Source organism: Pseudomonas sp. S35 (genome assembly GCF_009866765.1).
GTDB lineage: Bacteria > Pseudomonadota > Gammaproteobacteria > Pseudomonadales > Pseudomonadaceae > Aquipseudomonas.
Genome location: NZ_CP019431.1, coordinates 4755392 through 4869765, shown reverse-complemented (window position 1 = coordinate 4869765; position 114374 = coordinate 4755392). Strand labels below are relative to the sequence as shown.

Sequence of the window (114374 nt, the reverse complement as noted above, 5' to 3'; positions counted from 1 at the left end):
CCCGCTGAGCTTGATCCCTTCTTGTAGGAGCGAGCCTGCTCGCGAAAAAACCAAAGGCGCCACGTTTATTCTGGATAAACGCGGCGCTCTCAGGTTTTTCGCGGGCAAGCTCGCTCCTACAGTGGTTTTGCGCTGGTCAAACCCTGGACCGATGGCTATAACTAAGGCCTAGCCAAAGTGACACCCCCCCGCACGCTGGCGTTGTGAGTGTTGCCTATGCCGTTGCAAGCTGTTCGCCCGAAAATCCTAGGCTTTATCAGTGAACAGGCGTCGGCTTGGCTGGTGGCATTGGTGGTGTTTTTGGCCGGGTGTGCCCTGACGCTCATCGTCGCGTGGGCGGCGTCCGACCTCTATCAGCAACAGGTGCGCCAGCGCTTTCAGTTGCTGGTGAATGAGCGCTATACCCGCCTGCAGGAACGCTTTGAAGACCAAGAGCAACGGCTGAACAGCCTGCGGCGGTTCTTCGTCAACTCCAGCGATGTATCCCGCGAAGAATTCGATGGTTTCGCCCAACCCTTATTGTTGCGCGCCCGTGCCTACTCCTGGGCGCCCCGTGTGTTTCGCGATCAGCGCAGCCAGTTTGAGCAAGAGGAGTCCCGCCTGCTGGGGGCTGCCTTTGTGATTCGTGAGCTGAACGAGGCCGGTGAGTTGGCCCCAGCGCCCGAGCGCGATGAATACGTGCCGGTGCTCTACAGCCAGACACAGAGCCTGCTCGGTTCGCCAATGGGGTTTGACCTGCTGGCACAGCCCCTGCGGCGCTCGGCGCTTGAGCGTGCACAAAAAAGCGGCAAATTGGCGGTGTCCCAGCCGATGCAACTGGTCGGCGTAGAGCCGGCCTACGCCACTGGGGTGTTGCTGGTGGCACCGGTTACCTCCGAGCAGTCACCTGCACAGCTTCGAGGCTACGTGATGGCCGTGATCAGCATGCGCCAGTTGGTGGCCGATGGCTTGCCTAAGCCTGCGCGGGACAACCTGGTGATGCAGATTGTCGATACGTCCGACGTGCAACAGCGGGTGCTGTACGCGTCCAGCAACACGCCGGGCGCCGGAGACCTCGCAGGCGCACGCCGCCTCACCCTGGGTGACCACGTCTACGCCCTGACGTTGCGTCCAAGCCAGGTATTCGATCAGGCCAACCATTCCTCGCAGGCCACCATCCTGACGATGGGCGGGTTGCTCAGCCTGTTGCTCAGCGCCTTGCTCTATGTGTTGGTCAGCCAGCGCCAGCGCGCCTTGAAGCTGGTGGAGCAGCGCACTGTGCAGTTGCGCCTGCGCGAGCAGGAATTGCGCGGCGCCCACGGCCAATTGCGCAGTGTGTTGAACGCCGCCACCCAGGTCGCGATCATTGCCACTGACCTGCGCGGTGTCATCAATACCTTCAATGCTGGCGCTGAACAGATGCTCGGCTTCAAGGGCGCGCAGGTGGTGGGCAAGTTGACCTTGGAGAGCCTGCACCTGGCGTCGGAGTTGGAGGCGCATGCCGTCAGCTTGAGTATGGCGCTGGGCAAGCGCATTCCCGCCAGCCAGGCGATGTTGGTCGAAAGCCCTGACAACCTGCACGAGGCCCACGAATGGACCCTGGTACGCCAGGACGGCAGCCAGCTGACCGTGAATATGCTGGCCACCGTGCTGTTGGATGATCACGGCTTGTGGATCGGGCACCTGGCGATTTACTTGGACGTCACCGAACAGAAGCGTGCCTACGAGGCGTTGGCCGCCCGCGACCGCCTGCTTAAGAAACTCAGCGCCCACGTGCCCGGAGGCATCTTCCAATTCACCCTGGAACCCCAGGATAACTGGCGGTTTATCTACGCCAGCGATGGCATGCGCGATATCTATGAAATCGAAACGGGCATGTTGCAGCAGGATGCGAAGAAGGTCTTCGAACGTATCCACCCGTTGGATGTAGAGCGAGTGCGAGCCTCGATTCGGTTGTCGGCGTTGCAGTTGAGTCATTGGCGTGAAGAGTACCGGGTACTGTTGCCACAACGGGGCCTGCGCTGGATTCGTGGGGAAGCCACCCCGGAAGAGCTGCCGGGGGGCGGTACGCTGTGGCATGGCTATGTGTCGGATATTTCCGATCTCAAGCGGGTAGAGGAAGAGCTGCGTGCGCTGTCGATCACCGACTCGCTGACCGGGATCCACAACCGTCGCTATTTTCAGGACCGGCTCAAGGCCGAGATGGTCCGGCTCAACCGCACGTCCGGGGCATTGGCGGTGATCATGCTCGATATCGATCATTTCAAGCGTATCAACGACAAGCATGGACATGCCGTGGGCGATGGGGTGTTGCAGGAGTTGTGCAAACGCATCAGCCAGCGCTTGCGCCGCACGGATGTGTTCTGCCGCTTGGGTGGCGAGGAATTCATGGTGCTGTGCCCCAACACCGATGGCGAGCAGGCCTACAGCCTGGCGATGGAGTTGTGGCAGTCGCTGCGCAATGAGCCGATGGAGCCGGTGGGCATCGTCACCGCCAGCTTTGGCGTGGCCAGTTGGCGGGTCGATGAGGGCGTTGATGGCTTGCTGCTGCGTGCCGACTCGGCGGTGTACGCGGCCAAGCAGGCGGGCAGGGACCGAGTTGAGGCGCCCCTGGTGTGCTGAGTCGCGTTTTGTGGTGAGCGGGCTAGCCCGCTCACCACAAGACTCAATTGCGCGTCAGAGTACCGGCGCAGCTGCCGCCAATTTAGGCTGGCGATACAGGTCCAGCAGCACCTGATCCAGCACCGACGAAGCGCCCCACGGCTTCGGATCGTTGAGAATCGCCACCACCGCCCAGGTATTGCCATTGTTGTCGCGGCTGAACCCGGCAATGGCGCGCACGGTGTTCAAGGTGCCGGTCTTGACGTGGGCTTCGCCGCGCATGGCGGTGGTCTTCAGGCGTTTGCGCATGGTGCCGTCGGTGCCGGCGATCGGCATCGAACTGATGTATTCCGCCGCGTATGGGCTCTTCCAGGCGGCTTGCAGCATCGCGGCCATCTCGCGGGCGCTGACCCGTTCGGCACGCGACAGGCCGGAGCCGTTTTCCATCACCAGATGCGGTGCAGTGATGCCTTTTTTCGCCAGCCATTGGCGTACTACACGTTGCGCGGCCTTGGCATCATCGCCGTCGGCATCGTTGCGAAATTGCGCGCCCAGGCTCAGGAACAACTGCTGGGCCATGGTGTTGTTACTGTATTTGTTGATGTCGCGGATGATTTCCGCCAGGTCAGGCGAGAATGCGCGAGCCAGCACCTTGGCATCCTTGGGCACCGGGGCCTGGATATCACGGCCCTGGATGCTGCCACCCAACTCCTGCCAGATCGCCCGCACCGCGCCGGCGGTGTAGGTGGCGTGGTCCAGCAGCGACAGGTAGGTCTGCGAACTGCAGCCGTCGCCCAATTGGCCACTCACGGTCACCGTCACGCTGCCATCGGCGCCAGTCACCGGGTTGTAGCGCACATCGCCGGTGCATTGCTTGGCGTTGGAAACCTTGACCTGATTGTCGATGCGAATACTGGCAATCGGCGGCTCGACCGACACGATCACGCGCCCCGAATCATTGCGGGTCACAAAACGCAGGGCCTTGAGGTTGACCAGCAGCGCATCGGGCTTGACCAGGAACGGCTTGTTCTCGTCATTGCCGTCGTCATTGAATTCCGGCAGTTGCGGCTGGATAAAGAAGCCACGGTCCAGTACCAGGTCGCCGGTGACTTGCTGTACGCCATTGGCGCGCAGGTCACGCATCAGCAGCCAGAGTTTTTCCATGTTCAGCTTGGGGTCACCGCCGCCCTTGAGGTACAGGTTGCCGTGCAACACGCCGCCGCTGAGGGTGCCGTCGGTGTAGAACTCGGTTTTCCACTGGTGGTTGGGGCCGAGCATTTCCAGGGCCGCGTAGGTGGTGACCAGTTTCATGGTGGACGCCGGGTTCACCGACACGTCAGCGTTGAACACGGTCGGGGTGCCAGGGCCGTTCAGGGGGATCATCACCAGGGACAGCGCGGTGTTTTGCAGCTTGGCTTTGGCCAGCGCTTGCTGAACGTTCGGCGGCAGGGTGTTGTTGATCGGGGCAGCGGAGGTCGAAAAGGCCAGAGGCAGGAGAAAACTGGCGAGTAGCACGGAGCGTAGAGAATGGGCGCGCAAAGATTTGATCATAAGAAGTAAAACCCTACTGCTGAGGAGGGTGAAAAAGGCGAGGGGTAAATAGGAAAAATCCCTCATTGGTCATGAAAGTGTCGGCATTATGCCCCAAGGTGGGCGCACTTGTAGCTGAACCATAGCTGGAAATCGGCGTTTTTTTACCGGCAAAGTGCCGCCTGTCCCAGAGAGTCGGGCAATCGCCGCCTTAAACTGCTAAAGTGCCGCCCGTTATTACTTATGAGGATTGTTCCAATGGCGACTAACCGTTCCCAGCGTCTGCGCAAAAAACTGTGCGTTGATGAATTTCAAGAGCTGGGTTTCGAACTGAACCTGGACTTCAACGAAGGCCTGAGTGAAGAAGCTATCGACGCTTTCCTCGAAGCATTCATCAAAGAAGCCATGGAAGCCAACGGTCTGGGCTATGTCGGCGGCGATGACTTCGGTCTGGTTTGCCTGCAGAAGCGTGGCTCGGTCTCCGAAGAGCAGCGTGCTGCCGTTGAAGCCTGGTTGAAAACCCGTTCCGAGCTGACCAAGGCTGAAGTCAGCCCGTTGCTGGACGTGTGGTATCCGGAAAAGCCGATCAACGCGGCTAAGTGATACTGAAAAAAACGGCGACCTGAGGGTCGCCGTTTTTTTATGCCTTGCGCCAGTTCAGAATCAGCAGCGTCAACACCCCCGCCACAATCCCCCAGAACGCCGACCCGATGGAAAACAACGTCAAGCCAGACGCGGTGACCATAAAGGTGATCAGCGCCGCTTCCCGTTCCTTCGGCTCATTCATGGCGATGCTCAAGCCATTGATGATCGAGCCAAACAATGCCAGTGCCGCAATCGACAGCACCAGTTCCTTGGGCAGGGCTGCGAACAGTGCCGCCAACGTGGCGCCGAACACGCCGGCAATCCCGTAGAACACCCCGCACCACACGGCGGCGGTATAGCGCTTATTGCGGTCTTCATGGGCATGTGGCCCGGTGCAGATGGCCGCGCTGATCGCTGCCAGGTTGATGCCGTGGGAACCGAACGGCGCCAGCACCAGGGAGGCCAGGCCAGTGGCGGTGATCAGCGTCGAGGCGGGCACGTTATAGCCATCGGCCCGCAGCACCGCGACGCCCGGCATGTTCTGCGAGGTCATCGCCACTACAAATAGCGGAATGCCGATGCTGATCGTCGCTGCCAGCGAAAAGTGCGGTGTGGTCCAGACCGGCGTTGCCACTTCCAGGTGAAAACCGCTGAAATCCAGCAAGCCCATCAGCCCCGACAGCGCGGTGCCGATCAGCAGCGCGGCCAGCACTGCATAACGTGGCGACAGGCGCTTGATGATCAGGTAGGTGAAGAACATCCCCAGCACCAGGCCGGTGCGATGTTGCGCCGCGACGAAAATCTCGCTGCCGATCTTGAACAAGATCCCCGCCAACAAGGCCGCCGCCAGTGAGGCCGGAATGCGCTTGACCAGTTTTTCAAAGCTGCCGGTCAGCCCGCAGAGCGTCACCAGCACCGCACAGGTGATGTAGGCACCGATGGCCTCGCCGTAGCTCACGCCGCCCAGGCTGGTGATCAACAGCGCCGCGCCCGGCGTGGACCAGGCGATGGTAATCGGCGTGCGATAGCGCAAGGACAGGCCGATGCTGCACACCGCCATGCCGATGGAAATCGCCCAGATCCACGAAGAAATCTGCGCGGTGGTCAAGCCCGCGGCCTGGCCGGCCTGGAACATTAGCACCAGAGAGCTGGTGTAGCCGGTCATCATCGCGATAAAACCCGCGACGATGGCCGATGCAGAAGTGTCGGCCAGCGGGCGCAAAGGCGCTTGGGTGGCGTCGGTCATGGAGAGGTGTTCCTTTTACCTGGGTGTTTGCCGGTGAAGGCGCAGATTCAAGCCTAAACTCAAACGTAACGACTCATTGCAATACAGCCGCCGGCGCAATCAGCCGTACAGTGTGTTGGCGCACTGGGTTGTGTACAATGTGCCCTGTTTTTAGGCGATACTTGCCAGCGACACGCTGTTGCCGTATTACCGTTAATTCGCCGCCGTTCTCCAAACCCGAGTGCCCATGAACGAACAGTTGCAACCTCTCAAGAAACAACCGCGAGCTGGCAAGGCCGGTCGCAGCGGAACCCAGGACGATATCGTCTACGCGCATATCTTCGAGGCCATCCTCGAACAACGCCTGGCGCCCGGCACCAAATTGAGCGAAGAGGCACTGGGCGAAATCTTCGGCGTGAGCCGCACCATCATTCGTCGCGCCCTGTCGCGCCTGGCCCATGAGGGCGTGGTGCTGCTGCGGCCCAATCGCGGTGCGGTCGTGGCTAGCCCAAGCGTCGAGGAAGCGCGTCAGGTATTCCTGGCCCGGCGCCTGGTGGAGCGGGCGATCACTGAACTGGCAGTGCAGCACGCCACGGCTGAGCAGTTGGCCGAGCTGCGCCAGATGGTCAACGACGAGCGCGACAGTTTTTCCCGTGGTGATCGCGGTGCGGGTATCCGCCTCTCTGGCGAATTCCACCTCAAGCTGGCCGAGGCGGCGAAGAACGCGCCGCTGATCAGCTTCCAGCGCAGCCTGGTGTCCCAGACCTCGTTGATCATCGCCCAGTACGAAAGCGGCAACCGCTCGCACTGTTCGTATGATGAGCACACCCAGTTGATCGACGCGATTGAAGCGCGGGACGCGACACTGGCGGTGAATCTGATGATGCATCACATGGATCACATCGACAGCAAGCTCAACCTCGATGAAGAGAGTGCGTCGGATGATTTGCATGCGGTGTTCTCGCATTTGCTGCAGACCAAGAAGCCTGGGCGCTCTTCGGTCAAGCTGTAATTTCCCTGGCTCACCCGGGACAACATGTGGGAGGGGGCTTGCCCCCCTCCCACATTTGTTTTGTGTCGTGGCGCAGATCAGCGTTGGTGCACGAGCTGGCCCGCTGCGTAGGTCTGCATCACCGTGCGATCATCCCCCAGCGTCATCAACACAAACAGGGTTTCGGCAATGTTATTGGCCTGTTTCAAGCGATAACTCAGCAGCGGCGTGGCGTTGTAGTCCAGCACCAAAAAGTCCGCATCCGTCCCAGGTTGCAGCGTGCCGATCTTGTCTTCCAACCGCAGCGCCCGCGCACCGCCCAGGGTTGCCAGGTACAGCGACTTGAACGGGCTCAGCCGCGCGCCTTGCAACTGCATGACCTTGTACGCTTCGTTCAGCGTTTGCAGCAGCGAGAAGCTGGTGCCGCCGCCCACGTCCGTACCCAGGCCCACATTCAGCTTGTGCTTCTCGGCCATCGGCAGGTTAAACAGGCCACTGCCGAGGAAGAAGTTCGACGTCGGGCAGAACGCCACGGCCGAACCGGTTTCCGCCAGCCGTGCGCACTCGTCATCACACAGGTGTACGCCGTGGGCAAACACCGAGCGTTCGCCCAGCAGTTTGTAGTGGTCGTACACATCCAGATAGCCTTTGCGCTCCGGGAACAACTCTTTAACCCATTCCACTTCCTGCTTGTTCTCACTGATGTGAGTCTGCATGTACAGGCCTGGGTATTCCCCCAGCAGTTGCCCGGCCAGCGCTAATTGCTCCGGCGTGCTGGTCGGCGCAAAGCGCGGCGTGACGGCATAGTGCAGGCGGGCCTTGCCGTGCCAGCGCTCGATCAGCGCCTTGCTGTCCTGATAGCCGGATTCAGGCGTGTCGGTCAGATAGTCCGGCGCATTGCGGTCCATCATCACCTTGCCAGCGATCATGCGCAGGTCGAGCTTCTCGGCCGCTTCGAAGAATGAGTTCACTGACTGTGGATGCACGCTGCCGAACACCAGCGCCGTCGTGGTGCCGTTGCGCAGCAGTTCCTTGATGAAAATGTCCGCGACTTCGTCGGCGTGGGCCTTGTCAGCGAACTGGCTTTCGCACGGGAAGGTGTAGGTATTGAGCCAGTCCAGCAACTGCTCGCCATAGGCGCCGACCATGCCGGTCTGCGGCAGGTGGATATGGGTGTCGATCAGGCCGGGCGTGATCAGCGCGTCCTGGTAATGGGTGACTTCGATGTCGGCCGGCAGCGTCGGCAACAGGTCGCCGGCATGGCCGATGGCACTGATCTGGCCGTTATCGATCACCAGCAGGCCGTCTTCGAAGTATTCATAGGACGCTTCGATGCCTACTTCAGCAGGGTCGGCGATGCTGTGCAGAATGGCGGCACGGTAGGCTTTGCGAGTCAAAGGCATGGTTATCTCAATTCGTGGCTTGGCTGCGGCGTGACACCGGCAACAGTTTGGCGATGGGTTCGGCGGCTGCGGTGTGCTGGCCGAAATGGGCGTTATAGGTGGCGATGATTTCTGCGGCGATGGAGATCGCGATCTCCACCGGCAACTTGCCCTTCACCTCGGTGAGGCCCATGGGGCAGCGCATGCGTTGCAATTGCGCGGCATCGAAGCCGCGATCACGCAGGCGGTGTTCGAACTTGACGCGTTTGGTCTTGGAGCCGATCAGGCCGAAGTAGGCGAAGTCGTTGCGCTTGAGCAGGGCGGCTGTGAGTTCCAGGTCCAGTGCATGATTGTGGGTCATGACGATGCAGTAACTGCCCACCGGCAAGTCGGCAATTTCGTCGACCGGCTCTTCGCTGACGATTTTACGCACGCCTTGTGGGATATGTTCCGGAAACTCCTGGTCGCGCGAATCGATCCAGCGTACCCGACACGGCAGGCTTGCCAGCAACGGTACCAGTGCACGGCCGACGTGGCCGGCGCCAAACACCGCAATCTGCGCCTGTACCTGGCCCATGGGTTCGAACAGCAACACGGTCACGCCACCGCAGCACTGGCCCAGGCTCGCGCCGAGGCTGAAGCGCTCCAGATGGGTGTTCTGCTGGCCCCGCACGAGCATGTCCCGGGCGATCTGCATCGCCTTGTATTCCAGGTGCCCACCGCCGATGGTGTCGTAGGTCTGCGCGGCGCTGATCACCATCTTCGAACCGGCATTGCGCGGCGTGGAGCCGAGCTCTTCGATGATGGTGACGAGTACGCAGGGTTCGCCTTGGTTTTGCAGGTCGGCGAGGGCGCTGATCCAGTTGTTCATAGTCACCTCTTGTGGTGTCTGTCAGGCAGCTATCGGGAGCAAGTCGAATCGTCGCACCGCCCCTCCCACATTTGATGGTATTCACCGATCAAAATGTGGGAGGAGGCTTGCCTCCGATGGCCGCGCCTGGGCCTATAGCTGAGCCATCTCGGTTTCGGTTTCAACAGGCACAACCGCCTGCAACTGCCGCATCTGCTCGCACCCCCACAACACCCGCTCCGGCGTCGCTGGCGCATCGATCTTCGGCTGATGGCGATAGTCGCCCAGGCTCGCCACCGCATCCTTGATCGCGCACCACGAGGCAATCCCGAGCATGAACGGCGGCTCACCCACGGCCTTGGAGTGGAACACCGTGTCTTCCGGGTTCTTGCGGTTTTCCACCAGCTTCACCCGCAGGTCCAGCGGCATGTCCGCCACCGCCGGGATCTTGTAGCTGGCCGGGCCGTTGGTCATCAGCTTGCCCTTGTTGTTCCACACCAACTCTTCCATGGTCAGCCAGCCCATGCCCTGGATAAAGCCGCCTTCCACCTGGCCGATATCGATGGCCGGGTTCAGCGAGGCACCGACGTCGTGGAGGATGTCGGTGCGCAGCATCTTGTATTCGCCGGTCAGGGTGTCGACGATCACCTCGCAGCACGCCGCGCCGAACGCGAAGTAATAGAACGGCCGCCCACGGGACTGGCTGCGGTCGTAGAAGATTTTCGGGGTCTTGTAGAAGCCCGTGCTCGACAGCGACACTTGGGCGAAATACGCCTGCTGGATCAACGCCTCAAAGGTCAGGATCTGGTCACGCACGCGCACATGGCCGTTGTGGAATTCCACGTCCGCTTCGCTGACGTCGTACTTGCGTGCGGCAAACTCCACCAGGCGTTTCTTGATGGTTTCGGCGGCGTTCTGTGCGGCCTTGCCGTTCAGGTCGGCACCGCTGGACGCCGCTGTAGGTGAAGTGTTGGGCACCTTGTCGGTGTTGGTGGCGGTGATCTGCACCCGGTCGATTTCGACCTGGAACACTTCGGCCACGACTTGCGCGACCTTGATGTTCAACCCCTGGCCCATCTCGGTGCCGCCGTGGTTCAGGTGGATACTGCCGTCGGTGTAGATATGGATCAGCGCGCCGGCCTGGTTGAGAAAGCTGGCGGTGAACGAGATGCCGAATTTGACCGGCGTCAGCGCCAGGCCCTTTTTCAGGATCGGGCTGTGGGCGTTGTACAGGCGAATCGCTTCGCGACGCTCGGCGTATTGGCTGCTGGCCTCCAGCTCGGCGGTCATCTCTTCGAGCATGTTGTGCTCGACGGTCTGGTAGTAGTGGGTGACGTTGCGCTCGGTCTTGCCGTAGTAGTTAGCCTTGCGCACCGCCAATGGATCCAGCGCCAAGTGCCGTGCGATGGCGTCCATCACTTCTTCGATGGCGACCATGCCTTGCGGGCCGCCGAAACCACGGTAAGCGGTGTTGGACGCGGTGTTGGTCTTGCAACGATGGCCGTTCACCGTGGCATCGCCCAGGTAATACGAGTTGTCAGAGTGGAACATGGCGCGGTCGACAATCGAGTTGGACAGGTCCGGCGAGCAGCCGCAGTTGCCCGCCAGCTCCAGGTTGATCCCGTGCAGGCGGCCGCTGTCGTCGAAGCCCACGTCGTATTCGATATAGAAGGGGTGGCGCTTGCCGGTCATCAGCATGTCTTCCACCCGCGGCAGGCGCATTTTGGTCGGCTGACCTGTGAGGCGCGCCACCACCGCACACAGGCATGCGGGGCTGGCGGCCTGGGTTTCCTTGCCGCCGAAACCGCCACCCATGCGGCGCATGTCGACGACGATTTTGTTCATCGACACATCCAGCACTTCGGCCACCAGTTTCTGCACCTCGGTGGGGTTTTGCGTGGAGCAGTAGACGATCATGCCGCCGTCTTCGGTAGGCATCACTGAGGAAATCTGGGTTTCCAGGTAGAAGTGTTCCTGGCCGCCGATGTGCAGGGTGCCCTGGATGCGGTGTTGCGCCGTCGCCAGTGCGCCGGCCGAATCACCGCGTTGATGGGTGTGGCTGTCGAGCACGAAGTGTTTGTTGCGGTACGCTTCGACCACATCCAGCACCGGCTCCAGGTCTTCGTATTCGATCACGGCGGCCATCGCGGCCTTGCGTGCGGTGTCCAGGTCGCGGGCGGCCACGGCCAGCACCACTTGGCCGACGAACTGCACGGTGTCGATGGCCAGCAACGGGTCGCCGGGCATCAGTGGGCCGATGTCTTTCAGGCCCGGTACGTCTTCGTGGGTGATGGCGATGCGCACGCCGTCGAAGGCGTAGCAGGGCGCGGTGTCGATGCTGATGATCCGAGCGTGGGCGCGGTCTGACATGCGCGCATACAGGTGCAACTGGTTGGGGAATTCCAGACGGTCATCGATGTACTGCGCTTCACCGCTGACGTGCTTGGCGGCGCTGTCGTGCTTGACGCTGCGACCGACTCCGGACGTCAGGTCCTGGGCGAACAGCTCGGCGAGTTCGGCCTGGGTTTTTTCCACGGCGTGATGGTTAGACATAAGCGGTCACCCGAGTCTCGATGTGCGGCGTTTGCAGTTCGATGAAGTATTTGCGCAGCAGGTTCTGTGCGCTGAGCAGGCGGTATTCCTTGCTGGCGCGAAAGTCTGACAGCGGGGTGAAATCCTGGGCCAGGGCGGCGCAGGCTTTCTCCACGGTGGCGGCGTTCCACGTCGCGCCGACCAATGCGGCTTCGCAGCTCTTGGCGCGTTTTGGCGTAGCGGCCATACCGCCGAACGCTACGCGTGCTTCGCCGATCACACCGTTGTCGAGCGTCAGGTTGAAAGCTGCGCACACGGCGGAAATATCATCGTCCAGGCGCTTGGACACCTTGTACGCCCGAAACAGTGCGTGGCCTTTCGGCACGATGATTTTCTCGATGAATTCACTGTCCTGACGTGCGGTCACACGGTAGTCGATGAAGTAGTCTTCCAAGGCCAGCGTGCGGCGCACGTCGCCCTTGCACAGCACGATCTGCGCGCCGAGGGCGATCAGCAGCGGCGGCGAATCACCAATCGGCGAGGCGTTGCCGATATTGCCGCCCAAGGTGCCCTGGTTGCGGATTTGCAGGGAGGCGAAGCGGTGCAGCAGCTCGCCGAAGTCCGGGTATTCGTGGTGCAGCGCGGTGTAGCAGTCGGAGAGGGCGGTGGCGGCGCCGATTTCCAGGCGATCGTCGAAGGATTCGATGCGCTTCATTTCTTCAATGTTGCCGACGTAGATCATCACCGGCAGCGTGCGGTGGAACTGGGTGACTTCCAGCGCCAGGTCGGTGCCGCCGGCCAGCAGGCGGGCTTGCGGGTAGGCGTCGTAGAGGTCGGCCAGGTCGGCCACGGTCAGTGGCACCAGGCAGCGTTTGTCGCCGCTGTTGAGTTCGCCGGTCTGCGTCGGCGCGATGGCTTTGAGGCGCGCGATGGTTTGCGCCTGGCGGCTGTCGAACTGATCCTGCGGTTTGTTGCAGCAAGCCTGTTCGGCGGCGGCGAGGATCGGACGATAACCGGTGCAACGGCACAGGTTGCCGGCTAGGGCTTCATGGGCTTTGGCGCTGTCGGGCGCATCGCTGTTCTTTTGCAGTGCGAACAACGACATCACGAAACCTGGGGTACAAAAGCCGCACTGCGAACCGTGGCACTCGACCATAGCCTGTTGCACGCTGTGCAGTTGGCCCTGGTGCTTGAGGTCTTCGACGCTGATCAGTTGCTTGCCGTGCAGCGACGACACAAAGGTCAGGCACGAGTTGAGGCTGCGATAACGAATTTGCTCGGCGCCCTGGTCATCGGTGTGCAGTTCGCCGACCACCACGGTGCACGCACCGCAATCGCCGCTGGCGCAGCCTTCCTTGGTGCCGGATTTGCCCAGGTGCTCGCGCAGGTAGTTGAGCACAGTCAGGTTGGGGTCCAGGGCGTGCTCGCTACGGAGTTCCTGGTTAAGTAAAAACTGGATCACGGAAGGCCTCGCAGACTCATTATTGTTGTTAACCGCTTTGCGCCGAATCTAGTCATGTCTGACTTTTCGGTCAATGAATTTCTGACCTAAGGGTCAAGAAATTGCGATCGCAACACTTACAATTATGGTCCAGTCTTCTGGAACCGGCGTTTTTGCTGGTTTGTGTCGCTCAACCGCTGCTTATTTCATGCCAAATTCGCCACGGTGGGCGTAGCGCCATCAGCCAGCCAATGCGCTACACTGCCGCGCTTGTACCGATAGAAGATTTTGAAGGGAAAACATGACGTTCAAGGCGCCGGACAGTCTCGCCGAGCAAATCGCTCACCACCTCGCCGAACGCATCATTCGCGGCGATCTCAAGCCTGGGGAGCGGATCCAGGAACAGAAAGTCACGTTGGCACTCAATGTCAGCCGTGGTTCCGTGCGCGAAGCCTTGCTGATCCTCGAACGCCGTCACTTGATCGCGATCCTGCCGCGCCGTGGCGCCCACGTCACCGAGCTCACCGCACACAAGGTGCAGAGCCTGTGCACGCTGATGAGCGAGCTGTACATCCTGCTCGGCAATGCGGTCGCCGAAGGCTGGCAGACCCAGGCCGACATGGCGCCGTTCGTGCAGATCCAGCAGCGCCTGGTGACCAATTTCGAGCGCGAGGACATCCGCGCCTTCGTCGAAGAATGCTTCAACGTGATGCGCGCCGCGTACCCCTTTGCCAACAACCCGTACTTGCAGGAAACCGTCGAAAACCTGCAGCCGGCGATGAACCGCGCCTATTACCTGGCCCTGGATCAGCGCAAGGCGTCCATGAGCGAATACCTGGCGCTGTTCGAGCAACTGCTCGCCGCCGTACTGGCCCGTGACGTGCCGCAGATTCGCCAAGTGTTGTCGGCCTACTGCCAGCGCAGCAGCTCGCTGGTCATCGCAGCGTTGGCGGACGCCTAAGCGTGCGGCTCAAGTGCATCAAACTGGCGGGGTTCAAATCCTTCGTCGACCCGACCACGGTGAACTTCCCCAGTAACATGGCGGCGGTGGTCGGGCCCAATGGTTGCGGCAAGTCGAACATCATCGACGCCGTCCGCTGGGTGATGGGCGAGAGCTCGGCAAAAAACCTGCGTGGCGAGTCGATGACCGACGTCATCTTCAACGGCTCCACCAGCCGCAAGCCGGTGAGCCAGGCGAGTATCGAGCTGGTGTTCGACAACTCCGACGGCACCCTGATCGGCGAGTACGCGGCCTACGCGGAAATCTCCATCCGCCGCAAAGTCACGCGCGACAGCCAGAACAGCTACTTCCTCAACGGCACCAAGTGCCGTCGACGCGACATCACCGATATTTTCCTCGGCACCGGCCTGGGCCCGCGCAGCTACTCGATCATCGAGCAGGGCATGATCTCCAAGCTGATCGAAGCCAAGCCCGAAGACCTGCGCAACTTCATCGAAGAAGCGGCCGGCATCTCCAAGTACAAGGAGCGCCGCCGCGAGACCGAGAACCGCATCCGCCGCACCCATGAAAACCTCGCCCGCCTCACCGACCTGCGCGACGAGCTGGAGCGCCAGTTGGAGCGCCTGCACCGACAGGCCCAGGCGGCCGAGAAATATCAAGAGTACAAAGGCGAAGAGCGCCAGCTCAAGGCGCAGCTGTCGGCCCTGCGCTGGCAGGCGCTGAATGAGCAAGTGGGCCAGCGCGAAGCGATCATCGGCACCCAGGAAATCAGTTTCGAAGCGCTGGTGGCCGAACAGCGCAACGCCGATGCCAGCATCGAGCGCCTGCGCGATGGGCACCATGACTTGTCCGAGCGCTTCAATCTGGTGCAAGGCCGCTTCTACTCCGTGGGCGGCGATATTGCCCGTGTGGAGCAGAGCATCCAGCACGGCCAGCAGCGCCTGCGCCAGTTGCAGGACGATCTCAAGGAAGCCGAACGCGCGCGCCTGGAGACCGAATCGCACCTGGGCCACGACCGTACCTTGCTGCTGACGTTGGGCGAAGAGCTAGACATGCTCACCCCCGAGCAGGAAATCACCAGCGCCGCCGCCGAAGAGGCCGCCGCCGCCCTGGAAGAATCCGAAACCAGCATGCACGGCTGGCAGGAGCAGTGGGACGCCTTCAACCTGCAATCGGCCGAGCCACGTCGCCAGGCCGAGGTGCAGCAGTCGCGCATCCAGCAACTGGAAACCAGCATGGAACGCCTGGCCGAGCGCCAGCGCCGCTTGCAGGAAGAGCGCGTATTGCTCGCCGCCGACCCGGAAGACGCGGCAATATTGGACCTCAGCGAGCAGCTCGCCGAAAGCGAGATGACCCTCGAAGAGTTGGAGGCCAGCGAAGAGCAGCAAGTGGAACGCCTGGAGCAATTGCGTCAGCAACTGCAACAGGCAACCCAGGCGCAGCAGCAGGCGCAGGGCGACTTGCAGCGCTTGAACGGGCGTTTGGCGTCCCTTGAGGCCTTGCAGCAAGCCGCGCTGGACCCAGGCACCGGCACCGCCGAATGGCTGCGCGACCAGCAGTTGGCCGAGCGCCCACGGCTGGCGGAAGGCCTGAAGGTCGAAGCCGGTTGGGAACTGGCGGTAGAGACCGTGCTCGGTGCCGATCTGCAAGCCGTTTTGGTGGATGACTTTGGCGATTTCGACTTGGCCGGTTTTGCCCAGGGCGATCTGCGTCTGCTCAGCCCCGCCGTCGATGGCGCGCGGGTGCCGGGCAGCCTGCTGGATAAGGTCGAGGCCGCTATTGACCTGTCGCCGTGGTTGGGCCAGGTCAAACCGGTGGACTCCCTGGACCAGGCCCTGGCCCAGCGCGGTCAGTTGGCGGCCGGCGAAAGCCTGATCAGCCGCGACGGTTACTGGGTCGGCCGGCACTTTTTGCGGGTGCGCCGCGCCAGTGAAGCGCAAAGTGGCGTTCTGGCCCGTGGCCAGGAAATCGTCAACCTGATCGCCGAACGCGAAGAACGCGAAGCCACCCTCGAACGCCTCGAAACCGAACTGCAAACCCTGCGCGCCACCCAGCGCCAGCAGGAGACCGGCCGCGAACACCTGCGCCGCCTGTTGCAGGACGAAGCGCGCCAGCAAGGCGAGCTGAAGGCGCAGCTGTCGGCGAGCAAGGCCAAGGCCGAACAATTGACCCTGCGCCGCACCCGTCTCGACGACGAAGTGGCGGAGATGGGCGAGCAGCGCGCCCTGGAGCACGAACAGATCGGCGAAGCGCGCCTGCACTTGCAGGAAGCCCTCGACAGCATGGCCCTGGACACCGAGCAACGCGAACTGTTGCTGGCACAGCGCGACAGCCTGCGCGAACGCCTTGACCGCGTGCGCCAGGAAGCGCGGCAGCACAAGGATCACGCGCATCAATTGGCGGTGCGCCTCGGCTCGCTGCGCGCTCAACACGACTCTACGCGCCAGGCCCTCGAGCGTCTGGAGATGCAGTCCGAGCGTCTCACCGAAAAACGCGAGCAACTGAGCCTCAATCTGGAGGAGGGCGAAGCGCCGCTGGAAGAGCTGCGCCTCAAGCTCGAAGAATTGCTCGACAAGCGCATGACCGTCGACGAAGAACTCAAGACCGCGCAGATCGCCCTGGAAGACGCCGACCGCGAACTGCGCGAGGCAGAAAAGCGCCGGACCCAGGCCGAGCAACAATCCCAACTGATCCGTGGCCAACTCGAACAGCAGCGCATGGAATGGCAAGCCCTGACCGTGCGCCGCAAAACCCTGCAGGACCAGTTACTGGAAGACGGCTACGACCTGCACGGCGTGCTCAACACCTTGACCGCCCAGGCCAACGAGAAAGACGCCGAAGAAGAACTTGAGCGCATTGCTGCACGTATCCAACGTCTCGGCGCGATCAACCTCGCGGCCATCGATGAGTACCAGCAGCAGTCCGAGCGTAAACGTTACTTGGATGCACAGGATTCCGACCTGGTCGAAGCCCTGGACACCCTGGAAAACGTGATCCGCAAGATCGACAAGGAAACCCGCAACCGCTTCAAAGATACCTTTGATCAGATTAATAGCGGTTTACAGGCGTTATTCCCGAAAGTTTTCGGCGGTGGCAGCGCTTACTTGGAACTGACGGGCGAAGATCTACTCGATACAGGGGTAACGATCATGGCGCGGCCTCCGGGCAAGAAGAACAGCACCATCCATTTGTTGTCCGGCGGCGAAAAAGCCCTGACGGCATTGGCCTTGGTATTTGCCATCTTCAAGTTGAACCCGGCGCCGTTCTGCATGCTCGACGAAGTTGACGCCCCATTGGATGACGCTAACGTTGGACGTTATGCGCGACTGGTTAAAGAGATGTCCCAGACCGTGCAGTTCATCTATATCACCCACAACAAGATCGCCATGGAAATGGCCGATCAACTGATGGGGGTGACGATGCATGAGCCGGGCTGTTCGCGTTTGGTCGCGGTGGATGTCGAAGAAGCGATGGCGATGGTGGACGCCTAGCGGCAAGCTTCAAGTGGCAAGTGAGTTGGCTTGAAGCTTGTAGCTCAGGGCTTGTGGCTCACAGTTGGCGCCTGCTGTAGGAGATTGCCCACTATGCCTGAAAGCTGGCAATTCGACACATTTCGCGCCAACTGTGTAAAGTTATCTTTGGTCGTGCTAGTTTAATGTCAATTTTTCGTGTGCGTGGGCAAAACGTCAGTCAGAACATAGAGTTGGCGCCACGTTTTAAAGCGGTTTGCACGGTGCTAAACCCCTTATTTTTCAGCATTTTTTATTAGAGGCACGGGATTACATGGAAATCGGTCTGCGCGAGTGGCTGATCGTCATCGGCATTATTGTCATTGCCGGTATTCTTTTTGATGGCTGGCGCCGCATGCGCGGTGGCAAGGGCAAGCTCAAATTCCGTCTGGACCGCAACCTGTCCAACTTGCCTGACGACGACGGCAGCGCCGAGCTGCTGGGGCCGCCCCGTGTGCTGGATACCCATAAAGAGCCGCAGTTGGACGAACACGACTTGCCGTCGATGAGCGCGCCGCTGCGTGAAGCCCGTGAGCCTTCTTCCAAACGTGGCAAGCGTGCCAACGCCGGGGTGGCCGAGCCGCACCAGGGCGACCTGAACCTCGACGTCGACGAAGGCCCGAGCTTCAGCAGCCGCGACGATGATTTCCCGGATGAAAACGTCGGCAAGACGTCCAGCGCACCGCGCCAATCGGTCAACGATCAACCGGCCGCTGAAGAAGTGCTGGTGATCAGCGTGATCTGCCGCGACGCCGCCGGTTTCAAAGGCCCGGCACTCTTGCAGAACATCCTCGAAAGCGGCCTGCGCTTTGGCGAAATGGATATCTTCCATCGCCACGAAAGCATGGCCGGCAACGGCGAAGTGCTGTTCTCAATGGCCAACGCGGTCAAGCCGGGCACCTTTGACCTGGACGATATCGACCTGTTCAGCACCCCGGCCGTCAGCTTCTTCCTCGGCCTGCCAGGCCCGCGTCACCCGAAACAAGCATTCGACGTGATGGTGGCTGCTGCCCGCAAGCTGTCCCAGGAACTCAACGGCGAACTCAAGGACGACCAGCGTAGCGTCCTGACCGCCCAGACCATCGAACACTACCGTCAGCGCATCGTCGAGTTCGAGCGTCGCGCCCTGACACAGAAACGCTGAGGTTCGATCTTAAGCGTTGTCTGTAGAATCCGTGCACTAACATATTGAGCAGCTTCGGCTGCTCTTTTGCTTTATGAGAGAACACCCATGACCGCCGCCCACACCCGCATCCTCGAACTGCGCGCTGAACTGGATCAGCACAACTACCGTTACCACGTCCTCGACGAGCCGAGCATCCCGGACGCCGAGTACGACCGCTTGTTCCACGAACTCAAGGCCCTGGAGGCCGAGCATCCTGAGCGGGTGACGCGTGATTCGCCGACGCAGCGGGTCGGCAGTGCGGCGCTGTCGGCGTTTACCCAGGTCAAGCACGAGATTCCGATGCTCAGCCTGGGCAACGCCTTTGATGAAACCACCATGCTGGAGTTTGATCGTCGCGTTACCGAAGGGCTCGATTTGCCGGTGGGCGACCTGTTTGGCGGCGGCGCAGCGGTGGAGTACAGCTGCGAACCCAAGCTCGATGGCCTGGCGGTGAGCCTGCTTTATCAGGATGGCGAGCTGGTACGCGGCGCCACCCGTGGCGATGGCACCACGGGCGAGGACATCAGCGTCAACGTGCGCACGGTGCGCAACATCCCGCTGAAATTGCACGGCAGCGGCTGGCCAGCGACCCTGGAGGTGCGCGGCGAAGTGTTCATGTCCAAGGCCGGTTTCGAGCGGCTCAACGCCTCGCAGTTGGAGGTCGGCGGCAAGACCTTCGCCAACCCGCGCAACGCCGCCGCCGGCAGCCTGCGTCAGTTGGACTCGAAGATCACCGCCAGCCGCCCGTTGGAATTCTGCTGCTATGGCGTGACCACGGACATCAGCGACACCCATATTGGCAATCTGCAACAGTTGCAAAAGTGGGGCATGCCGATCAGCCACGAGTTGAAGCTGGCCAAGGGTATCGAGGATTGCCTCGACTACTACCGCGATATCGGTGAGCGGCGTAACAGTCTGCCCTATGAAATCGACGGCGTTGTCTTCAAGGTCAACAGCATCGCCGCCCAGCGCGAACTGGGCTTCCGCGCCCGTGAACCGCGCTGGGCCATCGCCCATAAATTCCCGGCCCTGGAAGAACTCACCGAGTTGCTCGACGTGGAGTTCCAGGTCGGCCGCACCGGCGCCGTCACCCCGGTGGCACGCTTGAAGCCCGTCAAGGTGGCGGGCGTGACCGTGTCCAACGCCACCCTGCACAACATGGACGAAGTGGCGCGCCTGGGCGTCATGATTGGCGATACGGTGATCATCCGCCGTGCCGGTGATGTGATCCCGCAAGTGGTGTCGGTGGTGCTTGAGCGCCGCCCGCCCGACGCTCGCGCGGTGCCGATCCCCGAGCGCTGCCCGGTGTGCGGTTCCCACGTAGAGCGCACCCAGCTGGTCAAACGCAGCAAGGGCAAGGAAACCGTCAGCGAAGGCGCGGTGTACCGCTGCGTCGGGCGCCTGGCCTGTGGGGCGCAGCTCAAGCAGGCGATTATCCATTTCGTCTCGCGCCGGGCGATGGATATCGACGGCCTGGGCGACAAGACCATCGAGCAGTTGGTGGATGAAAAACTCATCGGCTCGCCGGCCGACCTTTACACGCTCAAGTACGAGCAGATCATCGACCTGGAAGGCTTTGCCGATATTTCCAGCAAGAAGCTGATCGCGGCCATCGAAAACAGCAAGTCGCCGACCCTGGCGCGCTTTATCTATGCCCTGGGCATTCCGGATGTGGGCGAGGAGACCGCCAAGGTGCTGGCGCGCTCCCTGGCCTCGCTGGAGCGCGTGCAGCAGGCCTTGCCGCAAGTGCTCACGTACTTGCCCGACGTGGGCCTGGAAGTGGCACACGAGATCCACAGCTTCTTTGAAGACAGCCATAACCAGCAGGTGATCGGCGCATTGCTGTCGCCGGACGAGTGTGGCCTGCAATTGCAGGATCAGGGCGAGCTGAGCGCAGAGTTCGCCGCCAGTACCACCCTGGGCGGCTTGCTCGACAAGCTGCATGTACCGTCCGTAGGGCCGGGCGCCGCACAGAAACTGGCGGACAAGTTCGGCTCCCTCGAAGGCGTGATCAACGCCGACTGGCTGGACATGCGCCAGGCCCTGCCCGAAAAGCAAGCCAAGGCCGTGCGCGAGTTTTTCGACAACCCGGAAAACGCCCGGCATGCACTGGCCATCGAGCAGCAGCTCAAGGACTTCGGCATGCACTGGCAGAGCGAGAAAAAGGTCGTCGAAGGCTTGCCGGAAGCTGGGCATACCTGGGTCCTCACCGGCTCCCTGGAGCTGATGAGCCGCGACGTGGCCAAGGAAAAACTCGAAAGCCTCGGCGCCAAGGTGGCCGGTTCGGTCTCGGCGAAAACCCACTGCGTGGTGGCAGGCCCGGGTGCCGGTTCCAAGTTGGCCAAGGCCAGCGAGTTGGGCCTTAAGGTATTGGATGAAGAGGCGTTCGTCGCCTTCCTGGCCCAGCACAACATCACCGTCTGACGCGGCATGGTTTTCTGGAGTGAGCGGGCTTGCCCCGCGCCGGGCTGCGCAGCAGCCCTGTAGGAAAGTGGAACGATCCCAAGCCCTAAATGATCTAGTCTCAGTCACCCAGGGAGAGATCGCCATGTTCCGCTACTTCGAGCAACTCAGTTCACGCATCGCCGCACCGTTCATGGCCGAATCCTCGCGTAACAGCAAGGTCTGGCAATGCCGGTGCGGGCAGTCGCTGTTCTTTCGCAACAGCCAATGCCTGGCCTGCTCGGCGCTGTTGGGCTACCAACCCCAGCAGAGTCGCCTGTCCTCCCTACAACCCGGCCCCGTCGAAGGCACCTGGCTGCAAGACGACAACCTCGACGCAGGGGCCTTCCGCCGCTGCGCCAACCTCGACACCCCGGCCGCCTGCAACTGGCTGATCCCAGCCCACAGCACCGCGCCGCTGTGTGTGGCCTGCAGCCTCAACCGCACCATTCCCGACTTGTCGATCCCGGAAAACCACGAACGCTGGCGCAAAGTCGAAACTGCCAAGCGTCGGCTGGTCGCACAATTAATCAGTCTGGGCCTGCGCGTCGTGCCCAAGCGTGTGGACGAAGACCGCGGCCTGGCCTTCGACTTTGTCGGCATCGACCTGGAAGGCAATGCGCCCATGACCGGGCATTCAAACGGCCTGATCACCCTCGATATCAAGGAGGCCGACGACGCCCATCGCGAACAAATCCGCGTGCAGATGCGCGAGCCGTACCGCACCTTGCTCGGACACTTTCGCCATGAGGTCGGCCATTACTACTGGGACCGTCTGATCAACGGTACCTACTGGCAGCAGCCGTTTCGCAACCTGTTCGGCGACGAACGCGCCAGTTATGCCGAGGCGCTCGACCAGCACTACCAGAACGGCCCGCGTCCGGACTGGCAGCAGACCTGCGTCAGCGCCTACGCCACTATGCACCCCTGGGAAGACTGGGCCGAAACCTGGGCCCATTACCTGCACATGATGGACGCCGTCGACACCGCCCTGGGGTTTGGCATGAGCGCCCGCGAGATGGACCTGGATTACCAGCCATTCCCCCTCAGCACGCTCTACGACCCCGAACACCCCGGCGGCCCGGCGTTCCTGTCGTTCGTCAACGCCTGGATCGAACTGGCCGGCATGCTCAACGAACTGTCGCGCAGCATGGGCCAGCCGGATTTCTATCCCTTCGTACTGCCGCCGGCGGTGATCGCCAAACTGCACTTCATTCACCTGGTGATCCAGGAAGAGGGCGGCCGGGCGGACGAGGTGCTGCAGGCACAATGACGAATTAATGTGGGAGGGGCGGTGCGACGATTCGACTTGCCCCCGATGAGCATGGGTATCTACACAACTTCCAGTGGATGCTGAATCTATGGCAATTAGGCTTCTGTGGTGAGCGGGCGTTAAGAGTTGTGTAGATACCCATGCCCCGATGACGGCGGGTCAGCTACCTGATTTATTGGCCGGCAGGCCGCTATCGGGGGCAAGCCCCCTCCCACAGGTGATAGGCGTGATGCTGACGGCTGTGGCAAGTGCTTGAGCCTCCTCGTATTTTTAATCCGGAACCAACGGTTGTAACTTCCGATGAGATCGGTACAATGGCGCGGCTTGCCGAGAGGCCAGCGTCGTTATGGTGACCCCATCGGTCCCCCCGCAACGATTACCCGTGAACCTGGTCAGAGCCGGAAGGCAGCAGCCACAGCGGGAACATTGTGTGCCGGGGTGTGGCTGGTGGGGTTGCCTCCATAACGCTCTTCCTTGCCGTACACGTTCAATCCCAATCCAAAAAATTGCGTTCCTGCCATCTGCCATCGCGCAGCCCATGGCGGCATACTCCAGTGCCTGGCGATCAAGCACCGTATCCAATCGAGCCCTGAACAACCACTGGCGTCAATGTGGCTGCACAGCGTGCAGAGGATTTGCGCAGGCTGCCTGATTCATGCGGCGCACGTCGGCCCCTGGCTGCGAGGACCTATGCAACCGGAACATTTTGATTTATCCAGCCCCGTATTCCTGCCGGTCACGTCCGCAACCTGCACGGTCTTGCTCGGCGAGGACGGTGCCAAGGCCCTGGCCCAACTGACAGACCCGGAACTGGCGGCGGTGCTGGTGATCCAGAATCTGGCCCAGGCCGTCGAGAAAGACCTGACCAGCTCCGGTGCCGAGTGCATCCTGGACAAGCTGATCGGCTGGGCGATAGACGCGCCGCTGTCCAGTACGGCAGCGTTGCTGTCCGAAGCCCGCCGGTTGTTCGACCCACGCAAGTTGTACTTCGGTTTCAACGTGCTGAAAAGTGTCAACCTGCGGCTGTTGTCGGCGGAAGAAGTTGCGGCGCGTGATTACTTACTGCCTACGGGTAAATGGGATATCGGCTACAAGGTCCGCCACCTGCGCAGCAACGACCCATTCAGCCAGCAGATGATTACGCCCCGCCACCACGAACGCTGGCTGAGCCCGGCCCAGGACAAGCTGGTGCGCACCTTTCGCGCCAACCTGAACGAAGACCTGCATGTTCAAGGTTATGCGGGCATTGGCAAGAGCCACCTGCTGGGTGCGTTGGTCGAGTGCCTGCGGCCAGAAAAAACCCTGGTGCTGGCACGTACCGGGGCAAAATTGGCGACGTTGCGCGAGCGCATGGGGCTGGCGCGCGACAGCAAGGTCGGTTCGACATTTGCCGCCTTCGCCAAGGCGCTGTTGCAGGGCGCACGGCCACCCGCGAAAGGCACGCCGGCCAGGTTGCCCGGCAAACTGGCGGTGTCACAGGCCCTGGAGATTCATGGCTGGCGTGGGCACGACGGCCAGGCAACGCTCGACATCTGTCTCAAGGTGCTTGAAAGCTATTGCCATTGCGCCCATCACAGCCTGTCGGCCAGGCATCTGCCGCATTTCAAACAAGCATTGTCCAATGTGGACGCCCAGGTATTGCTGGAGTATTCCAGTCGCGTGTGGACTTACCTGGTGGCCAACCCGCAATGGGACAGCCAGACCGATTTTGCGACGCTATTGCTGATCAAGCGCGCAAGCCTTGAAGGTTGCGTGGTGCCGCCTCGTTACACCCATGTGTTGATCGATGAAAGCCAGGACATCGCGCCCTCGTTGTTGCAGATTGTCGAGCGTGGCCGCCAGGTGCTGATCACCCTTGGCGATGAGTACCAGTTGACCAGTGGTGTGATGGTCAATAGGCGGCGCGAAGTCCGCCGCAGCGATATCAGCTATTCCGTGCGCTCGGGGCGCAATGTTGAGCGCCTGGTCAACCCGTTGATCAGCGTGCACTCGCAAAAGTGCAAGACTCCTTTCGAGGGTGCGCGGGATGCTGACGTCGGCATCGAACACTACCCTCAGGGTTTCGTGCCGCCGCAAGGCTGCGTGGTGTTGACCGCATCCCACTGGGACACCATGAAGTGGGCAATTCAATTGCAGCAAGCCAACTGCCCGTTCGGGTTTCCCGACAATGCGGCGCAGCAGGACCTTCAGCGTTTCATGATCAGTGTCATCGCGTTATTCAAGCCGCAGTTCTACAGCAACGAGCACGACGAGAACGGCCCGCATGCGTATTTGCGCGACATGGACGACTGGCGGCAGGTGCGTGAGGCCGGCCAGTTCGATGAAGCGTTCCTGTGGGTCGAGAGTGAGTTGGAAAAAGGCTTCAACGTCGCCGATATCACGCGTTTGAACCGGCTGAGCGGCGTTCCCGGCAAGCGCTGCCTGCTGATGCTGGCAGAAGACGCGGGCGGCATGGAGTTCGATCGGGTGTTGCTCACCCCCGAGTTGCTGACCAACGTGAAATTCAAGGATGCCTATGCGTTCGACCAGCGACTCTGCGCGGTGTACATCGCCATTTCCCGGGCGCGGGTGCAGCTGTACCTGCCTTACGATGTGGTCGAGTGGATTGATTTCCACACGTATCAGAAAACCCGTGAATCCCACGGTTACTGATTGATTTAATCCGGCTGTTTCACAACTTTCACTGCTTGCTATGGACAACCCAAAACCACCTTGTTAGTTTCCGCCGGCCACTTGTTTCAAAGTGTGACAAGGGTGCGGATTTGATATTGAAGTGCTATCACTTCTTTAACTAACAGGGATGTCTGTGATGAAAAGCCTGCAAGGGTTGCCTCGTCTAATCAGTGCTTCGGTAGGTGCGCCCGGTAAGGCCCGCAACTTGCCCGCCGATGTTCAGTGTGTCCAGTATTTATTCAATCTGATCATTCCCAAGCTGGGTTTCCCGCTGGCCGAAAACGGCAAGTGCGACGGCCAGTTGGTGCAGTGCATCAGCCAGTATCAGTTCCGTCACCTGAAGTACGCCCACCCCGATGGCGTGATCGATCCTACGGGTCGTACCTTCAACAGCTTGATAGAGGAAGCGGTGAAGGTGCCGGTGAAAGCCTTCCCGAGCATGCGCATTCCCACCTTTCTCAATGTGTTCGGCAACAACCAGGGCGATGCAGTGCAGGCTACGGTGAATGTGTACCTGGACCGCATGCGTGCGATGGTCGAAGCCGAGCGGCGTAATCGGCAATTGATGCTCCAGGCCACGTGCGACGGGGGCATGACCCTCAGCGAAACGGACTTCCAGAACGCCGCGACGCAGCTGGGTGGCGGTATTTCGGTGAATATCATCAAGGCCTTCGCCACTGTGGAGTCCGGCGGTCGCTCCGGTTTCGGGGCGGCAAAGTTGCCGGTGATCGCTTTTGAAGGGCACCTGTTTCGCAAGTACACCAAGCACATCTACGACCAGGCGCACCCGCTGTTGTCGTACCCCTACAAGAAAAAGGCCGGGCCACAGTGGCAAGCGAACAACAAGGACCAGACCAAGGCCTGGGAAACCATGGCCACCGCGTTTGCCCTGGATCAGGAAGCGGCATTGATGTCGGCCTCCTGGGGCATGTTCCAGATCATGGGGTTTAACTTCTCGTCGTGCGGTTACAAGACGGTATTTGAGTTTTCGGCGGCGTTGAAAGTGAATGCCGGTAACCATCTAAAAGCGTTTCTTGGCTTTTGTAGCAAGAGCCCTGCGTTGATGAAAGCCATGAAAGCCAAGGACTTTACTGGCATGGCGCGCAACTATAACGGCGAGGATTACGGCAACTATGACGTTCTTATGCAAAAGGCCTACGAAAAACTTGAAGGGAAAAAATAAGATGATCCGTTTTCTAGTGGCAGGTGTGTTGTCGGTGTGCGCCGTGGCGCCTGCCTTGGCCGGTTCGGCCGCGTTGCATTCGGGCAAGTATGAAGGGCTGATGCTGGCGGTAACGCCGGAGCATCAGGTTGAAGGTTTCTACGCCGAATCAATGGGTGAGGGCGTGACTCGCCGCTGCGCGTTTTACCTGCAAGGCACACCCGGCGCGCTCACCACTTGGCTCGACGAGGCCTACCCTGGCAGCGTGGCGCCTTCATCCGACGGCGTTACCCTGACCGTGCAAGAAGGCCGCCAGCATCCCGGCTGCCTCAATGTGCTGATGCCCGAGATTGCCACCGGCCTGGACCTGACCCAGACCGGCAATAAGCAGTGGATCGGCCTTCTCACGGTGAGAGCTGACAAGGCTTACCTGCAGAAAACCCCAGGCGCCAAGGCGGCCAAGCGCCCGTATATCGTCAAGAACGACGTGGTCGGTGTATTGGCGTTCAGGGACGGCTGGGCCCAGGTTGAGTTCATCAATGCCGACGACCGCTCATTCACCGGTTGGATCAGCCAGGACCAGTACGCGCGTTTGGCTGCACCGAAGAGCTGATCTATCAGCCGAACGTGTCTTGAAGCCGCCCGGCATACGCATCCCGCGCCAGATGGCGCTGGGTGTCTTTGTCAGTTCTTTTCAGGCGTACGCAGCGGCACCGGGTTCTCGCCGGTGTACAGCTTGACAATGCCGTCGATTTCACCGGACATCTTCATTCGCAGCAACGTGCGCAGAATCTGTTGCGCCGGTACGTCGGGATCGTTGCGCACGATACAACTCAAGCTTTGCTCCTCGATCGTGGCCACTTTGTGCAGCCGTCGGCTGATCGGCATTTTCTGGTTGAAGCGGTCGACGATCCATTCATTGCTCACTGCATAGTTGTAGCGCCCGGCCACCAATTTATGCAGCACCTGTTCCTCGCTGCGTGCGTCGTCGCGGCTCAGCCGGCCGCTGGCAAACAGCGGTTCAAGGGCCGCGTAGCGGTAGTTGAGTACCGTGCCGATGGGCTGTTGTACCAGATCGGCGACTGCTACCGGCTGGTCATGGGGGCTGACCAGCACGTTGCGCTGCACCATCAATGGCAAGCTCCAGGTGTAGTCGCCGGAGAGGTTATCGACCCACGCCTGGGTGACATAACAGCGCACATCAATGTCGCCATGGTCCATTGCGGCGGCGATACGGGCCCGCGCCAGCACGTGGAACTGCGCCGGGCGGCCGACCTGGGTGGCCAGGCTCGACATCAGGTCGTACAAAATGCCCTGGGTGGGCTGGCCGTTTTCCAGTTGCACCATGGGCATCGCCCAACTGTCGGAAACCGAGAAACGCAGCGGTGCAGGCGCCGCCAGGCAAACCGTGGTGATCATCCATAAAGCGCCCAGGACTTCGCGCATACACTCTCCGGGTTTCAGGCCTTTGAGGGGCCAGTCAGGACAGCTTAGTCAGATTAGACGAGCGTGCCGGATGCAATTTCCCCCTTGCTCCGCTAGCATTACCGGCTTCCGCTTCCCAGTTGCGACGGTTTTCGATGAGTTATCAGGTTCTTGCACGTAAATGGCGTCCGCGCTCGTTCCGCGAAATGGTCGGCCAGACCCATGTGCTCAAGGCTCTGATCAATGCCTTGGACAGCCAACGGCTGCACCACGCCTACCTGTTCACCGGTACTCGCGGGGTGGGCAAGACCACCATTGCGCGCATCATTGCCAAATGCCTGAACTGTGAAACCGGTATCACTTCCACACCCTGCGGCACCTGCTCGGTGTGCCGGGAAATCGACGAAGGGCGTTTTGTCGACCTGATCGAGATCGACGCCGCGAGCCGCACCAAGGTCGAAGACACTCGCGAACTGCTCGACAACGTGCAATACGCGCCTAGCCGCGGCCGCTTCAAGGTCTACCTGATCGACGAAGTACACATGCTGTCCAGCCACTCTTTCAACGCGCTGTTGAAAACCCTGGAAGAGCCGCCGCCCTACGTCAAATTCATCCTGGCCACCACCGACCCGCAGAAACTTCCTGCAACGATTCTGTCGCGGTGCCTGCAGTTCTCCCTGAAAAACATGACCCCCGAGCGCGTGGTCGAGCATTTGACCCACGTGCTGGGCGTCGAGAACGTACCGTTCGAAGACGACGCGCTGTGGCTGCTCGGTCGCGCCGCCGATGGTTCGATGCGTGACGCCATGAGCCTCACCGACCAGGCCATTGCCTTCGGTGAAGGCAAGGTCATGGCCGCGGACGTGCGCGCCATGCTCGGTACCCTCGACCACGGCCAAGTGTTCGACGTGTTGCACGCACTGATCGAAGGCGACGCCAAGGCGTTGCTCGAAGCGGTTCGCCACCTCTCGGAGCAAGGCCCGGACTGGAACGGCGTGCTCTCGGAAATCCTCAATGTGCTGCACCGCGTTGCCATCGCCCAGGCCTTGCCTGAAGGGGTCGACAACGGTCATGGCGACCGCGACCGCGTGTTGGCCCTGGCGCAAGCGCTGCCGGCTGAAGATGTGCAGTTCTACTACCAGATGGGCCTGATCGGTCGCCGGGACCTGCCCTTGGCGCCGGACCCGCGCGGCGGCTTTGAAATGGTCCTGCTGCGGATGCTGGCCTTCCGGCCCGCCGATTCGGCCGATGCGCCGAGACAGCCGCTAAAGCCAGTGGGGATCAGCCAGGCCACAGTTGATTCCGCCAAACCAGTGGCTGGCGCGGCGGTGGTTGCGCCAGTGGTTGCTGCACCTGCCCCGGCTCCCGAGCCTGAGCCCGTTGTGGCCGCGCCGGTGGTTAAGCCGGAACCGGTCATCGAGCCAGAGCCTGTCGTCGACCTGCCGTGGAACGACCCGGTAGACGCCGATCCCGAGCCCGAAGTCGAGCAGCAGCCCGCCGTGGAGCCCGTACTGGAAACCACTGGCGAGCAACCCGAGTTGACGCCGATGCCAGCGCCGACCCCGGACAGCGTGGTGCCGGATGCGCCTGAGTGGGTGTCCGCGCCGGTCCCCGAGCCGACGGTTGCCCAGGTGGAGGCTGCCACACCCGGTATCGACCTCGACGACGAGCCGCCGCTGGACGAAGACTACATCGAGCCGGACATGGATTCGGCCTACAGCTACCTGGACGATCTGGCCAGCGAGCACACTGCCGAGCCGGCCCCGGAGCCCGAGGTGGAGCCCGCTGCGGCGCCGGCCACCGGCCTGGCGCTGCAATGGCTGGAACTGTTCCCGAAACTGCCGATCTCCGGCATGACCGGCAGCATCGCCGCCAACTGCACGCTGATCTCCATCGAAGGCGACCACTGGCTGCTGCACCTGGACCCGGCCCACAGCGCCCTGTTCAACGCGACCCAGCAGCGCCGACTCAACGATGCGCTCAACCAGTACCATGAGCGCACACTGACCATCGCCATCGAGCTGATCAAACCCGAGCAGGAAACCCCGGCCCAGGCCGCGACCCGCCGGCGTATCAACCGTCAGCGCGAGGCCGAGGATTCGATCCACGCAGACCCGCTCATCCAGCAAATGATGCAACAGTTCGGGGCGGTCGTCCGTCACGATACAATTGAACCTGTCGAAGCCCCGGTGCCCCAAGCGTCATGACACCGGGCTACTAACTTGATCCACGTACTTTTGAGGTGATTCCCATGATGAAAGGTGGCATGGCCGGCCTGATGAAGCAGGCGCAGCAGATGCAGGAAAAAATGGCCAAGATGCAGGAAGAACTGGCCAACGCCGAAGTCACCGGTAAAGCCGGTGGCGATATGGTCAGCGTGGTGATGACCGGTCGTCACGACATCAAGCGCGTGAGCATCGACCCAAGCGTGCTGCCAGGCGTGGGCGAAGATGACCTGGAAATGCTCGAGGCGCTGTTCGCCGCGGCCGTCAACGACGCCGTGCGCAAGATCGAAGCCAACAGCCAGGAAAAAATGGGCGCTGCGACCGCCGGCATGCAACTGCCGCCGGGCATGAAGATGCCGTTCTGATTCCTCAGTTGTAGCTAGACTCCAATGCCAGGCCCAGTGCCTGGCATTTTTGTTTGTGCCTGTTCAATCGAACCCTGGCATGGCACCTATGGTCTGCACCCTATACCGATCAATTCGATAAGGAGCCCCCTGATGCCTCAAGAACTGACCCTGAACCAACGCATCGTGCTGGTCTCGCGCCCCCAAGGCGCGCCCACCCCGGAGAATTTCCGCCTGGAGCGTGTGAGCCTGCCGGAGCTGGCGGACGGCCAGGTGCTGCTCAAGACGTTGTACCTGTCCCTCGATCCCTACATGCGCGGGCGAATGAGCGACGCACCGTCCTACGCTGCGCCGGTGGAAATCGACGAAGTGATGACCGGCGGCGCTGTCAGCCGTATTGAGCAGTCGCGTAATCCAAAATTCGAGGTGGGCGACCTGGTGGTGGGCGCCACCGGTTGGCAGAGTCACAGCATTTCTGACGGCCGCAACCTGGTCCCCGTGCCCAAGGGGCTGGCGAGCCCGTCCATGGCCCTTGGTGTGCTCGGCATGCCCGGCATGACCGCCTACATGGGCTTGATGGACATTGGCCAGCCCAAGGCCGGGGAAACCCTGGTGGTGGCTGCTGCGTCCGGCGCCGTGGGATCGGTGGTGGGCCAGGTGGCCAAGCTCAAGGGCTTGCGTGTGGTCGGTATTGCGGGCGGCGCCGACAAGTGCCGCTACGTGGTAGACGAGCTGGGTTTTGACGCCTGTATCGACCACAAGAGTGCCGAATTTACCGATGAGTTGGCCCAGGTCTGCTTCAAGGGCGTGGACATCTACTTCGAAAACGTCGGTGGCAAGGTGTTCGACGCCGTGGTGCCGCTGCTCAACCCCAAGGCCCGCATTCCCCTGTGCGGGCTGATTGCCGGCTACAACGCCCATGAAGCTCCCAGCGGGCCTGATCGTCTGCCGGCGCTGCAACGCACCTTGCTGACCAAGCGAGTGCGCATCCAGGGCTTTATCGTGTTCGATGACTACGGTGATCGCCAGCCCGAGTTCCTCAGTGCCATGGCGCCGTGGGTCCGCGACGGCAAGATCAAGTTCCGCGAGGACGTGGTCGATGGCCTGGAGCAGGCACCCGAAGCCTTTATCGGTCTGCTAGAAGGGCGCAACTTCGGCAAGTTGGTGGTGCGCGTCGCGCAGGATTGAGGATTTGACGCTAATCCGGGGCGCGGGTATAAACCGCGTCTCGTTGTTTTGTCGGACCATTGCCCCATGAGCTTCAGCCCCCTGATTCGCCAACTGATCGACGCCCTGCGCACATTGCCGGGCGTTGGCCAGAAAACCGCCCAGCGCATGGCGCTGCAACTGCTGGAGCGTGATCGCAGCGGCGGCACCCGGTTGGCCCAGGCCTTGAGCCAGGCCATGACCGGCGTCGGCCACTGCCGCCAGTGCCGCACCCTCACCGAAGAAGACCTCTGCCCGCAATGCGCCGACACGCGCCGCGACGACACGTTGCTATGCGTGGTGGAAGGCCCGATGGACGTGTATGCGGTGGAACAGACCGGCTATCGCGGGCGCTACTTTGTGCTCAAGGGCCACCTGTCGCCGCTCGACGGCCTGGGCCCGGAGGCCATTGGCATTCCGCAACTGGTGGCGCGTATCGAAGAGCAGGGCACCTTTACCGAGGTGATCCTCGCCACCAACCCGACTGTGGAAGGTGAAGCCACCGCCCATTACATCGCCCAACTGCTGAGCAACAAAGGCCTGATCACTTCGCGCATCGCCCACGGCGTGCCGTTGGGGGGGGAGTTGGAGTTGGTGGATGGTGGCACCCTGGCCCACTCCTTCGCCGGTCGCAAGCCGATCGCCCTCTGACGATCCGCGCAGGACTAAAAGTGTGGGAGGGGCGACGATTCGACAAGCCCGCTCACCACAGGGTTATGTGTCAGCCTTTAAGAGTTGTGTAGATACCTATGCCCCCGATGAGGCCGGCCCAGGCAACCACTACCTTTCAGTCAGGGCAAACTGCGTCAGGCAAAACGTGGGAATCCCCATGTCTTCCAACCGCTGCGACCCGCCCAGCTCCGGCAAATCAATAATCGCCGCCGCTTCAAAAATCTTTGCGCCCATGCGCCGCGCCAGGTTCGCCGCAGCAATCAACGTGCCGCCCGTGGCGATCAGGTCATCGAACATCAGCACCGAGTCGCCTTCGCACAGGCTGTCGGCGTGCACTTCCAGGAAGGCCTCGCCGTATTCGGTCTGGTACCCCTCGGCCAACACGTCGGCCGGCAGCTTGCCCTGTTTGCGGAAGAGGATCAGCGGCTTGTTCAGTTGGTAGGCGATGATCGAGCCGATCAGGAAGCCACGCGCGTCCATCGCACCGATATGGGTGAAATCGGCTTCGACATAACGATGGGCAAAGGTGTCGGCCACCAGGCGCAGGGCCTTGGGCGATTGGAACAGCGGGGTGATGTCACGAAAGATCACCCCAGGCTTGGGGAAGTCGATGACGGGGCGGATCAGGGATTTGATGTCGAACGAATCAAAGGTCATCGTCGAAGAGTCCTGGGAGGAAAACGGACCCGAAGTATACCTGCGGCCTCGCCGATTCGCGCGGCCACAAGTGTCTGGATCAGCCTTCCAGAGAACCACCGGCCAGTGCGCACAGCTGGATCGGGTCGAGGATGTGCACTTCCTTGCCTTCGGCAGCCAGCAATTGGTTCTGCTGGAAACGGGTAAACACGCGGGACACGGTTTCTACCGCCAGGCCCAGGTAGTTGCCGATTTCATTGCGCGACATGCTCAAGCGGAACTGGTTGGCCGAGAAGCCACGGGCACGGAACCGCGCCGACAGGTTGACCAGGAACGTCGCAATGCGCTCGTCGGCGGTTTTCTTCGACAACAGCAGCATCATTTGTTGGTCGTCACGAATCTCGCGGCTCATGACGCGCATCAATTGGCGACGCAGTTGCGGCAGTTGCAGGGCCAATTCGTCGAGGCGCTCGAAGGGGATTTCGCACACCGACGTCGTCTCCAGCGCTTGGGCCGACACGGGGTGAATTTCGGTGTCCATGCCCGACAGCCCAACTAGCTCGCTGGGCAGATGGAAACCGGTGATCTGCTCTTCGCCGCTGTCGCTCAGGCTGAACGTCTTCAACGCCCCAGAACGTACTGCATAGACGGAATCGAACTTGTCGCCCTGGCGAAACAGAAACTCGCCTTTTTTCAGCGGGCGACCGCGTTTAACGATGTCGTCCAGCGCATCCATGTCTTCCAGATTCAGCGAAAGTGGCAGGCAGAGGGGGGCCAGGCTGCAATCCTTGCAGTGAGCCTGGCTGTGAGCGCGCAGTTTGACTGGCTCGGACATTTCTTAAATCCTTGTGGGAAAACACACATAAGACGTAAGGGTAACGCACTGGGGTGTGGTGAGGCCAGCCTGTACAAAAAACCGGCACCCGTATAAAGCTTTTTGTATCGGTGCCGATACACGTGTGTATCTCCATGAGCAGGAGCTCAGTGCATGTTGATTATCGCCGCCAACAACCCCGCCATCCGTGTGCCAAACCCAGAGCCAGCCAAGCCCGCTGCGCTGCCTGAGGCACAGGAATCCTCGTCTGCGCCCGCCGCGACGGAAGGCGTGAAGGTGAGCATTTCGCCGGATGGGTTCAAGGCGGCGGGTGCCGTCAAAAGTGCCAACGCCGATATCGACGACAGCGGTCTGGACGACAACGTTAAACAGGTCCTGAAAATGATCCGTCAGTTGAAGCAACAGATCGCCGAAAAAATGGCCGAGCTTCAGGCCATTGCGGCGGACAAAAGCCTGACCCCAGAGCAGGCCCAGGCCAAGACCGCCAACGTGCAAGGTGCCATCAGCTCCTTGCAGGCTGGCTTGATGACGGCCCAGATCTCCTTGGCCAAGGCCATGAAAACCATGAGTGCCGATCAAGCGCTCAAGGCTGCTTCGCTGTCGATGTAACTAGATCACCCGCGAAAACCGCTGCCGGTTCTGGTGCTCCAGGTATGCGTCAAACACCATGCACACCGAACGCACCAGCAACCGCCCGGCGGGCAGTACCCTAATGCCCCGGGCGTCGAGCGCGATCAGGCCGTCCTCGGCCATGCCCTCAAGTTGCGGCCAGATTTGGTCGAAGTACCCGCGAAAATCAATATTGAAGGCCTGTTCGATGGGCTCGAATGCCAGGTTGAAATTGCAGATCAACTGCTGAATCACTTCCCGCCTGAGTCGATCGTCCGTGGTGCAGACCAGGCCACGGCTGGTGGCCAGTTGCGCACCGGCCAGGGTGTTCTGGTAGCCGTTGAGGTCACTGCTGTTTTGGCAATACAGGTCGCCGATCTGGCTGATTGCCGACACGCCCAGGCCAATCAGGTCGCAATGGCCGTGGGTGGTGTAGCCCTGGAAGTTGCGTTGCAGCGTGCCTTCTTCCTGGGCGATCGCCAGTTCGTCATCTGGCAGGGCGAAGTGGTCCATGCCGATGTAGCGATAACCCGCCTGGGTCAGTTGCTCGATGGTGGTTTGCAGCATCAGCAGTTTCTCCGCCGGCGCCGGCAGGTCATCGCTGTTGATCCGCCGCTGGGGCATGAAACGTTCCGGCAGGTGCGCGTAATTGAACACTGACAGGCGGTCCGGTTGCAGCTTGATCACTTCTTCCACGGTGCGCGCAAAATTGATCGGCGTTTGCTTGGGCAAGCCGTAGATCAGGTCGATATTGATCGAGCGAAACTGCAGGGTACGTGCGGCATCGATCACCGCACGAGTCTCTTCCAGGCTTTGCAGGCGGTTGACCGCCCGTTGTACCTCGGGGTCGAGGTCTTGCAGGCCGACGCTGACCCGGTTGAAGCCCAGCTCGCGCAGCAGGCCCATAGTGGCCCAGTCGGCTTCACGCGGGTCGATCTCGATGCCGTAGTCGCCGGAATCGTCATCGAGCAGATTGAAGTGTTGGCGCAGGCGGGCCATGACTTGGCGCAGTTCGTCGTGGCTGAGGAATGTCGGCGTGCCGCCGCCGAAATGCAGCTGTTCCACCGGTTGCTTGGGGTCCAGGTGGCAGGCCACCAGTTGGATCTCCTGCTCCAGGCGTTGCAGGTAGGCCTGGGCGCGGCCACGGTCCTTGGTGATGACCTTGTTGCAGGCGCAGTAATAGCAGATGTTGGCGCAGAACGGCACGTGCACATACAGCGACAACGGGCGCACCGCCTTGCGACTGTCGCGCAGGGCGTGGAGCAGGTCGAAGGTGCCGACCTGGCTGTCGAATTGTACGGCGGTGGGGTAGGACGTATAGCGCGGTCCCGCCAGGTCGTAGCGATGAATCAGATCGGTGTCCCAACGAATGGCGTCGAGCATGCGGGCGTCCCCCGGATAGGCTAGTGGGCCGAGTCTAGGGGCGCGGCGGGGAGGGCATCTTGATTTGCATCAACGGGGAGCGGCGCTATGCCACATGGCGATTTAATGGCCCATTAGCCAGTGCTGGTGCGGCCCGGGCAAGGTCCAAATCCCGAACACGATCACCAGCACACCGCCGGCCATGCGCACGCTGCGTTTGCGCAACAACGCGGTGACGCGGTCGGCGGCCAGCCCGGTGGCCAGCAGCACCGGCCAGGTACCCAGGCCGAACGCGAGCATCAGCAGCGCGCTGTTCAACGCATTGCCCTGGCTGGCGGCCCACAGCAGGGTGCTGTAGACCAACCCGCACGGCAGCCAGCCCCACAGCGCGCCCAGCAGCAAGGCGCGGGGCAGGCTGGACACCGGCAGCAAACGGCTCGCAACGGGCTGGATGTGCCGCCACAGGCCGCGTCCGAGGCTTTCGATGCGGGTGAGGCCGCTCCACCAACCCGCCAGGTACAACCCCATGCAGATCAGCAGCAGGCCCGCGAGCACCCGCATGAACATCGCCGCCGGGCTATTGGCCACGGCCCAGCCGGCCAGGCCGATCAGCAGCCCGGCGGTGGCGTAACTGAGGATGCGCCCCAAGTTGTAGGCCAGCAGCAGGCGAAACCTGCGGCTGCGCTGTTCCTTGGGAATCGCCAGGGTCAGCGCGCCCATCAGCCCGCCGCACATGCCCAGGCAATGGCCGCCGCCCAGCAGGCCCAGGATCAGCGCGGAGACCAGCAGCGGCGCCAACTCAAGCATGCGGTGGGTCTTTGGGCGGTTGCTCCGCACCGTTGGCTTCGTCGATGGCGGCCAAGTGGTTCGGGTCCTGGTCGTCGAACAGCACGCTGTGGGCCGGACCGTCCAGGTCGTCGTACTGGCCGCTGTCCACGGCCCAGAAGAAGATGTAAATGGCGATGGCCACAATCAGCAGCGCCGCCGGAATCATCACGTATAAAGCTGGCATCTGCACTCCATGTTCACGCGGGCAGCGGGCGGGTGATTGTGGGGGTGCTGTTGGCCTGCGCGCTCGGCAGGCGAGTCAGGCGCAGGGCGTTGAGCACCACGGTCAACGAACTGATGGACATGCCGACTGCGGCCCAGATGGGTGTGATCCAGCCCAAGGCCGCAAACGGCAACATCAGGCCATTGTATAGGCCTGCCCACAGCAGGTTTTCAATAATCACCCGTCGGGTGCGTCGCGCCAGGCTGAAGGCCTGCACCAGCGCGTCCAGACGGTTGGACAGCAGCACCGCATCGGCGCTGGTCTTGGCCAGGTCGGTGGCCGAGCCCATGGCCACGCTGATGTCGGCGGCGGCGAGGACGGGCACATCGTTGACGCCATCGCCGAGCATCAGCACCTTGCGGCCTTCCTTGTGCAACTGTCGCAGCACGTGCAGCTTGTCGTCGGGGCGCAGGCCGCCGCGGGCTTCGTCTATGCCCAGTTCCGCGGCGACGCTGGCGACCATCGGCGAGCTGTCTCCCGACAGCAGCAATGTGCGCCAGCCACGCGCCTTGCAGGCGGCAAGCAGCGCCGGCGCGTCGCTGCGCAGGCGGTCATCCAGCACGAACCAGGCGAGGGCGCCTTCGCGGTCGCCCAGCAGCAGCCATTGCCCGCTGTCGTCTGGCGAGGCGGGGATGGGGCAGCCACTGAGTTCGCAGACAAACCCCGGCTGGCCGATGCGCAGCAGACGCTCGCCCACTCGGCCTTCCAGACCGAGACCGGGCGTACTCAGCACTTCGTCAGCGGCCAATGGCGCACGGCCAAAGGCGCGGGCAATCGGGTGTTCGGAGCGGTTTTCGAGGGCGGCGGCGAGGCCCAGGCACTGGTCGCTGCCCAGATCGCCCAAGGGGCGGATCGCGCGCAGGGCCAAACGGCCCTCGGTGAGGGTGCCGGTCTTGTCGAAAATTACCGTGTCGATCTGGTTCAGGCCCTCCAGCACATGGCCACGGGTCAGCAGCAGCCCGAGTTTGTGCAGGGTGCCGGTGGCGGCGGTGAGGGCGGTCGGCGTGGCCAGCGACAAGGCACACGGGCAGGTAGCGACCAACATGGCCAGCACGATCCAGAACGCTCGCGATGAATCCAGTTGCCACCACAGCAGGCCGATCACTGCCGCTGCGATCAACGAACACAGCAGGAACCATTGCGCTGCGCGGTCGGCGATTTGCGCCAGGCGCGGCTTTTCGGCCTGTGCCCGTTCGAGCAGGCGCACGATGGCAGACAGGCGTGTCTCGTGGCCCAAGGCGCGCACTTCGACGGTCAGCGCGCCCTCGACGTTCAGGGTGCCGGCCGTGACCGTATCCCCGGTCTGACGAGGTTGCGGCAGGTATTCGCCGGTGAGCAGCGATTCATCGATGCTGGACTGGCCATCAAGGATCACGCCGTCCGCCGGCAGCACTGCGCCCGGATGCACCAGCACGCGGTCGCCCAGCGCCAGTTCGCTGAGCAGGATGCGCTCGCTTTGACCGTCGGCCTTTAAACGCAGGCACGAAGCGGGCAGCAGGTTGACCAGTTGTGCCGTGGCGGCAGCGGTGCGTTCGCGGGCGCGCCGCTCCAGGTAGCGCCCGGCGAGCAGGAACAGCGCAAACATGCCCACCGCATCGAAGTACAGCTCGCCGACACCGGTGATCGCGGTCCAGATCCCCGCCAGATAAGCCCCGCCAATGGCCAGGGAGACCGACACGTCCATGGTCAGGTGGCGCGTGCGCAGGTCGCGCATGGCACCCTTGAAGAACGGCGCACAGCTGTAGAACACGATCGGGGTTGTCAGAAACATCGCCACCCAGCGCAGGATTTCATGCAACTGCGGGCTAAGGTCGATATTGAATTCCGGCCAGGTGGCCATAGTTGCCATCATCGCCTGGAACCACAGCAGCCCGGCCACGCCCAGTTGGCGTAGGGCCAGGCGGTTTTCGCTGGCCAGTTGCTCGGCGGCGCGGTCGGCTTGGTAAGGGTGGGCGGCGTAGCCGATATGGCGCAGCTCGCTGAGCAGTTGGCTCAGCGGCAGTTGCCCGTCGGCCCAGCGCACCTGCAGGCGGTGGTTGGACAGGTTCAAGCGCGCCTCGGCCACGGCGGGCAGGCTGCACAGGTGTTTTTCGATCAGCCAACCGCAGGCGGCGCAGCTGATGCCTTCCATCAGCAGCGTGGTTTCGGCCAGCTCGCCTTGGTGGTGCACGAAGGGTTTTTGCACGTCGGCACGGTCGTACAGTGCCAGTTCGTCCAGCAGTTGCACCGGCAACGTCTCGGGGTTGGCCGAGGCTTCGCTGCGGTGTTGGTAGTAGCTTTCCAGGCCCCCGGCCACGATGGCTTCGGCCACCGCCTGGCAACCCGGGCAGCACAGCTCGCGGCGCTCGCCGAGGATCACGGCGGTAAAGCGGCTGCCCGGCGGGACGGGCAGGGCGCAGTGGTAGCAGGGGGTTGGGGTGGTCATGGTTATGGATCTTGGTTGGCGCGAAGCGCGGCTTTTACTTTTTCAGGTCTTCGGCGCCCTGCAACGGTTCATCACCCAGCAATAAGTCCTTGTCGTGGCTGACCTCCTCTTCTTCGAACAGGCGCCAGGTCTTGTCGCCTTCCACACCCAGCAGTTCCACGAAGCGACGGCCTTCGACTTTGTCGGTGACTTGGCCGATGTAGCGGCCGGGCTCGCTGTCGCTGCGGGCCAGGTTGATCTTGCGATCCTTCTCCGGCTGGGTTGGCGAAATCAGGTTCAGTTCCAGGGTGTTCGGGTTGCTGTAGCCGCTGAGGTTCAGTTCGACTTCACCGGTCAGTTCATCCAGGTGCAGCTTGGCGCGCAGTTGCAGGGTCTGGGCCAGGCGCTCGCGGTCCAAGGAGCGGTTGATGCCCTTGCCGGCCTCGTAGTAGTTGTCGTTGACCAGGTTGTCCGGGTTGTTCACCGCGATGGTCACCATGGACAAGGTCAACGTCACCGAGCAGGCGAGGATCCCGATGATGATCCAGGGCCAGAGGTGCTTGTACCAAGGGCTTGGGGCAGTGGCTAGGGGCATTGTTCCGTTCTCTCTTTATCGAACTTGTGGGCCGATGAATCGGCTCTTGGCTTCAATGTGGACGCTGGCGTCATCGGCATCGTTGAGGATGAACGTCACCTCGTTGGTACTCGACGGCAGTTGTTCCGGCGCACTCGACAGTTCCACTGGCATGCTGACGATATCGCCGGCGGCCACCTTGATTTCGCGGCGGCCTTGCAGTTTGAGGTCTGGCAGGCCAGTGGCGTCGAGCACGTAGGTGTGGTCGCGCTGGTCTTTGTTCATGATCTTCAGGCTGTAGACGTTTTCGATGCGGCCTTCGGCGTTTTCGCGATACAGCACGCGGTCCTTGCTCACGTCGAACCCCACCAGCGAGCGCATGAAAAACGCAGCGGCCAACAGGCTGATCATCGCCAGCAACACCAGGGCGTAACCGATCAAGCGAGGGCGCAGCTTATGGGTTTTTTGCCCGGACAGGTTGTGTTCGGTGGTGTAGCTGATCAGGCCGCGCGGGTAGTCCATCTTGTCCATGATGTTGTCGCAGGCGTCGATGCAGGCGGCGCAGCCAATGCACTCGATTTGCAGGCCGTCGCGGATGTCGATCCCGGTGGGGCACACCTGCACGCACATCGTGCAGTCGATGCAATCACCCAGGCCCTGGGCCTTGTAGTCGACGCCTTTTTTACGTGGGCCACGCAGTTCGCCACGGCGCGGGTCGTAAGAGACGATCAGGGTGTCCTTGTCGAACATCACGCTCTGGAAACGTGCGTACGGGCACATGTAGATGCACACCTGTTCGCGCAGCCAACCGGCATTGCCGTAGGTGGCGAGGGTGAAGAAACCCACCCAGAAATACGACCAGCCATCTGCCTGGCCGGTGAAGAAGTCGAACACCAACTCGCGGATCGGCGAGAAGTAGCCGACAAAGGTCATGCCGGTGACAAAACCGATCAGCAGCCACAGCGTGTGCTTGCTGAATTTACGCAGGAATTTGTTGGCGCCCATCGGCGCTTTGTCCAGCTTGATGCGTTGGTTACGGTCGCCTTCGGTGACTTTTTCGCACCACATGAAGATCCACGTCCACACGCTTTGCGGGCAGGTATAACCGCACCACACGCGGCCGGCGTACACCGTGATGAAGAACAGGCCGAACGCCGCAACGATCAGTATGCCCGAGAGCAGGATGAAGTCCTGGGGCCAGAAGGTCGCGCCAAAAATGAAGAACTTACGCTCCGGCAGGTTCCACCACACAGCCTGGTGGCCACCCCAGTTCAGCCACACCGTGCCGAAGTAGAGCAGGAACAACGCAGCACCGCCGAGCATGCGCAAGTTGCGGAACAGGCCGGTGAAGGCGCGGGTGTAGATTTTCTCGCGCGGGGCGTAGAGGTCGACGGTGGTGGTCGAGTGTTTGGCAGGCGGGGTAACGTCATGTACCGGTATTTGCTTACTCATCATTGCATCCCACGGCGGTGGAGATTTGCCTCGGCCAGTACGTGCCAACCGGGGTCAAATTAGGGGTCTTGCAGTGGCGTAATGATACGCCCCCGATAGCGTGCAAAGGGTGCGACCTTTGGTCGCGTTGGGGGGAATCAATTGATGGTGTAAGTGACCTGGATCAATTGACTTTGGAAGTATGGTCGGTTTTTGCGGGCTAAACCCTCAAAAAACCGAAGATTCAATGTGGGAGAGGGCTTGCTCCCGATAGCGGTGTGTCAGTCAGAGTAACGGGTACTGATCCACCGCCATCGGGAGCAAGCCCCCTCCCACATTGGTTTTGTGGTGTTTCTGGATAAGGGGCAGCCTTACTGCTCCTCAGCCTTCTTGTCCCCATGGGACAAGCTGTAAACATACGCCGCGAGCAAGTGCACCTTGTCATTCCCTTGCAACTGCTCTTGCGCTGGCATCTGGCCCTGACGGCCGAATCGGATGGTCTGCTGCAGTTGGGCGAAGCTCGATCCGTAGATGAACGCGCCGGGGTGGGTCAGGTCAGGCGCGCCCATTGCGGGGGTGCCTTTACCGGTCGGGCCGTGGCAGGCCACGCAGTTGGCGGCGAAGAGTTTTTCGCCGTTGGCCACGTCAGCCTTGACGCCCTCTGGCAGTTTACGGCCGTCGAGTTGGGTGACCACGTAGGCGGCCACGTCGCTGACACCCTCTTCATGAATGACCGGCAGCCAGCCAGGCATGACGGCATGACGGCCCTTCATGATGGTTTCCTTGATGGTGGCCGGCTCGCCCCCCCAGCGCCAATCGGCGTCGGTCAGGTTGGGGAAGCCGTAGGCGCCCTTGGCGTCGGAGCCGTGGCACACCGAGCAGTTGGAGGCGAACAGGCGGCCACCCATCTTCAGGGCTTGCGGGTCCTTGGCGACTTCTTCAATTGGCATCGACGCGAACTTGGCGAAGATCGGCCCGAACTTGGCGTCCGACCGGGCCATTTCCTTTTCCCATTCGTGCACGCCGGTCCAACCGGTCTGGCCGTTGGCAAACGGGGTTTGCTTGTCGTTGTCGAGGTAGTTGTAGCCCGGCAGCAGGCCTTTCCAGTTGCCCAGGCCGGGGTACAGCACCAAGTAACCGAGGGCAAAGATGATGGTGCCGACGAACAGCATGAACCACCATTTGGGCAGTGGGTTGTCGTACTCCTCGATGCCATCGAACGAGTGGCCGACGGTTTCGTCGGTTTGCTCGGCGCGCTGGCCCTTGCGGGTCGACAGCAGCAGCCAGGTCAGGGCGAAGATGGTACCCAGACTGAGGACTGTGACGTACAGACTCCAGAACGTAGTCATTCTTTGTTACTCCTAGAAGCTTGCTCGACGTGCTTGATGGCTTCGGGATCATCCGCAAAGGGCAGCAAGGTCGCGTCTTCAAACTCCGACTTGCGCTTGGGGCTGAACACCCACAACGCCAGGCCGATAAAGGCCACCATCACCACAACGGTGCCCAGGCCACGAATCATCCCGATATCCATGAAGAATCACCGTTTGCTTTTGATGATGGTGCCCAGGCCTTGCAGGTAGGCCACCAATGCGTCCATTTCGGTCTTGCCCTTGACGGCTGCGGCTGCACCGGCGATGTCTTCGTCGGTGTAGGGCACGCCCAGGGTGCGCAAGACTTCCATCTTCTTCGCGGTGTCCTTGCCGTCGAGCTTGTTTTCCACGAGGAACGGGTACGCCGGCATTTTCGACTCAGGCACCACGTTGCGCGGGTTGTACAAGTGCGCACGCTGCCAGTCATCAGAGTAACGCCCGCCCACACGGGCGAGGTCCGGGCCGGTACGTTTGGAACCCCACAGGAACGGGTGGTCCCACACACTTTCACCGGCGACCGAGTAGTGGCCGTAGCGTTCGGTTTCGGCGCGGAACGGGCGGATCATCTGCGAGTGGCAGCCGACACAACCGTTGGCGATGTAGACGTCGCGGCCTTCCAGTTCAAGGGCGGTGCGCGGCTTCATGCCTTCGACCGGCTTGTTGGTCACGTCCTGGAAAAACAGCGGAACGATCTGGGTCAGGCCGCCGATACTCACGGCGATGACCATGAAGAAGGCCAGCAGGCCGATATTCTTCTCGACTACTTCATGCTTCATCAGTGGGCTCCCACAACGGCGATCTGGGCGGCGGCTTCGGCTTGCGCCGGGTCCGAGGCACGTACGGTGCGCCAGACGTTGTAGGCCATGAACAGCATGCCGGCGGCAAAGAACGCACCGCCCAAGGCGCGGACGATGTAGCCCGGATGGCTGGCTTGCAGCGCTTCGACGAAGGAGTAGGTGAGGGTGCCGTCATCGTTGATCGCACGCCACATCAGGCCTTGGGTGATGCCGTTGACCCACATCGAGGCGATGTAGAGCACGGTGCCGATGGTGGCCAGCCAGAAGTGCGTGTTGATCAGCCCGACGCTGTGCATCTGCGCACGGCCGAACAGTTTGGGGATCATGTGGTACAGCGCGCCGATGGAGATCATCGCCACCCAGCCGAGGGCACCGGCGTGTACATGGCCGATGGTCCAGTCGGTGTAGTGGGACAGCGAGTTGACGGTCTTGATCGCCATCATCGGCCCTTCGAAGGTCGACATGCCGTAGAACGCCAGGGAGACCACGAGGAAACGCAGGATCGGGTCGGTGCGCAATTTATGCCAGGCGCCCGACAGGGTCATCATGCCGTTGATCATGCCGCCCCAGCTCGGGGCCAGCAGGATGATCGACATCGCCATGCCCAGGGACTGCGCCCAATCCGGCAGCGCGGTGTAGTGCAAGTGGTGCGGGCCGGCCCAGATGTACAGGGTGATCAGTGCCCAGAAGTGCACGATGGACAAGCGGTAGGAGTAAATAGGACGTTCGGCCTGTTTCGGCACGAAGTAGTACATCATCCCCAGGAAACCGGTGGTCAGGAAAAAACCTACGGCATTGTGCCCGTACCACCACTGGATCATCGCGTCCGTCGCACCGGCATAGGCCGAGTAGGACTTGAACAGGCTCACCGGCAACGACGCGTGGTTGACGATGTGCAGCATCGCCGTGACCACGATGAACGCACCATAGAACCAGTTGCCCACGTAGATGTGCTTGGTCTTGCGCTTGACGATGGTGCCGAAGAACACCGCGCCGTAGGTCACCCACACAATCGCCAGCAAAATGGCGATCGGCCATTCCAGCTCGGCGTATTCCTTGGTGGTGGTGTAGCCCAGCGGCAGGCTGACGATGGCGCCGACGATGACTGCTTGCCAACCCCAGAAGGTAAAGGCGGCGAGGCCGTCGGAGATCAGTCGTGTCTGGCAGGTGCGCTGCACGACATAGTAGGAGGTGGCAAACAATGCACATCCGCCGAAGGCGAAAATCACAAGGTTCGTGTGCAGCGGGCGCAGGCGACCGAAGGTCGTCCAGGGCAAGTCGAAATTCAATTCCGGCCAGACCAGTTGCGAGGCGATGAACACCCCGAGCCCCATGCCAAGGATCCCCCAGACCACCGTCATGATGGCGAACTGGCGGACTACCTTATAGTTATAAGCAGTCGGACTGATTGCTGTGCTCATTCTAAGGTTCCACGGTTTAGGTTTTTTTATAGGTAAAATCGGCCGCAAGTATGTAGAAAGCGAGGGGCCATTGCAACGCAATGGCTGACCTGGATCAATGCGTTCCACGCCAGATTCTGCGCCCTTTCCATGTTTGGTGTAAGGACAAAATCGGAAATCGAAAGCTGATCGAGTGGACAGGAAATTTGCGGGGTCGCAACGACAGCCGTTGCGTACGCCGGAATCGGTCCGCTGTGGGGCAAGCGTAGACCCGAATGGCGAGGGGGGAAAGTTGTGCTTTGGAAGGGGTGCGACGCTTTGTCACTGTGGCGAGGGCGCTGCCGCCCCGGAGCGGGGCGGCAGTCGAAGGTTACTGAGCGGGGCTTTCTGGCGTTGCGCCATCAGCGTTATGGGACAGGCTATACACGTAGGCGGCCAGCAGATGCACTTTGTCGTTGCCTTGCAGCACTTCCTGCGCCGGCATTTGACCTTGGCGGCCATGGCGAATGGTCTGCTGCAACTGCGCCAGGCTGGTGCCGTAGATATAGCCGCCTGGCAGCGTCAGGTTCGGCGCCCCCATGATTTCCATACCGTGGCCTTCCGGCCCGTGGCACGCCACGCAGGTGGTGTTGAATGCGGCTTTGCCCGCATCCAGGTCGGCGGTGCTGTCGGCCGGCAGTGGCAACTTGGCCAGATCGTGACGGACATAGGCGGCGACGTTCTTCACCCCTTCATCGCCCAGCATTTCACCCCAGGCCGGCATCGCCGCGTGGCGACCGTTCAGGATGGTGGTCTTGATCGCCTCAGCCGAACCGCCCCAGCGCCAGATGTTGTCCGCCAGGTTGGGGAAGCCGAACGCGCCCTTGGCATCCGAGCCGTGGCACACCGCGCAGTTGGAGGCGAACAGGCGACCGCCCATCTTCAGCGCTTGCGGGTCTTTGGCGACTTCTTCCACGGGCATGGCCGAGAATTTGGCGAAGATCGGCCCGAACTTGGTGTCGGCCTTGGCCATTTCCTTGTCCCATTCCTTGGTCGAGGTCCAGCCGTCTTCATAGCCCGGCAGTACGCCTTTCCAATTGCCCAGGCCTGGGTAGAGCACCAGGTAGCCGACCGCAAACACCAGGGTGCCGGCGAACAGCATGAACCACCATTGGGGCAGCGGGTTGTCGTATTCCTCGATACCGTCGAAGGCGTGGCCCATGGTCTGGTCGACGCTGCCCTTGGTCTCGCCCTTGCGGGTGCCGATCAACAGCCACGTCAGGCCGATCAGGCTGCCGAGGGTCAGTACGCAGATCCATGTACTCCAGAATAGGGTCATGGCCGGTTGCTCCTTGTTGCAGGCTCTTCTTGAGCGTCGGATGGAGAAGGTTCATCGGCGAACGGCAGCAGGCGTGCCTGCTCGAATTCCGCATTGCGCCGGTTGTTGAACACCCACAGCGACAGGCCGATAAAGGCGATGGCGACGACCAGCGTGCCAAGGCCGCGGATGGTGCCCGCATCGAATTCAAATCCCATGGCTCACCTCTTGCTCTTGATGGCAGTGCCGAGCACTTGCAGGTATGAAACCAGCGCGTCCATCTCGGTCTTGCCCTTGAGGCTGGCGACAGCGGCAGTGATGTCGTCGTCGGTGTACGGCACGCCGAGGGTGCGCATCACCTTTAACTTGGTTTCGGTGTGGCTGCTGTCGACCTGGGCCGTGACGAGCCACGGGTAGGCCGGCATTTTCGACTCGGGCACCACGTTGCGCGGGTTGTACAAGTGCGCGCGGTGCCAATCGTCCGAGTAGCGGGCGCCGACGCGGGCCAGGTCTGGGCCGGTGCGCTTGGAGCCCCACAGGAACGGGTGGTCCCACACGCTCTCGCCCGCCACCGAGTAGTGGCCGTAGCGTTCGGTTTCGGCGCGGAACGGGCGGATCATCTGCGAGTGGCACTGTACGCAGCCTTCGCGGATGTAGATGTCACGGCCTTCCAGCTGCAGCGCGGTGTAGGGCTTCATGCCTTCGACCGGCTTGTTGGTCACGTCCTGGAAGAACAGCGGGACGATCTGGGTCAGGCCGCCGATGCTCACGGCGAGCACCATCAGCAGCATCAGCAGGCCGACGTTCTTTTCAATCGTTTCGTGTTTCATCACAGACTCCTCAGGCCAGCTGCGCAGTGGTAGTGGCGTCGACTGGCTGCGGCGAACGCACGGTGCGCCAGGTGTTGTAAGCCATCAGGAACATACCGCTGAGGAACACTGCACCGCCCACCAGTCGCACGATGAAGCCTGGGTGGCTGGCCACCAGGGTTTCGACGAAGGAGTAGGTCAAAGTGCCGTCTTCATTGATCGCACGCCACATCAGGCCCTGGGCGATGCCGTTGACCCACATCGAGGCGATGTAGAGCACGGTGCCGATGGTGGCCAGCCAGAAGTGCGCGTTGATCAGGCCGAGGCTGTACATCTGCTCGCGACCGAAGATTTTCGGGATCATGTGGTACAGCGCGCCGATGGAAATCATCGCCACCCAGCCCAGAGCCCCGGCGTGTACGTGGCCGATGGTCCAGTCGGTGTAGTGGGAGAGGGCGTTGACGGTCTTGATCGCCATCATCGGGCCTTCGAAGGTCGACATGCCGTAGAACGCCAGGGAGACCACGAGGAAGCGCAGGATCGGGTCGCTGCGCAACTTATGCCAGGCGCCCGACAGGGTCATCATGCCGTTGATCATGCCGCCCCAGCTCGGTGCCAGCAGCACCAGCGACATCACCATGCCCAGGGACTGTGCCCAGTCCGGCAGCGCGGTGTAGTGCAAATGGTGCGGACCGGCCCAGATGTACAGGGTGATCAGTGCCCAGAAGTGCACGATGGACAAGCGGTAGGAATACACCGGACGCTCGGCCTGCTTGGGCACGAAGTAGTACATCATCCCCAAGAAGCCAGCGGTGAGGAAAAAGCCTACCGCGTTGTGCCCATACCACCATTGCACCATGGCATCCGTCGCACCGCCGTAAAGGCTGTAGGACTTGGTCAGGCTGACCGGGATTTCCAGGTTGTTGACGATATGCAGGATCGCCACGGTGATGATGAACGCACCGAAGAACCAGTTACCAACGTAGATGTGCTTGGTGTTGCGCTTCATCACCGTGCCGAAGAACACGATGGCGTAGGCCACCCAGACGATGGTGATCAGAATGTCGATCGGCCATTCCAGCTCGGCGTATTCCTTGGAACTGGTGTAGCCCAGCGGCAAGGTGATCGCGGCCAAGAGGATGACAAGTTGCCAGCCCCAGAAGCAGAACGCAGCGATTTTCGGCGCGAACAGCTGGGTTTGGCAGGTGCGTTGCACCGAGTAGAACGAACTGGCAAACAGCGCGCAGCCGCCGAAGGCGAAGATCACCGCGTTGGTGTGCAGTGGGCGCAAACGGCCAAAGCTGGTCCAGGGCAAATCGAAGTTGAGCGCGGGCCAAACCAATTGGGCGGCGAGAAAAACCCCGAGCCCCATGCCGACGATGCCCCACACCACCGTCATAATGGCGAATTGGCGGACCACCTTGTAGTTATAGGCGGTACTTAAAGTAGTGTTCATGGTTCCCCATCCACGGTTCAACCCAAGCAAGTGCGGCACTTGGGCTGGAGTTATAGGCAGACTAAATAGCGAGGCAAGCATGGGCAAAGAGCACAAGGCCAGTATTGACGGGGATCAATGGGCGCAGTGTGTGCGGGAACGCGGCTGGTTGTGGGATGGGGCGAAAGGGTCTATCGCGCGTACGCCGGTGACGCTGATCCTGGCCCACGGCGCCGGCGCACCGATGGACTCATCCTTCATGAGCGACATGGCTGCACGCCTTGCCGGGCATGGCGTCAACGTGTTGCGCTTCGAGTTTCCCTACATGGCCCAGCGCCGGTTGGACGGCGGCAAACGCCCGCCGAACCCGGCGCCCAAACTGCTGGAAGCCTGGCGCGAGGTGCATGCCCAGGTGCGACGTCATGTCACTGGGGCATTGGCGGTTGGCGGCAAGTCCATGGGCGGTCGCATGGCCAGTTTGTTGGCCGATGAGTTGGGCGCGGACGGGTTGGTGTGCCTAGGCTATCCGTTCTACGCGGTGGGCAAGCCGGAAAAGCCACGGGTCGAGCACTTGGCGCGGTTGAAGACGCCGACGTTGATTGTGCAGGGCGAGCGCGATGCGTTGGGCAATCGGGCGGCGGTGGAGGGGTATGCGTTGTCACCGAGCATCGAGGTGATGTGGTTGGTGGCGGGGGATCATGATTTGAAGCCGTTGAAGGCCTCGGGGTTCAGCCATGAGCAGCATCTGGAGGCTGCTGCGGTGCAAGTTGCCGGGTTTCTCGGCGGCTGTTAGGGCCTTATCGGGGGCAAGCCCCCGATAGCGGTCTACCGGTTAAAACGCTCTACCAGTGAATATTGGGTATTGGCGGTATGCGTCAGCTCCTCACTCAACTGCGCTGAGTTCAGCGCCTGCTCCGAGGTCTGATCCGCCAACAACGCAATCGTACTGATATTACGGCTGATCTCTTCAGCCACCGAGCTTTGCTCTTCAGTCGCCGCCGCAATCTGCGTGGTCATGTCGGTGATATGCGCCACCGCCTCACTGATCCCCACCAGCGCCTGATCCGCTTCCATCACCCGCGCCACGCCTTCTTCGGCCTGGCGATGCCCGGCGTCCATGGTTTGCACGGCGGCGGCCGCAGTGTGTTGCAGCTTGGCGATCAGGGCATGGATCTGCCCGGTCGACTCGGCTGTACGCTGCGCCAGTTGGCGAACTTCGTCGGCCACGACCGCAAAGCCTCGGCCCATCTCACCGGCCCGCGCTGCTTCAATGGCAGCGTTCAACGCCAGCAGGTTGGTCTGGTCGGCAATGCCCTTGATCACGTCGACAACGCCGCCGATCTCATCGCTGTCCTTGGCCAGTTGGGTCACGGTCACGCCGGTCTCACCCACAGCCACCGACAGACGCTGAATCGCCTCGCGGGTTTCCCCGGCGATGTCGCGGCCGCGACCGGTCAGGCGATTGGCTTCCTGAGTCGCGTCAGCCGTGCGCTGCACATGGCTGGCGACTTCCTGGGTGGTCGCCGCCATCTGGTTGACCGCCGTGGCCACCTGTTCGGTTTCCACGCGCTGGCGCTCCAGACCGCTGGAGCTGTTATGCGCCAGAGTATTGGACTGCGCCGCCTGGTCGTTCAGGTGTTCAGCAGTGTCCTGCAACCGCGTCAGACACGTCTTCAGACGCGCCTCCTGGCTGAGGATCGACATTTCCAGGCGCGCCTGGGCGCCACGGCTGTCGGTGTACATCTGCGCGATCAACGGGTCGGACGTGGTCTGCTCGGCCAAACGCAGGAGGCGCTTGAGGCCGCGCTGCTGCCAGCTCAGGCCCAGCAGGCCCAACGGCACCGACAAGCCCGCCGCCAGGGCAAAGCCCCAATGGGAGTTGAGTGACGCACCGATCATGAAGCTGAGCTGGCTGACCAGAATAAACGGCACCCAGTCCTGCAATACCGGTAGCCACTTGTCCCGCTGGGGAACGGCCGACTTGCCCTGATTGATGCGTTGGTAAAGCGCTTCGGCCCGGCGGATCTGCTCGGCGGTGGGCTTGATGCGCACCGATTCGTAGCCGACCACCTGATTGCCTTCGAAGACCGGCGTCACATAGGCGTTGACCCAGTAGTGATCGCCCGTCTTGCAGCGGTTCTTAACGATGCCCATCCATGGCAAGCCTTGTTTGAGCGTGGCCCACATATGCCCGAACACCGCCGCCGGAACATCCGGGTGACGCACCAGGTTGTGCGGGGCGCGTAGCAGTTCTTCGCGGGTGAACCCACTGATCTCGACGAAAGCGTCGTTGCAGTAAGTGATCACGCCTTTGGCATCTGTGGTTGAGATCAACCGTTGCTGAGCGGGGAAGCTACGTTCGCGCTGGGTAACGGGTTGGTTATTACGCATGGTTGTTCAATCCGCAAGGCTTTCAGGGGGTATCGGCCGGGAGAGGAGTTTATTTAACTTATTTCTTGCAACAATCAGCCGGCCAGCATGGGATAGGTAAATAACCCGAAGTGCAGCAGGTTCAAGCCAAAGTGCGTAGCAATCGCCGCACCCAGCCCGCCAAAGCGATACGCCAAGCCATACCCGACGCCGGCGATGCTCGCCAGCAGTACCCAGTGCCAGCCTGCGCCCACGTGCACCACGCCGAACAGCAGCGACGCCAGCAGCAGCGCGAGGTTGTCGCCATAGGGCAAGTGTTTGAGGCGCTGGCTCAAACCGCCTTGAATGTATCCACGGAACAGCGCCTCTTCCACCAGTGTCACCAGCAGCAGGTTATTGAGCACCCACAGCCAGGCCTGGTCGGGCCATTTCGGTGCCCAACTGATCATTCCCAGCAAGGCTGCGCCCCCTAGGGCTGCGATGGCGGTAAGGGTCAACGCCAGGGCGGTGACACAGATAGATAGGCGCCACGAGCGTCGCGCCACGATCCAGGGGCAGGCCAGCAACAACCAGAAGCCAATCAACGGCTTGTCCTGGTTCAGGTACATCGACAAGGGCACAGAATCGGGGGTGAAGCGCTGCGGGTCAATGCCGCGTGCGTTGTAGAAACCTGGGAGCCAGTGCATTGCCAGGCTAAGGGCCAGCACGATAAACAACCCGTGCCCCAGGTAGCGCGCCCACGACGTGCGTTGCTGGCGCACGGCGTACCCCGCGACCAGCAGCAGGGTGACGGACACAGCCGCCAGTACCCCCAGTTGCCCGTAGGCCAGGGCCAGTCCGTAGCCAATGGAAAGAAGCGCCAGGTACAGCCAGGGCAGTGCGATCATGGGTAGTCCTAAAAAAATCAGCGCGCGATTATAGCGAGCGTCCTTCTCGGCCCGCATGAAACCTGACTACAACGCCTTGGCCAGCTTCCCCGGCCGCAACACCAGCCACAACGCCGCGCCAATCAACACCCCGCCCCACAGATGCGCCATGGACAGCGGCTCATCCAGCAGCAATGCGCCCCAGAGCACGCCGAACGGTGGGATCAGGAAGGTAGTGGTCATTGACCTCACCGGCCCGATGGCGCTGAGCAGGCGGAAATACAGGACGTAGGCAAACGCGGTACAGATCAGCCCCAACCCGAGCAGCGACAACCATACGTGCCAGCCCCCCCAACTCGCCGGCGGTTGGCTGATTGCGCTGTAGGCAAACAGCGGCAACAGAAACAACGTTGCACCGAGCATGCTGCCCAAGGCCGACAGTCGACTGTCCAGCCCGCCACGTTGGTCCAGCCAGCGCCGTGCGAGGAAGCCGGCGAAGCCATAACAGGTGGTGGCCAGCAGGCAGGCCACAGCGCCGGTCAACAATTGCAGGTCAAACGCCACCGGCCCGGCGCGGGTCAGTACACCGACGCCAAACAGCCCCAGGCTGACCCCGGCGATTTTCGACGGGGTCAGGCGTTCACTGAAGAACAACCCGCCAATCAACACCCCCATCAACGGCGTGGTGGCATTGAAGATCGCCGAGTAACCGGCCGGCAGCACTTGGGCTGCCACGGAGTACAGGGTTGCGGGGATCCCGGAGTTGATCACACCGAGCAGCAGGACGGTCTTGAACTTGCCCTGGAAATCCCAGCGCACCCGCATCACCGCCAGCATCACCAGCAAGCCGGCGGCGGCAATCGACACGCGGAAAAACGCGGTCGGCACGCTGCCGATCTCCGGCGCGATAATGCGCATGAACAAAAAGCTCGCGCCCCAGATGGCAGCCAGCCCCAACAGGTAAAGAGTGTCGACAGGTCTCACGGAATATTCCTACATCAATAAGGCCGCGAGTGTTGCCCAGTCACCTGCCCGACACAATCACTGTTTAAACGACAAACCGCGTCACCAAACCGTTGAGGTCCACCGCCAAGCGCGACAGTTCCTGGCTGGCGGCCGAGGTCTGGGTGGCGCCAGCGGCGGTCTGGGTCGACAGGTCGCGGATGTTCACCAGGCTGCGGTCCACTTCGCGGGCGACCAGGGCCTGCTGCTCGGCGGCGCTGGCGATCACCAGGTTGCGCTGGCTGATCTGCGAGATGGCGGCGGTGATTTTTTCCAGAGCGCTGCCGGCGCTGTTGGCCCGTTGCAGGGTCTGGCCGGCGTGCTCGGCGCTGCTGTTCAACGCTTCGACGGTGTCCTGCGTGCCTTGCTGGATACCGCTGATCATCTGCTCGATTTCTTCGGTGGAATCCTGTGTGCGCTGCGCGAGGGAACGCACCTCGTCAGCGACCACCGCAAAACCACGCCCGGCTTCACCCGCGCGCGCCGCTTCAATCGCCGCATTGAGTGCCAGCAGGTTGGTCTGCCCGGCGATGCCGCGGATCACTTCCAGCACCTTGCTGATGTCCTGGGCTTGCACCGCCAGGCCTTCGGCCTTGTTCGAGGCGCCGAGTACTTCATCCACCAGGTTCTGGATCGAGCTGATGGTCTCGCTGATCTGGTAGTGGCCGTGCTTGCTGTCTTCATCCGAGGCCTGGGACGCTTCTGCGCTGGACACCGCATTGCCCGCCACTTCGTCCACAGCCGCGCTCATCTCGGTGACAGCGGTGGCGGCTTGTTCGATTTCATCATTTTGCGCCTGCAGGCCACGGGTGCTTTGCTCCATCACCGAGCTCATCTCTTCGGCGGCCGACGCCAATTGCTGCGCCGACTCGCTGATGCCGCGGATAGTGCCCTGCAACTGTGCCTGCATGGTGGCCAGGGCGCTGAGCAGTTGGGCCGGTTCGTCATGGCCGCTCACGACAATCGGCTGGCTCAAGTCGCCGGCGGCGATGGTGCGTGCCACGGTCAGCGCCTGGCTGAGCGGCGCGGTGATGCTGCGGGTCAGCAGCCACGCCAGCAGCAAAGTGGCGATCAGCGCAATAACGATGATCAGGCCGACCACCCATAGCGCGCTCGAATACATCTGTGCGGCGCTATCCGCTGCAGCTTCGACGCCGTTCTGGTTGAAGACGATCAGCTTTTCCAAACTCTGGGTGAGGCGTGTGCCTTGAGGGGCGAGACGGTTGTTGAGCAGGTCGATAGCGTCTTGTTGCTGATCCTTATCGATCAATTCCACCATCTGGCTGACGATCGCCAGGTAGCCGGCCACGTCGGTTTTCACCTGCGTGAGCATCTCGCGCTCTTCTTCATTGGTCAGCAGGGTTTCATGGTGGTCCAACAGGGTTTGCAGCTCGCTGCGATGGCGGGTGATCAGGTTCCTGCTGTTGTCACGCACCCGAGACTCATCGGTGGTCACCAGACGCAAGGCCTCCAGACGGATGCTCGCCGCGAAGGCCGCGCTGTCGTGGATATTCTCGATGCTCGGCATCCACGACTGTTCGATGACCAGCGCGCTTTCGCGCAGCTTGGCCATCTGCCCCAGGCCGAACAGGCCCACAATCACCAGCAAGCTGGCCAACACCCCAAAACTCAGACTGGCACGCAGACCGATCCTCATATTCCTCAATGACATCTCAATGCTCCTTGGGCAATTAGAACCTGCTCCCGGATCGGTCTTTTGACCTTGTTAGGGTGGGAGAGGGCGCGCTGTATATCAAAGTGCCATCATTGTGGTAATCGGGGTTTCCCTTAGTTGGATCCAATCCTTGGGGCGGAATCAGGATTGGAATCGGGCCTGCTATTTTTGCTGCCGGGGTGCCAAGCCCCGCCGTTAGAGGCTATTGGGCGAACGCAAGGCGACAATACGGTGTTTTTATTGACCGTATGGTCGAATTAAATAATTTGAAAACAAATGTACAAAGTCAGCGAAGGGGTACAACGCTACGCAAAAATTCACCCTTCTCCTGCTTACGTACACTGGCTAAGCTCAAGGCTTCCCGATGCCCGCTCGAGGTTTCCCGCATGTCGCAACCCACGCCCGCCCTCGCGATTGCCCGCACGATCCTCGACGGCTTCGACGATTACCGTGAGCACTTTCGCCAGATCACCGATGGCGCCCGTGAGCGGTTCGAGAAGGCCCAATGGCAACAGGGCCAGGCCGCCTCGGCGGCGCGGATCAACCTCTATGAAGAGAAGGTGTTTGAGGTGATCACGGGCCTGCACGCCCGCTTCGATGACGTGGACTTAATGGATATCGACCTGTGGCCTTTGGTGAAAAGCGCCTACATCAGCCTGATCGACCTGCGTTTCGACGATGAGCTGTCCGAGACCTGGTACAACTCGATCTTCTGCGGCCTGTTCAGCCACGACTTGATCAGCGACGGCTGCATGTTTATCCACACCACCCGGCCTAGCCTGCGCAAGGCGCGGGCCGCGCAGACCCGCACCTACCTGCCCGCCGGCAACATCGGTGAGATGCTCGCGCAGATGTTTGCCGACTACCGTTTCAGCGAACCCTATGCCGACCTGAACGCCGACCTGCAGCGCCTCGAAGCGCAACTGCGGGAAAACCTGCCCGACTGGGTCTGCAAGGACCCGGACCTCAAGGTCGAGCTGTTTTCCTCGGTGCTCTACCGCAACAAAGGCGCCTATCTGGTAGGACGTATCTATACCCATGACGAACAATGGCCCCTGGTGATTCCGCTGCTGCACCGCGAAGGGCAGGGCATTCAGATTGATGCGTTGATCACCGACGAAGCCGATGTGTCGATCATCTTTTCGTTTACCCGTTCCTACTTCATGGTCGACGTGCCGGTGCCTGCGGAATTCATCGGTTTTCTCAAGCGCATCCTGCCGGGCAAGCATATCGCCGAGCTATACACCTCCATCGGCTTCTACAAGCACGGCAAGTCGGAGTTCTACCGTGCGCTGATCAACCACCTGGCGACCACCGATGACCAGTTCATCATGGCCCCCGGCGTGCGCGGCATGGTCATGAGCGTGTTTACCCTGCCGGGCTTCAACACTGTGTTCAAGATCATCAAGGACCGCTTCTCGCCGTCGAAAAACGTCAACCGTGCCACGGTGATCGAGAAGTACCGCCTGGTTAAAAGCGTCGACCGCGTCGGGCGCATGGCCGATACCCAGGAGTTCGCCGACTTCCGCTTCCCCTTGAGCAAGTTCGAGCCCGAGTGCCTGGCCGAGTTACTGGAAGTGGCCGCCGGCACGGTCGAAGTGGAAGGCGACACGGTGCTCATTCGCCACTGCTGGACCGAACGGCGCATGACCCCGCTCAACCTCTACCTGGAAAACGCCAACCCGGCCCAGGTGCGTGAAGCTTTGGAAGACTATGGACTGGCGATCAAACAACTGGCGGCGGCGAATATCTTTCCCGGCGACATGCTGCTGAAAAACTTCGGCGTCACCCGCCACGGCCGCGTGGTGTTCTACGACTACGACGAAATCTGTTTTCTCACCGAGGCCAACTTCCGCCATATCCCCGAGCCCCGTACTCCCGAGGATGAAATGGCCTCCGAGCCCTGGTACTCCATCGGCCCGTTGGATGTCTTCCCTGAAGAGTTCCCGCCGTTCCTGTTTGCCGACGCCGGTCAGCGCAAGTTGTTCGATCAACTGCACGGTGAGCTCTATAACGCGGACTACTGGAAGGGGCTGCAAGAGGCAATCCGCGCCGGTAAGGTCATTGATGTGTTCCCTTATCGGCGCAGGTGGGGGGAGGGCGAGTAGGAAAGGTCGAACAGTGGGCGTTAATACCCGTGCGCTTCGGTACGTCGGGTATAAAGGACCAAGTTGTTTAATAAGTTGGTGTAGTTCTCGAGAAAACCCACCTCCAGGTCTGCGAGCAGATGCCGGATATCATCGTCTTCTATTTTCTGACGGGTGGCGACATTTAGGGCATGCATGTCGCTATCGGGGTGAGCCAACTTGTTCACAGGCTCGGGCTGTTGGCTGCTGCCCGCTTGCTGGGTGCGAGGGACGGTATTCAGCCGTACGTAGCCATTGTTGATCGCTGCCAACTCCAGCTTTTTTCGCTGATTATTTGCCTTGCTTATAAACATCACAGTATTTATGCCCTCGAAGGAAGTGCCATCAAGACTTCCGTTTTTCCACGCATCGCGCAGGTTGACGATGGCCTCACGCGCAGCCTTGACAGCACCCGGTGAAAATCTGTCGTCCAGGCCCTTGAGGTGTGCGGTTTCGACCAGGCGGTCCTGTCGGTGGAGTGTCAGATCCAGCAGCGCCAATTGCTTGCTGCGCTCAAGACCTTGCTCCAAGCTTTTACGCATAGGGCTGAGGCCCAGTGAGGCTTTGAGCTGGCTGCTGCTTTTGAGCCGCCCTGTTGCCCACGCGTTGCGGTATTCAGTCATTGCGTTACGTCGCCGGATAAAAATGTCTTCCTCTACGCGAGACAAAGGCTGCGGCTGTTTTTTGATAACGCTATCCAAAGACGCAATCTCTTCGTCCAGCGCGTTGACATGTTTGAGGGTTTTTTCCAGATCCTGCTTGAGCAGCACTGGGTTCAGTGGCGCGGACAATAGGATGGGTTCGGTTATCGGGTCCAACTCGCTGGAGCGTGGAGGGGTGGCCGCGGTCCATTCCGCACGACGATTCAGCAGAGCTTTGCGTTGTTCGGCGCGAGTCGTCAGTTGCTCATTGCGTTGCGCGATTTTCTACAGGCCGGTCTGGGCATCCGGTTGTGAGGCAAACAAGTTGCGGCTTTCCTGATCGAAAACTTCAAGATCATTGTCAAGCCTTGAGATGTGGATCCAGGCTTGAAGTTGATGCCCCTTTTCCTGCGGTGCACTTTCCTGGCGTTGGCGCACAGGACGAAACAACGCTTGTTCCAGGCTTCGGCTATTCTCGAGGACGTGTCTGTGCCCTTGTTCCACCAGGCTTTTAACTACGGCTCCTTGGATGGTATGGGTCTGCTGCATCAGCCGGCCTAGGGCGGTGCCGGGCTCAGGGGTAGAAAACGGGTTGAGTTTGATCATCGTTGCTCCTTTGGGGCGGTGGTATTGCAGTGGTTTGCGCGGGGGCTACCGAAAGAGCCGGCAGGAGGCAATTTGCGCCGGTAAGGTCATTGAGGGGGCCCTTATCTGCGCAAATCGGTAGATAGCGCTTAAGCGCTGATAGGCTGGTGCAACCGATTATCGCGTTGCTTGGGATAGTCAAGGACACCAGGGTACGCAGTGTTCATATAGGCAGCCTCCAGTTCCTCGTTGATAGTCCAGACTAGTAAGGCTTTGGCGGCGCGATTAATCCTTTCCACTGTCGGCTCGGGATCCATGGTCATCGTTGGCGAGCTCAGGTTTGCATGAAGCCGGATATCCGCCTCTACTTCTACTTGGAGTAAAAGATCTGAGTGTCGCCTACCGGCAGGGGTACCTGTGTGGCGTCGTATGCCATCCGGTAGCTCTGAAATTTCACCCATCGCCCACGCGTTGCGCAGTTTCATCATGGCTTCACGGGCGAAAAAGACGTTCCCTGACATGCTTGCATGCTCTATTCCAGCGTTTTGTGCTTTATAGATGGCGCGATCGAATGCGGTGAGTGCTTCGTCGCACCGTTTCACGTTGCTCTGAGCGATGTCCAGGTTTGAACCACTGAGTTTTTGATTGATTGCAACGGGAAGAGTGGGGGCAAAGTTAAGCGCTTTTGCTTGAGTCACTCTCTGTTCAAGCGTGTTGCGAAGCAAGTCGTCGTCATTCTTTTTCAGCAACCGCCCAATGCTGCTGTCGTTACTTTGCGTCAGTAGGCCGCGTGCCCAGCTATTGCGCAGTTCGCTGATAGTGTTGCGGATAAATAGCAGTTGCTCCGGTTTCAAGGGGTCTGGGCGACTGTTGGAAAGCCTCTTCAGTCGTCGGTCGATCTGTTCGATGTCTTTATCAAGCGCGAAAACCTGGGCTTCAATACGCGCTCTCTGCGCGCTATCACTATTTCTGACTATTGAGGCATGGGTGACCGTGAGCTGTGTGCCTGTTGCGATGGGTGGGGGGGAACTGTCCAATTCGTCGAATGTGGGAGGGGTCCAGGGTTCAAGGTCGCGACACGTCGTGCGGCTAAACACCTCTGTCTCATGATCAAACTCGAACTTCGTACGCTCTACATTCATCTCGAGCTGTGTTCTGAGTTGACGCTCCTGGGCGCGCGCAGTGGGCGGTGTATCAACTTTCCCCTTAAAGCGGTCGGTCAGGGCTAAAGTCCGCAGGCTCGTCTTTGAGCGTTCATCCAGTTTGCCAGTGAGCCAGGCGTTGCGGTTTTCGCTCAGCGCCTTATGGGCCGTGATGTAGTCAATTTCTATTTTTTCGGTGGGTTTTCGTCCAGCGCCTTTCTGCAGGGTGGCGGCCATATCAGCGTCGAGTGCTGATGCCGCATTGTCGAGCGCCGCGATGTGTTTTTGCGCGCGTTCAGTAGCAGGTCCATGGACGGCGTTTGTTTGGTGCCCGGTTCCGTCTTGGGCATAGAGATTCCTGGCGTTGGCTAAGTCATTACGTTGCTTGATCGAGTTCTGAACGTCTTGGATCAATAAAGTGTTTTCTGTTGTTTTTTCAATAGTTGTTCCGTAGACGTCGACGAGCTTTCGGTCGAGTTTTTCTATGAAAAATTGGTCGTATAGATCAATGGTGTTGTCAGCCCTTGCTATATGAAGTCTGGCGAGTTGACGGTCGATACCCATGAGTGCCTCGTTCAGAGGAAGAAGCGGCACGGGCAAGGGCAGCCTTATGGTCGGCGCACTCTGCGCTACGTGTGGCTCTTGTTTGGGAGCTGTATCGATCGGGAACACCGGGTGGTGGGTTGCAGGTGTTATTGGCATAGGCCGCGGGTCTCGTTTTTGGGCTAACTGTGTTGTTTGAATAAATCCACGAAGAATTGGCCGACTTCAAATTTCAGCGTCTTTCAGGGCCTTGGCCAGGTGGAAAACCGTTTCCAGGATCGGGTCTGCGCTCGCGGAATCGGGCAGGTATTTTTCCTGGTATTCGGTATTGGCAACGTTCCAGAGTTCGTCTATCGAAGTGCTGAGGGCGGCCTCGCGGTCTTTTCGATAGGTGGGGGCGGATGCTGCGAACGATGGAGTGGTGACACCGTCATCTCCCGCAAATGCGCCATTACGCCAGAGAGTCCTTAGCTGATCTATCTTCAGGGCTACATCGGCAACGGCGTCTTCATCAATAGATGTTCCACCCTGCGTTTCACGCTCTACCAATAGCTGGCCTAATTGCTCGGCTTTATCGAGTGCGTTGTCGAGGCGATTCACGTGCTTCAACGCGTGTGCCCGAGCGCTGCCTGAAAGCATCTGTAAAAGCCGCCAGTCATCCTCCTCGTTGCACCTGCTGGTACCCAGGGCCTCTTCGTAGCTCGGACGTGGCGTGGTGTTTTCGGCGTGCTCAGGCAGAGGGCTTGCTCTGTCCATAGCTTGCCAATAGGTGGGTGGCAGCGACTGGGGCCGGTATTGCTCTAGCTGCCTGACTGAATGCGTACGCGTATCTTCGGCGTAAAGGTTTAGCGTGTTGGCGTAGTCCTGCGCAGTGCTACAGCGATGCTCCGTGTACGGTGGCAGCATGGAGGCAGGGGGCGTTACAGGAACGGCTGTTGGCATGAGGTTTTTCCAGGATGAGCGGTGGGGCGCCTGCTAAACATGGCGTGCCGGTGCAGTAGAGCTTGGCGGGTCAGGGGCTGGCCATTCGGTTGCTTCTGATAGTCGCGTATGAAAAAGTGCGGCTGGCCTGTGGGTTAGGCATTGCAATCGTTTTCAAACAGCCAGTTGCAGCCGGGGAATGCAGTGGTTTGCGGGGATGAAAAGGGTTGTCTCGTTCACCGGGGCGGAAATCTGCGACAATTGCCACCTCTGATTACGTCACCGCAGGCTTACCTGCCTCACTAAAAGACCTTTGCGTACCTGATGACTGACCAAGCGCCCGCTCTCGACCAACTGCTGAAAAACCTCGACCACGCCATGCTCGCCGACCGCCACCGCTTGCGGCGCCAGTTGCTCGAGCTGCGCAAGAAACCCGACGAGGAGAAGCTGGCGCAGTGGGTGACACGTATGCAGGCGTCCTGCGCCCAGGTCACGGCCCGGCGTGCCAGCGTGCCGCTGATTCGCTATGACGACAGCTTGCCGATTGCGGCCAAGCGCGATGAGATCAAGGCCGCGCTGAACAAGCATCAGGTGCTGATCATCGCCGGCGAAACCGGCTCGGGCAAAACCACCCAGTTGCCGAAGATCTGCCTGGAAATCGGTCGCGGCCAATACGGCTTGATCGGCCACACGCAACCGCGCCGGATCGCCGCGCGCAGCGTTGCCAGTCGGGTTGCCGAAGAATTGGCCACGCCGCTGGGTGCACTGGTCGGCTATCAGGTGCGCTTTGAGGACCAGAGCGATTCCAACACCCTGATCAAGCTGATGACCGACGGCATCCTGCTGGCGGAAACCCAGAACGACCGTTACCTGGAACGTTACGACACGATCATCGTCGACGAAGCCCATGAACGCAGCCTGAACATCGACTTCCTGCTGGGTTATCTGAAGACCCTGCTGCCGCGTCGCCCGGACCTCAAGGTCATCATCACTTCGGCGACCATCGACCTGGAACGCTTCTCCAAGCATTTCGACGATGCGCCGATTGTCGAGGTCTCGGGCCGCACCTTCCCGGTGGACACCTGGTACCGCCCGCTGACCTTGGAACAAGACGAAGAGGGCAACCGCGTCGAGGACGACCTGACTGTCGACCAGGCGATCCTCGCCACCCTCGATGAAATCGCCGCCTACGAGCGCAGCGAACGGCGCAGCCCCGGCGATGTGCTGGTGTTTTTGCCAGGCGAGCGCGAGATTCGCGACGCCGCCGAGATGCTGCGCAAGGCCCAGCTCAAGCACACGGAAATCCTGCCGCTGTACGCGCGTTTGTCACCCGCCGAGCAGCAGCGGATTTTCCAGTCCCACCCCGGCCGGCGCGTGGTGCTGGCGACCAACGTCGCCGAAACCTCGTTGACCGTGCCAGGCATTCGTTATGTGATCGACAGCGGTACCGCTCGCATCAGCCGCTATAGCTACCGCGCCAAGGTGCAGCGTCTGCCGATCGAGGCGATTTCCCAGGCCAGCGCCAACCAGCGTAAAGGCCGTTGCGGCCGGGTCGAGCCGGGCATCTGTATCCGGCTGTTCAGCGAAGAAGATTTTATCGGGCGCCCCGAATTCACCGACCCTGAGATCCTGCGCACCAACCTCGCCGCCGTGATCCTGCAGATGCTGCACCTGCGCCTGGGCGAAATCACCGACTTCCCGTTTATCGAACCGCCGGATGGCAAGGCGATCAGCGACGGTTTCAACCTGCTGCAAGAGCTTTCGGCGGTGGACCGCAACAGTCAACTGACGCCATTGGGCCGCCAGCTGGCGCGCCTGCCGGTGGACCCGCGCATGGGCCGCATGCTGCTGGAAGCCGCCAAACTCGGCAGCTTGCAGGAAGTACTGATCGTTGCCAGCGCGATGTCGATCCAGGACCCGCGCGAGCGTCCGCCCGAGCGCCAACAGGCCGCCGACCAGGCGCACGCACAATGGAAAGACCCGGACTCGGACTTCGCCGGGCTGGTCAATCTGTGGCGTGGCTTTGAAGAACAGCGCCAGGAATTGACCGCCAGCCCGCTGCGCAATTGGTGCCGCAAGAACTTCCTCAACTACCTGCGCCTGCGCGAGTGGCGTGATTCCCATCGCCAGTTGAGCCTGATCTGCCGCGACATGCAGCTGACCATCAATAAAGAGCCCGCGGATTTCCCGAAACTGCACAAAGCGGTGTTGTCCGGCCTGCTTAGCCAGATCGGCCAGAAGACCGAAGACGGCGATTACCTCGGTGCGCGTCAGCGGCGTTTCTGGATTCACCCCTCGTCGGGCATTGGCAAGAAGCGTCCGCAATGGCTGATGACCGCCGAACTGGTGGAAACCACCAAGTTGTATGCGCGCATGGTGGCCAAGATCGATGCCGACTGGATCGAACCGCTGGCCGGGCACCTGATCAAGAAAAACCACTTCGAACCGCATTGGGAGAAGAAGCGCGGCCAGGTAGTAGCGTTTGAGCAGATCACCCTGTTCGGGCTGATTGTGGTGGGGCGCCGGCCGGTGCATTACGGGCCGATTGACCCGGTGGTGTCCCGCGAGCTGTTTATCCGCGAAGGCCTGGTGCGCGGTGAGATCCAGTCCCGCGCCAAGTGCCTCACGGCCAACCAGCAACTGCTGGAGCAACTCGACGAACTGGAAGCCAAGGCGCGCCGCCGCGACATCCTGGCCGACGAAGAAACCCTGTACGCCTTCTACGACGCACGTTTGCCGGCGCAGATCCACCAGACCGCCACCTTCGACAGTTGGTACAAGGTCAACAGCCAGAAAGACCCGCACCTGCTGATCATGCGCGAAGAAGATGTGCTGGCCCGCGAGGCCAGTGAAGTCACCGCCGCGCATTACCCGGACACCCTGCACCTGGGCGATCTGGAACTGGCCCTGAGTTACCACTTTGAACCCAACCACCCGCGTGATGGCGTGACCCTGCGCGTACCCGCGCCGCTGCTGCCTGCGTTGCCGCCGGAGCGCCTGGAATGGCTGGTGCCGGGGGTGATCGAGGCCAAGTGCATCGCTCTGGTGCGCAACCTGCCCAAGGCCCTGCGCAAGAACTTCGTACCGGTGCCGGACTTCGTCAAGGCGGCGCTGCAACGCATCGAATTCGGTCAAGGTTCGTTGCCCCAGGCGTTGGGCCGCGAATTGTTGCGCATGACCGGTGCGCGGGTCAGCGATGAGGCCTGGGCCGAGGCGGCGCAGCAGGTGGAAAACCACCTGAAGATGAACCTCGAAGTGGTCGACGGGCAAGGCAAGTTCCTCGGCGAAGGCCGCGACCTGGCCGAGCTGACCGCCCGCTTTGCCGAAGCCAGCCAGGCCGCGTTGGCCGTGCCGCAAACGGCGAAAAGCCAGCAGCCGGTGGAAGCCAAGGTCTTTGCCGCTGTGGCCGAGAAGACCCAACAGAAGATCGCCGGGCTGTCGATGACGGTGTATCCGGCGCTGGTGGAGGAAAACGGCACCGTTAAGGAAGGCCGTTTCTCCACCGCTGCCGAGGCTGAATTCCAGCATCGTCGCGCCTTGCAGCGCCTGCTGATGCAGCAATTGGCGGAACCGGCGAAATTCCTGCGCGGCAAGTTACCCGGCCTCACCGAGCTGGGGCTGATGTACCGCGAACTGGGGCGTATCGACGCGCTGGTGGAAGACATCCTGCTGGCCAGCCTCGATACCTGCGTGTTGGAAGGCGAGGCCAGCCTGCCGCGTGATGGCGCGGGCTTGGCCGCCTTGGCCGAACGCAAGCGCGGCAGTTGGACTGAACACGCCGAGCGCCAGGCGCGCTTGACCCTGGAAGTGCTGAAACTCTGGCACGGCCTGCAAAAGCGCTTCAAAGGCAAGATCGACCTGGCCCAGGCCGTGGCCTTGAACGATATCAAGCAACAGCTGAGCAACTTGGTGTACCCAGGTTTTGTGCGGGAAACCCCGGCGCAATGGTTCAAGGAACTGCCGCGTTACCTCAAGGCCATCGAATTGCGCCTGGAAAAGTTGCCCAGCCAGGTGCAGAAGGATCGGGTGTGGAGCGGCGAACTCAGCGGGCTGTGGGCGCAGTACCAGAACCGCCTGAAAAAGCACGCCCAGGAAGGCAAGCGCGATCCTCAGTTGGAGCTCTATCGCTGGTGGCTGGAGGAGTATCGGGTGTCGTTGTTTGCCCAGCAGTTGGGCACCAAGGTGCCGATTTCCGACAAGCGCCTGAGCAAACAGTGGACGTTGGTCGAGGCCTGATCCCTTCACGATTTTCAGCACCAACCCAGTCCAAATGTGGGAGGGGGCTTGCTCCCGATAGCGGTCTGTCAGAAACAGATTTTGTGACCGACACACCGCTATCGGGGGCGAGCCGCTTCCCACATTTAAACGGTGTTTGTCTGGGAAGTGGCGCCAAATCCCTGGGTTTGTGGCAAACTTCGCGCCCATAAATGCCGGGATCGTCGTGATGGGCTGGTGGGCAGCCGCGACGCGATGGAATAAAGCGATGCCAGTTTGATGTCCGCTGGGCGGAATAAAACTACTTAAAGTTTGGTACGACGGTACCAATTTCCCTGCCTGACAGATCTAGAGGAACGACCGTGCATAACGTCGTCATCAGCGGCACTGGCCTTTACACCCCTGCCAACAGCATCTCCAACGAAGAGCTGGTGCAGTCTTTCAATACCTACGTGCAGCAGTTCAATGCCGACAACGCCGCCGCCATCGAGCGCGGCGAGGTGCAGGCGCTGACTGAGTCCAGCGCAGCCTTTATCGAAAAGGCGTCGGGCATCAAGAGCCGCTTTGTGATGGACAAAGACGGCATTCTCGACCCGCAACGCATGACCCCACGCTTGCCCGAGCGCAGCAATGACGAATGGTCTGTCCTCTGCCAGATGGCCGTCGGCGCCGCTGAACAAGCCTTGAAGCGCGCCGGCAAGACTGCCGCCGACATCGACGGCGTGATCGTCGCCTGCTCCAACCTGCAGCGGGCCTACCCGGCCATCGCCATCGAAGTCCAGGAAGCCTTGGGCATTGCAGGGTTCGGTTTTGACATGAACGTGGCGTGTTCCTCAGCCACATTCGGTATCCAGAACGCCGCCAACAGCATCCAGTTGGGCCAGGCCCGGGCGATTCTGATGGTCAATCCGGAAGTGTGCACCGGCCACCTGAACTTTCGTGATCGCGACAGCCACTTCATCTTCGGCGATGCAGCCACCGCCGTGGTTCTTGAGCGCGCCGACCTGGCGACCTCCGAGCATCAGTTCGATGTGGTGAGCACCAAGCTGCTGACCAAGTTTTCCAATACTATCCGCAACAACTTCGGCTTCCTCAACCGCGCGGCGCAAGAGGGTATCGGCGCGCCGGACAAACTGTTCGTGCAGGAAGGCCGCAAAGTCTTCCGTGACGTGTGCCCGATGGTGGCCGAGTTGATCGGCGTGCACCTGCAAGAAAACCAGTTGAGCGTGGCCGATGTGAAACGCTTCTGGCTGCACCAGGCCAACCTGAGCATGAACCACCTGATCGTGAAGAAACTGCTGGGCCGTGAAGCCACGGTGGAAGAAGCCCCGGTGATCCTCGATACTTACGCCAATACCAGCTCCGCCGGTTCGGTGATTGCGTTCCACACCTACCAGGATGATTTGCCCAAGGGCGCTGTCGCGGTACTCAGTTCGTTTGGCGCAGGCTATTCGATCGGTAGCGTGATCCTGCGCAAGCGCTAAGACAATCGAGGTCTTGAATGGCAGCAGCGGACGACACGCACCTGCTTGAACGGTTGCTCAAGGGCGAGCAGCAGGCTTACAAGGAATTGGTCACCACCTACCAGAGCGCCATGCGCGCGGTGGCCTATGCGATTGTCGGCCAGCGCCATGCCGATGAAGTGGTGCAGGACGCCTGGCTGTCGGTGGTCCGCAACATCGCCAGGTTCGAGGGGCGCTCCAGCCTCAAGACCTGGCTGCTGACCATCACGGCCAACGCCGCCAAGGGCCGCTACAAGCAGAATCGCCGGGAAGTGTTGCTCGACGATTTGCCTTCGCCCCACGGCACCATCGGCGATGACCGCTTCACTCCCGACGACGGCCACTGGGCGGTCGCTCCCTACGCTTGGCACCAGGACACGCCGGAAGCCTTGCTGACCGAGGATGAACTGCGTGATTGCCTGGAGCATACGTTGCTGAGTTTGTCGGATTTGCAAAGCAGCGTGCTGGTGTTGCGTGAACGCCAGGGGCTGGAGCTGGAAGAGATCTGTAATCTTTTAACGCTCTCGCTCTCCAATGTCCGTGTGCTGTTGCATCGAGCGCGGCTTAAAGTCTTCGCCACGGTGGAGCATTTTGAGGAAACGGGCGAATGCTGACCTGTAAAGAACAAGTGGCACGTTCCAGTGACTATCTCGATGGGCAATTGACCTTTCGCGAGCGTCTGATGGTGCGCCATCACTTGATGTTCTGCCCGAACTGCCGCCGGTTTATCCGTCAGATGCGCCTGATGCAGGCCACCCTGAAGATACTGCCGGATGAGCCGGTAGAGGATGTGGATGCCCTGGCGCAGCGGCTGGCTGCCGAGCGGCTCAAGGATCACAAAGGCTTGGAATAGACAGGCTCGCGTGGGTGGGCCGGACGGATGATGGGGACCGGTCCACTCACGCAAGACTGTTAAAGAAGCAGCTTCAAGCGGTGGGCTTGAAGCTGCAAGTGGCGCTCTTCCTTGAAGCTTGTCGCTTGAAACGTACAGCTGTGTTTCTTAGAACTTGGCTTCTGCATCCAACTGCAAGGTGTTGGCCTTGGCATCGCGGTAACCTGCGACGCTGGCGTAATCGGCCTTGGTCAGGAAGTAAGTGGCACCGATGGCGAAGTTCTTGTCGATGTCGTAACCGACCTTGAACTTATGACCACGTGCACCGGTGAAGCCGCCGGCGAAGTCCGAGTCGGTGAAGGCACCCACCACTGCGTAACGTTGTACGTCGCGGTAGTTGTAGTCCAGGTTGAGACCGAACACCTTGGACTTGGCACCGAGCAGCCAGGCTGTGTCCTTGTCTTTATCGGTGGCTTTGGTGTTTTGCACGTACTGGCCATAGAACGACAACGGTACAGCCAGGCCGCCGATATCAACTTGGCTGAAGCCTTCGTACAGGCGGTACTCGCTGGCGTTGCCGGCGGTGGTGTTCGCTACCGTTTCGGCCGGGGTCAGGCATTGGAAGGAGCCAGCGGTTGGGCAGCGGCTGTCTTCATCGTTCTGGAACGCGTAGACGCTGCCGCCCAGGGTCAGTTTCAGGTTGTCGGTCAGGGAGAAGCGCGACCCCAACTGGCCGGCCGTCATGCGCAGGTCATTGCGAAATTGCACGCCGTCGCCGTTGACGTTGTCTTTGAGGCTGTAGTTACCCAGGCTGCCGAACAACTCGGCACTGCTGCCCAGTGGGTATTTGTAAGTCAGGGCCAGACCTTCCGGGTTGATATCGCTATCCCAGATCACGTCGCCCATGCTGACCCAAGGTTGCAGCATCTTGCCGCCAATCACGTGCAGATTCTTGATTTGAGTCGGGTGGTAGTCGATGTAGCCCAGGTCCAGCCAGATCGACTTCTTGTTGAAGTAGCCATCCAGGTCCTGGTTGGTGGAGCGGGCATCGTCGCTGCTGCCGGTCGCAACACGAATGCCGGTGTCGACTTGCGGGTTGATCTCGGTAAATGCGCCCAGACGGGCACGGATACGCTCACGGTCCTTGTCCTTGCCGCCGTTGTTGGGGGTGCCGTCGATCTTGATGGTTTCGTGGCGAAAGCGCACATCACCCTTGAGCTGGGTCTTGGCAGCCCAGGCCAGTTTCTGGTCGAAGCTGCTCAGCTCGTTGGTTTTTTTCGCGGTGGTCGCGATCTGTTCGTTGGTCTCTTGTTGAGCTTGCCGTGCGATCTGCTGTTCTTTCTGGTCTTTGGCCAATTCGTTTTGCAGTTCGGTGTACTGCGAAGCGGTGATCTGGCCGTTGGCCTTGAGCATGTCGAGCAATTTAGCGTCGACTGCAGCGCTGGCCGGAACGCTCAGGGCCAGTAACAGGCCGCCGCACAGGACCGCCGCAGTTTTGGTGGAAGCAAGACGCATATCAATCTCCGAAAGTGAGGAGGGATGGCAAACCATCCAGGACACAACCGACCGATGACGGACGGAAAAATAGCCGCCTGGTAGAACCAGGCGCTCTAAAAACAGGCGTCAGTATCGCGATGGTTTATGACGCAGCAGTGGCGAAGTGATGTCATCTAGATGACAAATCATTCAGCGCAGGAACTATTGGTTTAGAGCCTTGTGATGCGATTTGAAGGTGTGTTGAAGGCGGCGATAAGCGATACTCGCGAGGCTTTACGCCCTGACGTAGTGAGGATGCCGATGCCGTTGCAACGCCTGCAAAGCTTGTCCGAAACAGCCCCGGATACCTGGGATGCGCTGGTGCCGCAGGCCCAACCGTTCGTGCGGCATGCGTTCCTGAGCGCCCTGGAAGACAGCGCCAGCGTCGGGCCGCACTCGGGCTGGCAGCCTGAGCATTTGTTGCACTGGGAGGGCGATCGGTTGGTGGCGGCATTGCCCGGTTATCGCAAGTGGCATTCCTATGGCGAGTACGTGTTCGACCATGGCTGGGCCGACGCCTGCCAGCGAGCTGGTATCGATTACTACCCTAAGCTGCTCACGGCTGTGCCGTTCAGTCCCGTCAGCGGCCCACGCCTGTTGGCCGCCAATGCGCAAGACGGCTTCGAGTTGCTCAACAGCCTGCCGGGCTACCTGGAAATCGAGGGGCTTTCCAGTGCGCATATCAACTTCACCGATGCCCTGGCCGACGAGGCAATGTCCGGCCAACCGGGCTGGATGCAGCGCCTGGGCTGCCAGTTTCATTGGCAGAACCGTGGCTACCGCGACTTCCAGGATTTCCTCGACGCGCTGAGTTCACGCAAGCGTAAACAGATGCGCAAAGAGCGTGAGCAGGTGGCGGGGCAGGGCATCGACTTCGAATGGTTGCAAGGCCATGAACTAAGCGAGGCGCACTGGGATTTTGTCTACGCCTGCTACGCCAACACCTACGCGGTGCGCCGCCAGTCGCCCTACCTGACCCGCGCGTTTTTCAGCCTGCTGGCCGAACGCATGCCCGAGGCGATCCGCGTGGTGCTGGCCAAGCAAGGCACGCGGCCGGTGGCCATGGCGTTCAGCCTGATCGGCGGCGACAGCTTCTATGGCCGTTACTGGGGGTGCCTGGCGGAATTCGACCGCCTGCATTTCGAAACCTGTTTCTACCAAGGCATGGACTACGCCATTGCCCACGGCCTGCAACGTTTCGACGCCGGCGCCCAGGGCGAGCACAAATTGATTCGCGGGTTTGAGCCGGTGATCACCCATTCCTGGCATTACTTGCGCCATCCGGGGTTGAAGAATGCCGTGGAGGATTTCCTGGCGCGCGAGCGGGTGGGGATTCTGGCTTATGCCGAAGAGGCGAGGGCAGCCCTGCCGTATCGGCAGGGCTGACCCCGTTTGCCTCAGGCCGACTCCTCCCGGCCCAGCCATCGATACGTGACGCCGCCGATTACCGCACCAAGGATCGGCGCGAGCCAGAACATCCACAGTTGCTGGATCGCCCACCCGCCTACGATCAGTGCCGGGCCGGTACTGCGGGCCGGGTTGACCGAGGTGTTGGTCACGGGGATGGAGATCAAGTGGATCAAGGTCAATGCCAGGCCGATGGCGATGGGCGCGAGGCCTTTCGGGGCGCGGTGGTCGGTGGCGCCGAGGATGATCAGCACGAACATGGCCGTCATCACCAGCTCACAGACTAACCCGGCCGCCATCGAGTACCCGCCCGGCGAATGCTCGCCATAACCGTTGGAGGCGAGCCCGCCGGCCAGTTCAAAGCCCGGCTTGCCGCTGGCGATGAAATACAACAAGGCCGCCGCGACGACTCCACCGATAACTTGAGCCGCGATGTACGCTGGCAACTCCCTGGCCGCAAACCTTCCGCCCACGACCAGCCCCACCGATACCGCCGGGTTGAGGTGACAACCGCTGATAGGCCCGATCGCCACCGCCATGGTCAGCACCGTGAGCCCGAACGCCAGTGACACCCCCAGCAACCCGATCCCGACAGCGGGAAACGCGGCGGCCAACACCGCACTCCCGCAACCGCCCAACACCAGCCAAAACGTACCCAGCCCCTCTGTGACTGAACGCTTGAACAAAGACATGCAACACGTCCTTGATAGATCGCTCTACCGAACCAGTAAATCAGTGATGCTCCCTGCAGATTTACTTCAGCGCCCGTCTGGGCACTGCACTGAGTACAGCAGGGTTCTTACACAAATCCAGGCGATGAAAAAGTACCAGAGGCCTGTGGGCGTTGGCGCGAACTGCACATTCTACTGAGTGGCTGTCTACTGAATGGCTGTGAACAAATATGGGAGGGTGTATGGGATTGAAATCCTCAGTCGATACCGACAAACCCACCCGTCTGGTGCTGCCACAACCGCGCATACAAGCCCTTGTGGGCAAGCAGTTCGGCATGGCTGCCGCTTTCGGCAATCTGGCCTTTCTCCAGCACCACCAGGCGATCCATTCGCGCAATGGTGGACAAACGGTGCGCAATCGCGATCACCGTCTTGCCTTTCATCAGGGTTTCCAGGCTTTCCTGGATCGCCGCTTCCACTTCCGAGTCGAGCGCCGAGGTGGCCTCGTCCATGATCAGGATCGGCGCGTCCTTTAGCAGCACGCGTGCGATGGCGATGCGTTGACGCTGACCACCGGAGAGTTTTACTCCGCGTTCGCCCACGTGGGCATCCAGCCCGGTACGGCCTTCGGCGTCCGACAGCAGCGGGATGAACTCATCGGCGCGGGCCTTGTGCACGGCGGCCCAGAGTTCTTCGTCGGTGGCGTCCGGCTTGCCGTACAGCAGGTTGTCGCGGATGGATCGGTGCAGCAGCGAAGTGTCCTGGGTGATCATGCCGATCTGCGCGCGCAGGGATTCCTGGGCCACTTCGGCGATGTCCTGGCCATCGATCAGGATGTGTCCGCCTTGCAGGTCGTACAGGCGCAGCAGCAGGTTGACCAGGGTCGACTTGCCCGCGCCGGACGGGCCGATCAGGCCGATTTTTTCACCGGCCTTGATCTCAAGGTTCAGGCCGCCAATGATCCCGCTCTGCTTGCCGTAGTGGAAATCTACCTGCTCAAAACGCACTTCGCCGTGGGGCACGCTCAGGCGCGGGGCGTTGTCGCGGTCGATCACTGCCAAGGGCTGGGCGATGGTTTTCAGGCCGTCCTGCACCATGCCGATGTTTTCGAAAATGCCGTTGACCACCCACATGATCCAGCCGGACATGTTGACGATGCGGATCACCAGACCGGTGGCCAGGGCAATCGCGCCCACGGAAATCAGCGACTGGGTCCACAGCCACAGGGCCAGGCCCGTGGTGGTGACAATCAGCAGGCCGTTCATGGTGGTGATCACGATGTCCATGCTGGTCACCACGCGGCTGGCCAGTTGGGTCTTTTCGGTCTGCTCGATGATCGCTTCCTTGGCGTACTCCTGTTCGGATTGGGTATGGGCGAACAGCTTCAAGGTGGTGATGTTGGTGTAGCCGTCGACAATACGCCCCATCAGTTTGGAGCGCGCCTCGGAGGAGATGACCGAGCGCTCCTTCACCCGTGGCACGAAATAGCGCAGCGCCAGGCTGTAGGCGATGATCCAGGTCACCAGCGGTATCATCAGGCGCCAGTCGGCTTCGGCAAACAGCACCAGGGAGCTGATGGCGTAGATCGCCACGTGCCAGATCGCATCCACCGCCGCGACGGCGGAGTCGCGCAGGGAGTTGCCGGTTTGCATGATGCGCTGGGCGATGCGCCCGGCGAAGTCGTTCTGGAAGAAGTTCAGGCTCTGCTTGAGCACGTAGCTATGGTTCTGCCAGCGGATCAGGCTGGTCATGCCGGGGCTGATGGTCTGGTGCACCAGCAGGTCGTGCAGCGCGCCGAAAATCGGGCGCAGCAGCAGGGCGACCACGGCCATCCAGATCAGCTCGGTGCTGTGGACCTGGAAGAAATCGGCGGGCGGCGTGCCTTGGGCCAGGTCGATGATGCGGCTCAGGTAGCTGAACAGCGCGACTTCGATCAAGGCACCGATCAGGCCCACTACCAACAGCGCGGCAAAATGCGGCCACACCTGGCGCAGGTAGTAGAGGTAGAAGGGCAGGACTTTATCGGGAGGGGCTTCGCTGGGTGCGTCGCGGAATATATCGATCAGTTGTTCAAAACGACGATAGAGCATCAGGGTTGACGCCCGCAGGGCGGGCTCTCCTTTCAAATGCGCGCGCGGCCTTGTGGGCTGCACGCGGAGTTTCCTGCAGACCTCAGTCGATGCGCTTGGCCGACTTGATGTACACAGGATCGATTGGCACGTTCTGCATGCCCTGCTTGGTAGTAGTTTGCGAGTTGACGATCACATCAACCACATCCATGCCCTTGACCACCTTGGCGAACACGGCATAACCGGCATCGCGACCTGGATCGAGGAAGGCGTTGTCAGCCACGTTGATGAAGAACTGGCTGGTGGCCGAATCCGGGTTCGACGTACGGGCCATCGACAGCGTGCCACGCACATTATGCAGGCCGTTGCTGGCCTCGTTCTTGATCGGCGCTTCGGTCGGCTTTTGCGACATTTGCTGGGTGAACCCGCCGCCCTGGACCATGAAGCCCGGGATCACGCGGTGGAAAATCGTGTTGGTGTAGAAGCCCTTGTCGACATAGGCCAGGAAGTTCTTGGTACTGATCGGCGCCTTGACCGGGTCCAGTTCGATTTCAATGTCGCCGTTGGTGGTGCTGATCAGTACGTGAGGCGCCTTGGCGGGCTCGGCTGCCATCAGGTTGGCAGCGAATAATACGGAACCGGCAAAGAAGGCGATTTTTTTCAGCATGGGTCAGTGATCCTGGGTAGTGGTTTCGACTGTCTTTAGAAAATCGAGCAAGGTTGCGTTAAAGACTTCGGGTTGATCCAAGGGCGTGGCATGGCGGGAATCTTCGATCACCACCAGTCGCGCATCGGGCAGCAGTTTTACATAGATTTCTTTGTGCGCCACAGGGGTGTAGTCGTGGTCGGCGCTGATGACCAGGGTTGGACAGGCAATCCGCGAAAGTCGTTCCTGCACGCCCCAGCCCACAATCGCATCGAAGCTGGCGAGATAAGCACGTTTGTCGTTTTTTGCCCAGCGTTCGGCCATCTTGCGGCGCAGGTCCGCCTGTGCAGGTTTTGGAAACAATCTGTCACCCAAAGCCTTGCCGATGGTGTTCAGGCTGAGCACGCGGGCCAGGGTCCAGCGTTTGGCCCACTGCCAATAGTCATCGGCACTGCGCACCTTGACCTCGGGCGCGCTATTGACGATGCACAGGCTCCTGACCAACACGGGTTCATCCACGGCCAACTGGAAGGCGATCATGCCGCCCATGGACAGGCCCACCACATGGGCGGGGGGCAGGTTCAGGTGCTCGAACAGCGCCACCAGGTCATGGGTGAAACCCTGGATGCTGTAGCGCTCGCGGGGTTTATCAGAGCGACCATGACCGCGTACGTCCACCACGATCAGGCGGTAGTGCCGGGCCAGTACCGGAATCTGCAATTCCCAATCCTGACTGCTGGAGCCCAGGCCGTGGATCAGCACCAGTGGCGTGCCGTGACCGTATTCCTCGTAGTGCAGGCTGCAGCCTTCATGGTCGAACCAGGCCATGGGTGAACTCCGTTTCAGGCTTGTTGGGGGGCGGCGAAAGGCGCGTCCAGGGGCGCCGTGTCAAACGTGCGCAGCAATTCCACGAGGATCTGCGTCGCCGGCCCCAAGGGTTTGTCCTTGTTTGAATACAGGTAGAACGTGGGGTGGCGGCTGCCGCCCTGTTCCAAGGGTAGTTGCTTGAGCACACCCTCGGCGAGCTCACGCTCGATCATGTGCCGGGGCAACCAGGCAAAGCCCAGGCCGCTGCCGACGAAGGCCGCGGCGGTGGCCAGGCTGCCGACGGTCCAGCGTTGTTCGGCGCCGAGCCAGCCGACGTCGCGAGGCTGTTGGCGACCGGAGTCGCGGATCACCACCTGCATCTGGCTTTCCAGGTCCTGGAAGCTCAGCTCGCGATTCATGCGATGCAATGGATGTTCGGGGTGGGCCACGGCGACGAACTCCACATCGCTCATCTCCGAGCCGAGGAAACCGGGGATGCTGAAACCGCAAATCGCCAGGTCGGCCACGCCTTCGATCAACAGCTCCTCGACACCGGACAGCACCTCTTCGCGCAGGCGCACGCGGCAACCGCGGCTTTGCGGCATAAAGGCGGTGAGTGCACGCACCAGGCGCGCGTTGGGGTAAGCCGCGTCCACTACCAGCCGCACTTCGGCTTCCCAGCCTTGCTCCATATGGTGGGCGAGGTCTTCCAGTTGGCTGGCGTTTTTCACCAGTTGCCGCGAGCGGCGCAACAGCACTTCACCGGCGTCGGTGAGGACGGCCTTGCGCCCATCGATGCGTAGCAGCGGCACGCCCAATTGGTCTTGCATGCGGGCCACGGTGTAGCTCACCGAGGACTGCGAACGGTGCAGCGCTTCGGCCGCCTGGGCGAAGCCGCCATGGTCGACTACGGCTTGCAGCGTGCGCCATTGATCAAGGGTAACGCGGGGCGCTTTCAAGATGGGTTCCTCTTGTCCTAAGCTGACAGTCCTTATTGGAGACTGCCGAATGAGAAAATTCTGTTGTGTGTTGCTGGCGCTGCTGCCGATGAGCGCGTTTGCCTACCCTATCGACGTGACCAAGAAAATCGACGGGGTCAGCATTGATTACACCGCTTCCGATGTGGACGGCGACATCAGTTCGATACAACTGAATAACTACGGCACGAAAGACGCCGTGTGTTCGGTAACCTTCACCAACGGCCCGGAGGCACCACGTCGTCGCACGGTCTCGGTGCCGGCGGGCAAAAGCACCAACACCACGGTGAAGTTCAACCGCGCCATTATCAAGATGCGTATTGCATTGGCCTGCGCGCCAAAATAAAGCGGCAGCGGAGCATGTCCACAGGAATACTCCGCTTATTAACAAATTTCTAGATGGGTTATAGCAATTTTTTGCGCTTTTTAATCGAATAGCCCTTGGTTAATCTTTTCTCCATCGACTTACAGCAGTTTCAGATGGAGCCTACGAAGCCATGTCCAACGTTCTGATCATCGAAAGCAGCGCCCGCCAGCAGGATTCGATTTCCCGCCAACTGACTCAGCAGTTCATCAGCCAATGGCAGGCCGCCCACCCAGCGGATCACATCACCGTGCGTGATGTGGCCCTCAACCCGGTGCCGCACCTGGACGCCAACCTGCTCGGTGGCTGGATGAAAGCGGCCGATCAACGTAACGCTGGCGAACAGGCGTCCCTCGACCGCTCCAACGAACTGACCGATGAACTGCTGGCCGCCGATGTCCTGGTCATGGCCGCGCCGATGTACAACTTCGCCATTCCCAGCACCCTCAAGGCCTGGCTGGATCATGTGTTGCGCGCCGGTGTGACCTTCAAATACACCCCCACCGGCCCGCAGGGTTTGTTGACCGGCAAGCGTGCCATCGTGCTCACCGCACGCGGCGGCATCCACACCGGCGCGAGCTCCGATCACCAGGAACCGTACCTGCGCCAGGTCATGGCCTTTATCGGGATTCATGACGTCACTTTCATTCACGCCGAAGGGGTGAACCTGAGCGGTGATTTCCAGGAAAAGGGCATCAACCACGCCAAGGCCTTGTTGGTGCAGCTCGTGGCATGAGCCGCTTGATCCTTTAATCGTCAGATAATCGCGCGGTGTTTATATCGCTCGACGCAAACCCTTCAAGTACGCGTACGAACCTCCCTTTGCACTTGTTGCTCCTGAGTGCTCCTGCCCGACTGACGCTTTAGCGAGGTCGGGTTTTTTTTGCGCCGAGTTTCTTCAAACACCGAAAACCTTTAATGTCCCGCCCATTCGAGACGAGGCGCGCATGGGCTATCTACTGGTTGTTACCCTGATTCAGGCATTTTCCTTCAGTCTGATCGGCGAATACCTCGCCGGTCATGTCGACAGTTACTTCGCGGTGCTGGTGCGCGTGTTGTTGGCCGGACTGGTATTCATCCCGCTGACCCGCTGGCGTTCGGTAGAACCGGCTTTTATGCGCGGCATGCTGGTGATCGGTGCGTTGCAGTTTGGCGTGACGTACGTGTGCCTGTACCTGAGCTTTCGTGTGCTCACGGTACCGGAGGTGTTGCTGTTCACCATCCTCACGCCGTTGCACGTGACGCTGATCGAAGATGCCCTGAACCGTCGTTTCAACCCTTGGGCGCTGGTGGCCGCACTGGTAGCGGTGGCGGGTGCGGCGGTGATTCGCTTCGACCAGATCACGCCGCACTTCCTGATGGGCTTCCTGCTGCTGCAACTGGCCAACTTCACCTACGCCGCCGGGCAGGTGATGTACAAGCACTTGGTCGCGCGTTACCCCAGTGACCTGCCGCATTACCGTCGCTTCGGTTACTTCTACCTCGGTGCACTGCTGGTGGTGTTGCCTGCCTTCCTGCTGTTCGGCAAAGCCAACTTCTTGCCCGATGCACCGCTGCAATGGGGTGTGCTGCTGTTTCTCGGGCTGGTCAGCACGGCGCTGGGCATGTACTGGTGGAACAAGGGCGCCTGCCTGGTCCACGGCGGCACCCTGGCCGTGATGAACAACTTGCATGTACCGGTGGGGCTGTTGCTGAACCTGCTGATCTGGAACCAGCACGAGCCCTTGGGGCGGCTGGCCTTGGGCGGCTTGGTGATTCTGGGGGCGGTGTGGATCAGTCGGCTGGGTATAAAACCGGTACCTGGCGTAAAGTCTGCCACGTGATGGGCTCAGGACATGCGTGAGCGGCAATGAAAGTCTGCTATAGAAAAGAACGGTGTGGGGGCGGCAGAGTGGACAAGACAGATGAACTGATCATTGCGGCCTTGAAGGATGACTCCCGTGTCAGCCTGGCGCAATTGGCGCGGCAAGTTCACAAGTCTCGAACGGCGGTGGAGTCGCGTGTCCAGAAGTTGATTGAAAAGGGCATCATCCTCGGCTTCACCATCCACGTCGCCGAGGAAGATGAAGTGCTGCAGTCTGCGTTTCTGATGCTGACGCTCCATGGCAGCAGTTGCCATCTGGTATTCCCCAAGGTCCAGCAGTTCAGCCAGGTGGTGCATGCCTATTCGCTGTTTGGCGACGTGGACATGATGCTCGACGTCCGCTACAGGAGCTTTGAAGAACTGATGGTCTTCAAGGACAGCCTGCTGAAAATCGAGCATGTGAAGGAGGTCGTGGTCAATCCTGTGTTGAAGGCCTGGCGCTAGGCGTGATCGCGAACGGTTTCGAGAAAGTGGTGACTCAGGTTCGGCATTTTCTGGCGAAGGGTGTCCACGAACTCTTCGATGACCGCATGGTTGAATTGAAACGACGTGTCGTCATGCCCCAGGATCACGACCAATAGCCTGGACGAGTCTTTCGTCAGCCTGAAGTCGTGGGCGTCGGCGTCCACCTTGCCGATGCTCGCCAAAGGCACGTCTCCGCAGGTATAGACGATGTCGCCAACGGGAATCGTGATGGGCTTCTTGGCGAACAATGGGCGTAGAACCCTCGGTTTGTCCGAGCGCATTACGTAAATGTCATCCTTCTGATGATAGGTGTGCACGCCGATGCTGACCCCATGACGGATCGAGACGGCGTTATAGGCGTCGACGATGTTGTTGATGGGGTACACGCCCTTGGCGATGAACCGCCGCAGCAGCTTTTCGTTGGCGCTGACAGTGTTTTCGTAGCCGAGCTTTTTGAGCTGTTTGGCAAACCCTTCATACACAAGGTTTGAGTCCAGCTCGTTGAGGCGCGAGGCCACATGGTTCAGGTTACTTTGCAGCACCCCGACGAAACTTTGGTCGTCCGACACGGTGATGTCTTCGATAACGGCGGCGCACGCATTGTTGATGCCCAGCTCACAGGCTGACTTCTTGAGGATCAAGCGACTTTTCATAACCTTAACACCACAGTTTTTTTCGAAGGTTGGCGGTACTGGCGTCCAGCTGCAGCGCCGAAGGGCTCTGTAGCCAGAACAGTCCCGGACAGGTGGCGAAGTCGATCGTGAGTGGCGTGGTATCACCAGGGCCGATGAAGTAGCGGTGGCCGCAATAGGCCTCGTCCGCCTGGGCACTCTGTATGGCCAGGGGGGCGGGAAGGTCGAAGGTGCGATTCTCTTCGGAGCAGAAGAAACCGATCCGGCCGTGGCTGATCTGGCTGACTGTCTTGACCTGCGGGGACGGTTCGCCGATGTAGCTGTCGATCGACAGTGACAACAAGTCGGGGTGATACACCTGCTGAAACAGCAGGGGCGCGATGCCACCGTGCAAGCGCCCGCCTGCCTCAATCATGACAGGCCCGGCGTCAGACCAGATGATCTCCATGTGAATCGGCCCGACCTGCACGCCCAGGGCTGCCGCTGCCTGGCGGGCATAGTCGATCAGTGGGTGCAGCTCGGCTGCCTGCGGGTCTAGGGTGTCGAGGCTTTCATAGACAAACATGCTGCCGTTTTTCTGGATCTTGGTGTACTTGCAGACACTGGCAACGATGTACGTGCCGGCAAAGGCGACCATGTCGACCACGTACTCCGGCCCCGCGATAAACGACTGCACGATGAAGCCAAGGTTGGTTTCACCCAGGTCGTTTTTCTGCTGCCAGGCTGCGTTTCGCAAGGCGGTTTCTGCTTCGCCCTTGCCCTGGGCAAACACCACGCCTTCGGTGGCGGCTGAATTCAGTGGCTTGACCACATAAGTGGCCGACTCCTCCAGCTTGGCCACGACTTCGCCAATGCGGCTCGGTGAGCTCAGGAGGTACGAATCAATGTGCGCCAACTGGTGTTTTTTCAGCGCTTGCTGCATGGAGAACTTGTTGCGCCGCAGGTCACTGGTGATACGGCTGTTGCCTGGGATGCGAAGAAGCTCCGTCAGGTAGTCCGTGAGGTAGATCGCGGTTTCGCAGCCGGCGATCACCGCGCTCAGTGACAAGGTTTCCAGGGTGATCAGCAGGCTCTCTTCCCAGTGATACACCTCATGGAAATTCTCTGCGATCAGGTCGTTGGTAAAGTGTTCAGGCAAGGCACGTGTGGAAATCACGGCGATGCACCGTATGCCCTGCGCGTTGAGCAAGGGGGCATAGAGTTTGCCCGTGGAAAACGGGTCAACAATGAGTACGGTTTTCACGTCGTGCAGTCCTTATTCCGTGGTAGCGGTAGGCGAGGCGGCCGGGGTCAGGTTCCATGCCAGCACGGCAGTGGCCAACAGGCCGGCGGAGACAATCATCAATAGGCGTGCGCCTTCGAGTCCGAGAAACCCCGAGGTGGTAAAGAACGTCAGGATCATCGGTGCCGAGCCACTGACCAGCAGGTAATAAAGCGAGCTTTTCGCGGCGATCACGTCGGCCACCCTGGCGTTGGGCGCCGATTCGATCAGGGTTTTGCGCAGTTGGATCCGCAGGCTGTTGATGCAGAAGCCCAGCAGGAATGCGGCGGCCATCATCACGTAGAGGTGCTGGAAGTAGACGATTGCCACGTCCGCCAGTATCACCAGCAAGATGGCTCCATAACTGTTGAGTTTGATGCGCGGCAACACCGCGGCGCTGAAGGCACCCAGGCCCGCCAGGCCGCTGGCGACGCCAAACAGGGTGGCATTCCACTCATTGAGTTTCTGAAAAACGATGGGCACCAAGCTGTTGAACGCCCCGATATGGAAACCGATCATGCTCAATACAATGATCAGAATGTAGAGGTTGCGTGGCAGGTCCAGCGCTCGGGCGGTGGTGGAGGTTGCGGTCTGCTCGGCGGTTTCTGCGCTGGGGCTGTCGGCCACCAGGTAGACGCCTGCCAATGACACAATCGCCGCGAGGCTGATGATCTGCAGCGTCTGGTTGACCGAAAACACATCCACGATCAAGCCGCCCAGGAGTGCGCCGCCGAAGGCGCCGATCTGTATCGAAGTCTGCATCAACCGCGCGCAGGTGTCGCTGTCGGTGAGGCCGGCGAGTACCAGCTTGGTGTTTTTCGACTCCAGGGTGCTGATGGTGAAGTAGTCGGTGACGCCCACCACAAACGCGATCGCCAGAAAGCCGATCGGCAGCAAGGCGGCCTGGGTAAACGACAGCCCCAGGACGGCGGCGAAGGCCGCCAGGCGTATGTACAACAGCCGCTTCAGGCTGAGTTCAATGGTGAAGAACTTGCCGATGTACTGTTCGCATAAATAGGGCACCACGGTGGCCACGCACAAGGTGGCGCCCACCAGGAATGTCGAGCCGGTGGTCTCCAGGCCAAACCAGACCATCGCGATCACAATTGCCATGTCGAGGCCGGTAAAGAGCGTCACGATTGAATAGAACGCGGTCAGTGTCGATTTAGTATTCATGGGCTTCATCCGTCGTAACGGGAGAGTTTAAGTAACGGCACGCACCGCTCGGTGTCGCCGACCACGGTGCTGATCTGGTTTCTGACGCGCACGGTGGGCAGCGCCTTCTTCTCTAGGTTGCAGACCTTGTAGGCGTTGTCGTGCCAGGGGCAGATCACGCTTTGGCCGTCACCCGTCACTTCGCCCATGTGCAGCGGGCCGCCACGATGGGGGCACGCGGTGGGCAATAATTGGGTCGAATACGCGTGACGCTTGAGGAAGTAGGTTCTTTCCTCCACGGCCACGTAGTTGGCGTGGGAGATATTGAGGCTGATGGCTTTCATTGGCTTGCCCACTCAGATGGCGGTGACGGTGTACGTGCAGGACGGGCTGACGATGTAGGTGCCATGGAGCATGCCCTTGGGAATCACCACGCCTTCGCCAGACGTGAGGCGCAGCGTCAGTTCGGGGCTGGCGATAAAGTCCAGTTCGCCGGATTCGACCCAGAACAGTTCGTCGTTGGGGTGGGTATGCAGTACCGACAGTTCGTGTTCAGCCTCGGTGATTCTCAGGTCTACCGGCTTGTGGCCCTGGAGCTGCGCGGCCTTGGCGCGATGTTCATCCAGCTCGTCATGCCATTTGATATGGGCATACAGCTCTTCGTCGGCGATGTCCTGAAGGAGCTTGAACTCTTCAAAACCACGGATAAGGTCGGGGATGATTTTGGTGCCGAACTGCTTGATCATGGGAATGATCAGGCGCTGGAGGGCCATTCTGCCGTGGTGCACATCAATGTGAGCATGCTCATCGAAGTAGGCGGTGCAGACCTGGCCGTCGAAGATGCTCTTGATCGCACGTGACTGGTGCTTGGTGGTCAGCGCCAGCGTGGCTTCGGTGTAGTACATGGCACCGATATAGCGAAACAGCTCGCCATGGTTGGCCGACACATAGTGGAAATAGTTGGTGAGTGACAGCGACGCCGGCGTGTAGAACTGCCAGTAATGGTGCACGTGATGCGACATGTCCATGTCCTGGAGCATGTCTTCAAAGATGGTGCTGTGCTTCTTCTTGTCGACGCCGTAGCCATACTCGTCGATCAGGATCTTGAACAACTCGCTGGTGTACACACCGCAGTTGCCCAAGACGTTGCGGGCCATCGCCGAGGCTTCACTGAGGAAGTCGCCCGCGCATTGGGTCATGAAAAACCGCGCGGCACGCTGTGGGTGGCGGCTGGTGGTCAGCACCTCATGGAGTTTGGAGTCGGCCTGGGCGACGTCATCCAGGACTTTATCGGTGTGGGCGATAAAGGAGTCCAGGCACCATGGACCATTGATGTGCACTTCTTCTTTGAGCCAGTTGTACAGATAGTGTTCCAGCAATGGGCGGATCTTCTTGCCACTGGCGGCGTGCTGGGGATCATAGAACTGTTTGAACGCCTTGAAGTCGAGTTCCAGTGGCGGCTTGGGCAGGAAGACCAGGTCTTGCTCATAGATATTCAATAACAAGCGTTGCGCCAACAGGTGCTGACTGTTTGAGAGTTGGTCGCTGGTCAGGCTGGTGGTGATGATCGCGTCAGTAACGTCCTGAGGCCTGGACGGTCGCTGATAGGGGCCTTGGGTATAAAAACTGCGAGGTTGCGCAAAGGCCGTAGCCCCACAATAGTGGGTCAGCGCTTCGGCATTCGAACTTAATACAAAGTCTGCTGCATTATCAGAAAGCTGAGTTGTCCATAACATGAGCGGTGGCCTTTATCTGGCGTTGTTCGATGGCCAGATGCTAAGGCGTTGGTTTTTTTTAAAACAGATTAGAAATAGTGCGCGCAAGTAGTGAAATTCACTAAAGGCGTAGGAAAAATTTTCTTTCTGGGTCGCACAAGTTGATTATTCGGGTGCAGCGGCTACAAATAGTGGCCGGCTGATATCGAGAGGCTTGCACCGACGGGAGGCTGCTGCCCCACGTCGGTGTCGGTGTCATTACACCAGCGGCTCTGCGGCCTGGGGCTGATGGGTCATGGCGGCGATCCCCGTGCGCAAGTCAGTGCCGCTCGGTTGCTGATACAGCGTCAGCCCGAATTCTGGCAACACCGCCAGCAGGTAATCGAAAATATCCCCCTGGATCCGTTCGTAATCCGCCCACGCCGTGGTGCGGGTGAAGCAGTAGATTTCCAGCGGCACGCCCTGGGCGGTGGTTTGCATCTGGCGCACCATGCAGGTCATGTTCGGCTGGATGTCCGGATGGCTTTTCAGGTAAGCCAGGGCATACGCGCGAAAGGTGCCGAGGTTGGTCATGCGGCGGCGGTTGGCCGACAGTTGCGCACTGTGGCCCTGGGCTTCGTTCCAGGCCTTGAGCTCGGCCTGCTTGCGCCCGATGTAGTCGGTGAGCAGGTGCACCTGGGTCATGCGTACTTCTTCGTCATCGCGCAAGAAGCGCACGCCGCTGGCGTCGATAAACAGGCTGCGTTTGATCCGGCGCCCACCGGAGGCCTGCATGCCGCGCCAGTTCTTGAACGATTCGGACATCAATCGCCAGGTGGGGATGGAGACGATGGTCTTGTCGAAATTCTGCACGCGTGAGCTTATTACTAAAACGGACATATCAAATTCTTTAAAATCAATGATTTACATAAAAATGATAAATGTCCATTTTTCGTCGCTGTTATTGACAGCACTCGAGCAGCGGCAACAGGTTCCGCCATATACGCGTTAGGTTGTGGGATATGCAGGCATGCTAGTGATAGCCTATCCGAGCTTCTCGGCTACAATCGGCGCTTGTGGAATACACCATGATCAACCTCCATCGCTTAATCACCAAGCTGTTTCCCGACCGCCGTCCTCAACGAGAGAAGAAGCGTGAGCGGGAGTTCATCAAGGCAGCGAACGGTCTCAAAACTCTCAGGGTGACGCCGGAGGGCGGAATGTCCATTGACCCCGAAGAGCTCCGCGAACAGATAGTCGCCTCGCGTGAGCATTTGAAGCATCTTGTCCACAGGTCAGAAGCGCCTAACCGATCATTCAGAGCATCGGAAGATGCCCAGGTGGAACCGTTAGTGAGTTCCACCGTAGAGGCCCCGGTGAGCGCCATAGACTGTATCGAGGTGGTGGCTTGGCGTCGGTTGCAGAGCGGCGCTACTGTGCGCTACATGTGCCTCCAGTCTACGAGTACGGGGCGATTCGCTGTCGCTACAGCTAGTCTGTTCACAGAAGCTATAGAGAGTCTCCCGACTTGGGTCGACGGCAATACAAACAGGCAAATTGCGAATGCCCTACAGCTCGGTGATCTCCAGTGGTACGCGGCTGTGAGCGAGGCTATGGATGCTTGGGATGCGGAGCTTTGGTGACCCTGAGCTTTCAGTTGGGGCGTGCCCCTGCGGGGAGCGGCTGTCGTGCACCGAGCCCTTGCGATGCCAAGGTCTCGGCCCTTCGGGCTTCCATCCCACACGCCTGCGCGCTCCGCTTGCCATTTCTACCAGGCACGTGATCACCTGCCTTCGGTTCGAGCGGTCGCAAAAGCTGTGCTACATCCATACTTCAATGGACTCATCGCTTTCGCATAGCTGAGGGTAGGTATCCACCCCTCTGGTCGTTCAAGTTTGGAAAAAAGCACGACAGGCTTCCATCAAAGCAGTCGCATCATGGAAAGCTCGGTGGTGCCTAGTTGTTGGCAGTAGGTGATAAATGTCACTAGCCGCCTCCCTACCCACGAACACCTCCAAAGGCTTCAACTCGAAGGTAGGTCTCAGATCTGCTGCCTCATAAAGGACATCGAACCAAAACACGTCTTGAGGTGAGTCGCTGCAAAGCACCTGCCCTGAAAACAGCTGATTCATTCGTTCCGCCACGGTGTGTGGGGTATCACCTTCCTGAAGCAAATGATCCTGAGTGAGACCATGCATGTCTTGCGCATCGAACGACCAGTGCGTCCAGTACCGAACGGGCTTGATCAGCGAGCTGTAGACGGTCTCATTCGACACGACGGCGACTTCAATAGGATAGCTATCCGGGGCTATCCCTGAGGCTTCGAAATCGATAAAAAAAGAAGGCCGTTCCACTCTGCAGCTCCTGTTTTGAGGGTGCGACTTCACTTGGCTACACCGACTGCTTGTGTTTGCGCCGCCATCGCTCGAACCAGTCGTTCTAGCTGTTAGCAGCCTTTGCAAGTCGATGGTCTTGCAGATGCTGCATCTCACGCTCCCATTCAACCAAAAATTTATCCCAGTTCGCAGCGTAAGGCCCATCTAACAATCTGGTTGACCCGATACTCGCCTGATTGAAGCGCTCCCTCCAGGGCTGGGGGATAGTCTGCTCCAAAATGATGTCGATTCCGGAGTGGTGATGCTGCACCGTGACACAATCCCGAAGCTGGTTGAGCTCAAGTGCCTTGTCAGCATGAGGGGAGTCTTTTCGCTCTTGAAGTTCAAGGTCATCAAGAATGGATAAGGGATCGAACGCCTTCGAATCGCCTGGAGATATGTTCGCAAGCATCCACAAAGCTTTTCGTCTCTTGGCTTCCAGTTCGCGGAGTTCATCGTCGGGCATAGGGGTTACCTCTTGCTTGAGCGAGGTGGCGCTGATGGCGTGCCGCCTGCGGCGTCAGGCTGCCGTGAATCGAGCCCCGCCAAGGCGCGTCTCGCCCCTGCGGGCTCGCATCCCTCACGCCTGCGCGCTCCGCTTGCTTGGTGTTTGCGCCTCGCTCACGGGTCAGGCAGTGTGAATGCCCTCGGCAAAATGCTGCTCCCATGGTGGGCATGGTGACCAAGCCTCCACGAGTTTATCGATAAAGAGTCGAATTTTTGGAGATAGGTGCCGCTTGCTAGGGTAGATCACCCGAATAGGCTCTGCGGCCTCTGCATACCCAGCGAGCAATTGAACGAGCTTGCCGCTCCTCAAATCGTCGTTTACCACGTAGGAAGGAAGAGTCGCGATGCCCAGGCCAGCTACAGCTGACTGGTGTAATGACTCAGCACTATCCATCTGTAGTCTTCCACCATGAGTAACGGGCACAGATCGCCCGTTTACTCGGAAATTCCAAGGAAGCAGTCTGCCGCCGCTCACAAAATGCAGGCACTGGTGCTCGGATAAATCCTCAGGCGTTTTAGGCTCGGCATGTTCAGCCAAATACTTGGGTGAAGCGCAGGTAATCATTTGTTGGTAGGCCACAGTGCGCGTTAGCAACCGAGAATCTTCCTTCGGTGGCCCGATGCGCATGGCCAAATCAAATCCCTCATCGATCAGATCGACCAGCCTGTCAGAGAAGGTGATATCAACGCTCAGGGAGGGCCAATCCTTAAGACAGCACTCAATGTGCTGAAGGACATGAAGTCTGCCCAACGCAACCGGCAAACTCATCCGCAGTCGCCCACTGGGTGTCGAACGACGAAACGCGAGGGCATCCTCCACGTCATCCAGATCCTGAAGAACGCCCACACAGCGCTCATAAAGAACCTGGCCGTCATCGGTCATGCTCAAGCTACGCGTAGTGCGATTCAGTAGACGTACCTGTAAACGAGCCTCAAGCCTGACTATCGACTTCCCCACCGCAGAGCGCGTGAGGCCAAGTTGCTTTGCCGCCGCAGTGAAGCTTCCCGCGTTTACCGAGCTTACAAACGCTGCGATATCATTCAGATTATGGAGTTCCATACGGCCTCGGTGGTCTCAACGCTCGGGCGGCTTAGCACCTGTTATGGGGAACCCTATTCCCCAATACTAAGCATAGTATCTCAATTAGCTAATCCACTCCCAACGATCAATTGAGGTCATTATGAACACTAAAGTCCAAGCAGCCGTCCAAACCTGGGCCAATAGCCTTAGCGATCTGGTACCCGTTCTTAAGGGAATCGATACCACCACAAAAATGAGCGACATCCGCGACTCTTACGCAAAAATGCTCGCGCAAAATCCAGCGCCAGCTGGCGTTAAATTCGAAGCAGTCGACATGGGTGGCGTACCCGGCACACTGGTTACTCCGGACGAGATCAAAACCGAAGCGGTCGTGATGTACATCCACGGCGGCGCCTACATCGTAGGACGTCCAGACGGCTACCACGGTATCGGCGGCAACTACGCGAAAATGCTCGGTGCTCGTGTATACATGCCGGACTACCGCCTCGCTCCTGAGCACAAGTTTCCAGCATCTATTGACGACACATTGCGCGCTTACGAATGGTTGCTTGAGCAGAAAATCCCGGCTAACAAAATTGCGTTCTCTGGCGAGTCGGCTGGCGGCGCAATGGTTGTCAGCGTCATGGTCGCGGCTAAATCGAAAGGGCTTCCATTGCCTGCGGTTGGCTCCTCCATCTCACCATGGGCGAACCTTGAACACACCGGTGCTTCCATGAGCAACCGTGAAGGCCTGGATCCTCTGAACTCCAAGCCTGTCTTGGACATCCTCGCCAGAGCATTCCTAGGCGACACATTGGCCAATCATCCTCTGGCCTCACCTGTGTTCGCGGACGTCACCGGTCTTCCACCAATCTTGGTGCAGATCGGCGAGAACGAGCTGATGTTGAGTGATGCAATGCGCCTTGCAACTCACCTGGCTGATAACCGCGTTCGCGTAAACCTGGAAGTATGGCCAGCGATGTTCCACGCCTGGCACTTCTACGCCACCATGCTGCCTGAAGGTCAGCAGGCTATGGAGAGCTCCGTTCGCTTCATCGAGGCTGGCTTGGCCGACGCTAACCGCTAAAACGCAGAACAACCGCGATAGCTTTCTAGGCTATCGTGGCTCTACCCATATTTTTTAAGGCCCTTTGCCCATCCACTGCTAGTAGTCTGCCAGCTAGCCTTGTCTAGATACGTATTCATTTCTTGTGCTGCGCTATGCTGAGTTTCCCTGAAGGAGGCCACATCAATGCCAAAGGAATACTCGTTATCGGATGTGCTGGAAAGGATGTACGAGAACCAACTCGCCCTTGAGGCCGCCCTGATGGAGTTGACCCTCCACGTAGAAGCCCACGGACATGCGGATGTAGGAAATAACGTCCGTGGTGCTCTGGAGACAATCGGCGAGAACGCCGGACACATCAAGCAAGGCCTAGCAAGGCTCAAAAAGCTCCCATGACCCAGCCGCTTTTTGATTTTGATCTCAAACGCGTATCCCGCACGCACTACATCACTGGCAAGGCTGCGATCAACTTTCCGCACGGTAGAAGCGCTACAGGTGGATGGCATTTCCTGTCCTACTTCGACCGGGATTCGGACGTAGCGAAAGTGTCCTTGGCAGGTATTCATTATCCAGATACGACCGATTTCTTTGGATGCGCTGGAGTCATCGACGTAACCGACGAGCTTGCGATGCGAGGCTGGTCTGTAGAAGGTCGACAGCTTTACATGGCGGATCACTACAGAGCTGCTGCAGATATGGTTGCCAGGTGGGCTCTTGGTGACTCAGATCACTGCAATGTAGAGATTTATGAGTGGTTTCCATCCCTTACCGATAAGCAAAGATTGCTCGATCTCCTGGATACTGGGAAGTCACGGCTTCAAGAGGTGGATAGGCTGGAAAAGGTGGCGCTTTGGCTCCGTACGCGGTAGGTCGATGGCGTCAGATTGGTTGGGAAGGCAGCTACGTATTACTTGCTGAATGAGAGCATGGATATGCGCAAAAAATCTCAGTCATGATTCCCTCCTCTTGATTCTTTTCGCTGTCCTATGGGCGACGGGGATAAAGACACACCTCAATCACATCTTCAACCGTGCATCCAGGACACTCCGAATAACCTAGTTTGAAATGGACATACCCAAGCTGCGTCGGACTATTCAGATACGCGGATGCCCCTTGGTAACCTCGGAGAAAACCCGTGGTTACCAAGCGAGGAATCACCAATCAGGCTCCGGCTCTGTCCCCAAATGAATCGTCATAACCAGTGCACGCCGGTAATGTAAAGGAGTCGTGTGTAACTCTAGGGACTGAAACCTATTTGCTGCACCGACCAAAGCGCTCATACGCTCCCGAGGTACGGATATGAAGACCCCCAACCGTTTTCCGCTTGCCGTTATGGATCCAATGCCTCTAGGCACGTCAATGTCCTGAGATAGGCGCGCATCGGCATAAAGCTGGCACTCGACCTCCTGATATTTGAAGTTCTCTGGATGGACGACCTTGCCTCGCAGAGTTAGGAGCATGTGTTCATTGTAATGGCCTTCGTTTGCCCTCGAAAAATCGGGCCGCGCTAGACTGAACGACCAAGACAGATCCCAGGCTGAAAGCTTGATTTGGTAAAGAACTCGCTGCGTTTCAAGCTTCGGGCGGCCTGATCGAGACTTTGGCTTCGGCTTGGCTATTCTGGCCATAGTGACCTCGACTAAACGTATGGTCAGTTTTTGAACAGTATTCCGGCTGATTTCAAATCGAATCATTGCAGTCTTGAGTCGAGATCCGCTGGCTCGCTCCTCAAGACGGCGAATGCACTCAGCTTGGTGGTTGCGTCGATTCTCTCACTTCACGACAATGCAACCCCATCACCCATTGCACGGAATGCAGTATGGAGCGGCAGCATCAACAAGGCGTCAGCTATCTAACTCTCTGGGCTGACCTACTCCTGAAGCAATCAAAATTCGTGAGAAGCGCCTGGGGCTTTGTTGCCACAACACGCAAATCCGAATCGCTTTCAGTCTGCAGATTCTTAACTGCAATTCTGCGCATGCCACCGCCACCTTGAAGTCAACATCGGCGAGCAGCCAGTAGCCGCACACTACCATTCCCATTCTCCACATTTCGCGAAGGCGGTAATTCTCCCCGATGGCTATCAAAAAATCTGAGCTTTATTCGTCCTTGTGGAAGTCCTGCGACGAGTTGCGTGGGGGCATGGATGCGTCGCAGTACAAGGATTATGTGCTGGTACTGCTGTTTGTGAAGTATGTGTCTGACAAATACGCAGGCAAACATAACGCGATGCTTGAAGTACCGGTCGGCGGTGGCTTTTCCGACATGGTCGCGCTCAAAGGCGACAAGGAGATTGGCGACAAGCTCAACATCATCATTCGCACCCTTGCCGAGGCTAACGGCCTGACGGGCGTGATTGATGTGGCTGACTTCAACGATGCCGAGAAGCTTGGCAAAGGCAAGGAGATGGTGGATCGGCTGTCCAACCTGGTAAGCATCTTCGATTCACCCGGTCTCAACTTCAAGGGTAACCGCGCTCAGGGCGATGACATCCTCGGCGATGCATACGAATATCTGATGCGCCACTTTGCCACCGAGTCTGGTAAGAGCAAGGGGCAGTTCTACACCCCGGCAGAAGTCTCGAGGATTATGGCTAAGGTCATTGGCATTAGCGCAGCCACCGACAGCACCCAGACTATCTATGACCCTGCCTGCGGCTCTGGCTCGCTGTTGCTGAAAGCTCATGACGAGGCAAAGCACGCCACCAACCTCGACCTGAGCATCTACGGCCAGGAAATGGACAACGCCACCAGCGCCTTGGCCAAGATGAACATGATCTTGCACAGCTGCGAGACGGCCACTATCTGGAAGGACAACAGCCTATCTGCACCTTACTTCACCGAGGCCCACGGCCCGTTCAAAGGTAAGCTCAAGCGTTTTGACTTTGTCGTCGCCAACCCACCGTTCTCAACCAAAGCCTGGAGCAACGGCTTCAATCCGGCTGAAGATGAATTTGAGCGCTTCGGCTTTGGTATCCCACCCGAGAAGAATGGTGACTATGCCTTCTTGCTGCACATCCTTACCTCGCTCAAGCACTCCGGCAAAGGCGCGGTGATTCTGCCCCACGGCGTGCTATTCCGTGGCGGTGCTGAAGGCACTATTCGCCAGCGCATCCTCCAGCAGGGCTTTATCAAGGGCATAATCGGCCTGCCGGCCAACCTATTTTACGGCACCGGCATCCCGGCCTGCATCATCGTGCTGGATAAAGAGCATGCCAACAGCCGTAAAGGCATCTTTATGATTGATGCCAGCAAAGGTTTCATTAAAGATGGCAATAAAAACCGCTTGCGCGAGCAAGACATTCACAAAATCGTTGACACCTTTACCCAGCAGCACGAAGTAGCCAAATACGCCCGCCTGGTACCACTGACGGAGATTGCTGACAACGACTACAACCTCAACATCCCGCGCTATATCGACGCCAGCGCAGCCGAAGACTTGCAAGACATCGCCGCCCACCTGCAAGGCGGCATTCCCGACCGCGACATCGATGCGTTGGCCGCCTATTGGCGGGTTATCCCTGCGGTACGCGCCAGCCTCTTTGCACCCGCACGGGCTGGCTACAGCCAGCTGCAAGTGGCCATTGGCGAGATCAAACCAACCATCTTTGCTCATCCAGAGTTCGCCACTTTCAACCAGACCATCACCGAGCTGTTCGAAGGCTGGAAAACCCGCAATCGTCCGCATTTGCAGGCCATAGCTATTGGTGACAAACCCAAGGCTTTGATCGACAACCTGGCCGAAGACCTGCTCGCCAGCTTCGCCGAAGCCCCGTTGCTGGATGCCTACGACGTTTACCAGCACCTGCTCGACTACTGGGCCACAGCTATGCAGGACGATCTCTATCAGTTGGTGAGTGACGGCTGGCAGGCGCTGATTGTTGATGGTGCCAACCAAGGCCAACCGAACACCGATTTGCTGCCGCCAGAGCTGCTGATCAAGCGCTACTTCGCAACTGACTCAGCAGCAATCGAACGGCTGGAAGCCGCCCGCGACGCCTTTAGCCGCCAGCTGGAAGAGCTGGACGAAGAGCACGGCGGTGAAGATGGCCTGTTAGCCGAGGGTAAAACCGACAAAGGTAAACTCAACGCCAAAAGCGTGAAAGATCGCATCAAGGCTATAAAGAGCGACCTGGCGGCTGCCGGTGAACGCGCCACCCTTGAGCACTACCTGGCCGTACTGGAGCAAGAGTCCGCCGCTGGTAAAAAGGCCAAAGATGCGAAAAAGACCCTCGATGTAAAAGTCGCCAAGCAATATATCCAACTCAGCGAAGCAGATATCAAAGCCTTGGTGATTGAAGACAAATGGCTGGCGACCTTGGCTGTGGACATACAGACCGAACTGGATCGCGTCTCCCAAGCCTTGACCTCGCGCACTCGCCAACTGGCAGAGCGCTATGCCACACCTTTGCCAAAACTAACCGTCGAAGTCGAGGCACTGGCAGCCAAGGTGAATGAGCATCTTTCCAAGATGGGCTTCGCACTATGAGTACGCAGGTTAGGCCGGGTTACAAGCTGACTGAGGTCGGGGTGATTCCAGATAATTGGGAGGTCTGTCGACTGGCCGACCTCCTCGAAGAAGGCCGCCATATTCGATATGGCGTCGTTCAGCCTGGAACGTTTGTATCTGATGGCTGCTTTATGTTGCGCAGTCAAGATTACTCTAAAGGATGGTCTGGCGAGGATGGAATGCACCGGCTTTCTAAACTACTAGAAGCCCAATTTAAAAACGCAAAGCTCAACGCTGGCGACATAGTCATGACGGTCGTCGGAGCAGGAATAGGACAAGTTGAAGTAATTCCAAGCTGGCTTGAAGGCGCAGTGCTTTCCCGCAGCACTGCGCGCATTGCTGTTGATGTGCATAAATCAGAAAAAAACTTTGTTAAATATTATTTAGAAAGTCCAGTTATTACGAAGCAACTAAGAGACAGCCAGAGAGAAGGGGCGCAACCAGTAGTTAGCTGTCCTGACTTGTCAGATTTTATCATGGCGTACCCTCCAAGGCTGCAACAAAATGCAATAGCGAGCGTTTTAACGGATATAGACGCTTTGGTCAGAGGCCTAGATCAACTGGTCGCAAAAAAACGCGACATCAAACAAGCCACCATGCAAAAACTTCTCACCGGCCAACAACGCCTACCCGGGTTTAGTGGCGAGTGGAAAGCGCGCTCATTTGGTGACTTGGTTGAAAGACTAGAGGCGGGTATAAGTGTTAACTCTGTGGATGAAAGCCTTCGTCAATATGGTCATGTCCAGTCGATTTTAAAAACATCGGCAGTTTCGAATGGAAATTTTTTTCCGCTGGAATGCAAAAAAATCGCACCTATCGATTTAAAAAGAACAACGACAAGCCCTCTCTCTAATACAATACTTATCAGCAGAATGAATACGCCTGATTTGGTCGGTGAGAGTGGCTATGTTGAACAAGATTATCCATGGTTGTTTTTGCCCGACCGTCTCTGGATGACACATTTTCGAAAGGAAAGCGACATAAATGTAAAGTGGTTGAGCTATGTACTTAGCAGCCCTGAGTACAAATTAAGGATCAGGTCTAATGCTACCGGCACAAGCGGCAGTATGAAAAACATATCCAAGGGAACTCTTTTATCACTCAGTATCTTGCTCCCGAGCGGAGCGGAGCAAGCCGCCATCGCTACCGTGCTCTCCGATATGGACAGCGAGTTAACCGCCCTCGAAACCCGTCGCGATAAAGCTCGCCAGCTGAAGCAGGGCATGATGCAGGAGCTGTTGACCGGAAGGATTCGTCTTCTATGAGTACCATTACCCCGCACTATCGCACCGTGCAGCAGTTGTTGCACAGTCAGTCATTCTCCATTGATGAGTACCAACGTGAGTACAAATGGGAGCGAGAAAATATTGAAGAGTTGCTGGGTGACCTACGCGACAAATTTCTGAGTTGCTACCAAGAAGGCGACAAGACCAAGGAGGTCAGCAATTACGAAGATTACTTCCTCGGTTCAATCATCGTCAGCAAGCGCAATGGCAAAAGCTATCTGGTTGATGGTCAGCAGCGGGTAACCTCTCTGACCTTGCTGCTAATATATCTGCATAATGCGGCCAAGGAGCAAGACCTAGGAGTGGTTGGTAACCTAGCCCCACTGATTTATTCCGCCCCCTTTGGGGAGCCTTTGTTCAATCTGGATATCACCGAACGACTACCTGTAATCGAGGCACTGTTCAACGATGTGCCTTTCAACCCAGATGGCAGGGAAGAATCCATCCAGACCATGTACAACCGTTACCAAGACATTGAGCAAATCGACTTGGTGGGTGAGCTAAAAAATGCGCTGCCGCACTTCATCTACTGGCTGATCAACAAAGTTGGTCTGATTGAAATTGCCACCGACAATGACAGCTATGCCTATGCGATTTTCGAAACCATGAATGATCGCGGCAAGCCGTTGAGCCCGGTGGATATGCTCAAGGCTTATCTGCTTGCTCCTATAGAGGATGACGCACGACGCCGAAATGCGAATCATGTTTGGAAGCGCCAGGTGCTTGATCTGATTTCATGGGGCAATGAATCAGAGCCGGAGCGCGATGCTGCCTGCATAAAAGCTTGGTTTCGCGCGCAATATGCCGACTCCAAACGCGAGGGCAAGGCAGGGGCAGTAGACAAGGATTGGGAGCTAATTGGCTCGGTTTTTCACCGATGGGCGCGCGATAATAAAGCCCGATTAGGCCTTGGTTCCGAGACAGCCAATCTTGAGTTAATCACTACGCACTTTCCATTTTTTAGCTCAGTGTACCGGCAGATTCTTGATGCAAGCTATACATACACCGCTGGGCTTGAGGCAATATACTACAACGCCCACAATGAATTTACTTGGCAGAATACGGTGCTATTAGCTCCCCTGCGGGTAACCGATGACAGCGATACGGTACTACGCAAATTGGCGGTAACGGCCAGCTATCTAGATATTTGGCTGATGCGTCGAACTGTCAATTACATCCGCGTGGGGTACTCAAGTACCAGTTACACGATGTGGTCTTTGTGCAAAGAAATTCGTGGGCTAAGCCTTGAGGGCTTGGTTCAGGTACTAATGGCCAAACTTGATTCAGACGATGTGACCTTTTCGGGTAGCCCAAGCAGGGGACGTCATGGCGTCAGTGATCTTAGAATGAATCAGTTTAGTCGACGTTATATTTACCATTTACTAGCTCGCATCACAGCATTCACCGAAATAGGGGCAGGTAAACCAGATTTATTTCCACACTACGTAGATCGCAATTCGAAAAATCCTTGTGACATCGAGCACATTTGGGCTGACAAATACAGTCGCCACTCCGAAGAGTTCGCATCTGAGCAGGAGTTTGAGACAGCTCGCAATCATGTAGCCGGGCTCGTCCTACTTCCGGCGGATGTGAACCGCAGTTATCAGGACAATACCTTCGAGGAAAAGGCGCCACAGTATGCGCAGCAGAATTTTTATGCAGCGACGCTTACTGAGTCGGCCTACAAAAATCAACCTAAATTTGAGGCATTCCGGAAAGCCCAGCAGCTACCTTTCAAGTCTTATGCAACCTTCAACAAAATGCAGCAAATGGAAAGGTGCGAACTGGTTGAAGCTCTTGCAAATCGTGTATGGGCACCTGAGAGGCTGAAGCATTATTTGCTTTAAGGCATGTTGCCGATCTCGAACCTAAGGGTTGATAACCCGAGGACATTGTCGGCGGACATTTGGCGTTAGATGGATCTACTTGAGAATTATATGAATACAGTCGGCCAGATCGAGCGTATGACCCAAGAACGCGTGGTTGCGTTGTTCCAGCACACCCTTGGCTATGGGTATTTAGGTGACTGGGCGGATCGCGCCAGCAACGCCAACATCGAGCAAGAGCTGCTCCGCATCTGGCTAACCAAGCAGGGTGTAGACACCACGTTGATTACCCGGGCCTTGTTCGAGCTGACTAAGGTAGCTGCCGATGCCGGCAAGAGTCTGTATGACCGTAATAAAGCGGTGTATGAACTGCTCCGTTACGGCGTGCGAGTCAAACCTGAGGTGGGCGAAAACACCCAAACGGTTTGGTTAATCGATTGGAAAAACGCCGAGAACAACCATTTCGCACTGGCCGAGGAAGTAACGGTTAAGGGCGCAAATGCCAAGGCCAGCTCCAAGCGCCCGGATATCGTGCTGTACATCAACGGTATCGCCTTAGCCGTGCTGGAGTTGAAACGTTCCCGCACGGCAGTCAATCAGGGTATTCGCCAGAACCTTGATAACCAGAAGCCTGAATTCATCCAACCGTTTTTTTCCACCATGCAGTTGGTGATGGCGGGTAATGACACTCAAGGAATGCGCTACGGCACCATCCAGACAGGAGAGAAGTATTTCCTGACCTGGAAGGAAGACAGTCCGGTTGAGAACCTCCTAGATCGCCAGCTGCAGCAGATGTGCAGCAAAAGCCGTTTATTGGAATTGATACACGACTATGTGGTGTACGACAGTGGCGTGAAAAAACTTTGCCGCCAGAATCAGTATTTCGGTGTGCGTGCCGCCCAGGATTATTTACGCCGCCGCGAGGGTGGGATCATCTGGCACACGCAAGGCAGTGGTAAGTCACTGACCATGGTCTGGCTGGCCAAGTGGATAAGGGAAAACATCCAGGACTCTCGGGTACTGATCATCACCGACCGTACTGAACTGGACGAGCAAATCGAGAAAGTATTTACCGGGGTCAATGAGCAAATATACCGCAGCCAGAGCGGCGCTGACCTGATCGCTAAACTGAACCAGTCGGCACCCTGGCTGTTGTGTTCGTTGGTGCATAAGTTCGGTAGCCGCGAAGAAGACGAGTCAGGTAACCCAGATATCAAAGGTTTCCTTGAAGAGCTGCGTAAGAATCTGCCGGCTGACTTTCGCGCCAAGGGCGATATCTATGTGTTCGTCGATGAGTGCCACCGTACCCAGTCTGGGGAACTGCACAAGGCGATGAAGATGATTCTGCCCAACGCGCTGTTTGTCGGCTTCACCGGCACGCCGCTGCTCAAGGCGGACAAGCAAAAGAGCATTGAGGTGTTTGGCGGTTACATCCACACCTACAAGTTTGATGAGGCCGTTAAGGATGGCGTGGTGCTCGACTTGCGCTACGAAGCCCGTGACATCGACCAGAACATCACCTCGCAGAAAAAGATCGATCAGTGGTTTGAGGCCAAAACCAAGGGCCTGAATGACTTGGCCAAGGCCCAGCTCAAGCAGCGCTGGGGCACACTGCAAAAAGTGCTGTCGAGCCAGTCGCGGCTGGAGAAAATCGTCGCCGACATCATGCTCGACCTGGCCACCCGTGATCGCTTAGCGACTGGGCGAGGTAACGCGATGCTGGTCACCAGCAGCATCTTCGAAGCCTGCAAATGCTACGAGCTATTCGCTAAGGCCGGCATGGCCGATACCTGCGCCATAGTCACCAGCTACAAGCCATCGCCAGCCGACATAAAGGGCGAGGCTACCGGCGAAGGGCTGACCGAGAAACTGCGTAAATACAACATCTACAACCAGATGCTGGATGGTAAAGATCCGGAAGTGTTCGAAAAAGAGGTCAAGCAGAAGTTCATCAAGGAGCCAGGGCAGATGCGTCTGCTGATTGTGGTTGATAAGCTCCTGACCGGCTTTGATGCCCCTTCAGCCACTTACCTATACATCGACAAACAAATGCGCGACCACGGCCTGTTTCAAGCCATCTGCCGGGTCAACCGCCTCGATGGTGAAGACAAGCAATATGGATACATAGTTGACTACAAAGATTTGTTCAAACAGCTAGAAAATTCCATCGACGACTACACCAGTGGTGCGCTGGATGGCTTCGATAAATCCGATGTCGCTGGCCTGCTGGAAGACCGCCTCAGTAATGCACGTGACGACCTTGAGGATGCGCGCGAGACGATCAAGGCGCTGTGCGAGCCAGTTGATCAGCCACGAGATACTCCGGCTTATTTGCGCTACTTTTGCGGAACCGAATCAGGCAACGCCGAGCAACTCAAAGCCAATGAGCCGCGCCGGCTGAACCTGTACAAGATGACCGCCACCTTGATTCGCTGCTTTGCCGCTGTCGCCAACGAGCTGGAAGAGGCGGGCTACAGCGCCAAGGAAATCGCCGAGATCAAAAATGAGGTTGATCATTACAACAAGGTGCGTGACGAGGTTAAGGTTGCCAGCGGTGACTACATCGACCTTAAGGCTTATGAGCCTGACATGCGCTTTTTGATCGACACCTACATCCGTGCTGAAGAAAGCGAGATCATCTCGGCATTCAACGATTTATCGTTGATCCAGCTCATCGTCGAGCGCGGCGTTGATGCGGTAGATGCGCTGCCTCAGGGAATTCGCGGTAGCGGGGAGGCTGTGGCAGAGACCATCGAGAACAACGTGCGTAAGCTTATTATCGATGAGTCGCCAATCAACCCGAAGTATTACGAGACGATGTCGTCTTTGCTGGATGCCTTGATCGCCAAGCGCAAAGAAGACGCCATCAGCTACCAGCAGTATCTACAGGAGGTTGTTGAGCTGACAAAACAGGCGAAGAACCCAAGCAGTACCAATAGCTATCCATCAACCATGAACACCGGAGCGCGTCAGGCGCTGTACGACAATTTGGATAAAAACGCCGGTCTAGCGTTGGCAGTCGATCACGCGGTGCTGGCCAACCGTCAGGATGATTGGCGCAACAATGCCTTCAAGATACGCAAGGTGCGCCTGGCGATTAAAGAGGTGCTCGATGCTGCCAGCCACGAAACTGGAGAGCTTGCCGGCGAGTGCCAGGTAAGCGCAACTAATCAGGCCTTGGATAAACTTCTAGACCTGGTAACGAGCCAACGTGACTACTGACAGCCACAGCATCACCGTCAGCGGACTGAGCGTCGAGGTGGTGCGTAAGAACATCAAAAACCTGCATCTGGGCGTTTATCCTCCCTTGGGCCGAGTGCGCGTGGCGGCCCCATTGGCCGTCAGCGACGACGCTGTGCGCTTGGCTGTAGTGGGCAAACTCGGCTGGATCAAACGCCAGCGCGCGAAGTTTGAAGCCCAGCCACGACAATCTCAGAGACGTATGGTTAGCGGCGAAAGCCATTACTTTATGGGCCAGCGTTATCGTCTGCGTGTAGTCGAAGGCAGCATACCTATGCGTGTCGTTTTGCGGGGCAAGGCCGCGCTGGATCTGTTCGTACGCCCGGAGACCAACACGGAGCGGCGCGAAGAACTCCTGCAAGCCTTCTACCGTGCCGAGTTGAAAAAGCTAATCCCCACGTTGCTTGATAAATGGCAGCCGATTTTGGGGGTTGAGGCGAACGCTTGGGGCATCAAGAAGATGAAAACCAAGTGGGGAACCTGCAACATCGCTGCCCGCCGTGTCTGGCTCAACCTGGAGCTGGCCAAAAAGCCGATCCAGTGCTTGGAATACATTCTCGTCCACGAACTGCTGCACCTAATTGAACGTCACCATAATGACCGTTTTCGCAGCTTGATGGATCAGTATTTGCCGCAATGGCAGGCGCATCGAGATGAGTTGAATAGGTCGTTGTTGGCTGAAGAACGCTGGGATTATTAAAATCAGCTACATTTCCGCCCCCTGAACCTAACACTGCAGCTTAGTAAGGCCTCGGTGAGATAGAACACGTGCCCGAATGTCCAAGAGAAATAGGCAGCCTGTTCAGTGTATGCGTCCGGCCAACACACCTTCCTGACCCTGACGCCAAAGGCGATGGTGTCCACCTGATTTAAGTGGACACCATTTCTAGCCTTTTAAGCGGGTCTTTCATGAAGCCACAACGCCGTTCTTATTCCAAATCCTTCAAGGCCCAGGTCATTCAAGACTGTTCCCAGCCCGGGGCCTCGATTGCCAGCGTTGCGCTGAGCCACAGCCTCAACGCGAACCTCGTCCATAAATGGATTCGAGTACAAACGCAGAAAGCCATGGCACTGCAACCTGCTTTCATTCCGCTGCCCTTGCAGTTAGCCAGAGCAAATTCGCAAGCCGCGTCATCGACTATCTGCCTGGAAATCCCACTCCCGCGCGGCACCATGAAAGTGAACTGGCCGACCGAAAGCGCCGATGCCTGTGCCACCTTTCTGCGAGATCTGCTGCGATGATCCGCATCGACTCCATCTGGCTCGCCACCGAGCCCATGGACATGCGCGCCGGTACTGAGACCGCATTGGCCAGGGTGATTGCGGTCTTCGGTGCGGCGAAGCCGCACTGCGCTTATTTGTTTGCCAATCGCCGGGCCAATCGCATGAAAGTGCTGGTACACGATGGGATTGGTGTTTGGTTGGCCGCACGTCGCTTGAACCAGGGCAAGTTTCACTGGCCAAGCCTTCGACAAGGCAGCGAAATGCAGTTGATCGTCCAGCGTGATCTTGTGCCCGAAGGTTCGGCTATCAGCAGAGCACTCGATTACAGCCTGAAACGCTGGGCAGCGTTGTCACGCTACCTCGATGACGGTGCCGTACCTATTGATAATAATTGGGCAGAGAATCAGACCAGACCATGGGCTCTTGGCCGCAAGAACTGGCTCTTCGCTGGATCGCTACGCAGCGGAAAACGGGCTGCGGCGATCATGAGCTTGATCCAGTCGGCACGGCTCAACGGGCATGATCCGTATGCCTATTTAAAGGACGTCCTCACGCGCCTGCCGACGCAGCAGGCCAGTGAGATTTCCGAGTTACTACCGCACAGATGGACGCGGGCGTAATCAAAAAGCTTGACCGCTACGCGGCAAGCTCAACGTAGCTAGACTCCCCACCTCCAGTCGCGCCCGACAACCAACCCCATACGAACAACAGAGTGGTACGTCCTGCGTGATCAACGCCTACCGTGCCACGAGACCAGCCAGCAAGAATTTCACCATCTGTAGTTAAGCAATGATAAAGAAGCTCAATCGTATCGGGGCTAGTCACGCGTCCGACTTGATGACCCATGCGGATCCGGCCACCTTGGTAAGTACCCCAAATGGAATCTTCTTCGACATGGTAGTGAAATACTGTGCCGGCACCGGATAGCCCGTGGGCGTTACCCGCTACCGTAAATCGGCGATTATTCAAACGCTCCCTGATTTGAGCAAGGGGGATTTCCATAAATGTCGCGTCCTTTTAGTCGAGATGTTCCATTACAGTCTTCGATGATCTTAAGCCATTTTCTCTTGCCTGAAGAGTGGTCTGCTTGCCTACCCCGGAGCCGCAACTCACGACGATAAAAAGCAAGATGTGTTCACCGCCCGCTTACTGTTCAGTAACAGCTATCTGCATTACACCATCCAAAGCTGGTCGACTCGTATCGTACAGCTCTGGCTCATCATCTCCCTTCTCATTCCCCAATCGGGATTGGTCGGCACGCTCGCTAGGTGCATTGTGCCTTCACCCCAAGTACAGGCGCCTAGCCTTTTTTACTGGTACCCGCGCAGCGCTTGCGCATCGGCGGTTTCACTCATCTCAACCGACATCACCTTGACCAGTGGCATTCGGCCAGTGGCTTAGGTTGTTCGGCTGTGAGAGGATTTCGTCATAAGCTTGTGCCGCCTAGCAAGGCCCAAACCGGACGGTAGCTACCAGGGAGATATGATGGAATCGGTTGTAATGCGCACTAGGACGTTAGCGGACGTGGTCGCACGGGCGGCATCGTCAGAACTGGACATTCTTGCAGACATCATCACGGACAGGGGGGGCGGTCGTCTCGCGCTGAGCACCATATCCAAAGACACGATTCTAAAAAACAAAAAACTCGGAAAGCTCCAATCTATAGGCGCTCTGCTAGCGCAAGAAATCTGCTGCTATGGTGGCAACGCACTCGCTAACGCGTTTCGGCGTACTGGCGCTGAATACCGAGAAGTGGCGAAGGATGTGGGGATACATCTCGGCGCAAAGATTCTCAAGCATGAAGATATCTACGACATTGAAGAGAAAATAATCGAGCACGCTTTTAAAAAATTTGCCAAAAGCTCAAGCAAAAACTTCGCGAACGAAGATAGAGCAAACTTTCTAGATCTCATCGTGCGGGGGATCGTTTACCCGGATCGAAGCCCATTGGAGCGTTTTCTGGGCGAGCACTCCTTCGATAATGTTTTCGTGCCAATCCTTAAGATTGTGCTTCTGCCCGGCTATTTGAATAATGAAATTGCAGGACTTACCAGCCAGCTTCGCATAACTGTCCCCGCCGTGCTTCTGATCGCAAACATGCGCCAGCGTCAAGTCGACGCTGAATATAATTACTATCGAAGGAGCCTAGAAGCATGCCTATGAACACGGATGTATGGCGTGTTTTGACCGACTCACCGGAAATACTAGAAGGCATTCGCAGCGGCATATATCAAATATGGGGCGGAGTTATTCGTCATGTTGCTGGGAGTCCTGACGGTGGCCGAATTGTCGGTCATCTGAAATTTCCAGGTGATCAGCAAGCGGCTCAACAAAGCATCGAAAACCTTCAAATATTGCTCAATCAAGGCTTCGGGTCTGCACAGACGGCGATGGGCGGCCTACAGCAAAGCATGAATGTGCTGCAGGGATTGCAGGTAGCTAACCTTGCGCTGTCTGGTCTGAACCTGGCGGTTTCTGTCGCAGGCTTTGCGATAGTGTGCAGCAAACTCAACAAGCTGAGCGCACAGGTTCAAGCTCAGTCCATCAACATCAATCAGATTCTGGAAATCGTTAGCGAGGCGCGAGATCGTGCCCTATTTTTGGATGAAGCCCAGTTTCGGTCGCTCGTTTTGTCTGCCAAGCAATTCAGCGAGGAAGGAGACACCCATCTACTGAAATCGCTTCTGCCAGCTATCACGAAGGAGTACGAACTCAGCAGGCTGATCCTTCAGAAGCATGCGAGCATAGCGGGCAGCAGCATTGAGCATCTTCCTACTATCGCCCTTTTTCAGGAGCGCCTTGTCCATATTGGACTGCTTCGCTCTCATGTGCAGATGCGGGTCGGTGCACCAAAATACGCCGAGGAATCCTTACAAGACCTGTTAACTGAATTGCCCGCCCTCAACACGACTCGTGTTGAATCCCTGTTAACAGACAAGCAAATGGCGATACAAATGCCGGCTGACCATTTTCCGAAGATCTTGGATTTCTTGGAGCAGGGCAAAGCTATCCTCCCGGCGCTGTCCTATGAGTCCAACTTAATAGCTTTGGAGCGCAGTCAACCTGGGACACTCGCCGAGTTTGCAGCCAACGACTCAGGCCAAATTTTGATTTTTCCCATAAGAGCTAATGCGTGATCAGCGAGCATAGGTAGGCATACGGATAATGCCTGCTTCATAGGTGCCGGCTGCATCAAACTCATGCTCGCTGCCGCCTGCAGTAGTACACCGCGTAGCGCCCCGGAAACTGTGGGTGTACAGCCCTCAAGCCTTGATTCCGGCTGCCGATAACATCTCTGGCTTCTCGATCTGACGCCTGCGCTATCTGCCCGCATTGGTCAGATGTCCACCTTTTACAGCTCACTAGGAATATCAGAATGATGACGTGTCCGAAGTGTCACGAGACGAATGTCGACAAACTTAATTACGGGAAACGCGTAGGTGGCGCTACCGGTGCTGTCGCTGGTGGGGTTGCAGGCTACGCAGGCGGCGCAGCTGGAGCAGCGGCTGGCGGGGAAGCGGGCGCTGTCGTAGGCGCGTTTGCCGGCCCAGTGGGAATTGCGGCTGGAGCTGCTATTGGGGCTATTGCTGGAGGCATATTAGGTGCCCTGTTTGGCGGAGCTGCAGGAGCCGCAGTAGGTGCCAAGGCTGGTGAGGCAATCGATGAAAATGTCCTCGACAATTACAAATGCCTTAACAAAGATTGCGGTCATAAGTTCAGCCTCTGAACACTTCAATTGCGTCTTCTCAGCTCGGCTGCAGTAAGAACCGGAAAGCTGAGATTTTCGCATTCGACAGAAGTTGCACTAGGTCTTTGCCGCCCCGAATGGGGCGAAACTCCGTAAGCGTCTGCCCAACACCACTTGCTTAACGATCAGCGTCTTTCTGGAGGCAGGATACCTGAAGGAGGTTTTCACGAGCCTGCCTAGCCAGCGCACCAGTGATATTAACAAGCTGCTGCCGAAAAATTGGTTGCCTGTTTAACCCTGTCCTGATGATTCTGAGAAAATTCAAACGTTGGTACAACTCTTGAACGCCTAGGTAATGGCGATCAACATCAGATATCGTCTTGCTCTTCTCTAATTTCGAACTCATCCCAAGCCCCCAGGTAAATCTTCCTACAAGGCATTTTTGTAATGAAGCCTTGCTCCAGAAGCTGTCTTGGGATGTCCCTCATCAAATCAGATATCTCCCATTGTTGCGCCGTCGGCGGCATGATCCTTTCAACGAATAAATCCAAGTCGAAGCCGTGCGTCGCGACAAACGGCCCTGCGCGGTCGTACTGCTCAAAAACACCTGATTCTATGCAGACGACTTCCCCCGCTTTCACGATCATAACGATACCTCGAGGTTTTTTAGGAGACTTCGCTCACTGCAAAAACGAACAGACGGTTACTGTAGAATCCGTGGCGTGAAATGGTGCTGTCCCTGTGAAAGGCGCAGAAATTCACGCAGGCTCGCACGTCCATTGTCGCGCTGGAAGGTCGCGATTACGTACCGCGAGTTCACTGTGGTCAGTACCCAAAAACGGCCCTCGCGCTCCGCCTTAATGACGTCAGAAGTCCGGATCAGATGTCCGTCGCCGAACCGTCCATATTGGTCTTTACGGCTGTGACCAAACACGACGCCTAATCCAGCACGAGCCTTTATGGATACTCCGCAGAGATAAGCTGTTATCGGTTTGTCGAAGCCTTGCGCTTGTGCTTTCAGGATTCGTGCGAGATCGAAATCTGTATGTCGTTTTCCATGAAAATTCACATCCAAGGTGTTCAGCATAATTGCGTTCCTTTCACAGTCCGTATGGCGTTACCAGGAAATCTTCACGGAACCATCTGTGCTGGTATCGTGCAAGATTCTTGGTAAATCTCAGGCTGTACGAATCATGTTCGCGTGATAGATCGGACGAAGGTTGCTCAGCGCATCAGTGTTGAAGCCAGGTTGGTGAGAACTGTGGTATTTGGAGCCGGTCTCCACCTCCAGCAGGCACACAACACACTCGTTTTGGTCTTCACCAAGTGTCACCTTGGTCAGTGTCTCCATGCGCCAAGCTCCCGTGCCATTCATGTGGGCGGGAGTGACTACTTGCACCTCTGTGATGATCGTCTCCGCGTCCTGGGCAATCAGCAGTTGCTGAAGCCGTGGTTCGCTATCGATCATCAGAACCACCTCTGAAATTCTGCCCTCGGACTTAGCCTGGACAGTTACGTGATACCAGTGATTACGAAGCACTTTGGATACCTGATGCCATTGGTACTGACCTTCACCAAACATACCGGGTAGACCGAGCATGTCGGCGTCGTGTGTTCTAAACATCGTATGTCCTTAGCCTGAATGGGCTCCGATACAGAGCGCAGTTAGAAGAGGGAGAAAACGTCTTTCAGGCTTGCGAGCTGTTCATGACCGGGGCCAATCAACACGTACACAGAGTTTCTGGTTTCGAACGCAACACCGTCGTGGAAACCGGTGCACATGCTTGAACGAACCCAATCGCCGCGTTCGAAACGGCCTTGGCTGTCCTCGGCCACGTTGTGAGCAAACAGAATCATCGGGAGTTGGCCCGCTGCCTGGCATTTGAAGAGTTCGTCGCGGGTGACTTCAATACGAAATATTGTCCAGTCGCGAACTAGGCAGTAAGGCTTTTTAGGAAATCGTTCGACTGCTAAGGCTCGAGCTGCAGAGCTGCTCGACAGGCCCTCAAGTGGTGTCCGTGGCCCATTCATGAAGTCGGGTTCTTCGACGCTGGCCATAGGGCTTCCTTTCATTAATAACCGGGAAATTGACAATTCAAGCCCGCTTGTTGTCGCTCGCACTCGAGCAGATGGCTCCCGCAAGCAAGGTGCGTAGCTCCGCTTACGGATGTATATGCATCGAAAAGCAGGCCTCAAAAACGCTGATAGCACCATAATACGGATCATAGCCCGTGTTATGGTGCGCCGCAATATGGCCTTATCCTCGATTTGCGTGGGGAAATGTCATGGAGGCCGCAGAAGCCCTAGCTGTAGTGGTGCGAGCACTGCGTAGAAAAAAAGGTCTTACGCAAGAAAACCTGATCACTATTGACCGTTCCTATTGGGGCCGCATTGAGCGTGGGGAGGTGAACATCACGATTGATGTGCTCATTCGTCTTGCAGCGCTGCTGGAGGTTGAGCCAGCCTCACTGATCCTCATGGCGACGTGTCTACAGTCCAACGAGCCGCTTAGGGAGGGGCTGAAGCGTCTGAATAAGCAACTAAATAGGATTAGGAAGGACAGCGTAGATATTGAGATGGAGTCGTTGGTAAGTGCAGGGAAGCTTCCTCCTGGTCGACCAGCACGATCCGGAGCAGCGCAGAAAGCGGCAGAGGCAAATCGCCTTCACAGTGAGGGAGTGTCAGTAACCGAGATATCTGAAGCGTTGGGTCTGTCTAAAACTACTATTCGTAGGTATTTGACCAGCAAGTCTGAACAGGCTTGATTTCTGAATGACCAGCACCAGGCTGAATATGTCCCAAGAAGGATTGCTGTGGAAGACAGCTTTAGATCACCTTGGGCCCGTAGGACTTCATCACCCTTTCTTCAGATCGCTTTCGTTGAACATGCTAGCGATGATACGGGCGTCAAGAAGAGCGTGATGCGGAAGCGGAACCCCTTCACTTGTGGCATCCAGAGTGGTGGCGTCAGTGGGGTAATTCCGGATGTTCCTTGGCCATTTACCATCGTCATATGCGAGTTCGCAGAAAAGCTCCCAGTCGTACTGTGGAGCATCTGTGACAATCTCCAGAACTTCGTCGAACGAGGCTAGGAAATCGAGCAGTGCAGTTCTTGCCCTGATGGTAGGTTGTGCATTGTCACCGCCCCATAGCTGCGGAAGGACGATCTCTACGACGAAGTCGCTGCAATCTTCCTTTCGCCATGTGTCGACCAATTCCACGTAGAATTCGCGACCATTCTCAGCAACCAGTGCCAGCGATATCAGCTTCGCTGCAGATGAGAGCTGAGTAAATTCGCAATCAAGAAAGAGCCTCATGTTGCAGGAACTCCGTTATGACTAGGGCTCGCCTGAATATGGCGCAGGAGGGTGAGTTATGGGAGAGGGCCCTCGAGCATCTCGGCTCAGACGGACTCCTCCAAGCGGTCATAGAAATGTGGAGCCGCGCCGCCCCTCCACCCAGACCATTGGTTGAACACCTGTCCACCAATGAGGTGAGTCAGGAAGTCTTGAGCATACTGAAAATTGCCCAGCAGCGGGTAGGTGCCATCGTGCCAGGTCGAACGCCTGATGCAGGCACAGTCACGCTGTACGCTCGTCACGCTAGCAACTTAGTTGATGGGCTCATTACACTGCTGCCAAAGGCGCAGCTTTCGCGAGCCTTGCGAGGCTCTTGTATTGAAATCGAATTGGGGATTTGACGTCTCCGCAGGCTCCCCGAACACCGGTCAGCAACAATCCTATTAGAACTTGCCCAGCGAAATGCGTCCCTTTGAGATGTTCTATGAGCTCTGATTTAACTGAAGAAGAAATGCGTCATGCCCTTTTCGGCACACCTCAGCCAGAGGAGCAAGTTTCTACGTCGCTAGTGCCGGAGCCCGTGGAAGAAGTTGTGCTCGCCAAACCGCTGGTCGCTCCAGCAGCGAAGAAGAAAGTGGCAAAAGCATTTACGCCTAGGCTGAAGGTCACGCTTCGGGTTGGAAACGAATTCGAGGGGAAGATGCATGAGTTTATCCACGAGGCCGACACGTTGAGCTCGTTGCTTGCTGAGCAGGAGGCTGTGAAGGCTGCTAGGAAAAAGTACAAGTATGTGGAAGTGGTATCGGTTAAATCGATGTAGACGCGCCAACTAATCTGGTTGGGCGAAGGGTCGACCCCTGCCTGGATCATTGATCAACCATCTTGCCTGGCCGAAGGGGCCTTCAGATCGCTCGCGTGTAACTGCTCTTGATGCCATTGGCGCTGATGCTATAGGATCAGAACAGGAGATGGCATTCCTCCTTTAACCGCCTTCGTGCTGATGATGCCTACGTGAACCCTGGACAGGGTGCGTAGGTGTGCCTCCCTGTCCTCCAATTTAGGACAGGATATGATCTTACCCTTCGAGTCTCGATTTCTTCTCTGCACCTGCCCTCCGCCTGTTATTCCATTCAGGTCTGATGAGGTGGGCTCGCCATGCTGAAGTCATTAATCGTCATCGCTGTTGGCGCTTCACTTGGAGCTTGGTTGCGTTGGCTTTTGGGGATGAAGCTGAATGCTCTGTTCCCAACGATTCCTCCAGGTACTGTGGTCGCGAACATGGTTGGGGGTTACATCATCGGCTTGGCCATCGCCTTCTTGGCCGCATCTCCGACCCTAAGCCCAGAGTGGCGTCTCCTGATCATCACGGGCTTCTGTGGTGGGCTTACCACCTTTTCCACATTTTCAGCCGAAACGGTTGCCTTGATTCAGGAAGGCAGACTGCTCTGGGCGCTCGGCTCAATTTCGTTGCACGTCGTAGGTTCGTTAGCGATGACTGCTGCCGGGCTTCTGTCCTACCAAATGATTGGTACTCGCTGAGGAGATCGAAATGAAAGGCTTTATGGTCGTTTTCTTTACTCAACAAAACCGTCGCTATCAGGGAAAGATGCTAGGCGAATGGATCGTCGACGTGGCTAAAGAAATGGGTTTGCGAGGCGCCACGCTCTGCACTGGAATCGAAGGGTTTGGGCACACCGGAAAACTGCATTCATCGCACTTTTTTGAGCTGGCGGATCAACCCACGGAGATTCGCTTGGCAATCACGGAAGATGAGGCAGAACGGTTGTTCACACGACTGGACTCCGAGGAGATATCGGTGTTTTTCACTAAGACGCCAATCGAGATGGGCACCCTTGGAAAAACGCCTTCCAGCGCAGCCCCCTCCACAACTTCGGAGCTATGAACATGAGCTACGCGGACATCCCAGCTGGCAAAGCCATCCCCGATGACTTTTTCACCGTTATCGAGATTCCTGCAAACCACACTCCGATCAAGTACGAAGTGGACAAGCCAAGTGGGCAGATCTTCGTTGACCGCTTCCTCAGCACACCGATGTTCTATCCGGCCAACTACGGGTTTATCCCGAACACGCTGAGCGACGATGGTGATCCGCTGGACGTCCTGGTGGTTTGCCCTTATCCCGTCTCACCTGGCGTTGTCATCCGCAGTCGCCCGGTGGGTGTGATGTACATGACGGACGAAGCTGGTGCGGATGCCAAGGTGATCGCAGTGCCTCATGAAAAACTCAGCTCAATGTACAGCGATGTAAAGGAGTGCTCAGACCTCCCTGCGTTACTCCTCGCACAGATCCAGCATTTTTTCGAAAACTACAAGGCACTGGAGCCGGGTAAGTGGGTGAAGATGGGGCGTTGGGGGAGCGCGGATGAAGCGCGGGAAGAAATTCGCAAGTCGGTAGCAGCGTATATCCCCAAATAGGCTTACTCCAGATTGAAATGCCACAGTCGGAGGATCGCGCTGAGGTGCGGGCATTTATGGTGGGTTTCAGTTGCTTCAATCATCAAATATCCGGGGAACCACACGCCTGTAAGGAATGATCAATGTTCGCTCGCCTATTGAGGATATGCGCTTGGAGCGTGCTCCTGAGTTTCGTGAGCGAGCCTCTGCCGGGGAACAGGCTGGAGGCTGATTAGGGCTTGGTGTAAATCGTTACAGGCTATGTGCCCTGCCGCGTTGGTAAACCTCGGATGTTAAAATAATCGCTTTGGATCAAAGCGTAAGGACACTGATGACTCACAGCAGAACTCCCGCAGAAACCCCTAGAGCAGCCGCGATCCTGGCTCGCTTCCTATCGTCGGAATCCGCTGGCGGTCTCGTACTGATGGGCGCAGCACTCGCGGCCTTAATTGTGGCTAACTCGCCTCTCTCGCAAGGTTATTTTGCCGCCTTGCACAGTGTCTGGCTGGGCATGTCTGTGGAGCATTGGGTCAATGATGGCCTGATGGCTATCTTCTTCCTGATGGTCGGCCTTGAGATCAAAAGGGAGGTTCTGGCAGGCGGGCTATCCACTTGGGGCCAGCGTGCCTTGCCGGGATTTGGTGCTATAGGCGGCATGGTGGTGCCTGCGCTGATCTACATCGCAATCAACTGGGGGAATTCTGAGACCTTGAAGGGGTGGGCTATCCCTGCCGCTACCGACATCGCGTTCGCCCTGGGCGTCTTGTCGCTCCTAGGTAAGCGAGTCCCTACGTCGCTGAAGGTCTTCCTCGCCGCCTTGGCGATCATTGACGACCTGGGTGCTGTAGTCATCATCGCCTTTTTCTACACCACCGGTCTTTCCATGCCGATGTTGCTGGCATCGCTCGTAACCCTGGTCATTCTGATCGCAATGAATCGATTGGGCGTCAGACGATTATTCCCTTATTTGCTGGTCGGCGGTGTGCTGTGGTTCTTCGTGCTGCAGTCGGGAGTGCATGCCACCCTTGCGGGTGTCGCTGTAGCTCTGTGCGTCCCAATGGGCAAGCCTGAAGAGGAAGCCCGGTCTCCACTGCTATTCCTGGAGGAAAAGCTGCACATGTGGGTTGCGTTCGCTGTGGTGCCGATTTTCGGCTTCGCCAATGCGGGCGTTTCACTGGCAGGTATTTCCATGGAGAACCTAGTCGATCCGGTTCCTCTGGGTGTTGCGCTGGGCTTGTTGGTGGGCAAGCAGATTGGCATCTTCCTATTGGCTGCTCTTGCCATTCGTATGGGCCTGGCCAAACTACCAGAAGGCAGCAATTGGGCACAGCTTTACGGCGTTGCGCTCCTGTGTGGCATCGGCTTCACCATGAGCCTGTTCATTGGCAACTTGGCGTTTGCTGGATCAGCTCACCTGATTGACGAGGTAAAAGTCGGCGTGTTGATCGGTTCGACCTTGGCTGCAATCGGTGGAGTCCTGATTTTGCGTCGCAGCGCTGCGCCTGCCGTTGCCACAGCCACTCTATCGAGGTGATTAGAAAATGAGCTGACAGCAGAATTTCTCTCCATCAGAATTTCTGCTGTAGGAGCACCGTCTAACGAAGTGCCATCATTTTGTCGTTAGGATCACGATACAGTGTGCGACGGCATATCGAAGCCGAGATATGCCGGTGAGGGAGGCCGTCGTATTTGGTGTTCTATAGCAGTCATGTGGGGAGTAACGAATCTTGTCAGCCGAGGGACGTTCAAAGGGTGTTACGACTGAGTCCCCATGGATGGTATTTCTGGTATTCCTGCGCCTAGGTCTCACTTCTTTCGGAGGCCCGATTGCACATCTAGCTTACTTTCGCGAAGAATTCGTTGCCCGACGCCAATGGCTGAGCGAGCGCAGTTATGGGGATTTGATTGCCCTGTGCCAATTCTTGCCGGGGCCCGCCAGTAGCCAGGTTGGCATAGGTATAGGACTTTCTCGTGCCGGATTTCCAGGAGCAGTCGCTGCGTGGGCAGGTTTCACATTGCCTTCGGCAATAATCTTGGTTTTATTCGCTCAGGGTATGTCCGCGTGGGGAGGCGCGTTTCCGAGCGGTCTTTTGCACGGTCTTAAAATTGTCGCGGTGGCTGTCGTTGCTCAAGCCGTCTGGGGAATGGGCCGTAGTCTTTGCACTGATGCCCCTCGAATAACCGTCGCCGTGTTTGCGGCTTATGCTGCAATGCTTTGGCCACATGCTTGGGGGCAGATCGGCGTGATTTTCTTCGGTGCCGTCATAGGACTAATGCTCTTCAAAACCGATCAAAGCCAGACTACTGAGTCTTTGCCGATACCGGTGAGCAGGAAAGTCGGTGTGGTGTCGTTGCTGCTGTTCTTCGGCCTGTTAGCTGGCCTGCCATTGCTGGTTCAGTTGTGGCCCTCACAAGCGTTAGCTGTGGTAAACGCCTTTTTCCGCGCCGGGTCATTAGTTTTCGGAGGTGGGCATGTTGTGCTGCCGTTGCTTCAGTCGGCGACCGTGCCGAACGGATGGGTAGCCAATGACACGTTTCTTGCCGGATATGGCTTAGCACAGGCCGTACCAGGCCCACTTTTTACCTTCGCAGCATTTCTTGGCGCGTCCATGAATGCCCAACCTTCTGGTTGGCTCGGGGCTACCGCGTGCGTCGTTGCAATTTTTGCTCCTTCGTTCTTGCTCGTAATCGGCGTGTTGCCATTTTGGGAGCAACTGCGGAAAAGCTTACGCACCCAAGCCGCACTTTCAGGCGTAAACGCAGCAGTTGTAGGCCTTCTCCTGGCAGCCTTGTATAACCCAGTCTGGACGAGCGCCATATTGATTCCTACAGATTTTGGCTTGGCGCTGATAGCGCTTGTGGCTTTGATGTTCTGGAAGGTTCCTACATGGTTGGTCGTCCTGGCGGGAGGTCTTATCGGATGGTTACTCAGCATTTTATTTTGAGGTCGGCTAAGCGATGCCGTCAGGACGGGTCGCTTAGCGCACGCTTACAGTGTTCTGCGTTGTTGATGCAGCCGATGAATTTGATGAGCCGAAGGTGCAGAACTGAGAACATGCATTGCGACCTGAATTTTAGATTTCACACAGCTCGTTTTTTTCAAATGGGCTAATGGCGAAACTGATCCGGGAAAGGTAATTTTCAAACTTTTATTCAGGGACGACTCACATGCCTGTCAGAATTCGAGCTGCAGTGGTTACAGATGCACAGGCAATCCAGCGCATTTATGCTCCCATAGTTTCGAACACGGCGATCTCATTCGAAGAGACCCCGCCAAGCGGTGAGGAGATTGCTCAGCGGATAGCGACGACACTTCAGACGTATCCCTACCTAGTGGCCGAAGAAGGTGGGGAGATCGAGGGCTACGCCTATGCCAGCCAGCACCGCGCACGTCCAGCCTACCGGTGGGCGGTGGACGTGACGGTGTACGTAGCTGAATCGGCTCGCCGTCAGGGCGTTGGCCGTGAGCTCTATGAGACTTTGCTTCCGATCCTTGAAAAACAGTGCTTTCGTGCAGCTTACGCCGGAATTGCTCAGCCCAATGAAGGCAGTGTGGGTCTGCACGAGTCGCTGGGATTCGTCCACATCGGTACATATCCGGAGGTTGGCTTCAAGCTTGGGAAATGGCACGACGTCGGCTACTGGCGGCTCGGACTGTGCCAGGCAACTCCGCCACTGGAGCCTATTCTCTTCCCCGATCTTGAAGTCGTATAAACAGTAGGCGCACTCGATTTGCTTCGCGAGCCATCAGGCTTCGCTTGTGAGATAGCTTTGGACTTGGTTGACTACATCTCGAGCGGAGCGGGTCACTCCGATCAATGTAGCGGAGGCTAGCCCCGTCCAATCGCCGTAGCCCACCAGCCACAGATTAGGTGAAGCAACACTCCGGTTTTCATTCACGGCGACTTTACCGTCATCGTCAACGATACCCAGGTTGCCCAGGTGGTCGAGCGCTGGAGAAAACCCAGTGCACCAGATGACGACATCCACCGCTGTTTCGTCTCCTGATGACCAAACAACGCCTGTTGAAGTGAAGTGCGTGAATGGCCGTACTGCGCTCAATACACCGCGTTCACGAGCGTCCTTCACCGATGGCACCATTACGATGTCGCCCAGCCCCCCAGCGGGTTGTTCAGGCTCCACACCTTCCTGTTGCGCCTTCAATCGAGCAGTAGCTCGTTCGAACAGGACGCGCCCATCAACCTCATCAGGTAGAAACTTTGGAGCCTTTTGAGTTACCCAGGTTGCCTGAGCCACTTTAGAAACCTCGGCGTAAATCTGGGCTCCCGAGTTGCCACCACCCACGACAAGGACGGTTTTCCCCTCAAACTCATCCGGCCCAACGTAATGAGCGGAATGAAGCTGCTGCCCTACGAACAACTCCTGTCCGGGATAGCTCGGAGTAAATGGGCGGCTCCAGGTGCCTGTTGCACTGATAACCGCTTTGGCATCCCAGTTTCTATCCCCGGAGACAACCCGTAATCCTTCTTCGATTTTCTCGACACGGGTCACCCTGGTGGATCGGATGATGGGGAAGTCATATCGACGCTCGTACAGAGTCAGATAGTCGATAACATCATCACGGTGAGGTGTTTCTTCTGATACGGCAGGCATCGGCCAGCCTGCAATCGAGCTCCATGCCGATGGAGAGAAGAGTCGCAACGAATCCCAGCCATGCCGCCAGGCTCCTCCTGGTGCCGACTCCGCATCGAGCAGCACGTAAGACAAGCTCGTCCGCTTCAAAAAATAGGCGACTGTCAGCGCGGATTGACCACCGCCAATGACCACAACATCAAGTTTCGAATTCTGACTCACCAGCATCCTCCAGGCTCAATCGCGGCACCTCACCGTCGTCGTATCAGACTCTGCGACCGTGCTCATCAATGACCACTTGGCCGTCCTCTTTGGCGAAACTCCCACGCTGCTCTTGCGGTAACAAATCGAGCACAGCTTCTGACGGACGACACAAACGCGTCCCCAAAGGCGTCACGACGATGGGGCGATTGATCAGGATAGGGTGAGCCATCATGGCATCAATGAGCTGTTCGTCCGTCAGCGAAGCATCACCCAATCCCAGCTCTTCGTACGGAGTTCCTTTGATACGCAAAAGAGCCCGCACCCCGATACCCATATCCCCGATGAGCCTGGCAAGTGCGGTGCGATCAGGCGGGGTCTTCAGGTACTCGATAACCGTCGGTTCTTCCCCGCTATTACGGATCAGCTCCAAGGTATTTCGAGAAGTGCCGCATTCGGGGTTGTGGTAAATCGTGATCTGGCTCATATCGCTTCCTCGTGCTGACGTTAGATGGAGCGCTGGTTGACGCGCTTGGACAGCTCTTCAGCTGACTCTTTACGCTCGGAGTAGCGATCAACCAAGTAGTCCTGGCGACCCCGCAACAGCAGCGTGAACTTCATCAGCTCTTCCATCACGTCCACCAGTCGGTCGTAGTACGAGGAAGGCTTCATACGGCCTGCCTCGTCGAACTCGGTGAACGCCTTGGCCACCGAAGATTGATTTGGGATGGTGAACATGCGCATCCACCGCCCCAATACCCGTAGTTGGTTGACCACGTTGAAAGATTGCGAGCCGCCACAGACCTGCATTACTGCAAGGGTCTTTCCTTGCGTAGGTCGAACAGCACCAATCGCAAGCGGAACCCAGTCGATCTGGGCCTTGAATACTGCGCTCATGGAGCCGTGCCTTTCAGGCGAACACCACACCTGTCCTTCAGACCATTGCATGAGTTCGCGCAACTCCGCGACCTTA

General features: G+C 58.7%; 102 protein-coding genes, 1 other RNA gene, 4 pseudogenes and 1 riboswitch (2 of these 108 running past the window's edge). Of the genes and pseudogenes, 51 read left to right on the top strand and 56 right to left on the bottom strand.

What is annotated here, in order from left to right:
- Positions 1–8 carry the end of a bifunctional 23S rRNA (guanine(2069)-N(7))-methyltransferase RlmK/23S rRNA (guanine(2445)-N(2))-methyltransferase RlmL gene (rlmKL, locus tag PspS35_RS21780; protein WP_159936749.1) on the top strand. The gene continues 2257 nt to the left of window position 1, outside the view, so only the last 8 of its 2265 coding nucleotides appear in the window; its start codon lies beyond the left edge, outside the window; the stop codon is at positions 6–8.
- A gap of 208 nt (positions 9–216) precedes the next feature.
- Positions 217–2601, top strand: coding sequence for a diguanylate cyclase (locus tag PspS35_RS21775; RefSeq protein ID WP_159936748.1), 2385 nt, complete (start codon positions 217–219; stop codon positions 2599–2601).
- A 54-nt stretch (positions 2602–2655) separates the two neighbouring features.
- Here PspS35_RS21775 and dacB read toward each other — a convergent pair whose 3' ends face one another.
- Positions 2656–4131 carry a D-alanyl-D-alanine carboxypeptidase/D-alanyl-D-alanine-endopeptidase gene (dacB, locus tag PspS35_RS21770; RefSeq protein WP_159936747.1) on the bottom strand — a complete coding sequence of 492 codons (1476 nt, stop codon included), beginning with the start codon at positions 4129–4131 and terminating at the stop codon, positions 2656–2658.
- A 237-nt stretch (positions 4132–4368) separates the two neighbouring features.
- Between dacB and PspS35_RS21765 the strand changes: the two genes are divergently transcribed.
- Positions 4369–4713 carry a YggL family protein gene (locus tag PspS35_RS21765; RefSeq protein WP_016979277.1) on the top strand — a complete coding sequence of 115 codons (345 nt, stop codon included), beginning with the start codon at positions 4369–4371 and terminating at the stop codon, positions 4711–4713.
- Positions 4714–4750: 37 nt separating this feature from the next.
- Here PspS35_RS21765 and PspS35_RS21760 read toward each other — a convergent pair whose 3' ends face one another.
- Positions 4751–5941 (bottom strand): benzoate/H(+) symporter BenE family transporter, encoded by a 1191-nt coding sequence (locus tag PspS35_RS21760; RefSeq protein ID WP_159936746.1) that lies wholly within the window; start codon positions 5939–5941, stop codon positions 4751–4753.
- A 226-nt stretch (positions 5942–6167) separates the two neighbouring features.
- Between PspS35_RS21760 and PspS35_RS21755 the strand changes: the two genes are divergently transcribed.
- Positions 6168–6932, top strand: coding sequence for a GntR family transcriptional regulator (locus PspS35_RS21755; protein WP_017134778.1), 765 nt, complete (start codon positions 6168–6170; stop codon positions 6930–6932).
- A 77-nt stretch (positions 6933–7009) separates the two neighbouring features.
- Here PspS35_RS21755 and guaD read toward each other — a convergent pair whose 3' ends face one another.
- From guaD to xdhA, 4 genes are all read right to left on the bottom strand, one after another.
- Positions 7010–8314: a guanine deaminase gene (gene guaD, locus PspS35_RS21750; RefSeq protein ID WP_159936745.1), complete on the bottom strand. Its 1305-nt coding sequence runs from the start codon at positions 8312–8314 to the stop codon at positions 7010–7012.
- Positions 8315–8321: 7 nt separating this feature from the next.
- Positions 8322–9164: a xanthine dehydrogenase accessory protein XdhC gene (gene xdhC, locus PspS35_RS21745; RefSeq protein ID WP_159936744.1), complete on the bottom strand. Its 843-nt coding sequence runs from the start codon at positions 9162–9164 to the stop codon at positions 8322–8324.
- A 132-nt stretch (positions 9165–9296) separates the two neighbouring features.
- Positions 9297–11696, bottom strand: a complete 2400-nt coding sequence (gene xdhB / locus PspS35_RS21740) for a xanthine dehydrogenase molybdopterin binding subunit (RefSeq protein ID WP_159936743.1) — start codon at positions 11694–11696, stop codon at positions 9297–9299.
- A complete protein-coding gene (gene xdhA, locus PspS35_RS21735) occupies positions 11689–13137 on the bottom strand; it encodes a xanthine dehydrogenase small subunit (RefSeq protein WP_159936742.1) in 1449 nt (482 codons plus the stop codon). Before xdhA ends, xdhB begins: the two co-directional genes overlap by 8 nt.
- Before the next feature lie 280 nt (positions 13138–13417).
- On the opposite strand from xdhA, the gene PspS35_RS21730 reads away from it, so the two are divergent.
- The 9 genes from PspS35_RS21730 to PspS35_RS21690 all read left to right on the top strand — a co-directional run bounded on the left by PspS35_RS21730 (position 13418) and on the right by PspS35_RS21690 (position 26914).
- Positions 13418–14077, top strand: coding sequence for a GntR family transcriptional regulator (locus PspS35_RS21730; RefSeq protein ID WP_099582685.1), 660 nt, complete (start codon positions 13418–13420; stop codon positions 14075–14077).
- 2 nt (positions 14078–14079) lie between these two features.
- The gene (gene smc / locus PspS35_RS21725) at positions 14080–17568 is read left to right on the top strand and encodes a chromosome segregation protein SMC (protein WP_159936741.1); all 3489 of its coding nucleotides are present in this window, start codon (positions 14080–14082) and stop codon (positions 17566–17568) included.
- Positions 17569–17860: 292 nt separating this feature from the next.
- Complete coding sequence (zipA, locus tag PspS35_RS21720; protein WP_159936740.1) at positions 17861–18730, top strand: cell division protein ZipA; 870 nt, start codon at positions 17861–17863, stop codon at positions 18728–18730.
- A gap of 87 nt (positions 18731–18817) precedes the next feature.
- A complete protein-coding gene (gene ligA / locus PspS35_RS21715; RefSeq protein WP_159936739.1) occupies positions 18818–21175 on the top strand; it encodes an NAD-dependent DNA ligase LigA in 2358 nt (785 codons plus the stop codon).
- A gap of 124 nt (positions 21176–21299) precedes the next feature.
- On the top strand, positions 21300–22466 hold the full coding sequence (locus PspS35_RS21710; protein ID WP_159936738.1) for a putative zinc-binding metallopeptidase: 1167 nt from the start codon (positions 21300–21302) through the stop codon (positions 22464–22466).
- 356 nt (positions 22467–22822) lie between these two features.
- Positions 22823–22919: signal recognition particle sRNA small type (gene ffs / locus PspS35_RS21705), an RNA gene on the top strand.
- 237 nt (positions 22920–23156) lie between these two features.
- A complete protein-coding gene (locus PspS35_RS21700; protein WP_159936737.1) occupies positions 23157–25118 on the top strand; it encodes an AAA family ATPase in 1962 nt (653 codons plus the stop codon).
- Positions 25119–25275: 157 nt separating this feature from the next.
- The gene (locus tag PspS35_RS21695; RefSeq protein ID WP_159936736.1) at positions 25276–26322 is read left to right on the top strand and encodes an N-acetylmuramidase family protein; all 1047 of its coding nucleotides are present in this window, start codon (positions 25276–25278) and stop codon (positions 26320–26322) included.
- A 1-nt stretch (position 26323) separates the two neighbouring features.
- The gene (locus PspS35_RS21690; RefSeq protein ID WP_159936735.1) at positions 26324–26914 is read left to right on the top strand and encodes a hypothetical protein; all 591 of its coding nucleotides are present in this window, start codon (positions 26324–26326) and stop codon (positions 26912–26914) included.
- Positions 26915–26985: 71 nt separating this feature from the next.
- Here PspS35_RS21690 and PspS35_RS21685 read toward each other — a convergent pair whose 3' ends face one another.
- Positions 26986–27747 (bottom strand): transporter substrate-binding domain-containing protein, encoded by a 762-nt coding sequence (locus PspS35_RS21685; protein ID WP_159936734.1) that lies wholly within the window; start codon positions 27745–27747, stop codon positions 26986–26988.
- Positions 27748–27881: 134 nt separating this feature from the next.
- Here PspS35_RS21685 and dnaX point away from each other — a divergent pair, with 134 nt between their 5' ends.
- The 4 genes from dnaX (at position 27882) to recR (ending at position 32152) form a co-directional block, all read left to right on the top strand.
- Positions 27882–29933 carry a DNA polymerase III subunit gamma/tau gene (gene dnaX, locus PspS35_RS21680; RefSeq protein ID WP_159936733.1) on the top strand — a complete coding sequence of 684 codons (2052 nt, stop codon included), beginning with the start codon at positions 27882–27884 and terminating at the stop codon, positions 29931–29933.
- 44 nt (positions 29934–29977) lie between these two features.
- Positions 29978–30316: a YbaB/EbfC family nucleoid-associated protein gene (locus PspS35_RS21675; RefSeq protein WP_099582674.1), complete on the top strand. Its 339-nt coding sequence runs from the start codon at positions 29978–29980 to the stop codon at positions 30314–30316.
- Between the two features lie 132 nt (positions 30317–30448).
- Positions 30449–31483: an NADP-dependent oxidoreductase gene (locus PspS35_RS21670; protein ID WP_159936732.1), complete on the top strand. Its 1035-nt coding sequence runs from the start codon at positions 30449–30451 to the stop codon at positions 31481–31483.
- A gap of 66 nt (positions 31484–31549) precedes the next feature.
- Positions 31550–32152, top strand: coding sequence for a recombination mediator RecR (gene recR, locus PspS35_RS21665; protein ID WP_094949599.1), 603 nt, complete (start codon positions 31550–31552; stop codon positions 32150–32152).
- A gap of 129 nt (positions 32153–32281) precedes the next feature.
- Here recR and PspS35_RS21660 read toward each other — a convergent pair whose 3' ends face one another.
- Entirely contained in the window at positions 32282–32830 is a 549-nt protein-coding gene (locus PspS35_RS21660; RefSeq protein ID WP_159936731.1) for an adenine phosphoribosyltransferase, read from the bottom strand.
- A gap of 79 nt (positions 32831–32909) precedes the next feature.
- Positions 32910–33644, bottom strand: coding sequence for a fumarate/nitrate reduction transcriptional regulator Fnr (gene fnr / locus PspS35_RS21655; RefSeq protein ID WP_159936730.1), 735 nt, complete (start codon positions 33642–33644; stop codon positions 32910–32912).
- Between the two features lie 153 nt (positions 33645–33797).
- Between fnr and PspS35_RS21650 the strand changes: the two genes are divergently transcribed.
- The gene (locus PspS35_RS21650; RefSeq protein WP_159936729.1) at positions 33798–34253 is read left to right on the top strand and encodes a hypothetical protein; all 456 of its coding nucleotides are present in this window, start codon (positions 33798–33800) and stop codon (positions 34251–34253) included.
- Here the strand turns inward: PspS35_RS21650 and hemN are convergent, their stop codons facing one another.
- From hemN to ccoN (PspS35_RS21580), 14 genes are all read right to left on the bottom strand, one after another.
- Positions 34254–35636: an oxygen-independent coproporphyrinogen III oxidase gene (gene hemN, locus PspS35_RS21645; protein WP_159936728.1), complete on the bottom strand. Its 1383-nt coding sequence runs from the start codon at positions 35634–35636 to the stop codon at positions 34254–34256.
- A 102-nt stretch (positions 35637–35738) separates the two neighbouring features.
- Complete coding sequence (locus PspS35_RS21640) at positions 35739–36422, bottom strand: sulfite exporter TauE/SafE family protein (RefSeq protein ID WP_159936727.1); 684 nt, start codon at positions 36420–36422, stop codon at positions 35739–35741.
- Complete coding sequence (gene ccoS / locus PspS35_RS21635; protein ID WP_159936726.1) at positions 36415–36627, bottom strand: cbb3-type cytochrome oxidase assembly protein CcoS; 213 nt, start codon at positions 36625–36627, stop codon at positions 36415–36417. Before ccoS ends, PspS35_RS21640 begins: the two co-directional genes overlap by 8 nt.
- Positions 36628–36640: 13 nt before the next feature.
- Complete coding sequence (locus tag PspS35_RS21630; protein ID WP_159936725.1) at positions 36641–39091, bottom strand: heavy metal translocating P-type ATPase; 2451 nt, start codon at positions 39089–39091, stop codon at positions 36641–36643.
- 34 nt (positions 39092–39125) lie between these two features.
- Positions 39126–39665 carry a FixH family protein gene (locus PspS35_RS21625; RefSeq protein ID WP_159936724.1) on the bottom strand — a complete coding sequence of 180 codons (540 nt, stop codon included), beginning with the start codon at positions 39663–39665 and terminating at the stop codon, positions 39126–39128.
- A gap of 15 nt (positions 39666–39680) precedes the next feature.
- On the bottom strand, positions 39681–41096 hold the full coding sequence (gene ccoG, locus PspS35_RS21620; RefSeq protein WP_159936723.1) for a cytochrome c oxidase accessory protein CcoG: 1416 nt from the start codon (positions 41094–41096) through the stop codon (positions 39681–39683).
- A gap of 350 nt (positions 41097–41446) precedes the next feature.
- Complete coding sequence (ccoP, locus tag PspS35_RS21615) at positions 41447–42424, bottom strand: cytochrome-c oxidase, cbb3-type subunit III (protein ID WP_159936722.1); 978 nt, start codon at positions 42422–42424, stop codon at positions 41447–41449.
- Positions 42421–42606, bottom strand: coding sequence for a CcoQ/FixQ family Cbb3-type cytochrome c oxidase assembly chaperone (locus PspS35_RS21610; protein WP_003175465.1), 186 nt, complete (start codon positions 42604–42606; stop codon positions 42421–42423). Before PspS35_RS21610 ends, ccoP (PspS35_RS21615) begins: the two co-directional genes overlap by 4 nt.
- Before the next feature lie 6 nt (positions 42607–42612).
- Positions 42613–43221: a cytochrome-c oxidase, cbb3-type subunit II gene (gene ccoO, locus PspS35_RS21605; RefSeq protein WP_003193167.1), complete on the bottom strand. Its 609-nt coding sequence runs from the start codon at positions 43219–43221 to the stop codon at positions 42613–42615.
- A complete protein-coding gene (gene ccoN / locus PspS35_RS21600; RefSeq protein ID WP_003175462.1) occupies positions 43221–44663 on the bottom strand; it encodes a cytochrome-c oxidase, cbb3-type subunit I in 1443 nt (480 codons plus the stop codon). Before ccoN (PspS35_RS21600) ends, ccoO (PspS35_RS21605) begins: the two co-directional genes overlap by 1 nt.
- Before the next feature lie 349 nt (positions 44664–45012).
- Positions 45013–45960, bottom strand: a complete 948-nt coding sequence (ccoP, locus tag PspS35_RS21595) for a cytochrome-c oxidase, cbb3-type subunit III (RefSeq protein ID WP_159936721.1) — start codon at positions 45958–45960, stop codon at positions 45013–45015.
- On the bottom strand, positions 45957–46157 hold the full coding sequence (locus PspS35_RS21590) for a cbb3-type cytochrome c oxidase subunit 3 (RefSeq protein ID WP_105523034.1): 201 nt from the start codon (positions 46155–46157) through the stop codon (positions 45957–45959). The genes ccoP (PspS35_RS21595) and PspS35_RS21590 overlap by 4 nt, the downstream gene beginning before the upstream one ends.
- A gap of 3 nt (positions 46158–46160) precedes the next feature.
- A complete protein-coding gene (gene ccoO, locus PspS35_RS21585) occupies positions 46161–46769 on the bottom strand; it encodes a cytochrome-c oxidase, cbb3-type subunit II (RefSeq protein WP_099582657.1) in 609 nt (202 codons plus the stop codon).
- 10 nt (positions 46770–46779) lie between these two features.
- A complete protein-coding gene (gene ccoN, locus PspS35_RS21580; RefSeq protein WP_159936720.1) occupies positions 46780–48204 on the bottom strand; it encodes a cytochrome-c oxidase, cbb3-type subunit I in 1425 nt (474 codons plus the stop codon).
- Positions 48205–48283: 79 nt separating this feature from the next.
- Here ccoN (PspS35_RS21580) and PspS35_RS21575 point away from each other — a divergent pair, with 79 nt between their 5' ends.
- Positions 48284–48976: an alpha/beta family hydrolase gene (locus tag PspS35_RS21575; protein ID WP_159936719.1), complete on the top strand. Its 693-nt coding sequence runs from the start codon at positions 48284–48286 to the stop codon at positions 48974–48976.
- A gap of 32 nt (positions 48977–49008) precedes the next feature.
- Here PspS35_RS21575 and PspS35_RS21570 read toward each other — a convergent pair whose 3' ends face one another.
- From PspS35_RS21570 to PspS35_RS21555, 4 genes are all read right to left on the bottom strand, one after another.
- Positions 49009–50574, bottom strand: a complete 1566-nt coding sequence (locus PspS35_RS21570) for a PAS domain-containing methyl-accepting chemotaxis protein (RefSeq protein ID WP_159936718.1) — start codon at positions 50572–50574, stop codon at positions 49009–49011.
- Positions 50575–50648: 74 nt separating this feature from the next.
- On the bottom strand, positions 50649–51440 hold the full coding sequence (locus PspS35_RS21565; RefSeq protein WP_159936717.1) for a CPBP family intramembrane glutamic endopeptidase: 792 nt from the start codon (positions 51438–51440) through the stop codon (positions 50649–50651).
- Between the two features lie 66 nt (positions 51441–51506).
- The gene (locus tag PspS35_RS21560) at positions 51507–52403 is read right to left on the bottom strand and encodes a DMT family transporter (RefSeq protein ID WP_159936716.1); all 897 of its coding nucleotides are present in this window, start codon (positions 52401–52403) and stop codon (positions 51507–51509) included.
- A gap of 64 nt (positions 52404–52467) precedes the next feature.
- Entirely contained in the window at positions 52468–54093 is a 1626-nt protein-coding gene (locus tag PspS35_RS21555) for a methyl-accepting chemotaxis protein (RefSeq protein WP_159936715.1), read from the bottom strand.
- Between the two features lie 389 nt (positions 54094–54482).
- Here PspS35_RS21555 and aceK point away from each other — a divergent pair, with 389 nt between their 5' ends.
- On the top strand, positions 54483–56204 hold the full coding sequence (aceK, locus tag PspS35_RS21550; RefSeq protein ID WP_159936714.1) for a bifunctional isocitrate dehydrogenase kinase/phosphatase: 1722 nt from the start codon (positions 54483–54485) through the stop codon (positions 56202–56204).
- A gap of 20 nt (positions 56205–56224) precedes the next feature.
- On the opposite strand, the gene PspS35_RS21545 is transcribed toward aceK, so the two are convergent.
- From PspS35_RS21545 to PspS35_RS21530, 4 genes are all read right to left on the bottom strand, one after another.
- On the bottom strand, positions 56225–57013 hold the full coding sequence (locus PspS35_RS21545; protein WP_159936713.1) for a hypothetical protein: 789 nt from the start codon (positions 57011–57013) through the stop codon (positions 56225–56227).
- A gap of 135 nt (positions 57014–57148) precedes the next feature.
- Positions 57149–57469 (bottom strand): hypothetical protein, encoded by a 321-nt coding sequence (locus PspS35_RS21540; RefSeq protein ID WP_159936712.1) that lies wholly within the window; start codon positions 57467–57469, stop codon positions 57149–57151.
- 128 nt (positions 57470–57597) lie between these two features.
- Positions 57598–59154 (bottom strand): hypothetical protein, encoded by a 1557-nt coding sequence (locus tag PspS35_RS21535; protein WP_159936711.1) that lies wholly within the window; start codon positions 59152–59154, stop codon positions 57598–57600.
- Between the two features lie 204 nt (positions 59155–59358).
- Positions 59359–60075, bottom strand: coding sequence for a hypothetical protein (locus PspS35_RS21530; protein WP_159936710.1), 717 nt, complete (start codon positions 60073–60075; stop codon positions 59359–59361).
- A gap of 303 nt (positions 60076–60378) precedes the next feature.
- On the opposite strand from PspS35_RS21530, the gene hrpA reads away from it, so the two are divergent.
- The 4 genes from hrpA (at position 60379) to PspS35_RS21510 (ending at position 66624) form a co-directional block, all read left to right on the top strand.
- The gene (gene hrpA, locus PspS35_RS21525; protein WP_159936709.1) at positions 60379–64290 is read left to right on the top strand and encodes an ATP-dependent RNA helicase HrpA; all 3912 of its coding nucleotides are present in this window, start codon (positions 60379–60381) and stop codon (positions 64288–64290) included.
- A 341-nt stretch (positions 64291–64631) separates the two neighbouring features.
- Positions 64632–65753, top strand: a complete 1122-nt coding sequence (locus tag PspS35_RS21520; protein ID WP_159936708.1) for a beta-ketoacyl-ACP synthase III — start codon at positions 64632–64634, stop codon at positions 65751–65753.
- A gap of 17 nt (positions 65754–65770) precedes the next feature.
- Positions 65771–66385, top strand: coding sequence for an RNA polymerase sigma factor (locus PspS35_RS21515; RefSeq protein WP_159936707.1), 615 nt, complete (start codon positions 65771–65773; stop codon positions 66383–66385).
- Positions 66379–66624 (top strand): zf-HC2 domain-containing protein, encoded by a 246-nt coding sequence (locus PspS35_RS21510; RefSeq protein WP_159936706.1) that lies wholly within the window; start codon positions 66379–66381, stop codon positions 66622–66624. Before PspS35_RS21515 ends, PspS35_RS21510 begins: the two co-directional genes overlap by 7 nt.
- Positions 66625–66771: 147 nt before the next feature.
- Here PspS35_RS21510 and PspS35_RS21505 read toward each other — a convergent pair whose 3' ends face one another.
- The gene (locus PspS35_RS21505; protein ID WP_159936705.1) at positions 66772–68118 is read right to left on the bottom strand and encodes a putative porin; all 1347 of its coding nucleotides are present in this window, start codon (positions 68116–68118) and stop codon (positions 66772–66774) included.
- A 282-nt stretch (positions 68119–68400) separates the two neighbouring features.
- On the opposite strand from PspS35_RS21505, the gene PspS35_RS21500 reads away from it, so the two are divergent.
- A complete protein-coding gene (locus PspS35_RS21500) occupies positions 68401–69525 on the top strand; it encodes a GNAT family N-acetyltransferase (RefSeq protein ID WP_159936704.1) in 1125 nt (374 codons plus the stop codon).
- 11 nt (positions 69526–69536) lie between these two features.
- Here the strand turns inward: PspS35_RS21500 and aqpZ are convergent, their stop codons facing one another.
- The 5 genes from aqpZ to PspS35_RS21475 all read right to left on the bottom strand — a co-directional run bounded on the left by aqpZ (position 69537) and on the right by PspS35_RS21475 (position 74698).
- Positions 69537–70238 carry an aquaporin Z gene (gene aqpZ / locus PspS35_RS21495; RefSeq protein ID WP_159936703.1) on the bottom strand — a complete coding sequence of 234 codons (702 nt, stop codon included), beginning with the start codon at positions 70236–70238 and terminating at the stop codon, positions 69537–69539.
- Positions 70239–70474: 236 nt separating this feature from the next.
- A complete protein-coding gene (locus PspS35_RS21490; RefSeq protein ID WP_159936702.1) occupies positions 70475–72307 on the bottom strand; it encodes an ABC transporter ATP-binding protein in 1833 nt (610 codons plus the stop codon).
- 82 nt (positions 72308–72389) lie between these two features.
- Positions 72390–72953: a peptidylprolyl isomerase gene (locus PspS35_RS21485; RefSeq protein WP_159936701.1), complete on the bottom strand. Its 564-nt coding sequence runs from the start codon at positions 72951–72953 to the stop codon at positions 72390–72392.
- Between the two features lie 3 nt (positions 72954–72956).
- On the bottom strand, positions 72957–73760 hold the full coding sequence (locus PspS35_RS21480) for an alpha/beta hydrolase (RefSeq protein ID WP_159936700.1): 804 nt from the start codon (positions 73758–73760) through the stop codon (positions 72957–72959).
- 14 nt (positions 73761–73774) lie between these two features.
- A complete protein-coding gene (locus tag PspS35_RS21475; protein WP_159936699.1) occupies positions 73775–74698 on the bottom strand; it encodes a LysR family transcriptional regulator in 924 nt (307 codons plus the stop codon).
- A gap of 49 nt (positions 74699–74747) precedes the next feature.
- On the opposite strand from PspS35_RS21475, the gene PspS35_RS21470 reads away from it, so the two are divergent.
- The 4 genes from PspS35_RS21470 to PspS35_RS21455 all read left to right on the top strand — a co-directional run bounded on the left by PspS35_RS21470 (position 74748) and on the right by PspS35_RS21455 (position 77388).
- Positions 74748–75062, top strand: a complete 315-nt coding sequence (locus tag PspS35_RS21470; RefSeq protein WP_159936698.1) for a 3-phosphoglycerate kinase — start codon at positions 74748–74750, stop codon at positions 75060–75062.
- Positions 75063–75213: 151 nt separating this feature from the next.
- Complete coding sequence (locus tag PspS35_RS21465) at positions 75214–75816, top strand: FMN-dependent NADH-azoreductase (protein ID WP_159936697.1); 603 nt, start codon at positions 75214–75216, stop codon at positions 75814–75816.
- Positions 75817–76027: 211 nt separating this feature from the next.
- Positions 76028–76903 carry a carboxylate/amino acid/amine transporter gene (locus tag PspS35_RS21460; RefSeq protein ID WP_159936696.1) on the top strand — a complete coding sequence of 292 codons (876 nt, stop codon included), beginning with the start codon at positions 76028–76030 and terminating at the stop codon, positions 76901–76903.
- A 68-nt stretch (positions 76904–76971) separates the two neighbouring features.
- On the top strand, positions 76972–77388 hold the full coding sequence (locus tag PspS35_RS21455; RefSeq protein WP_159936695.1) for an Lrp/AsnC family transcriptional regulator: 417 nt from the start codon (positions 76972–76974) through the stop codon (positions 77386–77388).
- On the opposite strand, the gene PspS35_RS21450 is transcribed toward PspS35_RS21455, so the two are convergent.
- The 6 genes and pseudogenes from PspS35_RS21450 to PspS35_RS21425 all read right to left on the bottom strand — a co-directional run.
- The gene (locus PspS35_RS21450; RefSeq protein WP_159936694.1) at positions 77385–78062 is read right to left on the bottom strand and encodes a phenylalanine--tRNA ligase beta subunit-related protein; all 678 of its coding nucleotides are present in this window, start codon (positions 78060–78062) and stop codon (positions 77385–77387) included. The genes PspS35_RS21455 and PspS35_RS21450 overlap by 4 nt on opposite strands.
- Positions 78063–78066: 4 nt before the next feature.
- Positions 78067–79284: an ATP-grasp domain-containing protein gene (locus tag PspS35_RS21445; protein ID WP_159936693.1), complete on the bottom strand. Its 1218-nt coding sequence runs from the start codon at positions 79282–79284 to the stop codon at positions 78067–78069.
- A 12-nt stretch (positions 79285–79296) separates the two neighbouring features.
- Complete coding sequence (locus tag PspS35_RS21440; protein ID WP_159936692.1) at positions 79297–80478, bottom strand: MFS transporter; 1182 nt, start codon at positions 80476–80478, stop codon at positions 79297–79299.
- 5 nt (positions 80479–80483) lie between these two features.
- Positions 80484–80801, bottom strand: a complete 318-nt coding sequence (locus PspS35_RS21435; RefSeq protein WP_159936691.1) for a Rieske 2Fe-2S domain-containing protein — start codon at positions 80799–80801, stop codon at positions 80484–80486.
- A gap of 12 nt (positions 80802–80813) precedes the next feature.
- Positions 80814–82193: an iron-containing redox enzyme family protein gene (locus PspS35_RS21430; RefSeq protein WP_238785916.1), complete on the bottom strand. Its 1380-nt coding sequence runs from the start codon at positions 82191–82193 to the stop codon at positions 80814–80816.
- Positions 82194–82430: 237 nt separating this feature from the next.
- Positions 82431–83027, bottom strand: a pseudogene (locus PspS35_RS21425) (mechanosensitive ion channel family protein); the annotation flags it as partial.
- Positions 83028–83239: 212 nt separating this feature from the next.
- On the opposite strand from PspS35_RS21425, the gene PspS35_RS21420 reads away from it, so the two are divergent.
- Positions 83240–83794, top strand: coding sequence for a hypothetical protein (locus PspS35_RS21420; RefSeq protein ID WP_159936690.1), 555 nt, complete (start codon positions 83240–83242; stop codon positions 83792–83794).
- Positions 83795–84040: 246 nt separating this feature from the next.
- Here the strand turns inward: PspS35_RS21420 and PspS35_RS21415 are convergent, their stop codons facing one another.
- From PspS35_RS21415 to PspS35_RS21405, 3 genes are all read right to left on the bottom strand, one after another.
- Positions 84041–84505 carry a hypothetical protein gene (locus tag PspS35_RS21415; protein ID WP_159936689.1) on the bottom strand — a complete coding sequence of 155 codons (465 nt, stop codon included), beginning with the start codon at positions 84503–84505 and terminating at the stop codon, positions 84041–84043.
- A gap of 85 nt (positions 84506–84590) precedes the next feature.
- A complete protein-coding gene (locus tag PspS35_RS21410) occupies positions 84591–84992 on the bottom strand; it encodes a hypothetical protein (RefSeq protein WP_159936688.1) in 402 nt (133 codons plus the stop codon).
- A 162-nt stretch (positions 84993–85154) separates the two neighbouring features.
- Positions 85155–86093: a LysR family transcriptional regulator gene (locus PspS35_RS21405; protein ID WP_122727918.1), complete on the bottom strand. Its 939-nt coding sequence runs from the start codon at positions 86091–86093 to the stop codon at positions 85155–85157.
- A gap of 121 nt (positions 86094–86214) precedes the next feature.
- Between PspS35_RS21405 and PspS35_RS21400 the strand changes: the two genes are divergently transcribed.
- From PspS35_RS21400 to PspS35_RS30420, 11 genes and pseudogenes are all read left to right on the top strand, one after another.
- The gene (locus tag PspS35_RS21400) at positions 86215–87141 is read left to right on the top strand and encodes an alpha/beta hydrolase (protein WP_174244832.1); all 927 of its coding nucleotides are present in this window, start codon (positions 86215–86217) and stop codon (positions 87139–87141) included.
- Positions 87142–87306: 165 nt separating this feature from the next.
- Entirely contained in the window at positions 87307–87516 is a 210-nt protein-coding gene (locus PspS35_RS21395; protein ID WP_159936687.1) for a hypothetical protein, read from the top strand.
- On the top strand, positions 87513–87989 hold the full coding sequence (locus PspS35_RS21390; RefSeq protein ID WP_159936686.1) for a hypothetical protein: 477 nt from the start codon (positions 87513–87515) through the stop codon (positions 87987–87989). The genes PspS35_RS21395 and PspS35_RS21390 overlap by 4 nt, the downstream gene beginning before the upstream one ends.
- A gap of 1207 nt (positions 87990–89196) precedes the next feature.
- Entirely contained in the window at positions 89197–91608 is a 2412-nt protein-coding gene (locus tag PspS35_RS21385) for a type I restriction-modification system subunit M (RefSeq protein ID WP_159936685.1), read from the top strand.
- A complete protein-coding gene (locus PspS35_RS21380) occupies positions 91605–92894 on the top strand; it encodes a restriction endonuclease subunit S (RefSeq protein ID WP_159936684.1) in 1290 nt (429 codons plus the stop codon). Before PspS35_RS21385 ends, PspS35_RS21380 begins: the two co-directional genes overlap by 4 nt.
- The gene (locus PspS35_RS21375; RefSeq protein ID WP_159936683.1) at positions 92891–94762 is read left to right on the top strand and encodes a DUF262 domain-containing protein; all 1872 of its coding nucleotides are present in this window, start codon (positions 92891–92893) and stop codon (positions 94760–94762) included. The genes PspS35_RS21380 and PspS35_RS21375 overlap by 4 nt, the downstream gene beginning before the upstream one ends.
- Positions 94763–94852: 90 nt before the next feature.
- Complete coding sequence (locus PspS35_RS21370; RefSeq protein ID WP_159936682.1) at positions 94853–97963, top strand: HsdR family type I site-specific deoxyribonuclease; 3111 nt, start codon at positions 94853–94855, stop codon at positions 97961–97963.
- Positions 97953–98681: a SprT family zinc-dependent metalloprotease gene (locus tag PspS35_RS21365; RefSeq protein ID WP_159936681.1), complete on the top strand. Its 729-nt coding sequence runs from the start codon at positions 97953–97955 to the stop codon at positions 98679–98681. The genes PspS35_RS21370 and PspS35_RS21365 overlap by 11 nt, the downstream gene beginning before the upstream one ends.
- Before the next feature lie 209 nt (positions 98682–98890).
- A complete protein-coding gene (locus PspS35_RS21360; protein WP_238785915.1) occupies positions 98891–99223 on the top strand; it encodes a transposase in 333 nt (110 codons plus the stop codon).
- A pseudogene (tnpB, locus tag PspS35_RS30575) lies at positions 99220–99462 on the top strand (IS66 family insertion sequence element accessory protein TnpB); the annotation flags it as partial. The gene PspS35_RS21360 and the pseudogene tnpB, both read left to right, overlap by 4 nt.
- Before the next feature lie 12 nt (positions 99463–99474).
- Positions 99475–99825 (top strand): annotated as a pseudogene (locus PspS35_RS30420) (transposase); the annotation flags it as partial.
- 16 nt (positions 99826–99841) lie between these two features.
- On the opposite strand, the gene PspS35_RS30415 reads toward PspS35_RS30420, so the two are convergent.
- Positions 99842–100207, bottom strand: a complete 366-nt coding sequence (locus tag PspS35_RS30415) for a hypothetical protein (protein WP_238785914.1) — start codon at positions 100205–100207, stop codon at positions 99842–99844.
- A gap of 170 nt (positions 100208–100377) precedes the next feature.
- A pseudogene (locus tag PspS35_RS21350) lies at positions 100378–100494 on the bottom strand (DUF4113 domain-containing protein); the annotation flags it as partial.
- A gap of 196 nt (positions 100495–100690) precedes the next feature.
- On the opposite strand from PspS35_RS21350, the gene PspS35_RS21345 reads away from it, so the two are divergent.
- A complete protein-coding gene (locus tag PspS35_RS21345) occupies positions 100691–101368 on the top strand; it encodes a hypothetical protein (RefSeq protein ID WP_159936679.1) in 678 nt (225 codons plus the stop codon).
- The gene (locus tag PspS35_RS21340; protein ID WP_159936678.1) at positions 101359–102342 is read left to right on the top strand and encodes a hypothetical protein; all 984 of its coding nucleotides are present in this window, start codon (positions 101359–101361) and stop codon (positions 102340–102342) included. Before PspS35_RS21345 ends, PspS35_RS21340 begins: the two co-directional genes overlap by 10 nt.
- Positions 102343–103261: 919 nt before the next feature.
- On the opposite strand, the gene PspS35_RS21330 is transcribed toward PspS35_RS21340, so the two are convergent.
- The 4 genes from PspS35_RS21330 to PspS35_RS21315 form a co-directional block, all read right to left on the bottom strand.
- Entirely contained in the window at positions 103262–103540 is a 279-nt protein-coding gene (locus PspS35_RS21330; RefSeq protein WP_159936676.1) for a hypothetical protein, read from the bottom strand.
- A 56-nt stretch (positions 103541–103596) separates the two neighbouring features.
- Positions 103597–103980, bottom strand: coding sequence for a hypothetical protein (locus tag PspS35_RS21325; RefSeq protein ID WP_159936675.1), 384 nt, complete (start codon positions 103978–103980; stop codon positions 103597–103599).
- 90 nt (positions 103981–104070) lie between these two features.
- Positions 104071–104361 carry a hypothetical protein gene (locus tag PspS35_RS21320; protein ID WP_238785913.1) on the bottom strand — a complete coding sequence of 97 codons (291 nt, stop codon included), beginning with the start codon at positions 104359–104361 and terminating at the stop codon, positions 104071–104073.
- Between the two features lie 197 nt (positions 104362–104558).
- Positions 104559–104951 (bottom strand): hypothetical protein, encoded by a 393-nt coding sequence (locus PspS35_RS21315; RefSeq protein ID WP_238785912.1) that lies wholly within the window; start codon positions 104949–104951, stop codon positions 104559–104561.
- A 227-nt stretch (positions 104952–105178) separates the two neighbouring features.
- Here PspS35_RS21315 and PspS35_RS21310 point away from each other — a divergent pair, with 227 nt between their 5' ends.
- On the top strand, positions 105179–105658 hold the full coding sequence (locus tag PspS35_RS21310; RefSeq protein ID WP_058419434.1) for a transcriptional regulator: 480 nt from the start codon (positions 105179–105181) through the stop codon (positions 105656–105658).
- Positions 105659–105748: 90 nt separating this feature from the next.
- On the opposite strand, the gene PspS35_RS21305 is transcribed toward PspS35_RS21310, so the two are convergent.
- Positions 105749–106210 carry a 3'-5' exoribonuclease gene (locus PspS35_RS21305; RefSeq protein WP_159936672.1) on the bottom strand — a complete coding sequence of 154 codons (462 nt, stop codon included), beginning with the start codon at positions 106208–106210 and terminating at the stop codon, positions 105749–105751.
- A gap of 466 nt (positions 106211–106676) precedes the next feature.
- On the opposite strand from PspS35_RS21305, the gene PspS35_RS21300 reads away from it, so the two are divergent.
- The 7 genes from PspS35_RS21300 (at position 106677) to PspS35_RS21270 (ending at position 112321) form a co-directional block, all read left to right on the top strand.
- Positions 106677–107012 (top strand): hypothetical protein, encoded by a 336-nt coding sequence (locus PspS35_RS21300; protein ID WP_055135308.1) that lies wholly within the window; start codon positions 106677–106679, stop codon positions 107010–107012.
- 135 nt (positions 107013–107147) lie between these two features.
- Positions 107148–107209: riboswitch (Fluoride riboswitch) on the top strand.
- A gap of 138 nt (positions 107210–107347) precedes the next feature.
- Positions 107348–107731 carry a fluoride efflux transporter CrcB gene (gene crcB / locus PspS35_RS21295; RefSeq protein ID WP_055135309.1) on the top strand — a complete coding sequence of 128 codons (384 nt, stop codon included), beginning with the start codon at positions 107348–107350 and terminating at the stop codon, positions 107729–107731.
- Between the two features lie 10 nt (positions 107732–107741).
- On the top strand, positions 107742–108095 hold the full coding sequence (locus PspS35_RS21290) for a DUF190 domain-containing protein (RefSeq protein ID WP_008438039.1): 354 nt from the start codon (positions 107742–107744) through the stop codon (positions 108093–108095).
- A 2-nt stretch (positions 108096–108097) separates the two neighbouring features.
- A complete protein-coding gene (gene ppa, locus PspS35_RS21285) occupies positions 108098–108628 on the top strand; it encodes an inorganic diphosphatase (RefSeq protein ID WP_055135310.1) in 531 nt (176 codons plus the stop codon).
- 310 nt (positions 108629–108938) lie between these two features.
- A complete protein-coding gene (nhaA, locus tag PspS35_RS21280) occupies positions 108939–110141 on the top strand; it encodes a Na+/H+ antiporter NhaA (RefSeq protein ID WP_055135311.1) in 1203 nt (400 codons plus the stop codon).
- A gap of 241 nt (positions 110142–110382) precedes the next feature.
- Positions 110383–111552, top strand: coding sequence for a chromate efflux transporter (gene chrA / locus PspS35_RS21275; protein WP_159936671.1), 1170 nt, complete (start codon positions 110383–110385; stop codon positions 111550–111552).
- Positions 111553–111775: 223 nt separating this feature from the next.
- The gene (locus PspS35_RS21270; RefSeq protein ID WP_055135313.1) at positions 111776–112321 is read left to right on the top strand and encodes an arsinothricin resistance N-acetyltransferase ArsN1 family B; all 546 of its coding nucleotides are present in this window, start codon (positions 111776–111778) and stop codon (positions 112319–112321) included.
- A gap of 33 nt (positions 112322–112354) precedes the next feature.
- On the opposite strand, the gene PspS35_RS21265 is transcribed toward PspS35_RS21270, so the two are convergent.
- The 3 genes in view from PspS35_RS21265 to arsH are tightly spaced (at most 37 nt apart) and all read right to left on the bottom strand, a layout consistent with a single transcriptional unit that may run on beyond the window.
- Entirely contained in the window at positions 112355–113428 is a 1074-nt protein-coding gene (locus PspS35_RS21265) for an ArsO family NAD(P)H-dependent flavin-containing monooxygenase (protein WP_159936670.1), read from the bottom strand.
- 37 nt (positions 113429–113465) lie between these two features.
- Positions 113466–113888: an arsenate reductase (glutaredoxin) gene (gene arsC, locus PspS35_RS21260; RefSeq protein ID WP_158832412.1), complete on the bottom strand. Its 423-nt coding sequence runs from the start codon at positions 113886–113888 to the stop codon at positions 113466–113468.
- Between the two features lie 20 nt (positions 113889–113908).
- Positions 113909–114374, bottom strand: partial view of an arsenical resistance protein ArsH gene (gene arsH, locus PspS35_RS21255; RefSeq protein ID WP_159936669.1) — the 3' portion only. Its footprint extends 248 nt past the window's final position; the window shows 466 of its 714 coding nt (coding positions 249–714); the start codon falls outside the window, past its right edge; its stop codon occupies positions 113909–113911.

Coding starts and splice junctions, on each gene's coding strand:
- PspS35_RS21775 (WP_159936748.1), top strand. CDS start 217: ATGCCGTTGCAAGCTGTTCGCCCGAAAATCCTAGGCTTTATCAGTGAA.
- dacB (WP_159936747.1), bottom strand. CDS start 4,131: ATGATCAAATCTTTGCGCGCCCATTCTCTACGCTCCGTGCTACTCGCC.
- PspS35_RS21765 (WP_016979277.1), top strand. CDS start 4,369: ATGGCGACTAACCGTTCCCAGCGTCTGCGCAAAAAACTGTGCGTTGAT.
- PspS35_RS21760 (WP_159936746.1), bottom strand. CDS start 5,941: ATGACCGACGCCACCCAAGCGCCTTTGCGCCCGCTGGCCGACACTTCT.
- PspS35_RS21755 (WP_017134778.1), top strand. CDS start 6,168: ATGAACGAACAGTTGCAACCTCTCAAGAAACAACCGCGAGCTGGCAAG.
- guaD (WP_159936745.1), bottom strand. CDS start 8,314: ATGCCTTTGACTCGCAAAGCCTACCGTGCCGCCATTCTGCACAGCATC.
- xdhC (WP_159936744.1), bottom strand. CDS start 9,164: ATGAACAACTGGATCAGCGCCCTCGCCGACCTGCAAAACCAAGGCGAA.
- xdhB (WP_159936743.1), bottom strand. CDS start 11,696: ATGTCTAACCATCACGCCGTGGAAAAAACCCAGGCCGAACTCGCCGAG.
- PspS35_RS21730 (WP_099582685.1), top strand. CDS start 13,418: ATGACGTTCAAGGCGCCGGACAGTCTCGCCGAGCAAATCGCTCACCAC.
- zipA (WP_159936740.1), top strand. CDS start 17,861: ATGGAAATCGGTCTGCGCGAGTGGCTGATCGTCATCGGCATTATTGTC.
- ligA (WP_159936739.1), top strand. CDS start 18,818: ATGACCGCCGCCCACACCCGCATCCTCGAACTGCGCGCTGAACTGGAT.
- PspS35_RS21710 (WP_159936738.1), top strand. CDS start 21,300: ATGTTCCGCTACTTCGAGCAACTCAGTTCACGCATCGCCGCACCGTTC.
- PspS35_RS21700 (WP_159936737.1), top strand. CDS start 23,157: ATGCAACCGGAACATTTTGATTTATCCAGCCCCGTATTCCTGCCGGTC.
- PspS35_RS21695 (WP_159936736.1), top strand. CDS start 25,276: ATGAAAAGCCTGCAAGGGTTGCCTCGTCTAATCAGTGCTTCGGTAGGT.
- PspS35_RS21690 (WP_159936735.1), top strand. CDS start 26,324: ATGATCCGTTTTCTAGTGGCAGGTGTGTTGTCGGTGTGCGCCGTGGCG.
- PspS35_RS21685 (WP_159936734.1), bottom strand. CDS start 27,747: ATGCGCGAAGTCCTGGGCGCTTTATGGATGATCACCACGGTTTGCCTG.
- dnaX (WP_159936733.1), top strand. CDS start 27,882: ATGAGTTATCAGGTTCTTGCACGTAAATGGCGTCCGCGCTCGTTCCGC.
- PspS35_RS21675 (WP_099582674.1), top strand. CDS start 29,978: ATGATGAAAGGTGGCATGGCCGGCCTGATGAAGCAGGCGCAGCAGATG.
- PspS35_RS21670 (WP_159936732.1), top strand. CDS start 30,449: ATGCCTCAAGAACTGACCCTGAACCAACGCATCGTGCTGGTCTCGCGC.
- recR (WP_094949599.1), top strand. CDS start 31,550: ATGAGCTTCAGCCCCCTGATTCGCCAACTGATCGACGCCCTGCGCACA.
- PspS35_RS21660 (WP_159936731.1), bottom strand. CDS start 32,830: ATGACCTTTGATTCGTTCGACATCAAATCCCTGATCCGCCCCGTCATC.
- fnr (WP_159936730.1), bottom strand. CDS start 33,644: ATGTCCGAGCCAGTCAAACTGCGCGCTCACAGCCAGGCTCACTGCAAG.
- PspS35_RS21650 (WP_159936729.1), top strand. CDS start 33,798: ATGTTGATTATCGCCGCCAACAACCCCGCCATCCGTGTGCCAAACCCA.
- hemN (WP_159936728.1), bottom strand. CDS start 35,636: ATGCTCGACGCCATTCGTTGGGACACCGATCTGATTCATCGCTACGAC.
- PspS35_RS21640 (WP_159936727.1), bottom strand. CDS start 36,422: ATGCTTGAGTTGGCGCCGCTGCTGGTCTCCGCGCTGATCCTGGGCCTG.
- ccoS (WP_159936726.1), bottom strand. CDS start 36,627: ATGCCAGCTTTATACGTGATGATTCCGGCGGCGCTGCTGATTGTGGCC.
- PspS35_RS21630 (WP_159936725.1), bottom strand. CDS start 39,091: ATGACCACCCCAACCCCCTGCTACCACTGCGCCCTGCCCGTCCCGCCG.
- PspS35_RS21625 (WP_159936724.1), bottom strand. CDS start 39,665: ATGCCCCTAGCCACTGCCCCAAGCCCTTGGTACAAGCACCTCTGGCCC.
- ccoG (WP_159936723.1), bottom strand. CDS start 41,096: ATGAGTAAGCAAATACCGGTACATGACGTTACCCCGCCTGCCAAACAC.
- ccoP (WP_159936722.1), bottom strand. CDS start 42,424: ATGACTACGTTCTGGAGTCTGTACGTCACAGTCCTCAGTCTGGGTACC.
- PspS35_RS21610 (WP_003175465.1), bottom strand. CDS start 42,606: ATGGATATCGGGATGATTCGTGGCCTGGGCACCGTTGTGGTGATGGTG.
- ccoO (WP_003193167.1), bottom strand. CDS start 43,221: ATGAAGCATGAAGTAGTCGAGAAGAATATCGGCCTGCTGGCCTTCTTC.
- ccoN (WP_003175462.1), bottom strand. CDS start 44,663: ATGAGCACAGCAATCAGTCCGACTGCTTATAACTATAAGGTAGTCCGC.
- ccoP (WP_159936721.1), bottom strand. CDS start 45,960: ATGACCCTATTCTGGAGTACATGGATCTGCGTACTGACCCTCGGCAGC.
- PspS35_RS21590 (WP_105523034.1), bottom strand. CDS start 46,157: ATGGGATTTGAATTCGATGCGGGCACCATCCGCGGCCTTGGCACGCTG.
- ccoO (WP_099582657.1), bottom strand. CDS start 46,769: ATGAAACACGAAACGATTGAAAAGAACGTCGGCCTGCTGATGCTGCTG.
- ccoN (WP_159936720.1), bottom strand. CDS start 48,204: ATGAACACTACTTTAAGTACCGCCTATAACTACAAGGTGGTCCGCCAA.
- PspS35_RS21575 (WP_159936719.1), top strand. CDS start 48,284: ATGGGCAAAGAGCACAAGGCCAGTATTGACGGGGATCAATGGGCGCAG.
- PspS35_RS21570 (WP_159936718.1), bottom strand. CDS start 50,574: ATGCGTAATAACCAACCCGTTACCCAGCGCGAACGTAGCTTCCCCGCT.
- PspS35_RS21565 (WP_159936717.1), bottom strand. CDS start 51,440: ATGATCGCACTGCCCTGGCTGTACCTGGCGCTTCTTTCCATTGGCTAC.
- PspS35_RS21555 (WP_159936715.1), bottom strand. CDS start 54,093: ATGTCATTGAGGAATATGAGGATCGGTCTGCGTGCCAGTCTGAGTTTT.
- aceK (WP_159936714.1), top strand. CDS start 54,483: ATGTCGCAACCCACGCCCGCCCTCGCGATTGCCCGCACGATCCTCGAC.
- PspS35_RS21540 (WP_159936712.1), bottom strand. CDS start 57,469: ATGATCAAACTCAACCCGTTTTCTACCCCTGAGCCCGGCACCGCCCTA.
- PspS35_RS21535 (WP_159936711.1), bottom strand. CDS start 59,154: ATGGGTATCGACCGTCAACTCGCCAGACTTCATATAGCAAGGGCTGAC.
- PspS35_RS21530 (WP_159936710.1), bottom strand. CDS start 60,075: ATGCCAACAGCCGTTCCTGTAACGCCCCCTGCCTCCATGCTGCCACCG.
- hrpA (WP_159936709.1), top strand. CDS start 60,379: ATGACTGACCAAGCGCCCGCTCTCGACCAACTGCTGAAAAACCTCGAC.
- PspS35_RS21515 (WP_159936707.1), top strand. CDS start 65,771: ATGGCAGCAGCGGACGACACGCACCTGCTTGAACGGTTGCTCAAGGGC.
- PspS35_RS21510 (WP_159936706.1), top strand. CDS start 66,379: ATGCTGACCTGTAAAGAACAAGTGGCACGTTCCAGTGACTATCTCGAT.
- PspS35_RS21505 (WP_159936705.1), bottom strand. CDS start 68,118: ATGCGTCTTGCTTCCACCAAAACTGCGGCGGTCCTGTGCGGCGGCCTG.
- PspS35_RS21500 (WP_159936704.1), top strand. CDS start 68,401: ATGCCGTTGCAACGCCTGCAAAGCTTGTCCGAAACAGCCCCGGATACC.
- aqpZ (WP_159936703.1), bottom strand. CDS start 70,238: ATGTCTTTGTTCAAGCGTTCAGTCACAGAGGGGCTGGGTACGTTTTGG.
- PspS35_RS21490 (WP_159936702.1), bottom strand. CDS start 72,307: ATGCTCTATCGTCGTTTTGAACAACTGATCGATATATTCCGCGACGCA.
- PspS35_RS21485 (WP_159936701.1), bottom strand. CDS start 72,953: ATGCTGAAAAAAATCGCCTTCTTTGCCGGTTCCGTATTATTCGCTGCC.
- PspS35_RS21480 (WP_159936700.1), bottom strand. CDS start 73,760: ATGGCCTGGTTCGACCATGAAGGCTGCAGCCTGCACTACGAGGAATAC.
- PspS35_RS21470 (WP_159936698.1), top strand. CDS start 74,748: ATGAGAAAATTCTGTTGTGTGTTGCTGGCGCTGCTGCCGATGAGCGCG.
- PspS35_RS21465 (WP_159936697.1), top strand. CDS start 75,214: ATGTCCAACGTTCTGATCATCGAAAGCAGCGCCCGCCAGCAGGATTCG.
- PspS35_RS21460 (WP_159936696.1), top strand. CDS start 76,028: ATGGGCTATCTACTGGTTGTTACCCTGATTCAGGCATTTTCCTTCAGT.
- PspS35_RS21450 (WP_159936694.1), bottom strand. CDS start 78,062: ATGAAAAGTCGCTTGATCCTCAAGAAGTCAGCCTGTGAGCTGGGCATC.
- PspS35_RS21440 (WP_159936692.1), bottom strand. CDS start 80,478: ATGAATACTAAATCGACACTGACCGCGTTCTATTCAATCGTGACGCTC.
- PspS35_RS21435 (WP_159936691.1), bottom strand. CDS start 80,801: ATGAAAGCCATCAGCCTCAATATCTCCCACGCCAACTACGTGGCCGTG.
- PspS35_RS21430 (WP_238785916.1), bottom strand. CDS start 82,193: ATGTTATGGACAACTCAGCTTTCTGATAATGCAGCAGACTTTGTATTA.
- PspS35_RS21420 (WP_159936690.1), top strand. CDS start 83,240: ATGATCAACCTCCATCGCTTAATCACCAAGCTGTTTCCCGACCGCCGT.
- PspS35_RS21410 (WP_159936688.1), bottom strand. CDS start 84,992: ATGCCCGACGATGAACTCCGCGAACTGGAAGCCAAGAGACGAAAAGCT.
- PspS35_RS21405 (WP_122727918.1), bottom strand. CDS start 86,093: ATGGAACTCCATAATCTGAATGATATCGCAGCGTTTGTAAGCTCGGTA.
- PspS35_RS21400 (WP_174244832.1), top strand. CDS start 86,215: ATGAACACTAAAGTCCAAGCAGCCGTCCAAACCTGGGCCAATAGCCTT.
- PspS35_RS21395 (WP_159936687.1), top strand. CDS start 87,307: ATGCCAAAGGAATACTCGTTATCGGATGTGCTGGAAAGGATGTACGAG.
- PspS35_RS21390 (WP_159936686.1), top strand. CDS start 87,513: ATGACCCAGCCGCTTTTTGATTTTGATCTCAAACGCGTATCCCGCACG.
- PspS35_RS21385 (WP_159936685.1), top strand. CDS start 89,197: ATGGCTATCAAAAAATCTGAGCTTTATTCGTCCTTGTGGAAGTCCTGC.
- PspS35_RS21380 (WP_159936684.1), top strand. CDS start 91,605: ATGAGTACGCAGGTTAGGCCGGGTTACAAGCTGACTGAGGTCGGGGTG.
- PspS35_RS21375 (WP_159936683.1), top strand. CDS start 92,891: ATGAGTACCATTACCCCGCACTATCGCACCGTGCAGCAGTTGTTGCAC.
- PspS35_RS21370 (WP_159936682.1), top strand. CDS start 94,853: ATGAATACAGTCGGCCAGATCGAGCGTATGACCCAAGAACGCGTGGTT.
- PspS35_RS21360 (WP_238785915.1), top strand. CDS start 98,891: ATGAAGCCACAACGCCGTTCTTATTCCAAATCCTTCAAGGCCCAGGTC.
- PspS35_RS30415 (WP_238785914.1), bottom strand. CDS start 100,207: ATGGAAATCCCCCTTGCTCAAATCAGGGAGCGTTTGAATAATCGCCGA.
- PspS35_RS21345 (WP_159936679.1), top strand. CDS start 100,691: ATGGAATCGGTTGTAATGCGCACTAGGACGTTAGCGGACGTGGTCGCA.
- PspS35_RS21340 (WP_159936678.1), top strand. CDS start 101,359: ATGCCTATGAACACGGATGTATGGCGTGTTTTGACCGACTCACCGGAA.
- PspS35_RS21330 (WP_159936676.1), bottom strand. CDS start 103,540: ATGATCGTGAAAGCGGGGGAAGTCGTCTGCATAGAATCAGGTGTTTTT.
- PspS35_RS21325 (WP_159936675.1), bottom strand. CDS start 103,980: ATGCTGAACACCTTGGATGTGAATTTTCATGGAAAACGACATACAGAT.
- PspS35_RS21320 (WP_238785913.1), bottom strand. CDS start 104,361: ATGATCGATAGCGAACCACGGCTTCAGCAACTGCTGATTGCCCAGGAC.
- PspS35_RS21315 (WP_238785912.1), bottom strand. CDS start 104,951: ATGGCCAGCGTCGAAGAACCCGACTTCATGAATGGGCCACGGACACCA.
- PspS35_RS21310 (WP_058419434.1), top strand. CDS start 105,179: ATGGAGGCCGCAGAAGCCCTAGCTGTAGTGGTGCGAGCACTGCGTAGA.
- PspS35_RS21305 (WP_159936672.1), bottom strand. CDS start 106,210: ATGAGGCTCTTTCTTGATTGCGAATTTACTCAGCTCTCATCTGCAGCG.
- PspS35_RS21300 (WP_055135308.1), top strand. CDS start 106,677: ATGAGCTCTGATTTAACTGAAGAAGAAATGCGTCATGCCCTTTTCGGC.
- crcB (WP_055135309.1), top strand. CDS start 107,348: ATGCTGAAGTCATTAATCGTCATCGCTGTTGGCGCTTCACTTGGAGCT.
- PspS35_RS21290 (WP_008438039.1), top strand. CDS start 107,742: ATGAAAGGCTTTATGGTCGTTTTCTTTACTCAACAAAACCGTCGCTAT.
- ppa (WP_055135310.1), top strand. CDS start 108,098: ATGAGCTACGCGGACATCCCAGCTGGCAAAGCCATCCCCGATGACTTT.
- nhaA (WP_055135311.1), top strand. CDS start 108,939: ATGACTCACAGCAGAACTCCCGCAGAAACCCCTAGAGCAGCCGCGATC.
- chrA (WP_159936671.1), top strand. CDS start 110,383: ATGGTATTTCTGGTATTCCTGCGCCTAGGTCTCACTTCTTTCGGAGGC.
- PspS35_RS21270 (WP_055135313.1), top strand. CDS start 111,776: ATGCCTGTCAGAATTCGAGCTGCAGTGGTTACAGATGCACAGGCAATC.
- PspS35_RS21265 (WP_159936670.1), bottom strand. CDS start 113,428: ATGCTGGTGAGTCAGAATTCGAAACTTGATGTTGTGGTCATTGGCGGT.
- arsC (WP_158832412.1), bottom strand. CDS start 113,888: ATGAGCCAGATCACGATTTACCACAACCCCGAATGCGGCACTTCTCGA.